Here is a 115,343-nt window from a genome sequence, read left to right as displayed (position 1 = left end):
TTGATGGGCGCGCTGCGACACCAGCGCTGCAGCATCGAGGACATCCGCCGCGACGCCGGGCTGACCGGAACCGCGCGCGGACTGGCCGGACCGATGGTCAACGTGATGCTCTTCCACCAGACGATGAGGCTGGGCCCGCTCGAGGGCGAGTACCACATCGTCACGTCGGGCCCGGTCGAGGACCTGCTGATCAACTTCGTCCAGAGTGGAAGTCCGGCAAGGACATTCGTCGAGTTTCGGGCAAATCCCAACCGCTACTCGCAGGCGGAGCTGGACACGCACCACCGCCGCTTCCTCGAACTGGTCGAGGAATTCGTGCTCGCGACGCCGCAGACACGGGTCTCCGACATCCACGCCGAGAGCTCGATCGTCGGTGCCCAGCTGTTGCGGACCGCCGAGCAGCTCGAGTTCTGGTCCCGGGAACTGGAGGGGCTGCCGGACATCCTGTCGCTGCCGTCGGATCGGCCCCGGCCGGCGCGGCGTGCGCTCGACGGTGGTCGCGTCGAATTCTCCATCTCGCCGGTCGCGCACCGGGTCCTGGTCGAGATGGCTCGCGAACGCGGCTTCACGACGTTCGCGGCCGTGCACGCGGCGCTGGTCGTGCTGCTCGCCCGCCTCGCCGACGTCGACGACATCGCGGTCGGCACCCCCGTCGTCGGGCAGGGCGCGTCCGGGTCGTTCCTCAACACGCTGGCCATGCGGACCCGGCTGCGCGAGGGAATGACCTTCGACGATCTGCTGGCCGACGTGCGCAATGCGGATCTCGACGCGTTCCGGCACGCCGAGACGCCGTTCGCGCAGCTCGTGGAGGCGCTCGATCGCACGCGGCAGAACGCTCACTCGCCGCTGTTCCAGGTGATGCTCGAGTTCGTCGACGGCCGTCACCCACACCTCGAGGACGACGGACTGGTCGTCCGGGGCACCGACGCCGGCCCCGACATCTCCGCGCTCGACCTGCGCCTGTCCATCGAGGAACGGTTCGCCGGCAACGGCGCCGGCGACCACGTGCCCGCGGGGATGGACGCGGCGTTCACGTACGCCACGGACATGTTCGACCGCGAAACCATCGAGGAGCTGTCGGCACGGTACGTGCGCGTCCTCGACGCGGTGCTCGCCGACGCGTCGGCGATCGTCGCCGACATCGACCTGCTCGGCGACGACGAGCGGCGCACGCTGTCCGGGGTGTGGGGCGGCGACGGCGTCGAGCCGCGCACGCTCGCGGACCTGCTGGGGGCGGCGGCGGACCAGGACCCCGACCGGATCGCGCTGTCGTACGAGGGCACGGAGCTGAGCTACGGCGAACTCGACGCGCAGTCGAATCGCCTCGCACGCATGCTCATCGCACGCGGTGTCGGCCCGGAGACGGTGGTGGCGCTGTCGATGTCCCGGTCGATCGAGTCGGTGATGTCGGTGTGGGCGGTCGCGAAGACCGGCGCCGCATTCGTGCCGGTGGACCCGAACTACCCGCCCGACCGGATCGAGCACATGCTCACCGATTCCGGTGCGGTCCTCGCGCTGACCGTCGCCGGACACGCGGACGCGGTGGCCGACATGGTCCCCACGCTGGTGCTCGACGCGCCCGGCTTCGCCGAACAGGTCGGGCAGTGGTCCACCGCCGCGGTCACCGACACCGACCGCACCGCGGCCGTGCGGATCGCACACCCGGCGTACCTCATCTACACGTCCGGCTCGACGGGCACACCCAAGGGCGTCACGGTCACCCACCGCGGCCTGGCGAACTTCGCCGAGGACGAGCGCACCCGCTACCGGGTCGGCCCAGACTCGCGCACGCTGCACTTCTCGTCGCCGAGCTTCGACGCGTCCGTGCTCGAGCTGATGCTCGCGTTCGGGGCCGGGGCGACGATGGTCATCGCACCGCCCACGATCTACGGCGGGGCCGAGCTGACCCGCCTGCTGCGGCTCGAACGCGTCACCCACGCGTTCGTCACCCCGGCCGCGCTGGGTTCGGTCGACCCGGACGAGCTCACCGAGCTCGAGTGCGTCGTCACCGGCGGCGAGGCGTGCCCGCCGTACCTGGTCGAGCAGTGGGCGCCGCGGCACCGGATGTTCAACGCGTACGGACCCACCGAGGCGACCGTCGTGTCGAGCGTGTCGGAGCAGTTGGAGCCGGGACGCGACGTCACGATCGGCAGCCCGCCGCTCGGGATCGGCGCGCTGGTGCTCGACGGCCGGATGCGCCCGGTGCCGGTCGGCGTCGCCGGCGAGCTGTACGTCTACGGCGACGGGCTCGCTCGCGGCTACCACGATCGGGCCGGCACCACGGCCGAACGGTTCGTCGCCGACCCGTTCGGCGCGCCCGGCGAGCGGATGTACCGCACCGGTGACCTGGTGCGGTGGAACCGGACCGGACAGCTCGAGTATCTGGGCCGCACCGACTTCCAGATCAAGATCCGCGGCTACCGCATCGAGCTCGGCGAGGTGGAGGCCGCGCTACGGTCGCATCCCGAGGTCGGGTTCGCGCTGGCGACCGGCTTCGTCGGACCGTCCGGCGACACCCTGCTGGTCGCGTACGTGCAGCCGGACAGCAACCAGGAACTGCACGCGGGCGGTGCCGGCACTCGACTCGCGGCCGACGTCATCGCGCACGTCGCCGAGGTGCTGCCGCCGCACATGGTTCCCGCCGGCGTCGTCGTGCTCGACTCGCTGCCCCTCACCCCGGCGGGCAAGCTGGACCGGCGCGCGCTGCCGGAGCCCCGATTCGACACCGGCACCGGTGAATTCCGGGCCCCGACGACCCTCGACGAGAAGCAGATCGCCGGCGTGTTCGCGGAGCTGCTGGGCGTCGAGCGGATCGGCACCACCGACAGCTTCTTCGACCTCGGCGGCAACTCGCTCACCGCCACCCGCATCGTGGCCCGGATCAACGCCACCCTCGGCACCGAACTCGGTGTGCTCGACCTGTTCGAGGCGCCGACCGTCGGGGAGCTCGCGGCCCGCGTCGAGGCCGCCGGTCCCGGGCACGGGGCGCGTCCGCCACTTGCGCCGCGCGAACACGTCGGGCCGGTGCCGGTGTCGTTGGCCCAGCAGCGGATGTGGTTCGTCAACCAGTTCGACACGACCTCCGCGGCCTACAACATCCCGATCGCGGTGCGCCTGCGCGGCGACCTCGACGTCGCGGCAATGGAGACGGCGATCGGCGACGTCCTCGACCGGCACGAATCGCTGCGCACGGTCTTCCCCAACACGCCCGACGGACCGGTCCAGGTCGTGCGGCCTGCCGCGGAGGTCGCCGTCGACCTCGCACCGGTCGACGTGGCCGAGGACGAGCTGTCGTCCCGCACCAGCGCGGCGGCGACCGCCGGGTTCGACGTGACCGCGGAGCTGCCCGTGCGGGCGAACCTGTGGCGGCTCGGTCCGCAGGACCACGTGCTGACACTGGTCGTGCACCACATCGCGGCGGACGGGCTGTCGATGGGCCCGCTCGCGCGCGACGTCATGGTCGCGTACGAGGCCCGCGCCGCCGGCGCCGCACCGGAATGGTCGCCGCTCGCGGTCCAGTACACCGACTACTCGCTGTGGCAGCGGGACCTGCTCGGCGCGGAGGACGACCCGCACAGCGTCATCGCACGCCAGCTCGACTTCTGGCGCGACGAACTGGCGGGGGCACCGGACCTCCTCGAACTGCCGACCGATCGGCAGCGGCCACCGCAGCAGTCGATGCGGGGCGGCTCGGTGGACTTCACGATCGCACCGCACCTGCACCGCCGGCTCCTCGACGTCGCCGGCGAGCACGAGGCGAGCCTGTTCATGGTGCTGCACGCCTCCCTCGCGGTGCTGCTGGCACGGCTCAGCGGCTCGCCCGACATCGCGATCGGATCGCCGGTGTCGGGGCGCGGCGAGGCCGAACTCGACGACCTGATCGGCATGTTCGTGGGCACGATCGTGCTGCGCACACTCGTCGAACCGGCGTCGACGTTCAGCGACCTGCTGGCGCGCACCCGGGCCACCGACCTGGCCGCGCTCGGCAACACCGACCTGCCGTTCGAACGCCTCGTGGAGGTGCTCGACCCCACCCGCTCGGCCGCGTACTCCCCGCTGTTCCAGGTGATGCTGGTCCTGCAGGGCGACGACCGGCATCGGATCGAACTGTCCGACCTCACCGTCGAGGTGGACGAGATCGATACCGCCACGGCGAAGTTCGACCTGCAACTGATCCTCACCGAGACCGCCGACGAGGAGGGGCGCCCGGGCGCGATCGAGGCCACGTTCTCGTACGCCACCGACCTGTTCGACCCGGACACCGTCGCGGCGTTCGCCGACAGGTTCGTCCGCGTCCTCGAGTCGGTCAGCGTCGACACCGCCGCCCGCGTCGGCGACATCGACGTGCTGGTCGACGGCGAACGCGAATTGGTCCTCGGGGAGTGGAACGCCACCGAGCACGACGTCCCCGACGCGACGCTCGCGGACCTGTTCGACGCGCAGGCGCGGCGGACCCCGCACGCCGTCGCGCTCACGTTCGGCGACGAGGAGCTCACGTACGCCCAGTTCGCGTCCCGTGCGCGCAGACTGGCGCGCGAGCTGATCGCGCGCGGTGTCGGCCCCGGGTCCCGCGTGGCGCTGTCGATGCGCCGGTCGTTCGACCTGCTGGTCGGGATGTACGCGGTGATCGAGGCCGGCGGCGCCTACGTCCCGCTCGACCCCGACCACCCGTACGCCCGCACCGAGTACGTGCTGGGCAGCGCCGAGCCGGTGTGCGTGCTGACCACCCGGCGCGACCACGGCCCGCTGCCCGACGGCGTCGACGTGCTCGAGATCGACCGGCTCGACCTGGGCGATCACGACGACGGGCCGATCCGTCCCGGGGAGCGTCGCGGCGTGCTGCGCGGCGCCGACATCGCCTACGTGATCTACACGTCCGGCTCCACGGGCCGCCCGAAGGGTGTCGCGGTCAGCCACACGGCGATCGTGAACCGTCTCGCGTGGATGCAGGGGGAGTACCACCTGACGGCATCGGACGTCGTGGTGCAGAAGACCCCGACGACGTTCGACGTGTCGGTGTGGGAGTTCTTCTGGCCGTTGCAGGCCGGGGCCGGCCTGGCGATCGCAGTCCCCGACGGCCACCGCGACCCGGCGTACCTGTCACAGCTGATCGCGGACCGCGGGGTCACCGTCGCGCACTTCGTGCCGTCGATGCTCGCGGCGTTCGTGGTGGGCGCGGAACCCGCCCAGTGCCGCTCGCTGCGGACGGTGTTCTGCAGCGGGGAGGCCCTGCCGCCCGCGACCGCGGCCGCGTTCACCGAGTTCGCGGCGGCGTCGGGCGCACGGCTGCACAACCTGTACGGCCCCACCGAGGCGGCCGTCGACGTGACCTACCGCCCGTACACCGAGGCCGACACCGTGTCGGTGCCGATCGGCGCGCCGGTGTGGAACACCCAGGTCTTCGTGCTCGATTCGCGGCTGCACCCGGTCCCGGCCGGCGTGCCCGGCGAGCTGTACCTCGCCGGCGTCCAGCTGGCCCGCGGGTACGTCGGCCGCCCCGACCTGACCGCGGACCGGTTCGTCGCCTCCCCGTTCGGGGAGCCGGGGTCACGGATGTACCGGACCGGCGACGTGGTCCGGTGGAAGAAGACCGGAGGCCTCGACTACTCGCTGGACTACCTGGGCCGCACCGACTTCCAGGTCAAGCTGCGCGGTCTGCGCATCGAGCTCGGCGAGGTGGAGGCCGCGCTGCTCGACTGGCCCGGTGTGGCGCAGGCGGTGGTCGTGGCACGCCGCGACGAGATCGTCGGCGAGGCGCTGATCGGATACGTGATCGCCGATCCCGGGGCCGATCTCGACCCCGCCGGACTGCGGGAGGCGATCGGGGAGTCGCTGCCGGCGTACATGGTGCCGTCGCAGATCCTGCTGCTCGACGAGTTCCCGCTCGGGGCGACCGGCAAACTGGATCGCCGCGCGTTGCCGGAGCCGGAGTTCCGGTCCGCGGAGGCCGAATTCGTGGCGCCGCGCAATCCGGTGGAGGAGATCCTCGCGGCGATCTTCGCGGAACTGGTCGGGACGCAGCGCGTCGGCGTGTACGACAGCTTCTTCGACCTCGGCGGCAACTCGCTGACCGCGACCCGGCTCGTCGCCCGCGTCAACGCGGCCCTCGACGCCCGGATCGGGGTGCGGGAGGTCTTCGACACCCCGACGGTGTCGGGGCTCGCGTTGCGGATCGAGGCGGCGGGCGCCCATGGCGCCGATCAGCCGGCGCTGGTCGCGGCGGAGCGCCCGGCGATCGTGCCGGTGTCGTTGGCGCAGAAGCGGATGTGGTTCATCAACCAGTTCGACACCGCGTCGCCCGCCTACAACGTCGTGCTGCCGGTGCGCCTGGACGGGGACCTCGATCGCGCAGCCCTGCGCGCCGCGATCGCCGACGTCCTCGAGCGGCACGAGTCGCTGCGCACCCGATTCCCGATGGTCGACGGCGAACCCACCCAGGTGATCGTGCCGACCGCCGCCGTCGCGCCCGACCTCGAACCGGTCGCCGCGTCCGAGACGGACGCCCCCGAGCGGATCGCGGAGTTCGCGGGCCACGGCTTCGACGTCACGTTCGCGCCGCCGGTCCGGTCGATGCTGCTGCGGATCGCACCCCGCACGCACGTGCTGGTGATCGTCGTGCACCACATCTGCGCCGACGGATTCTCGCTCGCGCCCCTGGCCCGGGACGTGATGAGCGCGTACGTCGCGCGCGTCGAGGGACAGGCCCCGCAGTGGACCCCGCTGCCGGTGCAGTACGCCGACTACACCCTCTGGCAGCAGCGGGTCCTCGGCGGCACCGACGACCCCGACAGCCTGCTGTCGACGCAACTCGACTACTGGGCGAGCACCCTCGACGGGCTGCCCGAGGTGCTCGAGCTGCCCACCGACCGGCCCCGGCCCGCGCGCCGGTCGCTGCGCGGGGACCGGCACGACTTCCGCGTCGACGCCGACGCCCACCGGCGTCTCGTCGCGATCGCCCACGGGCACAATTCGACGGTGTTCATGGCCGTCCACGCGGCCGTCGCTGCGCTGCTGGCCCGGCTCGGCGACACCGACGACGTGGCGATCGGCACCCCGATCGCCGGCCGCGGCGACGCGGCGCTCGACGACATGGTGGGCATGTTCGTCAACACGCTCGCGCTGCGGAGCCAGTTCGATCCCGCCGCGACGTTCACCGAACTGCTCGACGGCGTGCGGGACACCGACCTCGACGCGTTCCACCACGCCGACCTGCCGTTCGAGCGGCTGGTCGACGCCCTCGCTCCGGAGCGCTCCACCGCGCACTCGCCGCTGTTCCAGGTGATGCTCGAGTTCCGCAACACCGACCAGCCGCGGCTCGAACTGCCCGGCCTCACGGTGACGGTCGTCGACACCGGCACCGCCGTCGCGAACTTCGATCTGCAGCTGACGCTGACCGAGGAGTTCACCGAGTCCGGTGAGCCCGCCGGCATCGCCGCCGGATTCACCTACGCCACCGACCTGTTCGACCCCGCCACCGTCGCGCGGCTGGCCGAACGGTTCACCGCGGTGCTGCGGGCGGTCACCACCGACCCGGGCACCCGGGTCGGTGACATCGACCTGCTCACCGCGACCGAACGCGCCGACCTCGCGCCCGTCAGCGGCGGCGCCGGGGTGCCCGCCCGCACCCTCCCCGAACTGCTCGCGGCCGCCGCCGTCGTCGATCCCGACGCCGCCGCGGTGGTCTTCGACGGCACCACGCTGTCCTACCGGGAGCTCGACACCCGATCGGATCGTCTGGCGCGGTTGCTGATCCGGCGCGGCGTCGGACCGGAATCGGTGGTGGCGCTCGCGGTGGCCCGCTCGCTCGACTCGGTGACCGCGACGTGGGCGGTCGCCAAGACCGGCGCCGCGTTCGTCCCGGTGGACCCGAACTACCCGGCCGACCGGATCGAGCACATGCTCACCGATTCCGGTGCCGTCGTGGGCATCACCACCACCGCGCACCACGACACGCTGCCCGCCTCGACCGAATGGGTCGTGCTCGATACCGACGACACCCGCGCCCGGCTGCGGAACGAGCCCGCCGGATCGGTCACCGACGCGGATCGGCTGCGCCCGCTCCGGCTCGACGACCCCGCCTACTTGATCTACACGTCGGGGTCGACGGGCACACCCAAGGGCGTGGTGGTCTCGCACCGCGGGCTCGCGAACTTCGCAGCCGAGCAACGCACCCGGTTCGGGGTGACCCCGCACTCGCGGACCCTGCACTTCTCGTCGCCGAGCTTCGACGCGTCGATCCTCGAGCTGCTCCTCGCGGTCGGCGCGGGCGCCACCATGGTCGTCGCGGCGTCGTCGGTGCTCGGCGGCGACGAACTGCGCGAGCTGCTGCGCGTGCACGACGTCACGCACGCGTTCGTGACACCGGCCGCCCTGGCGTCGGTGGATCCGTCCGGGCTGCACCGGCTCGAGTGCGTCGTGACCGGCGGCGAGGCGTGCCCGCCGGAACTGGTGGCGCAGTGGGCGCCCGGTCGACGGATGTTCAACGCGTACGGGCCCACCGAGTCCACCGTCGTCGCGAGCGTCAGCGAACCGCTGGCGGTGGGGGTGCCGGTGACGATCGGCCGCCCGCCGATGGGCACCAGCGTCGTGGTGCTCGACTCCCGTCTGCAGCCGGTGCCCGTGGGCGTGCCCGGCGAGCTGTACATCCTCGGCACCGGCCTGGCCCGCGGCTACCACCACCGCCCCGGCGTCACCGGTGAACGCTTCGTGGCGAACCCCTTCGGACCGCCGGCGAGCCGCATGTACCGCACCGGTGACCTGGTGCGGTGGAACGGGTCGGGCCAGCTCGAGTACCTGGGGCGCACCGACTTCCAGGTGAAGATCCGCGGATTCCGCATCGAGCTCGGCGAGATCGAGTCAGCGCTGCGCCGCTACCCGGGTGTCGCGCGCGCCGTGGTCACGGTCGACGGATCCGGTCCGGCCGGCCGGCTCGCCGGCTACGTCGTCGCCGAGGACGGCGCGGTGCTCGAGCCTGCCGCGATCACCGCGTTCGTCGGCACGTTCCTCGCGTCCTACATGGTGCCCTCGGCGGTGATGGTCCTCGACGCGCTGCCGCTCGGGCCGGCCGGCAAGATCGATCGGAAGGCGCTGCCCGCGCCCGATTTCGGGGCGCTGGTGTCGCCCGGGCGGGCGCCGCAGACCGAGCGGGAGCGGCTGCTCGCGAACCTGTTCGCGGAGGTCCTGGGGCTCGACTCGGTCGGCGTCGACGACTCGTTCTTCGCGCTCGGTGGCGACAGCATCATGTCCATCCAGTTGGTGTCGCGGGCGAAGACCGCGGGCCTGCACTTCTCGCCGCGCGACGTCTTCGACCACAAGACCGTGGCGGCGCTGGCGGCCGTCGCGCAGGCCGGTGCGGAGGCCGCGGTGCTCGCGGAACTCGACGGCGGCGGAATCGGCGACGTGCCGCTGCTCCCGGTGGCCCGCTGGCTGCAGGGCCGCGGCGGCCATCACGACCGCTTCTCGCAGGCCGCGCTGCTCACCGCGCCGGCCGGCCTCGACGAGGCCACCCTCGCCGGCGCCCTCCAGGCCGTCATCGACCGCCACGACATGCTCCGGGCCCGGATCCGCCCCGGCGAACACACGATGATCGTGCCAACACCGGGTTCGGTGTACGCCGAGTGGCTCGTCCGGCGGGTGGAGGTCGACGCGCTGCCCGGCACCGACGCGTTCGCCGACGTCGTCCGCGCCGAACTCGACGCCGCCGAGGACCGTCTCGACCCGGCCGCCGGCGAGATGGTCCAGGTGGTGTGGCTCGACTCCCGGGACGACGGCGGCCGGCTGCTGATCGTCGTGCACCACCTCGTCGTCGACGGCGTGTCGTGGCGCATCCTGGTGCCGGACCTCGCGACGGCGTGGGCGCAGCTCACCGCGGGGGAGCACCCGGACCTGGCACCGGTCGGCACGTCGATGCGCCGGTGGGCACACGGGCTCGTGGACGCCACCCCGCAGCGCCGGGACGAGCTCGAACGCTGGCAGGACGTGCTCGCGGGCGACGACCCGATGCTGGGCTCCCGCCCGCTCGACCCCGCCGTCGACGTCGCCGCGACCGTCGACTCCGTCACGGTCGAGGTGTCCCCGGACGTCACCGAGGCACTGTTGACGACCGTGCCGGACGCGTTCCACGGCTCCGTCAACGACGGGCTGTTGACCGCGCTGGCGCTCGCGTTGGTGCGGTGGCGCCGCGGCCGCGGGATCGACGTGGCCGCGGACCGGACCGACGCCCTGGTCACCCTGGAGGCCCACGGCCGCGAGGACGCGGTGCTGCCGGGGGCGGACCTCTCGCGGACCGTCGGCTGGTTCACCACGCTGTTCCCGGTGCGGCTGGACCTGGCCGGCGTCGACATCGACGACGCGTTCACCGGTGGCCGCGGCGCGGGCGCGGCGATCAAGGCGGTCAAGGAACAGCTGCTGGCCGTCCCCGACCACGGCATCGGCTACGGCATGCTGCGCTATCTCGACGCCGATGCCGCCGACGGCGAACGGGCACTGCGCGATCTGCGCAGCCCGCAGGTCAGCTTCAACTACCTCGGTCGGCTCACCTCGGCGGTGCCCGACGACCAGCGCGACGCGGGCTGGATGCCGACGGACGACGCGGACCTGGGCATCCTGCAGGACGCGGACCTGCCGGTGGCGGCGGTGCTCGACATCAACGCCGTCACGACCGACGGCGCGGACGGCTCGCGAATACGCGCCACGTGGGGCTTCCCGTCCGGGGTGCTCGGTGTGGACGCGGTCGAGGAGCTGGCCGAGCTGTGGACCGAGGCGCTGATCGCCCTCGCCCGGCACGTGTCCCGACCCGGCGCGGGCGGCGCGACGCCGTCGGACCTGGACCTGGTCTCGCTCGACCAGCGCGAGATCGAGGACCTCGAACAGCGGTTCCCGAACCTCGTCGACGTGTGGTCGCTCTCGCCGCTGCAGTCGGGCCTGCTGTTCCACGCGCTGCTCGCCGACCGATCCGTCGACTCGTACATGGTGCAGATGACGCTCGACGTCCGCGGCGCCGATCCCGGACGGCTCCGCCGGGCCGGGCAGGCGATGCTGGACCGGCACCCGAACCTGCGGGCCGCGTTCGTCAACAGCTCCGACGGCTCGTCGGTGCAGGTGGTCATGGATCCGGTGACGTTGCCGTGGACCGAGGTCGACCTCGCGGAACTCGACGCACCGGAGCGCACCGAGGCGCTCACGCGGCTGCTCGCCGAGGACCGGGCCCGCCGCTTCGACGTGACCAGCGCGCCGCTGATCCGGTTCACGCTCGTGCGCACCGGCCCCGACGAGCACCGGCTGGTGCTGACCAACCACCACATCCTGCTCGACGGCTGGTCGACCCCGCTGATGATGCAGGAGTTGCTGACGCTGTACGCCACCGACGGCGACGCGACCGTGTTGCCGCGGGTCCAGCCGTACCGCGACTACCTGACGTGGATCGCCGAACAGGACCCGGCCGCGTCGGTGCAGGTGTGGGCCGAGGCGCTCGCCGGTCTGGAAGAGCCGACGCTGCTCGCGCCGCTCGACCGCGGCCGCGAGCACGCGACCGTCCCGGACGAGGTCGAGCTGGCGCTCGATCCGGCGCTCACCGCCCGGCTGACATCGATCGGGCGGCAGTGGGGCGTCACCCTCAACACGATGGTGCAGTCGTCGTGGGCGATCGTCCTCGGGGCGCTGACCGGCCAGGACGACGTGGTCTTCGGTGGCACCGTCTCCGGGCGTCCGCCGCACATCGCGGGCATCGAGTCGATGATCGGCCTGTTCATCAACACGCTGCCGGTGCGGGTGCGGCTCGATCCGCGCGAGAGCGTCGGCGAGCTGCTGCGGCGGGTGCAGACCGAGCAGGCCGGCCTGCTCGATCACCACCACGTGGGCCTGACCGAGATCCAGGACGCGGTCGGCCCCGCCCTCGGGTTCGACACGCTCACCGTGTTCGAGTCGTACCCGGTGGACCGCGCGGCCGTCGAGGACACCGACATCGCGGGCCTGCGGCTGGTGCGCGTCCACGAGGGCGTGGACGCGGCCCACTACCCGCTCACCCTCGTCGCGAACGCGGACGACCGGTTGCGGATGAAGCTGAAGTACCTGCCCGACCTGTTCGAGCGCGGCGAGGCGCAGGCCCTCGCGCGGCGGGTGGCCCGGATCCTCGCCGAGATCGCCGACGACCCGCAGTGCCCCCTGGCGCGGCTGCGGCTGCTCTCCGACGCCGAGTGGGCGGACCTGGTGCCGCTGCGCGGGCGGCCCGGCGGGTCGGTGCGGACCCTGCCCGAGCTGTTCGCCGATGCGGCGGCAGCCACTCCCGACGCCGTCGCCCTCGTCTCCGGCGACGTCGAGGTGACCTACCGCGAACTCGACGAGCGGACCAACCGCCTCGCCCGCCTGCTCATCGAGGCGGGTATCGGACCGGAATCGACTGTAGCGCTGGGTATTCCGCGATCGATCGAGTCCGTGACCGCGGTTCTGGCGGTCACGAAGGCCGGCGCCGCCTTCGTTCCGGTGGATCCGAACTACCCGACGGACCGCATCGTGTTCATGCTCGAGGACTCGGGCGCCCGCGTCGGCCTCACCGTCTCCGACGCGCGCGACCGACTGCCCGACACGGTGCCGTGGACGGTTCTCGACGACTCCTCCCTCGCGGACCGGTTCGCCACCCGGTCGGCCGCGCCGATCACCGACGCCGACCGCCGCGCACCCCTGCACCTCGATCACCCCGCGTACATGATCTACACCTCCGGCACGACCGGCCGCCCGAAGGGCGTCGTCGTCACGCACGCGGGCATCGACAACCTGGCCGAGGAGTGCCGTACCCGCTTCTCGACGCAGCCGAGCTCGCGGACGCTGCACTTCTCGACCCCGAGTTTCGACGCCGCGGTCCTGGACTACCTGATCGCGTTCCGCGTCGGCGCGACGATGGTCATCGCACCGACGACCGTCTACGGCGGCGACGAGCTGGCCCGCCTGATCCGCGACCAGCACGTCACGCACGCGTGGCTCACCGCGGCCGCGGCAGCCACGGTCGACCCGACCGACCTCGACGAGTTCACCGAGGTGGTCGTCGGCGGCGAGGCGGTGCCGCCGGAACTGGTCGCGCGGTGGGCGCACGGACGCCGCTTCTACAACGGCTACGGCCCGACGGAGGCGACCATCCTGGCGAACATCAGCACCCCGCTGGTGACCGGGGAGACGGTGATGATCGGCGCCCCGGTCCGCGGCGAGAGCGAACTGGTCCTGGACTCGAGCCTGCGGCCCGTCCCGGCCGGGGTCACCGGCGAGCTGTACATCACCGGCCCCGGTCTGGCCCGCGGCTACCATCGTCGCCCCGGCCTCACCGCCGAGCGATTCGTCGCCAACCCGCACGGCACGCCGGGCGAGCGCATGTACCGCACCGGCGACATCGTGCGCATCGGCGAAGACCATGCGGTCGAGTACATCGGCCGGTCGGACTTCCAGGTCAAGATCCGCGGCTTCCGCATCGAACTCGGGGACATCGACAACGCGTTCGGCGACCACCCCGACATCCGGTTCGCGGTCACCCTCGGCCGGCCGGGACCGGGCGGCGACACCGCGCTGGTCACGTACGTGCTCCCGACCGCGGATGCCCGTCCGGACCCGGGGGAGCTGCGCGAGTTCGTGGCCGAACGGCTTCCCTCCCACATGGTCCCCGCGAGCATCATGGTTCTCGACGAGATCCCGCTCACGCCCATCGGCAAGCTCGACCGCCGGGCGCTGCCGGAACCGGAGTTCCTGCCCTCGGCCACGGAGTTCCGGCCGCCGACGAACCCGACGGAGCAGACCATCGTCGACGTGTTCGCCGAGGTCCTCGGTCTCGAACGGATCGGTATCGACGACAGCTTCTTCGACCTCGGCGGCAACTCGCTGATCGCCACCCGGGTGATCGCGCGGCTGGCCGCCGCGCTGCACGCCGACCTGGCGGTGCGGGCGCTGTTCGAGGCGCCGACCGCACACGAGCTCGCGCGGTGGGTGTTGCACGAGCAGGTGGACGCCGCGTCGCGCCCGCCGCTGGTTCCGGCCGAGCGGCCGCGTCGTCTACCGCTGTCTTTGGCACAGAAGCGGATGTGGTTCATCAACCAGTTCGACACCGCGTCCGCCGCCTACAACATCCCGCTCGCCGTCCGGTTGACCGGCGCTCTCGACACGAACGCGCTGCGCGCCGCGGTCGGGGACGTGCTCGAGCGGCACGAGTCGCTGCGCACGTACTTCCCCACGGCGACGACGGCGGTGCCGTCCACGGCTTCGGTGCCGTCCGGTGATTCCGCCGACGCGGAACCCGAGCAGGTGATCGTGCCGGCCGCGGAGGCCGCGCCCGACCTGACGGTGGTCGACGTCCCGCCCGACGAGGTGCCGGCGCGGGTCGCGGCGCTGATCTCCCGCGGGTTCGACGTCACGACCGGCGTGCCGGTGCGCGCCCAGTTGCTGCGGCTCGGGCCGGCCGAGCACGTGCTGGCGATCGTCGTGCACCACATCTGCGCCGACGGCTTCTCGATGGCGCCGCTGGCCCGGGACGTGATGACCGCCTACATGGCGCGCACCGGCGGTCACCTGCCGCAGTGGGCGCCGCTGCCGGTGCAGTACGCGGACTTCGCGCTGTGGCAGCGCGACGTCCTGGGATCCGAGGACGATCCCGACTCGCTCGTCAGCCGGCAGCTGGCGTTCTGGACCGACGCGCTGGCCGGGCTGCCGGAGGCGATCTCGCTGCCCGCCGACCGCCCGCGCCCGACGCAGATGAGCTTCGACGGCGCCCGCGTGTACTTCGAGATCCCAGCCGACGTGCACCGCTCGTTGGCCGCGCTGGCCCGCCGGGAGGGCGCGACGATGTTCATGGCCGCGCACGCCGCGCTGGCGGTGCTGCTGGCCAAGCTCAGCGGAACCGACGACATCGCGATCGGCACCCCGATCGCCGGCCGCGGCGAGGCCGAACTCGACGGCCTGGTCGGCATGTTCGTCAACACGCTGGTGTTGCGGTCGCAGGTCGACGCGGCCACCGGCTTCGGCGCCCAGCTCGCCCGCACCCGCGAGTTCGACCTCGCCGCGTTCGGCAACACGGACCTGCCGTTCGAGCGGCTCGTCGACGTGCTGGCGCCCGAGCGGTCGACGGCGCACTCGCCGCTGTTCCAGGTGATGCTCGAGTTCCAGAACAACGAGCTGCCGCGGCTCGAGCTGCCCGGGCTCGTCGCCGAACCTGTCGACGCCGAGCTCGCGGTCGCCAAGTTCGACCTGCAGCTCACCCTCGCCGAGCAGCACGACGACCACGGCGTCCCCGCCGGCATGACCGCCGCGTTCACCTACGCGACCGACCTGTTCGACGCCGACACGGTGCACGACCTGGGGGAGCGGTTCGTCCGGCTGCTCGGGGCGGTCACCGCCGAACCGGGCCGGCCGACCGGCGACGTCGAGATCACCACGGCCGCCGAGCGCACCACGATGCTGCGCGAGTGGAACGCGGCCGGCCGCCGCGCACCGGAGAGCACCCTCGCCGGCCGACTGGCCGACGCCGCCGCGCGCTTCGCGGACTCCGCCGCGGTGACCTACGAGGGGGAGACTGTCACCTACGCCGAGCTCGACGCCCGCACCAACCGGCTCGCCCGGCACCTCGCGGGGCTCGGGGTCGGTCCCGGGTCCCTTGTCGCGGTGGCGCTGCCGCGCTCGCTCGACCTGGTCGTCGCGCTGCTCGCGGTGGTCAAGGCCGGCGCGGGCTACCTGCCGCTCGACGTCACGTACCCGCCCGAGCGCCTGGCGTTCATGCTCGAGGACTCCGCGCCGGTGTGTGTGGTGACGTCCGTGGACGACGCCGACGCCATCCCCGACTCCGGGGTCCCGCTGGTGCGCCTCGACGCCGACGACGTGGCCGCGGCGGTGGCGGCGCGGCCCGACGGTCCGGTCACCGACGCCGACCGCACCGCACCGCTGCGCCCCGACGACGTCGCGTACGTCATCTACACGTCCGGGTCGACGGGCCGCCCCAAGGGCGTGCAGGTCACGCACCGCAACGTGCTGACCCTGTTCGAGAACACCGCCGACACGTTCGGGTTCGACGACACCGACGTGTGGACGATGTTCCACTCCTACGCGTTCGACTTCTCGGTGTGGGAGCTGTGGGGTCCGCTGCTGCACGGCGGCCGCCTCGTGGTGGTCGACTTCTACACGGCGCGCTCGCCGGAGATGTTCCTCGACCTGCTGCACAGCGAGGGCGTGACGGTGCTCAACCAGACACCGACCGCGTTCTACCAGCTCGCCGAGGCGGACCGGATCGCGGCCGAATCGTCCTCGTACGATACCGATCTCGCGCTGCGATACGTGATCTTCGGCGGCGAGGCACTGGACCTGGGACAGCTGGGACGCTGGTACGCGCGGCACGCGGACGACGCGCCGCGGCTGGTGAACATGTACGGCATCACCGAGACCACGGTGCACGTCACCCGGCTCGGGCTCGACCGCGCGTACGCGTCGGAGGCCAGTGCCAGCGTCGTCGGACGCGCGGTCCCGGGGCTGCGGGTCACGGTGCTCGACGGGCGCCTGCACCCGACGCCGCCGGGCGTGACCGGGGAGATGTACGTGGCCGGCGACCAGGTGACCCGCGGATACCTCGGGCGGGCCGCACTCACCTCCGGGCGGTTCGTCGCCGACCCGTTCGGGGCCCCCGGCGCCCGCATGTACCGCACCGGCGACCTGGCCCGCTGGAACCGCGACGGGCAGCTGGAGTACCTGGGCCGCAGCGACTTCCAGGTCAAGATCCGCGGGTTCCGCATCGAGCTCGGCGAGATCGAATCGGCGCTGCTCGAGTTCCCGGGGGTCGCGCAGGCCGTTGTCACCGTGCGCCAGGAGGAACACGGCCCCGCACGGCTGATCGGCTACGTCGTCCGGGAACAGGGCGGCACCGACCTGGATCCGCAGGCGGTGCTCGACCACGTGGGCGGCGAGCTGACGTCGTACATGGTGCCGGCGGCGCTGGTGGTGCTCGACGAGTTGCCGCTGACCGCGAACGGCAAGCTGGACCGCAGGGCCCTGCCCGAGCCGGAGTTCGGGATGCGCACCACCGCGGGCCGCGAACCGCAGACCGACGCCGAACGGATCCTCGCCGACCTGTTCACCGAGGTCCTCGGGCTCGACTCGGTCGGCGTCGACGACTCGTTCTTCTCGCTCGGCGGCGACAGCATCATGTCGATCCAGCTGGTGTCGCGCGCCAAGGCCGCGGGCCTGCAGTTCGCGCCGCGGGACGTGTTCGAGCACCGGACCGTCGCCGGCCTCGCCGCGGTCGCCGAGGCCGCCGGCGAGGAGCCGGCCGTCCACCTCGCGGAGCTGCCCGGCGGCGGCGTCGGCGACTTCCCGGCGACCCCGATCACCCGGTGGCTCCTGGACCGGGCCGGCGGGAACGGCGCCGATGTCCGCCGCTACACCCAGACGGCGCTGCTGGCGCTGCCTTCGGGCATCGACGAGGACCAGCTCACCCGGACACTGCAGGCCGTCGTGGACCGCCACGACATGCTCCGCGCCCGGCTCGACCGCACCGACGACCCGACGGTGCAGGTCCGGGCCGTGGGGGCGGTGTCGGCGGCCGACGTGCTCACCCGCGTCCGGGTGGACGCGCTCGGCGGTCCGACCTTCACCAGCATCGCCCAGGCGGAACTCGACGCCGCCGCCGGACGCCTCGACCCCGAGTCCGGAATCGTGCTGCAGGCGGTGTGGTTCGACGCCGGTGACGCGGGCGGACGGCTGCTGCTGGTGGTCCACCACCTCGCCGTCGACGGCGTCTCGTGGCGCATCCTGGTGCCGGACCTGGCGTCGGCGTGGTCGCAGATCGTCGACGGCGCCGTCCCCGAGCTGGCGCCGACCGGGACCTCGATGCGCCGCTGGGCGCACGGCCTCGCCGACGCCGCCGTCGGCGGAACCCCCGGCCGCGACCGGGAACTCGAGCTGTGGCGCGCCACGCTCGCCACGCCCGATCCGGTCATCGGGTCGCGCCCGCTCGACCCCGAGATCGACGTCAACGGCACCGTCGACAAGGTGTCGGTGGAGCTGCCGGCCGCCGTCACCGAGGCCCTGCTGACCACGGTTCCCGACGCGTTCCACGGCAACGTCAACGACGGGCTCCTGGCGGCGCTCGCGATGGCCCTCACCCGGTGGCGCGGCACCCGCGGCAGCGAGAGCGCGGCGACACTGGTCAACCTCGAGGGCCACGGCCGCGAGGACCAGGTGGTGCCGGGCGCCGACCTGGGCCGCACGGTCGGCTGGTTCACGACGATCTTCCCGATCCGGCTGGACCTGTCCGGGATCGACCTCGACGACGCGTTCGCCGCCGGTCCGGCCGCCGGTGCCGCGGTGAAGGCGGTCAAGGAGCAACTGCTCGCGATCCCCGACCACGGCATCGGCTTCGGGATGCTGCGCTACCTCGATCCGCAGACCGCGCCGGCGCTCGCCGACCTGCCGGTGCCGCAGGTCAGCTTCAACTACCTCGGCCGGCTCGGCGCACCCGCGGCAGCCGCGGACGTCGGCTGGCTCCCGGTGAGCGACACCGAGCTCGACGACGCGCCCAGCGCCACCATGCCGGTCGCGAGTGTCCTGGACGTCAACGCGGTCGTGGGTGACGCCGCCGACGGGCCGCGGTTGCGCGCCACGTGGTCCTACCCGCGCGGTGTGCTGGCCGCGGTCGACGCCGGCGAACTGGCGGACCTGTGGGTGCGGGCGCTGTCGGCCCTGGCCCGGCACGCCGAGCACCCCGGTGCCGGCGGGCTCACGCCGTCGGATCTGGATCTGGTGCACCTCGACCAGCGCTCCATCGAGACGCTCGAGCACCGGTACCCGGACCTCGCGGACGTCTGGTCGCTGTCGCCGCTGCAGTCCGGCCTGCACTTCCACGCGATGTTCTCGGACGAGTCGGTCGACGCGTACCTCGTCCAGCTCACCCTCACCCTGAGCGGCGTCGTCGACACCGACCGGCTGTGGCGGGCCGGGCAGGCGCTGCTGGACCGGCACCCGAACCTGCGGGCCGCGTTCGTGCACCCCGACGGCGCGACACCCGACGCGGGCACGGTCCAGGTGATCCCGCGGCACGTGGACCTGCCGTGGACGGAGATCGATCTGTCCCGGCTCGATCCGGCCGCCCGCGACCGGCGCTTCGCCGAACTGACCCTCGCCGACCGGCTCACCAAGTTCGACCTGGCGATCGCCCCCGCGGTCCGCATGACACTCGTCGACATGGGCGGCGGCGAACACCGCCTGGTGGTCACGAACCACCACATCCTGCTCGACGGCTGGTCGACCCCGCTGGTGATCCGAGACCTGCTGACGCTGTACGCCACCGACGGCGACGCCTCGATGCTGCCGCGGGTGCACCCGTACCGCGACTATCTCGCATGGATGCTCCGGCAGGACGCCGCCGAGTCGACGGCGGCGTGGCGCCGCGCGCTCGCCGGGCTCGAGGAGCCGAGCCTGCTGGCGCCGAACGCCCGCATCGAGGGGGCCTCGACCGGGACCGACGAACTCGAGATCACGCTGTCGGCCGGGCACACGGACACGCTGCGCGCGCTGGTCCGCGAGCGGGGCCTGACGCTCAACACCGTCGTGCAGGCCGTGTGGGGGATCGTGCTGGGCGCGTTGACCGCCCGCACCGACGTCCTGTTCGGCGGCACGGTGTCGGGCCGGCCGCCGCAGATCCCCGGCATCGAAGCGATGGTGGGCCTGTTCATCAACACGCTCCCGGTCCGGGTCACGCTCGACCCGGCCGAGGCGCTCGGCGACCTCCTCGACCGCGTCCAGCGGGAGCAGACCGCCCTGCTCGACCACCACTACCTGGGGCTGGCCGACATCCAGAAGGCGACCGGACCGGCCGTCGCCTTCGACACGCTGACGGTGTTCGAGTCGTACCCGGTCGACCGGAACGCGCTCACCGCGGACACGGACATCGCCGGGATGCGGGTCACCGGGATCGGCGGCCGCGACGCGGCGCACTACCCGCTGTCGCTGGTGGCCTCGGTGGCCGACCGGTTGAACCTCAAGTTCGAGTACTTCCCGGAGCACTTCGACCGCGAGACCGTCGAATCGATCGCGACCCGGGTGGCCGTCGTGCTCGACCACCTGGCGGCCGACCCCGATCAGCCGCTGTCGCGGCTGGACCTGCTCACCGAGGTCGAACGCCGCGAGCTGGCACCCGTGCTCGGCGAACCCGGCGGCTCCCTGCGCACCCTGCCGGAGATCTTCGCCGCCGGCGCCGCCCGCGATCCCGACGCCGTCGCGCTGTCCTTCTCCGGGCGCGAGGTCACCTACAGCGAGCTCGACACCCGCTCCTCGCGGATCGCCCGCGTGCTCATCGATCAGGGTGTGGGCCCGGAATCGTACGTGGCGCTGGGCATCCAGCGATCCGTGGAGTCGGTGCTCGCGGTGTGGGCGGTCACGAAGACCGGCGCCGCGTTCGTCCCCGTCGACCCGAACTACCCGCTCGAGCGGATCGAGCACATGCTCGCCGACTCCGGCGCCGGCCTCGGGCTGACCACGACCGCGCACCGGGATCAGCTCCCGGGTACCGTCACGTGGCTGCCGCTCGACGACCCCGAGTTCGCGGCGGCGTGCGAGGCCCGGTCCGACGCCCCGGTCACCGACGCCGACCGCACCGAACCGCTCGGCCTCAACCACGCCGCCTACGTCGTCTACACGTCGGGCTCGACGGGCCGCCCCAAGGGCGTCGTCGTCACCCACCAGGGTCTCGACAACTTCGCGATCGACCAGGTGGAACGGTTCGGCGCCACCAGCGAGTCCCGGACACTGCACTTCGCGACACCGAGCTTCGACGGTGCGGTGTTCGAGTACCTGCAGGCATTCGGTCCAGGGGCCACGATGGTGATCGCCGAACCCACCGTGTTCGGCGGCGCCGACCTGGCCCGGCTCCTCGCGGACGAGCACGTCACCCACGCGTTCATCACCACCGCGGCGCTGTCCACGGTCGACCCGACCGGGATCGACGAGTTCGCGCACGTCGTGTTCGGCGGCGAGGCGTGCCCACCGGAGCTGGTGGCCCGGTGGGCGCCCGGCCGGCAGCTGCACAACGCGTACGGGCCGACCGAGACGACGATCATGACGAACATCAGCGCCCCCATGACCGTCGGCGCCCCGATCACGATCGGCGGGCCGATCCGCGGGGTCGGCGAACTCGTCCTCGACCGCCGACTGCAGCCGGTGCCGGTGGGTGTCCCGGGCGAGCTGTACGTCACCGGTGTCGGGCTCGCGCGCGGGTACCACCGGCGCCCCGGCCTCTCGGCGGAGCGGTTCGTCGCCAACCCGTTCGGCAAGCCGGGGGACCGGATGTACCGCACCGGCGACATCGTGCGGTGGCGGCCCGACCACACGATCGAGTACGTCGGACGCACGGACTTCCAGGTCAAGGTGCGCGGCTTCCGCATCGAACTCGGCGAGATCGACGCCGCCCTCATGGACCATCCCGCGGTGAGCTTCGCGGTCACCCTCGGGCTGCCCGGCCCGGCCGGCGACACCGTGCTCGCGTCCTACGTGGTGCCGCCCGCCGGGGCGACCGTCGACGCCGCCGCGCTCACCGACCGGCTGTCGTCGCACCTGCCCGCGCACATGGTGCCGGCCGTGATCACGGTGCTCGACGAGATCCCGCTGACCCCGGTCGGCAAGTTGGACCGGGCGGCCCTGCCCGAGCCGGACTTCGCGTTCGCCACCGGCGAGTTCCGCGCCCCCACGAACCCGCTCGAGTACACGCTCTCGGACATCTTCACCGAGGTACTCGGGGTGGACCGGGTCGGCATCGAGGACAGCTTCTTCGACCTCGGCGGCAACTCGCTGATCGCGACGCGGGTCACCGCCCGCCTCGCGAGTGTCCTGGATGCGGACGTCCCGGTGCGGGCGCTGTTCGAGGCCCCCACGATCCACGGCCTCGCGCAGTGGATCGCGCGCGAACGGGAGACGGCCACCGCGCACGGCCGCCCGGCACTGGCCCGGCGCGAGCGGCCGGACCGGATTCCGCTGTCCCTCGCGCAGCAGCGGATGTGGTTCATCAACCAGTTCGACACCGCGTCGGCCGCGTACAACATCCCGATGGCGGTCAGGCTCACCGGTGCGCTCGACGTCGACGCGCTGCACGCCGCGGTCGGCGACCTGCTCGAACGCCACGAATCGCTGCGCACCGCCTATCCCGTCGTCGATCAGGTGCCGACCCAGCGGGTCCACCCGGTCAGCGAGGTGCTCGCCGAGCTGAGCCCGGTGACCGTCCGCGACGGGCAGGAACTCCACGACCGGCTGGCCACGCTCGCCGCGGCCGGATTCGACGTCACCGCCGCGCCGCCCGTGCGCGCGGAACTGATCCGGACCGCGGAGAACGAGCACGTCCTGATGATCGTGATGCACCACATCTGCGCCGACGGCTACTCGATGGCCCCGCTCGGCCGGGACCTCATGGCCGCGTACACCGCGCGCGCCGCGGCAGCGGCCCCGCAGTGGACGCCGCTGCCCGTCCAGTACGCCGATTTCACGCTGTGGCAGCACGAGCTGCTCGGCTCGGACACCGATCCCGACTCGCTGCTGCGCCGCCAGCTCGAGTTCTGGGTCGGGGAGCTCGCCGGCCTGCCCGACGTCATCCAGCTGCCGACCGATCGGCCCCGGCCGGTGCAGCAGTCGTTCCGCGGCGACCGCGTCGAGTTCCAGATCCCCGCCGAGCTGCACGCCGCCGTCACCGCCCTCGCGCGCCGGCATGGGGCGAGCATGTTCATGGCGATACACGCCGCGCTGGCGACGCTGCTGGCCCGGCTCGCCGACACCGACGACATCGCGATCGGCACCCCGATCGCCGGCCGCGGCGAGGCGGACCTCGACGAGCTGGTCGGCATGTTCGTCAACACACTCGTGCTGCGGACACGGGTGGACCACGGCGCGTCGTTCGACGAGATCCTGCGGCAGGCACGCGAAGCCGACCTCGCCGCGTTCGGGCACGCCGAGGTCCCGTTCGAGCGCCTCGTGGAGGAGATCAACCCGCCGCGCTCGACGTCCTACTCGCCGCTGTTCCAGGTCTCGATCGAATTCCAGAACAACGAGCGTCCGCGCCTCGAACTGCCCGGCCTCGTCGTCGAGGGTGTCGGCATCGACGCCCACGTCGCGAAGGAGGACCTCGAACTCGTCCTCGCCGAGGAGTTCGCCGAGGACGGGTCCCCGGCCGGGATCAACGCCTCGCTCGACTTCGCGACCGACCTGTTCGACGCCGGCACCATCCGCAGCTTCACGCAGCGCTTCGTCCGGATCCTCGAGGCGGTGACCGCCCACCCGCAGCGGGCCGTCGGCGACATCGAGATCCTCGACTCCGCGGAACTGGCGGAGCTCGCGCCCGCGGCCGGCAACACCGACGCCTCGCCGCACGTGTGGCCCGAACTGCTGGCCGGCGCCGCCGCGATCGACCCGGAGTCGATCGCGCTGAGCTACCTCGGCGGCACGCTTACGTACCGCGAACTCGACGAGCAGTCGAATCGCCTGGCCCGCGTGCTCGCCGACCGCGGGGTGGGCCCGGAGACGTTCGTCGCGCTCGGTATGCCGCGCTCGATCGAGGAGATCCTGTCGATCTGGGCGGTCGCGAAGGCCGGCGCCGCGTTTGTGCCCGTGGATCCGAACTACCCGCCCGAGCGGATCGCGCACATGCTCACCGACTCGGGCACGAAGGTCGGCCTGACGACGTCCGCGCTGCGGGAACGGCTGCCCGACACCGTGCCGTGGCTCGTGCTCGACGACGGCGACCTCGCCGCCCGCATGACCGAGGTCTCGGCGACACCGGTCAACGACGCCGACCGCACGACCCCGCTGCATCTAGTGCATCCCGCCTACCTGATCTACACATCCGGGTCGACGGGCCTGCCGAAGGGCGTGATCGTCACCCATCTCGGGATCGCGAACCTCACCGAGGAGGAGCGGGTGCGCTTCACCGTCACCCCGCAGTCGCGGGTCTCGCATCTGGCGTCCCCGAGCTTCGACGCCTCGGTGTTCGAGATGATGATGGCGTTCAGCGCCGGTGCCCGCCTGGTGATCGTGCCGCCCACCGTGTACGGCGGATCCGAACTGACCGAACTGCTCTCGCGCGAGGGCGTCACGCACGGGTTCATCACCCCGACGGCGCTGGCCTCCATCGAGGACGAGGGGCTCGAGGCGCTGCGGGTGCTCGCGGTCGCCGGCGAGGCGTGCCCGCCGGAACTGGTCGCCAAGTGGGCGCCCGGACGGCGGATGTTCAACGGCTACGGGCCCACCGAGACGACCATCCAGGCCAGCGTCAGCGCGGCCATGCAGCCGGGCGAGGTCGTCAACATCGGCGGCCCGGCGATCGGGTTCCGCGAGGCCGTGCTCGACGGGCGGTTGCGGCCCGTCCCGATCGGTGTGCCCGGCGAGCTGTACATCTCCGGCCCGGGCCTGGCCCGCGGCTACCACAACCGTCCGGGACTCACCGCGGATCGCTTCGTCGCCGACCCCTTCGGCGCCCCCGGCACCCGGATGTACCGCACCGGCGACGTGGTCCGTTGGCGGCCCGACCACACCATCGAGTACATCGGCCGGTCGGACTTCCAGGTCAAGGTGCGCGGGTTCCGCATCGAACTCGGCGAGATCGACGCCGTCCTCACCCGGCACCCCGCGGTCACGTTCGCCGCGACCCTCGGTCACACCGGGCCGTCGGGCGACACCCTGCTCGCGTCCTACGTGCGGCCGGTGGAGGGCCACGCCGTCGAATCGCGGGACCTGCGCGCGCACGTCGCCGCCCAACTCCCGGCGCACATGGTTCCGTCGGCGATCGTGGTGCTCGACGACATCCCGCTGACCCCGGTCGGCAAGCTCGACCGCCGCGCGCTGCCGGCACCCGACTTCACGTCGGTCACCACCGAGTTCCGGCCGCCGACGACGGCGACGGAGCGTGCGGTCACCGAGGTGTTCGCCGAGGTGCTGGGCATCGAGCACGTCGGTATCGACGACAGCTTCTTCGACCTCGGCGGCAACTCGATCATCGCGACTCGGATCATGTCCGAGCTGCAGTCCCGCCTGGGGCGCCAGATCCCGCTGCAGACGATGTTCCTGGATCCGACGCCGTCGGGTCTGGCCAAGCGCATCGACCTGCCCGTCGGGTACCTCGGGCACGGCGAGTCGCCCGTCGACGACGCCCTCGGCGTGATGATCCCGCTGCGTCCCCTCGGCGAGCGCCCACCGTTGTTCTGCGTGCACCCCGGCATCGGCCTGTCGTGGGGTTACGCCGGCCTGGTGCAGTATCTCGGCAAGGACCGCCCGGCGTACGGCCTGCAGCTGCCACTGCTCAGCGGCGGGCCCGACTTCGACTCGGTCCAGCAGCTCGCGCACCGGTACGTCGAGGAGATCCGCGTGGTCCAGCCGCACGGCCCGTACCACCTGCTCGGATGGTCGCTCGGCGGCGTGATCGCGCACGCCATGGCCGTCGAACTCCACAGCGCCGGTGAGGAAGTCGCGACACTCGCGATCATGGACAGCTACCTCACCGAGGGCGAGGAGGAACCCGGTCCGCTGACGGTGGTCGAACTACTCGAGGGGCTGGGCCTGGACCTGGCTCCGTACGGGGGTGGCGGTGAGCTGACCTACGCACAGGCTGTCGAGCTGCTGAACGAATCACTGGGCCAGGAAACGGGATTGACGCCCGCGCACCTGAAGCGGATCAACGAGGGATTCACCACGTCCGCACGGATCATGAACCGCTACGTCCCGGGAGTGTTCGACGGCGACCTGCTCTTCTTCAGTGCGGGACGCGGCGACGGTTCCGAGGCCACCGGCGCGGAGCATTCACCGCAGGTGTGGCAGTCCGCGGTCACCGGTCGGATCCGCGAGTTCACCATCGACTGCGAACACAACCAGATGATCGAGCCGACCGCGCTCGCGGCGATCGGCCCGCTGCTCGAGGACTACCTCGTGGAGCACTGAAATCTGGTCTGACACAACAAACTTCGCATACACCGCGAACCCCGCCGATTCGTAGCGAAAGAGGTGTCAGGCGACTAGCGTCGAAACCACTGGATTGCCTTCCTTCCCCACAATTTGGAGAGCGCCATGAATTTCCTCAAGGCCTCGGCCGCATCGGGTCTCGTCGTCGTCGCGCTCGCTGCCGGCGCCGGCACCGCCTATGCGGCACCCGCCCAATCGTCCGTCCCCGGCGACATCTCCGTCCCGCTCGTACAGCCCGTCGTCGACAAGCAGACGGCACAGGACAACCTGATGCGCGAGATCACCACCGGATGGGAGCAAGGCGGTGCGGCGGGCATGGCGACAGGCGCCGGCGTCGGACTCGCGATCGGCTGCGTCTCGATCTTCCCGAACTTCATCGCCGGCTGCATCGTCGGCACCGGGATCGGCGCGGCCATCGGCGCCTACAACGGCATCACGCAGTCGAACCCGAACGTGCAGCCCGCCTTCGATGCGTGGATGAACGCCACCCCGTGACAGCACTTCCCCTGCGCCTGGCTTCTGCAGGGGGTCGTCACGACCGTCAGAACGGAGTGGCGTCGGTTTCGACACCTCATTCTCGACCGCTGTGCCGGCCGTCGCCGGATCTCACCTCATCACCGCCGATGCGGGCGCGCCGGTACTCACGCGCACCCCTGACCCCGGACTGGCGGGTTGCGAGCACTGCGCCCCGGCTCCCACGCACGGTTCAGCGTCCGGGCGGGTCCCCGGACCAGCGAGCCACCGGCGCCTACTTGTTCAGATGTGCGGGGGTGTGGGTGACGCCCTCGATGTCGGCAACCGTCGCTTCGATCAGCTGATGCGCCAGGTCTGTCAGGGCCCGCGCCGTCGCAAGCTCGTCGCCGATCCCCGGAACGTTCCGGTCCACGGGGTTGCGTCGGGCCAGTCCGACGCCGACCAGCGTCGTATCCCTGGTGTGCAAGCGCGCCGTCGAGCGAGTGCGACTCTCGTGCTCGTCGATGGCGATGTCCACACTCCACTGCTCCGTCTCCATGTCCGAGCTCCTCTCGCGTCCGTTCCCGGCGCAGCGCATTCGCCGGGCGTATACGAGCAAGTCAACCGCCTCCGGACACGAAGCGGTAGGGCCATGCAGCCCCTGTGCGACTCGACGACTCCCTACGTGGCCGCGACGGCGACGACGCCGGGGCGGATTGCCCCGACCGCACCCGCAGCCGCCTTCGCCGCGGAGTCGACTCGCGCTCGCCGACCACACCACCGGCATGGCCGAGATCCAGTCCGGTAGCAGGATCGGGGTGTTCGCGCAGGCTGCGGCGTCAGACGTGTAGGCGACGTCGGCGAATAGGTTGTAGCCACCGGAATTTCGGTCGTGCACGGTTCGCAGCGGAGAGTCTCAGGGACTGCGCGCTGGTTCAATCGGACGAGTGGCTCGTCGCCTCAGTGCGCCGGTCGGGGAGTGGACGAAGGCCCCTGCGGTCCTCCGAAGGGGTGCTTCCAGCTCCGCCCACCGCCGGCGGTCGTGTCGGCCGCGGCATGGGCGCGCGTGTCGGCGTGCTGACCCGTGCTTGTTTGTGTCCCTGCGTCTGCGAGGGCGTCGCGCTGTTGGGTCAAGGCCGCCTCGTTGCGGCGTGATCGCTCGAGCTCGTTTCGCGCGGCGCGTCCCCGTCGCGATGTCCGTCGAGCCCCCGTGAGTAGGAGGCTGAGTCCGACGACGCCGACCGCGCCGACGACGATTCCGTAGAGGAACAGCGCTCCTGTGGATCCGGTGACATGGTAGCCGAACACTGTGAAATCGCCGGTCAACGCGTGTTCGGCACCCGCGTTGGCGAGTACTCCCGCGACCCCGATGACGATGGCGGCGACCATAATGATGAGGCCGATGAGGATCATGGCAATTCCCGATCATGTCGTGGGACGGATTTCGGGCGTCGGACCGGTCACTCAATCTGCCTCGCGAGGGTGATCCTCACCCGTACGCCAGACTGGTGCGGCCGAGCCTGTCTCACGTGAGCCGGGCGCGCCGCGCGCTGATTCGGGTTCTTCGCTCGGCGTCCGGCTCTTGTCATTCATTGTCAGCGCTCCTCACTACCTGCCGGTGAGGACCGCCCCAATGCGCAATACCCGTTCGAGCCTGGTGTTACACCCTCGATTCGAAGTCTCGCTTGTTCCGGGGCACTACAGGGAACCGTTATGGGTCTTCTGCGATGCCGGCACCCAGGCATACCTCGAAGCTTGCGGTGAAATCATCGTTCCTCTGTTCGCGGTATGCGAGGAAACTCGGGGGATGAGGCGTAGGAGCTATCTTCCGCGGAGTCAGTTCGGTATCGCCGTATCGTGTGCTGTGGCGGCGGATGACGCCGGGGGTGATCAGTGAACCCGGGGGAGCGGGTCTGGGATCTCGGGTACGCGGCCGGTTGGCGGCTGGTGCGCGCTCTGCCCGAGCGGTGGGCAAGGCGACTGTTCGATATCGCGGCCGATCGTGCTGCACGGGGCGGTGGACCAGACCAGCTGCGGCGCAATCTCGCCCGGGTGCTGTCCACGACACCAGCGCAGGTTCCCGACGACCTCGTGCACGCGAGTCTCCGGTCCTACGCCCGCTACTGGTGCGAAGCCTTCCGATTGCCATCGATGGATCCGGAGCGGCTGGCCGCGAACATCGAACACTCCGCTGTCGGGCTCGAACACATCCACGAGGCAGTCGACCGCGGCAGTGGGGCCGTTCTGGCCTTACCGCACAGCGGCAACTGGGACCTGGCCGGAGTGTGGGTGACCCAGCGAGTGGGTACACCTGTCGTCGTCGCCGAGCGACTCAGGCCGGAATCACTGTTCCGGCGCTTCGTGCGGTTCCGTGAGCGCCTGGGTTTCGAGATCATCCCGCTCACCGGCACCGCCGAGCCACCCTTCGAGCAGCTGGCCGCGCGACTGCGGGAGGGACGGATAGTCGGGCTACTCGCTGAACGCGATGTGACCGGGACGGGCTTGCCAGTCACCTTCTTCGGTGAACCCGCCCGCATGCCGGCCGGTCCGGCCCGGCTGGCGATCGACACCGGTGCACCACTGCTACCAGTGAACTGCTGGTTTACGCCCGACGGCTGGGGCTTCCACGTCGGCCCGCCGATCGACACCGTCGGCGGAGTGGAGCACACGACTCAGGCATTGGCTGACCGCTTCGCCACGGGCATCGCCGCGCACCCGGCCGACTGGCACATGCTGCAGCGGGTGTGGACCGCCGACTTCAATTCCGACCAGCTACCCGCCGGGACCCCGCTCACCGACCGACAGACCCGTCCTCGACGAAGTTGAAGGCGGCATGGCAGCAAATATTGTCAGAACCACGCCACTCACAGCCGAAGATCACACCGCGGACGTCGTTGGAAGGGCACATGATTCTTGTCGACGAGCGACTCGAGAAAGATCGCCGTACACGCGACGACCACAACGATCGCGTCGACGACACGCGGATCGCCCCATTTCGGAACCAGGGTTCTCGTTTCCTACCTTCGAATGGACCGACAAAGCGACTTTGTGCCCTGCCATCTCTCGCGGGCGGAGGGCAGGCTCACTGGCAAGTCGAGGCGAGCACCCAGTCACGATGTCACCTCGATCCCGAAGGCACGGTCCGCGAAGGAGTACGTCATGAGCGACAAGACCTGGATGATCGATGTCACGATCGACGAACATGATCGTCGGACCCGGGCGAAGGCCTCCCTGACGATCGGTCCGTCCAGGTTCGTCGGCGTCGGGTTCACGAGGCGAGATCCAGCCGACCCGGAGGTGCCGGTGATCGGTGACGAACTCGCCACTGCGCGGGCTCTCAGGGATCTCGCGAATCAACTGGTTGCGACCACATCCAAGGACATCGAGAACGCTACGCATGAGCCCACCCGGTTGATGCGATGATCGTCGCGGTTCCACGTGACGCGAGGGCTCTCACTTTCTGCGTGAACGGGACCACCCGACGACGAAGAGCGCCGCGACGGCGACCGCGCCGAGGGCGATCAACACTGCGGTCTCCGGCACCCGGTTCGTGCTCGGCTCCTCCGATCCCGTGACCGTCATGGTGCGCACCTCCGACGTCGACGTGGCGGTGCCGGGGGCGCCCGAGTACACCGCCCCGATCTTGTGCTCACCGGCATCGGCAAAGGTGTGTGACACCGATGCCCGTCCGTCGACCACGCTGACGGGGCGGTCCAGATCGACGCCGTTGTTCTGGAACTGCACCGTGCCGCCGCCGGGCGCGGGAGAAACAGTGGCAGACAGGGTGACCGACGTCCCGGTGGGCACCGACTCCGGTGCCGAAACCACCGTCGACGTCTTCACATCGGTTGGACTCGAGATGGCGACAGTCGCCGCGGGGCCGGCCCCGCCGTTCAGCGGCCCGGTGGTCGTGTCTCTCGGCGAACACCGGGTCACGGCCCAGTGGGTCCCGAACAGCGATGCCTTGGCGAGTGAGGTGTTGAAGTTCGCATCGTTGTCGAATTCGCCGGCCGCGCCCGCAGTCCTGAGCTTCGGTGCGATCACGCCGGATTCGCCGGCGATCATCGTGACCTCGACGGCGGGCATCTGGAACCAGGTGTCCCCATTGGGGTTGGTCGAGCCGTCGAGGTTCTTGGAATTCTTCGGAACCCGGATGCCACCCTCACTGTCGGTGCTCGACGATGGACTGTTGCCGATCACCTCGTTGTCCCCAGACAGTCGCAGAACGCCACCCGAGCCGTCGTTGACGACACCGCTGTCGTCAACGCGAAGCACGTTCGGTGGCACGTTGTCGAGGTTGATGCCCGTGCCGGCCACTACCGTGGCGCCGACGAAGACTGCATTGGCCGGGATCTCGAAGTCGTTCTTCAGTCGGGAGACGCTAATGGTGGTCGCCCCCGAGTTCTTGTCCGGGTAGAACTGCGCACCTGTCTGAATTCGATACGTGAACCGCTGTCCCGGTTCGACAGTGGCCGGCGCCTCGACGGTGACCGTGTCCTCCCCGAGATTGTCGACGTCGACGACAGAAGACGCCCGGCATGCGTCGATGAACGACACCTCAGCAGGTGCCGCGGATGCGACGGACGATCCCAGAATCAGGCTCGGAGCGAGCGTGGCCGCAGTGACCAGGGGCATCCAGCGTCGTGGCGTCGAGTACACGAATCGCTCCTCCCTCGGCTTCCCCGTCGTACCGAGCGGGGGAACCGCCAAGGCGCACTGATGGTGACGTGGCTGAGGTCAGTCTAGTTCGTCGGTCTCGGTGTCGCTTCGACCAGTTTCGGGGACCGACCAGGCGGGACCGGCATCAGGGCCGTGCGCTCCGAGCTGATCCCTATCGTAACGGCGAGGTCGGCGATCGGGCGTTCTGTTGCAGCAGATGCTGGTGACTACCGTAGACAGTTTCCGCGTGGCGGTCGCTGGACAAGTGCTTACCGCGCGCTCGAGCCGCTCCGGGTCTGCCCACACCCGCGGAAGACGCGCAGGAACCGTCGAGGCCAGCGCAATCTTCTTTCGCCATGGCGCGAGGCGGAGCGCCACGACAGGCGTGTTCGCCTGCGTCGTCGGTTGCTCAGGTGAAATCAGTTGGCGGGCTTGCCGAACCAGAGGGAGAGGTGGTCGTTCAAGTCCTGCTGGCGCTCGCCGATCCAGGCGACGTGCCCGTCGGGACGCAGCAGGATGGCCGGAACATCCAATCCCGCAGTGGGATCCGCGACGAGATCGACTCGGTCCGACCAGCCCTCGACGGCCAGAGATTCGGTGCCGTCGAGTACCAGGCCGCGGCCCCGATGTAGTTGGTCGTAGAGGTGGCCCTGTTTCAGGTCGATGTCACGCAGGCGGCGGCCGAGCAGGTCGGGGCCCGCGCCGAAGTCGTAGCGGATGTCGATCGCGGTGATCTTCTCGATCAGATAGCGGTTCACCTCGTCGAAGTCCATCAGTTCGGTGAGCAGCCTGCGCACGGCCTGCGGGCCCGGCTCGGTGGACAGCAGTTCCATCTGGGCGCGGGTGTTGTTCATGACGTCCTCGGCGACCGGATGACGTTCGGTCTGGTAGGTGTCCAGCAAGGTCTCCGGCGCCCAGCCGCGGATCTGCGCGGCCAGTTTCCAGCCGAGGTTGAACGCGTCCTGAACACCCAGGTTCAGACCCTGACCGCCGGTGGGCGGGTGGATGTGCGCCGCATCGCCCGCCAGCAGCACCCGACCGACCCGATAACGCTCGGCCAGCCTGGTGGCATCGCCGAAGCGGGACATCCAGCGCGGGGAATGCACGCCGAAATCGGTTCCGGCGGTGGCGCGCAACTCTTGTTTGAAATCGTCGAGGGTGGGCGGCTCCGCGCGATCGCTGACTCCGGCGGCGGGGACCACGACGCGGTAGACCCAGTCGCCGAAGGGCCCGAGGCTGAATCGCTTGTCGGTCTTCTGGATCTCGGCCGCGATGGCGGCGATCTCCTCCTGCGGCACACCGACTTCCATCTCGCCCATCAGCGTGTCGTTCCGCGAGGGCTCGCCGGGGAAGCCGACGCCGAGCAGTTTGCGCACGGTACTGCGCGCGCCGTCACAGCCGACGAGGTAGCGCGACCGCAGCCGCTCCCCGTCGGCCAGCTCGACGGTCACACCCTCGTCGTCCTGCTCGAAACCGGACACCGCACAACCGCTCCGGACCTGCGCACCCAGCTCGATCGCATGGTCTTCGAGTAGGCGATTGACGACCGGCTGCGGGATGCCCAGCAGATAGGTGTGCGCGGAATCCAGGCCCTCGGGCGCGGGTTCCTTCTCCAGAACGAGTACCCGCACATCGTGCAGTCGCGGTTCGGCGGCCAGCATCGCACCGGTCGGCCCGCACCCGGCAATGATCACATCGAACATGAACCGCCCATTCGCCCAATTCTCTCTCGCCCAGTCGCCGTGCGTCCCCGTCGTCAGGCGCGACCGCGTGTGCACACGTCTCGCTGATGCCGGATTTCCGCAGGTCAGGGCAACGTCCGCCTATTGTGCGGCACCCCCGAGTCGTGCCGCAAGCGAATACGTCGCGGTGGAGTCACCACTCGTACGGCACCTCGTCGGCGACGCCGAGGTCGTCGCACAGCCGCCGGATGGCGCTGCAGTCCTGCACCAGCTTGCGCCGACCGGCGTCGTGCGCCGCGTCCGCCACCAAGGCCTCACCGTCCCGGACACCTTCGGACGCCATGACCGCGTTCCACGTGGTGTAGTCGTTCGCCTCGAATGCCCGCAGCCCGGTGGCCAGCCCTGACAACAGGATCCGCCGGTCGTCGGGGCCCAGGCGCTCGTACACGATCTTCAGCAGCTCCCCGGCGATCGACGAGTGGCAGTACTCGTCGCGCCGGTGCAGCACCACGGTGGACCGGTTCACCGGCTGGAGGTTCTCGTCGTCGGTCATCAGTCCGAGGTAGGAGCTGATCGACGTCTCGGCCACGGTCGTGAACGCCAAACTGGCCAGCGCCGATTCGCGCGGGGTGTCGGCCTGCGCGACCGCCGCGTACTGCCCGCGCACGGTCGGCCCGTACGGCAGCCGGCGCTCCGGCAGATCCCACCCGCGCCGGCGCCGCGTCAGCGCGCTCGCGTTCAGGTGCATCAGCGTGTGGTACTGCTCGTCGACCATCGCCTGGAGCGTGGCGACGGTCAGCGTGTCGCCGAGCCCGGTGCCGAACGCGTCCTGCGAGAGCAGCCGGAATCCGGGATTGACGACGTACTGCTCGACGTCCATGACGTTCTTGTTGTAGGCGATCCATGCCCACGCCAGCACCCGGGCCCGGGTGGGCTCGTCGAGCCGGCGGAACCGGTCGTCGTCGTGGAAGGGGATCAACTGCGCGGGGTAGTCGTCCTTCTCGGCGTCGAACAGCGCGTCCAGGTCGGGCTCGGGGCGCTTGACGGTGGCCCGGCGCGGCCAGCTGCCCGCCAGCGCACTGATGATCGCGCTCTCCACCGGGTCGCCCGGATCGAACGGCGGCAGCGACGGCAGCCGCAGCAGGGACTCGTTCTCGGCGGCCTCGTCGCCGAACGGCGTGTGGGTCACGGTGGTCCTCCTTCCGGCGGTCGGTCCCGCAGCTGCTCGAACATCGCGGCGCACATCGCGCGATAGCCGGCCAGGCGGTCGCCGAGCGGGCGGACGGCCTCGGCCATGAGTTCGGCGAAGGCACGCTCGTCGCCGCACTCGACCGTCTCGGACAGCCGGGCCAGTCCTGCCGCCAACGCCTTTCGTGCCGCGGCCGCGTCCGGGTTGCCGGCCTGGATGTCGTGGTAGACGTCCGGGGCGCCCGCCCCGACCCGGGCCAGGAGCGCGAGCATCGTCGTGTGCGGCGGGGGAGCCGTCGCCGCCAGTTCGTCCGCGCCGACACCCGCGTCGGCCAACGCCAGCCCGAACGCGAGGACCGCGGCGTGCGTGAGCGCCTGCGTGGCCGCGGTGACGCGATCGTGTTCGGCGGCATCGAGGCGGACCACCCGTCCACCCCAGCCGGCCACCGCCCCGAGAAACCGGTCGACCGCAGGACCGTCGCTGTGGACCACCGCCGCCACCGGCCGACCGCTCACGCCCAGCCCGGGCGCGAACATCGGATTGATCCCCAGCGCCGGGCGGTCGGCCACACCCTCACGCAGCGTCCGATGGATCCGCGTCTTGACGGACAGGGTCTCGACCAGCAGCGCACCGCGCCGCATGGCGCCGTCGACCACGGGAACCGCGGCGACCGCCACGGCCTCGGGGACCGCGAGCACCACGACGTCCGCGTCCGCGAGGGCGGCGCGCATCGACTCCGAGGGGGCGGTGACGTCGGCGACCAGGGCCGTCCGAGCGCCGTCGGGGCGGACCCGGTCGATGACCGTCACGTCGTCGCCACCCGACCGCGCCAGGTCGGCCAGCATCGCACCGACTGCACCCGCACCACCGACGACCGCGACCCGCACGGCGCCCGTCTCAGCGCGCGTCGTCACCGATCACCGCCATCGGACGAATCATGTTCCGCGGCCTTGTCGTCGGCCTGGTCGTTCGAAGTCGCCGACAGGCAGCGGCGCATCGTGACGGCCTTGACCATCGTCTCCTCGAGCTCCTCGTCCGGATCCGACAACGCGACGATCGCGCCCCCGACACCGAACGTCACCCGGTCGTCCGTCGCGACCATCGTGCGGATGACGATCGAGAAGTCGGCGGTTCCGTTGATCGAGAAGTAGCCGATGGCACCGGAATACACGCCGCGCGGACCCTCCTCGAGTTTGTCGATGATCTCCATGGTCCGCAGCTTCGGTGCACCGGTCATCGAGCCCCCGGGGAACGCGGCGCGGACGCAGTCGACGCTCGAGACGTCGTCGCGCAGCGTGCCGCGCACCGTCGAGACCAACTGGTGCACCGGGGCGTACGTCTCCACGTCGAACAGCTTGGGGACGTGCACCGATCCGGGCGCGCAGACCCGGGACAGGTCGTTGCGCACCAGGTCGACGATCATCAGGTTCTCGGCGCGGTCCTTCTCGCTGTCGAGCAGGTCCTGGCGCAGCGCCGCGTCCTGCTCCGGGTGCGCGTGCCGCGGACGGGTGCCCTTGATCGGCTTGGACTCGACGACCCGGTCGGCACCGATCCGCAGGAACCGCTCCGGTGACGCGCTGAGCACCGACACACCGGAGAACTGCAGCAGCGCACTGTACGGGGTGGGGCTGATCTCCCGCAGCGTCTCGTAGCTCTGCAGCGGATCGATGACCCGGTCGACGGTCGCCGCGTTCGTCAGGCACACCTCGTACGACTCCCCGGACCGGATCTCGTCGAGACACTGACCGATGAGCGCGAGGTACTCCTCGTTGCTGTGACGGAGGCGCGGTTTGGTGTCTTCCTCGAGCTTGACCAGCGGGTGCGGGGGCGGCGCTTCGACGGCCTCGTCGAGCTCGCGGATCTCGGCCTCGATCCGCGTGAACCACTCCGGCACCCGCGGATCCTCCGGGTCCTCGCTCAGGGCCAGCAGGTAGCAGGCACCGCCGAGGTGGTCGATCACCACCGCGCGGTCGGCGAAGACGAAGGCGGCGTCCGCGGTGGGCGACGTGTGGACGAGTTGGCTGCCGGCATCGGCCTTGAGCTCGTACCCGAGATAGCCGACGTAGCCGAGGCCGAACGCGAACGGCAGGTCGGGTGCCGGCGGCACCGCCCGGTCGCGAAGCTGCTCGTCGATGTAGTCGAAGAACCGCTGGTGGACCTGTTCCACGGGTCGACCCGCGCGGTGGACGCAGACGGTCGTCTCCGCCACCCGGTAGGTGAGGTACTCGGCCAGGGGCCCGGAACAGTCACCCATCACCGAGAACCGCGATTCGGGTTCGATCGCGGCGCTGCCGTCGAGCCAGAAACTGCCCGAGCCGTTCGCGAAGAGCCGGCTGTAGACGGCCTGCGGATCCACCGCTCGATCCACCCGCCGGCTGTGAACGACGTATCTGGATGTGGCATCGCGGGAATCGTTCGGCGGCGCCGCCGTGGCGGCGCGCGTACTGCGCCGCGGGGATGCATGCCCACGCACCGGGGACAGGTCCCGGAAGTTCGCGAGCAGGTCGTGGCCGTGCTGGGTGCAGATCGACTCGGGGTGGAACTGCACGCCCCACAACGGATGTCGCCGATGTTTCGCGGCCATGATCAGCCCGTCGTCGGTCCACGCGTGGGCCTCGAGCTCGGGGGGAAGGTCCTCGACGATCAGGGAGTGGTACCGCACCGCCCGGAACGGCGACGGCAGGTCCGCGAAGATCCCGCGTCCCGAATGCCGGATCGACGAGAGCCGCCCGTGCATCGGCACCGGGGCCAGGCCCACGGTGCTGCCGAACAGGTGGCACAGCCCCTGATGCCCGAGGCACACCCCGAGCACCGGCACCTCGCGGTTCGCGATCGCGCGGGCACTGATCCCGAAGTCGCGCTTGCGGTCCGGTCGCCCCGGCCCGGGGGAGATGACGATGTTGTCGAAATCCTCGAGCGGCACGGCCGCCCAGTCGGCGTCGTTCTTCACCACGTGCGGCGGCACCCCGTTGACCTCCGACAACAGGCTGTACAGGTTGTAGGTGAACGAGTCGTAGTTGTCGATCAACAGTGTTCGGGTCGACATAGCGTCCTCAGCCCGTTGCGCGAGTGGGGTCGCCGTTCGACCCGATTACGTCGTCCTCGATCCGGCAGGTCTCCGCGATCATCACGTCGTACAGCCGACCCAGGAATTCCGGGGACAGCCCGTTCTCATGTGCGAACTGCTGGGCGCGGGCCTGCACGAGGCCCACGCGATGCGGCTGCATCATGGGGATTCGCTGACGTCGTTTGACCTCGCCGATCCGGACACACACGTCGATACGTGCGCGAATGTCCTCGAGTAGTCGCCCGTCGATAGCGTCGAGCTCCGCTCGCAGGCGCTCCAGACCCGGCTCGTCGGCCGCGATGGTGCCGGTCGGGTACTCGGTGGTGTCGGCTCTCGTGGAGCCGCTGGTGTCGTCCATGCGCCACCTCGCCTTACATCTGCTGGACCGGCGCGGTAGTTCCTCGAGTTCCTCGAATCCCTGCGAACCTTCGCGTCAGCCATGTCCGCCAAGCTGCATGCGTCCCCTTCATGATGTCACGGGTAGGTAGGCCTGGCGAATCTTCGAGTAATTTCGAAACCTCTCGAACCGGTGCCCGCCGAGTTGGGTGACGGACCGGTCACGACCGGTCCCGATCTGTCCGGATTCGCTTGCGCCACAGCCGATCGTGCGGTAATTGGGTGCGAATCCCCAGGCCCCACAGAGTGGTTCGCGCTTCTCGCCGGGAAACCCGGGAACGTCGCATAGGCTGAGTCGCCGTTCGGTCGAAACCGGCGTGGGCGCAAAGTCTCGCCCAGGTCGAAATGCGGGGTTCGGCAGGAACGCACGATTCATGAGGATTTACACCGAGGGGGATTCTGCATGCCGTCGAAACGGGTGTCGCCGTCACCGGCCCGGACGCGTAGTCGAGTAGGTAGAGCGATCATGGCGGCCGTCGTGGTCGGCGGTGCAGCCGTGCTGGCGCCGCCCACGACGGTATCCGCGGCGCCGCTGTACCCCGTTGCCGACCCGGACGGGTTCTACCGCCAACCCCCCGGTATGGCCTCGCGGGCACCGGGCGACGTGCTCGCGGTGCGCCGGATGCCACCGTTGCCGTTCTTCCCGAACACGGACGTGTGGCAGATCGCCTTCCGGTCCACGAATTCCCAGAACGCGCCGATCGCCGCCGTCACCACCGTCCTGGCACCGCAGAACCGGCAGCCGAACGGCCCGCTGCTGTCCTATCAGCACATCGTCAACGCACTCGGCACCCGCTGCGCACCGTCACGCGCGCTCTACACCAACGATCCCGACCTCGTCATCCGTGAAGCGCCGGCGCTCAACGTCGCGCTGATGCGCGGATGGACGGTCGCGCTGCCCGATCACCTCGGACCCGACAGCGCGTACGGGGCGGCCCGCCTCGGCGGGCAGATCACCCTCGACGGAATCCGGGCGGCGCAGCGGGTGCCCGGTCTGGCACTCGGGGCCAGCCCGGTGGCGATGGCCGGCTACTCCGGCGGCGGCATGGCCACCGCCTTCGCCGCGGCACTCGCGCCGGCGTACGCGCCGGAATTGAACATCGTCGGGGTCGCCGAGGGCGGGGTCCCGATGAACCTCGGCAAGATGGCGCACGCGCTCGGCACCGCGCCGCACCCGGCCTTCGGACTCGCGCTGGCGGCCGCTATCGGGCTCGAGCGGGAGTACCCGGACCAGCTGCCCATCGGCGACCAGCTCAACGGCCCCGGCGTCGCGATGCGCAACGCGGTCGCGAATGCGTGCACCAACCAGATCCTCGCGACCGGCGCCGGACACAGCGCCGGCGAGATCTCGACGAACACCGGCCTGCTCGACAGCCCGGCCGCGGACGCCGTGCTCGCCGACAACAGCGTGGAGGACTACCCAGGGGTACCGACCGCACCGGTCTTCGAGTGGCACAGCCCCACCGACGTGCTGATCCCGGTCGATTCGATCGACGCCACGGTTCGGCGGTACTGCCGTGCCGGTGCGACCGTCGAGTCGGAGCTGTTCCCCAGCCCCGACCACCTCACCACCGCGGTGCTGGGCGCGCCGCGGGCGCTGGACTATCTCGATGCACGGTTCCGCGGCGAGCCGGCACCGAGCAACTGCTGACCGTTTCGCTCCGGAAACGGGCCGGCGCCGCCACGGAGTTCCGTGGCGGCGCCGGCTGAAATCGGTGCGCGGTCGCTACGCGCCGCGACGCTTGGCCTTGAGCAGGTCCAGACGCTCCTTGAGCAGCTCCTCGAGCTCCTCGACCGAACGACGCTCGAGCAGCATGTCCCAGTGGGTGCGCGGCGGCTTGACCTTCTTCGCCTCGGGCGCGCTGCCCTCGAGGAGGGTGCCTTCGAGGCCGTTCTTGCACAGCCACGTGCCGGGGATCTCGGCGTCGTCCGCGAAGGGGACGTCGAACTCCTCGCCGTTGTCGCACCGGTACCGGGCGATGCGGCGGGGCGCCAGGTCGTGGTCGCGATCGGTCTCGTAGCTCACCGCTCCGAGTCGACTGCCTCGAAGTACGCGATCTGCCATGGTGTGTCCTCTCTTCGTTCGTCACCGCGCCAGTTCGCCTTTGGCGGCGCACCGAGCGTTCACAACCATCTACAACGTCCCGAAATCTCGAATCGTTCCCGAGATTCCTGTGGATGCGGCCGCATCATCTTACCGGGGTCGCCGCCGGCGGTCCGCAGTAAGGTGTTCGACCATGGCCGCAGCTCCCCGGAAACCCGTGTCGTGTGTGTGGTGCGGGCGCGAGGTCGCCGCGGTCGGGATCGGCCGCCGCCGCCGGTACTGCCGACAGTCGTGCCGCCAGCGGGCCTACGAGCAGCGCAGCGCGGTGAAGGGAACGTCGATCCCCGCCGACGCGGTGGTGCTCACCGCCGAGGAGGCCTCCGCGCTCTCGGATCGGATGTTCGAGCTGCGCTGCGCCGCGGAGGACGTCGCCACCGCGATCGCCGAGGACGCCGACCGCGCCGAGCTCACCCCGCTCGCGGAGCGGCTGGTCGCGATGGCGCGTGACGCCGAACGCTACCGCTGACCAACTCCGACGCGACGGCCGCGGCGGCCGCCGGGACGGCCCGGCGCACGGCCGGTGACAGCCCCACGCCGGCCCCCACGTCGACCCCCTCGACCGCGTAGAGCACCACCCGCTGCGGCCCGGCGCCGAGGACTCGCGCCAGCGCGAGGGCGGCGCCCACGTCCACGCCGTGGCCGCCCGGCGCCCCGCCGTGGCGCAGCCGCCGAGGTCCAGCCGGTGCATCCGGCCCGGGGCCGGGGGTGTGCGCAGCACCAGATCGACCACGACCGCCAGGCGCGCCCCGTCCCACGCGGTCAGCAGGTCGACGGTGTCGGCGACAGCCGCGACGCCGTCCGTCTCGGCATGGCCGCGGGGGCCGCCATGCTCACCACGCCGGGCACCCGGCCGTGCCGGCGCGAGGAAATCGAGAACCTCTACCACCGCCTCGCCGACGCCACTAGCGTGGACAGCGTCAGGGTGGAGACGACCGAGAGGCAGGGAACATGACCTCATCCGAGCACCATCCGCACGACCCGTCCGATCACCCGCACGTCCACGGCGAGAACTGCGGACACGAGAAGATCCAGCACGGCGACCACGTCGACTACCTCCACGACGGCCACCGGCACGCCGAGCACGAGGGCCATTACGACGAACACGGCGAGGCCGGCTGAACGTCGGTGGACGCGACCGCCGGGCAGCCGTACGCCGCCCTGCACGAGACGCATTCGGGGGTGGTGTTCCTCCTCGGCGACCGCGTGTACAAGGCGAAAAAACCGATCCGCACCGAGTTCCTCGACTTCCGCAGCCGTGACGCCCGGCGGGCGGTGTGCGCCCGCGAGGTGGAGCTGAACCGGCGCCTGGCACCCGACGTCTACCTGGGGGTCGTCGAACTGCCCGACCCCGACGCCGCGGCGGGCGAGCCGCTGGTGGTGATGCGCCGGATGCCCGAGGACGCCCGGCTGTCGACACTGGTGCGCGGCGGGGACGTCGGGGACGTCGGGGACCGGATCGACGCGATCGCCGACACGGTCGCGCACTTCCACGCCCGGGCGCTGCGCGGGCCGGACATCTCGGCGGAGGGCACGGCGGCCGCGGTCCGCCGACGGTGGTGCAACAACATTCGCGAAACCCGCGCGCTCGACCAGCACGTCCTCGACGACGACCGACTCGTCGCGCTCGAGCGGCGGGTGCTGCGGTACCTCGACGGCCGGGAGGCGCTGTTTGCCGAGCGCATATCGGCCGGGCGCATCGTCGACGGGCACGGCGACCTGCTGGCCGACGACATCTTCTGGCTGGGCGACGGCCCGCGCATCCTGGACTGCCTCGAGTTCGACGACCGACTCCGCTACCTCGATGCACTCGACGACATCGCTTGCCTGGCAATGGATCTCGAGTTCCTGGGCCGCCCCGACCTGGCCGGGCGGCTGTTCGACCGGCACGCGGCCACTGCCGGCGACCCGGCCCCGGGATCGCTGCGGCACCACTACGTCGCCTACCGGGCCTTCATGCGCGCGAAGGTCGACTGCGTCCGGCACCTGCAGGGCCGCGCCGAGTCGGCGCAGGACGCGCTGCGCCACACCGCCCTCGCCGAGGAACACCTCGCGCGCGGCGCCGTGCGGTTGGCGATCGTCGGCGGGCTGCCCGCCACCGGGAAGTCGACCGTCGCCCACGCCCTCGCCGCGGAGGTGGGCGCCGAGCTGGTGTCGAGCGACGCGATCCGGCGCGAGTTGTTCGCCGCCGAACGCGACACCGACCCGGACCCGGGGTTCGGCCGCGGCCGGTACTCGGCCGACGCCACCGCCCGGGTGTACGAGACGCTGCTGGACCGGGCTCGCCCGCACCTCGACCGGGGCGTCTCGGTCGTGCTGGACGCGTCCTGGACCGACGCCGACTGGCGCACCAGCGCCGGCGGGGTCGCCGCCGCCGCCCGCGCAGACCTGGTGCCGCTGCGGTGCGTCGCCCCGCCGGACGTCGCCGAACGTCGCCTGCGTGAACGCGCCGCCACCGGCCGCGCCCACGACTCCGAGGCCGCCCCCGACATCGCCCGGGCGATGGCCGCACGCGCGGACCCCTGGCCGGAGGCCACCGACATCGACACCCGCGGGCCGGTCGAGCGGACGATGGTCGCGGCGGCCGCCAGATGGGCATCTGCGCCGCAGAACTGACCCGATGTGTCGCGACGATCCTCCGAGTCGCGACCGGACGACCGTCAGCGCGGGTCGGTGGCGATCTGGAGGCGCGCGGCGAGCACCGCCGCCTGGGTGCGGCGCTCGACGCCCAGCTTGGCCAGCAGCCGCGACACGTAGTTCTTGACCGTCTTCTCCGCCAGGAACATCCGCGCCGCGATCTGCCGGTTGGTGAGCCCCTCGCCCAGCAGCGCGAGCAGGCGGCGTTCCTGCGCGGTGAGGTCCTCGGGCAGCGGAGCGCGGCGCCGGGCCCGACCGGGGGTCGGCGGGGGCGCGGGCAGCAGCGTGCCGCCGGCCCCGACCTCGCGCACCGCCTCCATCAGCTGCATGCCGCGGATGTCCTTGACGACGTAGCCCCTGGCGCCGGCGGCCGCAGCGTCCCGCAGCGCGCGCTCGTCGCGGAACGAGGTCACGATCAGGCAGCGCAGGTCCGGCATCCTGGTCCGCAGCTGCCGGCACACGTCGATGCCGCTGCCGTCGGGCAGGCGGACATCGAGCAACACCACATCCGGTCGAAGTGCGGGAATCCGGGCCAGCGCCTGGGAACGGGTCTCGGCCTGGCCGACCACCTGCATGTCGTCGTCGGAGTCGACGAGTTCGGCGAGGCCGCGGCGGACCACCTCGTGATCGTCCACGAGGAACACTGTCAGCATCTTCGGCACCTCCCGGGTGCGTATGAGCCGATCGTACGACGATCGGACCGCGCACACGCCGGCCTCGCCGGCGGGGTGACTTCCGGCCCTACCCGGCCGTGGCGGTCGCGGCGACGATGGGTGGCACTCGAGTGTGTGGAGGTCCCGCCGTGGACACAGTCGAGACGAGCGCGCCCGTCGTCGTCGGAATCGACGGTTCCGAATCGTCCTTCGCCGCTGTGAACTGGGCCGCCCGCGAGGCACGGCTCCACGGATGCCCGGTCCACCTCGTCGCCGCGCTCGGGGCACCCACCCCGTACGGCGACGGCATCCGGCTGCCACCGAGCTACTTCGCCGACCGCGACCGGGCGGTCCACGGGCACCTGGACCGGGCCGCCGCGATCGCCCGGACCGTCGAGAGCGCCGCGCCCGTCACCGAGATCTCCAGCGAGGTCCTCACCGGTCCGGCCCGCCCCGCCCTCATCGAGGCCTCCAAGTCCGCCCGCATGGTCGTCGTCGGCAGCCGTGGCCTCGGCCAGGTCACCGCCGCCCTCGCGGGCTCGGTGGCGGTGGCGCTCGCGGCACACGCGCACTGCCCGGTGGTCGTGATCCGCGAACCCGCCGCACAGGCCGCGGGCGTCGGGGAGATCGTCGTCGGAATCGACGGCACCGAGAACAGCCGCCCCGCCCTCTCGACCGCGCTCGAGGAGGCGTCGCTGCGCGGCGTCGGGTTGGTGGCGATGCACACGTGGTCGCCGTTCACCCTGTCCACGGTGTTCGACGACCAACTCGACCTGCCGTGGGACGAGGTCGAGGTGGCCGAGCAGGCCGTGCTCTCGGAAAGTCTCGCCGGGTGGGCCGAGCGCTACCCGGAGACGCCGGTGTCACGGATCGTGGTCCGCGGGAACTCGGCGGAGGAACTGTGCGAACGCGCAGCGTCTGCCGCGCTGCTGGTGGTCGGCACCCACGGCCGCGGCGGGTTCGCGGGCATGCTCGTCGGCTCGACCAGCACGGTGCTCCTGCACTCGGCGACGTGCCCGCTCATGATCGTCCGGTCGTGACGGGCCCGGCGGAGAGGACGCGTCGTGGACAGGCCGGAGGAGCAGATCTTCCTCCTCACCGGGGCATCGATCGCGGTGACCGACGCGATCGCCTACGCGTACACACGCCGGCGCCCGTGCGTGGTCCTGGGGGACACGACGGTCGCGGAACCCGAGGATGCCGCGGAACTGTAACCTGCAGACTCGAACTGGAGGTGCAGGGTGGGGAAGGTTCTGATCGGAGCTGTCGCGGCAGGGGCGATCGCCATCGGGGGTGTCGTCGTCGTGAGCGCTGCGACGGGCGCCTCCGAACCGGCAGGCGGTGATCGATCGACGAACGCGCCTGGTCCGAGTGTGATCTTGGAGGACCACGACTGGGAAATGGATCCCATCGTGGAGGGGCCGGAGCCGACGACCGACGAGGCATTCGCGCGCGACGCGCACGATCTGTCCGAGGACGGCCTACCACCGGCGGTCGGTGACCGACCTGCGTTCGCACAGCCCGGCCCCTGAGCCGCACCCCCCGGCGCCGCGCCGACGCGGCGGATCATTCCGTCCACACCTCGTCGACCGGACGCCGCCCGGTCAGCGGCAGCGTGCCTCCGGGACTCGCACCCAGACGCACGACGACCTGCGGGAAGCGGTGTCCCGCACCGCCCGCCGCGGCGGCGTCGCGCACGATGCGCCGGCTCGCCGCGACCTCGGTGAGATGGGTGACCGGGCACGTCGCCATGCCGCGCGCGGTGGCCGTGAGCAGGAGGTGTGAGAGGGCCTGGCCGCTGCGCAGCCAGTCGAGCCGGGTGTCGGCGTCGGTGCCGATCACCGCGAGCGCCGCCCGGTCCGGGCCCGACGTGGGCGACGTGAGGGTGCCGATCGGGAACTCCCGGCCGACCGAGACGGCGCCCTCGAGCGGGAGGGCCGTGTCGGGGATGCCCTCGGCGGCCGGCGCGTGCCCGGCCCACCAGTACAGCTCCGCGTGATACGCCGGGTCGTAGCGTCGGACCGACGCGCTGCAGCGGGCGGCCTCGGCCAGCCGTGACGGGCCGTCGTCCCCGAGCATCGTCAGCGACGCCGCGAACAGTTCCACCACGCCGTCGGCGAGCCCGCTCAGGTCCCGGGGCGGCGGCTCACCGAACGGGCGGCGGTCGGTGCGCCGCCGGTCGATCGCCCGACGCATCGCGACGATCGACTCCTCGGTCGCCGCGACCCGGCTCGCCGACCGCGGCGCGAACGTGATCGACGCCAGGTACATCGGATCGTCCGGGTCGGGCAGTCGCTCGACGACCGCGCCGACCTCGTACCGCGTCACCGCCACCTCGAAATGATGCAACGCGGTGCCGCAACTGATCACCATCTGGCGGCCCAACGGGTCCGCCACCGGCACCGCCCGCGCGGGGTCCGCATGCAACTGCAGCCCCCCGTCGACCATGCGCCAGCGCCACGGCTGGCTGTTGTGCAGCGACGGCGCCCGACACGCGGTCACGACCGCGGCACGGATCTCCTCGACTCCGGGACCGGCCACCATCCACCAAGTCTCGTCGCCGCCCGATACCGCGACAAGGGCCGCAGTGCCCTCGCCCGCGGTCCGCCGACCGATGACCTTGGGCCCTGTGGCACGAACCGCGCCGGGTGTTTGCTGAGAACAGGCATCCGCATCCACACCGAGGAGCGAAGATGACAGCCCAGTCGTCCCCGACGGGACAGCGGTGGACCGCATCGATCGACCGTCTCGGCCCCGCGGACGCCCCATCGGTGGGCGGCAAGGCCGCCAATCTCGGCGAACTCACCCGCGGGAACTTCCCGGTGCCGCCGGCGTTCGCCATCCCCGAGCAGGCCTACCTGGCCGCGATGGACGCCGCCGGTCTCCGCCGCGAGCTGACCACGCGCGGCGCCGCCTTCCGCTCGGCCGACGACGCCGCCCTCACCCGGGAGTCACGGGAACTGCAGGCCCTCGTCCGCTCCGTGACCCTCCCGGACGACATGCGCACCGAGATCTGTCGCGCCTACGACGATCTCGGCGACAACGTCCCGGTGGCGGTGCGCTCCTCGGCGCCGGCCGAGGACGCCGCCGACACCTCGTTCGCGGGCATCCACGAGAGCTACACCGACGTCGTCGGCGACGACGCGCTGATCGACGCGGTCCGAAACTGCTGGGCGTCCCTGTGGACCCCGCGCGCGCTGACCTACCGCGCCTTGCGCGGCTACGACGACGAACCGTCGATCGCGGTCGTCGTCCAGTTGATGGTGCGCTCGGAACGCTCTGGGGTCGCGTTCACCGCCGATCCGCGCACCGGCGCGCGGGACCGGATCGTCGTCGAGGCCGCCCTCGGGCTCGGCGAGGTGATCGTGGGCGGCCAGGTCGAACCCGACACCTACGTGCTGTCGAAGGACGATTTCACGTTGGTGGACAAGCACATCGGCGCCCAGGCTTTCGCGATCCGGCCGGGGCCCACCGGCGACCGGCGGGTGGACCTGTCGCCCACGGAGGGCGCACGGCAGGTGCTCGACACCGAGCAGGTTCAGGAGGTCGCGAAACTGGCTGCGTCGGTGGAGAAACACTACGGCGCACCGCAGGACCTCGAGTTCGCGGTCGAGGACGGCCACCTGTGGCTGGTCCAGACCCGACCGATCACCACCTTGGGAGAGACCGCCGACACGCCGTCCACGGCCGAACCCGCCCGGGACGGCCGGACACCGCTCGTCCGGGGCCTCGGCGCCGGCCCCGGCACCGCGATCGGCACCGCGCGTGTCCTGACCGCACTCGACGACTCCGGCAGGCTCGTCGACGGCGACATCCTCGTCGCCCCGATGACCCGCCCCGACTGGCTGCCCGTGCTGCGCCGCGCCGCGGCGATCGTCACCGACGGCGGGGGAGTCACCTGCCACGCGGCGATCGTCGGTCGCGAACTCGGCCGCCCCGTCGTCGTCGGCACCCACGACGCCACCCGCGTCATCGAGGACGGCGCGGTGATCACCGTCGACGGCGGCAGCGGCACCGTGTACGCCGGGGCCGTGGCACCCGCGCAGCCCACCCGGACCGAACCGGCCGCGCCGGCGCCGACCGCCGGGACCGCCGAGACCACGGCCACCACGCTGTACGTCAACCTCTCCACGCCCGACGCCGCCGAGTCCGTCGCCGCCACCGACGTCGACGGCGTCGGACTGCTCCGCGCCGAATTCATGATCACCGGCGCGCTCGGTGGCAAGCACCCCGCCGCAATGATCGCCGCCGGACGCCGCCAGGAGTACGTCGACGACATGGCCGCCGGCGTCGAGCACATCGCCGCCGCGTTCGCGCCCCGCCCCGTCGTCTATCGGGCCGTCGACCTGCGCTCGAACGAGTTCGCCGAACTCGAGGGCGGCGACGTCGAGCCGGACGAGGACAACCCGATGATCGGCTACCGCGGCTGCTTCCGGTACGTGCGCGAACCCGAACTGTTCTCCCTCGACCTGGACGTGCTGCACCGGGTCCGGCAGCGGCTGCCGAACGTGCACCTGATGATCCCGTTCGTCCGCACCCGCTGGGAACTCGCCGCATGCCTGGCGCAACTCGACGCCCATCCGCTCGGCGCCGACCGCGGCATGCACCGGTGGATCATGGCGGAGGTCCCGTCGGTGGCGTACTGGATCCCCACCTACGCGAGCCTCGGCATCGACGGCGTCTCCATCGGCAGCAACGACCTGACCCAACTGATGCTCGGCGTCGACCGCGACTCCGAAGTGTGCAAGGACCTGTTCGACACCATGGACCCGGCCGTGCTCGACGCCATCGACCGCATCATCGACCGCGCCCACGCCGCCGGGATGACGACGTCGCTGTGCGGGCAGGCCGTCTCCACCGACACCCGCCTCGCCGAGCACCTCGTCCGCCGCGGCATCACCTCGGTGTCCGTGACGCCGGACTCCGCGGCCCGCACCCGACGCGTCATCGCCGCCGCCGAACGGCGCATCCTCCTCGATCACGCCCGCGCCACGGCCCGGGCCGGGGAGTGAGCGATGCGCGCCGGCGACATCATGACCCGACAGGTCGTCACCGTCCCGGAGCACGCCACGCTCGCGCACGCCGCACGGCTGCTCGGCACCGCCCCCGAGGCGACCCTCCAGGTCGTCGACGCCGCCGGTCATCTCGTCGGCATCCTCACCGCCACGCACCTGCTCGAACGCATCCGAACGGTCCTGTCCGACACCGACCTCGGGGCGGCCGCGGCCGGCGCGGTCGCCGACGCGATGACCACCCCCGTCCTCGCGATGCGCGCCGAGACCGACATCGCCCACGTCGCGGCCGCGCTCGCCGACACCGACACCTACGCGGTGCCCGTCGTCGACGGCTTCACCCCGATCGGCACGATCACCCGCCTCGAACTGGTCCGCGCGCTGACCGGCACCGGACCCGCCCCCGCACCACCGCCGAGGAGCCACCCATGATCACCGCCCCGATCGTCGTCGGCGTCGACGGCTCGCCGGCCGGTGAACCCGCGACCGCCGCGGCGTTCGAGGAGGCGTCGCTGCACCACGCGGAACTCGTGGCCCTGCACGCGTGGTCCGATCGCGACCTGTCCGTGGTCGGCACGGTCGCCCCGCACCTCGGGCACCGGATCGAATGGCCGTCCACCAAGGCGGCGGAACGCGCGGTCCTCGCCGAGGCCCTCGCCGGCTGGCGGGAGAAATACCCCGACGTCGCGGTTCGCGCGCTCGTCGTGCAGGACCGGCCCGTGCGCAACCTCCTCATGCACGGCACCGGGGCGCGGCTCATCGTCGTCGGCGGTCGCGGGCGCGGCGGATTCCAGGGCATGACCCTCGGATCGACCAGCACCGCCCTGCTGCACACCGTGACGTGCCCGCTGCTGGTGGTGCGCTCGCGATAGCCCTCAGTCGCCGGGCTTGACCTCGATGTGCTTGGCGCCGTGCTCCTTCGCGACCAGGCCCACCGTCACCTCGAGAATGCCCTTCGAGTAACTCGCCTCGACCTGGTCCTCGTCCGCACCGGCCGGCAGCGACACCGTCCGGCTGAACGAGCCGTACGCGAACTCCGATCGACCGCCCTCCGACCTCTCCTCCGACCGCTCGGCCTCGATCGTCAGCTGACCGTCCTGCACACTGACGTTGATGTCCGTCGCCGGATCGAGCCCGGGCAGCTCGGCCCGCAGCACGTACTTGTCCTCCTCGACCCGATCTTCGACCCGAATCAGATTGCCGCCGAACGGCGGACGGAACCCGGTCACGGGAAAGGCGTCGAACAGCTCGGTCAGATCGGGAAATACGGACCGGCGACGCGCGGGAACATTCGACATGACCACTCCTCGCTGTCGTGCAACCACGGAACCGGTTGCACACCCCATTCGACTCCGATCCCGAGGAAGAGGGCAGGGCCGTTCGTCACTCGGCGATCTCGTGGGTCGCCCGGCACACGATGACCGGGCACTCCGCGTGGTGCAGCAGGTTCTGGCTGGTCGACCCCAGCAACACGCCCCGGAGCCGACTGTGGCCACGGCTGCCGACCACGACCAGCTGCGCCCGTCGCGAGTACTCCATCAGCACCCGCCCGGGGCTGCTCCGCTCGAGGCGCTCGTCCACCTCGACGTCCGGGTACTCGTCGACCCACCCGGCGACCGCCTCGCCGAGCACCGCCCGCGCCTCCGACTCCACCCTCGCCCAGTCCACCAGCCGCAACGCGCCGTGCCGGTCCACCGGCCGATCCGGACCCCACGTGTGGACGGCCAGCAGGGGGACCCCGAACAGCGCCGCGTACTCGAACGCCACCCCCACCGCCCGCACACTCGACTCGCTGCCGTCCACACCCACCACCACCGGCCGCGGATCGTGTTCCGGCACCCGGCCTCCCCGGCAGATCGCGACCGGGCACCGCGCGTGATTGGCGACCCGCTGACCTGTCGATCCCACCAGTGCCGCACCGATCGTCCCGGCACCCGTCGCACCGAGCACCAGCAGCTCGGCGTCCGCGCCGACGTCGAGCAACGCCGACGCCGGTGGTCCCGGATAGATCGCGGTCGTGAACTCGACCTCGGGATGATCGGCGCCGAGCTGCTCCCGCGCCCGTGCCGTCACCTCTTCCGCCGACTCCCGCAGCTGCTCGTCGAACTGCGCCTGCGCCAGCACGGCCGCCCCGCTCAGGTACACGCCGGGCGTCGGCAGCGCGTGCGCCACGTGCAGCGGAGCATGCCGCATCCCCGCGACCCGGGCCGCCCAGTCCAACGCGTCGAACGCCGCGCCGGACTCGTCGACCCCGACCACGACGCCTGTCCTGTCCACGTCCCCGTTCACGCGCACCGCCTTTCACGGTTCGTCCGCCGCAACCGTCACCCACTCACCGGCCGCTAACTCGTACTCCCGCCCGTGGATGTCGACGCGGATCGGCGCGGCCGCACTCGCCTTGGTCGACACGGTCAGCTCCTTGTGATCGCACCGCAGATGGATCCAGTGATCGCGGTACCGGATGTCGAACTCGAGAACCCGCAGCTCGTCGGGCAGCAGCGGGTGCAGCCACAGCACGTCGCCGCGGATGTCGAAACCGCTGTAGCAGCGCTGGAGGATGTCGATGCTCCCCGCCATCGCGCCCAGATGAATCCCTTCCCGCGTGGTCCCGCCCTGGGTGTCCGACAGATCCGCCTCGAGCGACTCGCCGAGCATCTGCCACGACCCGCGCCGGTTTCCACGCGCGAGCACCCACGCATGGGCGACGCGACTGAGCGTCGACCCGTGCGTGGTCCGCGCCAGGTAGTACTCGACAGTGTCCGGAATCGTCTCCGGATCGAACGGGTAGCCCAGCTCCTCGATGAGCGACGTCAATTCCTCGGCCGTGAACAGGTACAGCAGCATCAACACGTCCGCCTGCTTGGACGCCCGATACCGGATACAGCTGTCTCCCTCGGACTCCAGGATCAGATCCAGCCGGCCGATGTTCCCGTACTTGGCCCGGTACGCCGCCCAGTCCAGCTCGGCCAGCGACTCGTACCCCTCGAACTGGGCGAGCAGCCCGTTGTCCAGGAAGCACAGCCGCAGCCGCCGGCGCAGGCGATCCCAGAACTCGAGCTCGGCGTCGTCCACGTCGAGCCGTTCCCACAGCCCCACGGCCTCGTTCTCGCCCAGAATCCGGTAGGCGTCCAACGCCCGCGCCAACGACCACGCGATCATCACGTTCACGTACGCGCTGTTGTCGATCCCCGTCCCCGGCCGGTCCGGGTACCCGTCGTGGAACTCGTCCGGGCCCATCACCCCGCGGATGTCGAACCGGTCCGTCGCCGGGTCGTACACCGCCAGGCTCGCCCAGAACCGCGCGTTCTCCACCAGCATCTCCGCCCCGAACGCCGCGAGGAAACCCAGATCGGCAGTCGCCTCCCAGTAGTGCCACACGTTGTACGCGACCGCCACATTCACGTGGTACTGGCGCCGCGAATGGTCCGGCATCCACCGACCCGACCGCGGATTGAACAGCACCCGCGGCGTCTCCTCCCGGCCATCGCTGCCGCTCTGCCACGGAATCAACGCGCCCCGCAGCCCCTGCGCGGCCGCGAGCCGCCGCGCGTGCGGCAGCCGTCGGTACCGGTACAGCAGCAGCGCGCGGGTCAGCTCCGGCAGTCGCATGTTCAGTAGCGGGAACACGAACACGTCGTCCCAGAAGACATGGCCCCGGTACGCCTCGCCGTGCAGGCCGCGCGCCGGCACACCCACGTCCATGTCGGCGGTGTGCGGCGACAACGTCTGCAGTACGTGGAAGATCTGGACGTTCGCCGCCTGACGCGACCGCACGCCCGTGTCCAGCGACACCGCGAACCGCCGCCACAGCGCATCCCACGCCTCGACGTGCGCTGCCAGCAGGTCCTCGTACCCCCGCGCCGTGTGCGCCGACTCCTGCGCCGCCGACAGCGCCTCCGAGATCGCACGATCGCGCGAGGTGTACACCGCGACGATCTTCTCCATCTCCACCCGCTGACCGCGCCGCACCTCCACCGCGACGTGGTCACTCACGGCCTCGGGCTCGAACCGGCGCGAATGCGTCGCCGCGACCCCCATCCCGTCCACGCGCACGCGGGTCCGGGCCGCCTGCGACACCTGCACCCGCGACTGACTCGTCTGTGCCCGCAACCAGATCATGTCGTCCCCCAGGCCCCCGGCACTCACCTCGGTCAGATGCCGGTCGGCGAACTGAAGCAGATCCGGGACGTTCGAGTTCCGCACGTCCGCGTCCAGAGTCGACCGCAGCGCCAGCGTGCCCGACCAGTTCTCCGGTCGCACGACCGTGTCCACCGCTGCCAGGTGCGGGTCCGCCATCGACACGATCCGGCGCTGACGCAACCGGGTACGCCGTCCCTGCCCATCGACGACGACCGATTCCCGCAGCAAAACCCCGCCGCGCAGATCGAGCCCCACATGATGATGCTCGTACTCGAATCCACTCGCGGGGGAGAACCACTCGCCGCCGCCGGAGCGAAACGTCACCCCGGTCCAGTCCGGAAGGTTGACCAGGCTCTCGTCCTCGTGCCGCGTCTCGTCCACGATCGAGGTCAGCCGGTTGTAGCAGCCCGCCACGTACACGCCGGGGTAGTGGACGCCGTCCGCACGGCACTCCGGCAACGCACCGCGCGTGCCCAGGTACCCGTTCGCGAGGGTCAGCAGCGCCTCCCGCCGGCCCTCTGTCGCAGGGTCGAAACCGGTGAACATCAGCAGCCATTCGCCGGCCTCGCCGGCCGCCGCCGACAGCGTGCACAACTCGCAATCGGAATCGAACGACGCACCGACCGCCACCATGCCCTGTCCCTCCGCTCAATCCGCCACGGGTGCCGACCACACGATCTGCGTCCCGCCGGCACCGCTCGAACCGAACTCGAACGTCCCCCCGACCTCCTCAGCACGCGCCGACAGATTGGCCAGACCGCTGCGCTCGACGGGCTCCCCGATACCGCATCCGTCGTCGACGACCTCGACCGTCACCCGGTCACCGACGTCGACCACGATGCGCACGGACTCGGCGCCCGAGTGTCGAACCGCGTTGGCCACCGCCTCCCGCACCACCGCCTCGACATGGTCAGCGACGACAGGGGACAGGTCCGCGAGCGAACCCCGTAATCGAACATCCGTTCCCATCGAACAGTTCGCGGTCAGGTCCGCGACGGCGCGCCGCACCCGCTGCCCGAGGGGCCCCGGTTCACCGGAGCCGTCGTGCAGATCGAAGATCGCCGTGCGGATGTCACCGATGACGGTCTGCAACTCGTCGATCGTCGAATCGATCCGGTCGCGCAGAGCCGGCGACTCGAGACGCGCCAGCGTGCCGTGCAACGACAAGCCGGCCGCGAATAGCCGCTGGATCACGTGGTCGTGCAGGTCGCGGGCGATCCGGTCCCGGTCCGCCAGCAGGTCCAGCTCGATCTTCTCCCGCTGCGCGGCGGCCAACCGCAACGCCAACGCCGCCTGGTCCGCGAACGAGGTCATCAACGCCAGCTGGTCCGCGTCGAACGCCGGACGCCCGCGTCGACGCATCGTCACGAGAACGCCGGTGACACCGCCCGCAGCCCGGAGCGGAACGATCAGAGCCGGGCCGAACGCGTCGAGCGCGCGGTCGAACGGCGCGTACTCGAGGCGGTCGGAACTGCTCGGCGTGCGCATCCGGAACGCCCGACCGGTGCTCGAACGCATGACGGGGAGGTGGCGGCCGATCGCCCGCGCCGACTCCGGACCCGACGCCACCGCGATCACCAGTTCGTCCACATCGTCGTCCGGTTCGTCCGGATCGGCCGGCATCGCCAGGAACGACTGATCGGCGTCGGTGAGCTCGAGCGCGCGGTCGGCCACCAGCTGCAGCGCCCGGTCCGGATCGCCACCCGCCAGCAGCTCGGTACTGACGTCCTGCAACGCCTCGAGCCGACGCCGACGCACCCGCGATTGGTCGTAGAGGCGGGCATTGTCGATCGCGACGCCCGCGGCGGACGCCAGCGCGCGCACGAGGGTCTCGTCGTCGACACCGAACGACGCGCCGTGCCGCTTGTCGGTCAGGTACAGATTCCCGAACATCCGTCCGCGCACCAGGATCGGCACCTCGAGGAAGGCGCGCAGCGGCGGGTGCCCCGCCGGCACCCTGTCCGGCGCCGGCGGTCGACCCGGATCCTCGGCCCCCTCGTACACGCACTGCGACAGCCCGGTGCCGCTTTCGTCCCGAACCGCGACCGCGCCGTACCGCGCCCCGGTCAGCCGCATCCCCGCGGCGGCGACGCGGCGCAGCGTATCGGGCAACTCGAGACCCGACGTGACATCCAGCAACGCCTCGACGAGACCCTCGAGCCGATCACTCGTACGAGTCACAGCGTCATTGTTCCACCATCGAGCGACGCAGACGGCGTCATCCGGAACGTGGAGATCTCCGACCGGAGACGAGGGCCGGGGCGGCGAAAGGTCCTCCTGCGGGCTCGCACGCCGCTTACGGGCGGCACTGAACCGAAGTAAACCCCTTGCGCAGCAATGCTTTACCGCCGAAATCCAGCGAAGACTCTCAGAACCAGTGGCGACGGCCGCCGAGACCGACGTCGAGTGCGCCGAGCAGGATGAGCGTCAGCCCGATGGTCAGGCAGGCGATGCCGAGATACGTCAGCACATGGATCCGATTCGAGAACCCGATCACCGTCAACCCTGCACCCATCGTCGTCATCAGCCTGCTCCACGTCTGACCTGGTTTTACGCACCACACACTCAACGGTCACCATTGTCAAGAACGACAACCATAATCGATAAACGACCGTACGGCCGTATCGGAGGCGGGGGAGCGCACCGGATCGACCTCGGGTCGACGGACGGTTGCGTGCCCTCAGTGGGTCGATCGACAATCGATTCATGGCCAGGACCGTCATTCAGTACGTCTTGGGGCGACTCGAGGAGATCGGCGTCGGCGACGTCTTCGGCGTGGCAGGGGATTACGCGTTTCCCGTCAACGACGCGATCGTCGGGCACGCCGCGATCAATTGGGTCGGTTGCAGCAACGAGCTCAACGCCGCCTACGCCGCTGACGGGTATGCCCGGATGCGCGGGGTCGGCGCGGTGTGCACCACCTTCGGAGTGGGCGAACTGGCCGCGATGAGCGGTATTGCGGGCTCGTGCGCCGAACATCTTGCGGTGTTCCATGTGGTCGGCACGCCCAACCTGGCGACACAGGAAGGGCGAGCGCTGGTGCATCACACGTTGGGCAACGGCGAATTCGACCTGTTCCACACGATGGCGGAGCCGATCGTGTGCGCCAGTGCGATCATGACGCCGCAGAACGCGGCATCCGAGACCGAGCGGCTGATCGCCGCAGCGCTGTACCACCGTCGTCCGGTCTACATGGCGATTCCCGGCGACGTCGCGGACACGCCCGTGCTGGCGACCGCACCGGCGCCCAGCGTGCCGACCAGCGATCCCGAGGCGCTGGCGGCGGCCACCGACGCGGTGAACGCTGCACTCGGCAACGCCGGTCAGGCATGCGTGCTGCCGGGGGTGCTGGTCAGGCGGCTCGGCCTGCAGGATGCGGCCGCGGCGTTCGTCGACGCCGCAGGCCTGCCCTTCGCGACGATGTTCGGCGACAAGTCGGTGCTCGGCGAGAATCACCCGAACTACATCGGCATGTACGTCGGCCGGCTGATGGGCGAACCCGTCCGCGCATTCGTCGAATCGTGCGACGCCGTGGTGATGATCGGCGCGATGTTGACCGATGGAAACACCGCTGGACACACCGTTCGCCTGGACCCGGCAAAGGCGATCACCATCGACCATCACCGCACCACCGTGGGTTCGGTGGTCTACCGGAACGTGGAGATGGCCGACATCCTCGCGCGCCTGTCCGCGCGTGAGAGCAAGAGCTTTCGACGACCGGACATCGCACCCGGGACGCCCGGACCGGTCACCGGTGATGGTGACGACGCCATCACCGCCGACGCGCTCTATCCGCGCCTGGCCGGCTTCTTTCGCCCGGACGACGTGATCATGTCCGACACCGGGACCTCTTCGCTGGGTTTGACTTTCGCGCAGATGCCCGCGGGCGCGGAGTTTCACAACCAGACCCTGTGGGCGTCGATAGGTTGGGCGACTCCGGCGGCGTTCGGCGCCGCGGTCGGCGCTCCGGGGCGGCGGCTCGTCCTGGTCACCGGCGAAGGTTCTCACCAGATGACCGTCCAGGAGATCGGCGAGTTCGGTCGGCGCGGCTTGCGCCCGATCGTCTTCGTGCTCAACAACTCCGGCTACCTCAGCGAGCGCATGCTGTGCAAGGACGAGACGATCGCCTACAACGACATCGCAGCCTGGAACTACACCGAGCTTCCTCATGCGATGGGCTGCCAGGGCTGGTTCACCGCCCGCGCCGACACCTGCGGCGAACTCGACGAGGCGCTCAGGACGGCCGAGCAGGCCGACGCCGCCGCCTACATCGAAGTCGTTACCGACGCCTACGAGGCCCCGCCGATGTACCGGAAGCTGCACGAGAACGTCGAATCGTTCTACAACGTCCCGTAACTCGTACCGACTCATTCGTCACGTGACGAAATGACATGGATGGACGTTGAGGGGCGGAACCGGCGGGCGAGTGCCGCTCGGGGCGCAGATCCGCGAGAAACGGACACCGGAGCGAGCCGTTGGCGTCGCGGCGACGACGGATGCAGGCCCACGCGCGAAGGACGCGGTTCGAAGGATGTATCGACGGTCCGGTGACCCGCGCAGTTCGTCGCCGGTCGACCGACCGCACAGATGAAGCTGCGGGCGCCGGCGACACGACCGACTGCCGACCGGACTGACACGTCGATATCAACGTGCGGGCGAGTCGGCCGCGGCGATGACGATCCGCCGGACAACGACGACCGGGTCGTCGACATTTCCGCAGTTCACCGTTTCGCCGATAATCCACATTATGTCAAGTAATGGATTTCGGGCCGTCCCCGAGAGCCTGGTGGACCCACCCCAGGGTCCGGGCGCCCACCTCGTCTTGGTGTAGCCATTCGACGGCAGTTTCGCGCGCATCCTGACGCCTCGCGCGCGGAATCGCGCGTGCGGGACGCTGACTCGCGCGCAGCGTCCCCACCCTTTGCCCGGACGTTCCGTAGGCCGGCTGCGACCGCCGGCTGCGCCGCCGAACGATGGCCGAGATTCCACGCACAGGATCCACCGACGCCGCGCCGACTCGCACAGCTTGTGACGATCAGCGCGACCATCCGCACATTCGCGACAGTTCGCGCGCATTGCACATGCGTGGTCGCAGCGTCCCGGTGTACGGTGACCGCGAGACCGACCACGCTGCCCCGCCGGCTCCGGTGGACGTCCACACCACCGTCATGGATAATGCCGAATATCCATGTGCGCGTTATCATTTCGCTCACCTCCCCTGCGCTGTGCACGAGCCCCCCAGGGATCCGGACGCCGGGCTCCAGGAATTGGTGCCCCCGAGTGAGTGCCCAGACACCGATCCTATTCGTCGATCCGTCCATCTCCCGCAGCCTCAGCGCTCGGCTCGGCCGGCGCACAGCACGGCGTAGCCGTCGGCTCAGCGCCACGACTCCCCTACCCGATGACCATCCCCGAACCGGTCATGCCGGCCAAGATCGCCGCCAGTGTCATCGGCCCCCGTTCACCGACTCCCCTGCCACGGCGGCGCAGAGCCTCGGGGCTGATTGTTGCCATCGCGGCCAAAGCATGGACGCCCGCGTCCCACTGCTGTGACACTTGTCGTATGCACTGGGGTGGCCGTGCGCTCGACCTGGTCTTCACCCCGGAGCCACCGCCACCGCGGGTCTCCGGTGTGGCTCTGGCGGGTCTGCGCATTCTGGCCGGATTGCTGTGGCTGTACAACGTCGTGTGGAAGACACCGCCGGACTTCGGTGAACACGCCGACACCGGGCTGTACCAGCTCACCCACGAGGCGGTCGAGTATCCGGTGCTGCCGCCGTTCAGCTGGCTGATCGAGCACGTGGTGCTGCCGAACTTCACCGCATTCGGGTGGCTGACCCTCCTAGTGGAATCGGTACTCGCGGTGCTGCTGCTGACCGGGACTGCGGTGCGACTGGCCGCGCTGATCGGCGTCGGTCAATCCATCGCGATCGGCCTCTCGACCGCGGAGGCGCCGGGCGAATGGCCGTGGGCGTACGCGATGCAGATCGGTATTCACCTCGTGCTGCTGCTCACGCCCTGTGCGCAGTACGCCGCCGTCGACGCCGTCCGAGCAGCGAGTGCGCGCGGAGTCGGCGCGCCGGTAGCTCGGCGACTGTTGTGCGGTTGGGGAACGGTCCTCGCCGTGACCGGGCTCGTCGCGCTCGTCGTCTCCCTCGGAAATGCCTGGCGTGCACCGCTCGGCGGGCTCGTCGGATACGAGAAGCTCGAGTTCTCGCTCGGTAATTACAACCTGGTCGGCGCGCTGGTCCTGCTCGCCGTGTCGGCATTGATGCTCGCGGCCGCGCTGGCGCGAGTGCCGGTACTCGCATCGGCTGCCGCAGTACTGGCAGCCGCGGCCGCGGTGTCGATCTATGTCCAGCTCGGCAGAACCGATGTCTGGCTCGGCGCAACCGCCACGACCGCAGCGGTGTTCGTGAGCGCCGCGGTGGTGGCCGCTGCGACCCGACGCCTGCTCGTGCAGTCCGCTCCCGCAACGGACGTGGACGCCGCTCGTTCACCCGAGACCCAAGGAGACTGATGTATTCGACGGACGCATTGCAGCAGGTCGTCGAGGTAGCCGCCGAACACGCTGCGCGGGTCGACACCGACGGCGTGTTTCCCGCCGAGGCGGTGGGCGCGCTGCGCAGTAGCGGGCTGTTGGGCCTGACCCTGCCGGAGCAGGTGGGCGGACTCGGCGCGGGACCGGTCGAGTTCACCGAGGTAGTGGGCGAATTGGCCGCCGTCTGCGGTTCCACCGCGATGATCTACCTGATGCACGCCGCGGCCGCGGTCACCGTCGCCGCCGCGCCGCCGCCGGGCATGCCGAATCTGCTGTCCGCGATGGCCACCGGAGAAGCCCTTGGGACCTTGGCGTTCAGCGAGAAGGGCTCCCGCTCGCACTTCTGGGCTCCGGTGTCGACGTCGACGATGACCGAACGTGGCGACGCGGTCGGGCTTCGGGCGGACAAGAGTTGGGTCACCTCTGCGGGGCATGCGGATGTGTACGTCGTGTCCACCGGCTCCCCCTCGGGTGTCGCCGGCGAGGTCGACATGTACGCCGTGCCGGGCGCAACCCCGGGCTTGTCGGTGGTCGGGTCGTTCAGTGGACTCGGGCTGCGCGGCAACGCGTCGGCCCCGATGTCGATCGATACGACGGTTCCCGTGGGCGCGCGGCTCGGTGGGCAGTCGGCCGGGTTCGGGCTGATGATGGAGACGGTGTTGCCGTGGTTCAACCTGGGCAATGCCGCCGTGTCGCTCGGCCTGGCGGGCTCGGCGCACGCTGCCGCCGTCTCGCACGTCGGCGGCGCTCGGCTCGAGCACGTCGGTCAGACGCTCGCGGCGCTGCCGACCATTCGAGCGCAGATTGCGCGGATGGGTATCACTCTCGCCGCCCAACGGGCCTATCTGGCCATGGCGGCGACCAGTGTCGGCGCACCCGACGACGCCACCCTGACCCACGTCCTGGGGATCAAGGCCTCCGCCAACGATGCCGCCCTCACCATCACCGAGTCCGCGATGCGGGTCTGCGGCGGGGCGGCTTTCTCCAACCACCTGCCGATCGAGCGAGCGTTTCGCGATGCCAGGGCGGGCTCGGTGATGGCACCGACCGCCGACGCTCTCTACGACTTCTACGGCAGGGCGGTCACCGGCCTGCCGCTGTTCTAGGAAGGGGTCCTGATGAGTAATCCGTTGATCGTCGGCGCGGTGGCCTACACCCCCAACGTGGTGCCGATCTGGGAGGGGATCCGTACCTACTTCACCGAGTCCGACGTCCCCGGCACCGAGATGGACTTCGTGCTCTACTCGAACTACGGCCGGCTGGTGGAGTCCCTGCTTGCCGGACACGTCGACGTCGCCTGGAACACGAACCTGGCCTACGTGCGCACGGTCATGCAGACCGACGGTCACTGCACCGCGCTGGCTCAGCGCGATACCGACGTCGGCTTCACCACGGTCTTCGTCGCCCGTTCCGGCAGCGGTCTGAAGGGCGCGGAAGCCATCGCCGGGAAGAGGCTCGCGCTGGGGTCCGCCGACTCCGCGCACGCTGCGATCCTGCCGCTCCACTACCTCGCCGAGGCGGGTGTGCCCGCGTCGGACGTGCAGATCATCCGGTTCGACACGGACATCGGCAAGCACGGCGACACCGGCCGCAGCGAGCTGGATGCCGTCGAGGCCGTTCTCGCCGGCGACGCGGATGTTGCCGCGATCGGGATCACCACCTGGAACGCGATGGGGCGCGAGGAACTGATGCCCGACGCGTTGGAGGTGGTGTGGCAGACCGAGGGGTACTGCCACTGCATGTTCACCGCGCTCGGGACTCTGTCACCGGAGCGGTACACCCCGTGGCTGGACGAGCTGCTGGCGATGGACTGGGGTAATCCCGCACACCGCAGGATTCTCGAGCTCGAGGGACTCCGACAGTGGGTGCGGCCGCACCTGGACGGGTACGAACCGCTCTTCGCCGCCGTGGCGGAACAGGGCATCGATCCGCGATGGTGATCTTCGATCTGATGCGTCTCGCGGTGACGCTGGCCGACGGCGCGACTGGTCAGGTGCCGATCACCTCGGCCGCAGACCGCGACGTCGCCGAACAGTGGTGTGCGCGAACCGGAAACACCGTTGTGGGCGCGGACGTGGACGACTCCGGGGTCGGCAGCATCACCGTTCGGCGAGGCCGCCCGCCCGATCCACTCGAAGTGCTCGGGCCGGACCGGATGCCCGGTGCCAGGCTGTGGATGTACACCAACTTCCACTGCAACCTCTCGTGCGATTACTGCTGTGTCGCGTCGTCGCCGCGGACACCGCGCCGCGAACTCGGCGCGGATCGGATCGCGCGGTTGGCTCGCGAAGCGACCGACTGGGGTGTGCGCGAAATCTTCCTCACCGGCGGTGAGCCGTTCCTACTCGCTGACATCGGCACCATCGTGACCAGTTGTGCGGAGCTGGCGCCCACCACGGTGCTCACCAACGGAATGGTGTTCAAGGGCCGTGGGCTGCGCGCGCTCGAGTCCCTCCCGCGCGGCGGGGTGGCGCTGCAGATCAGTCTCGATTCGGCAACGCCGGAGCTGCACGATTCGCATCGCGGGTCCGGCAGCTGGGCAAGGGCAGTCGCGGGGATACGTACAGCCCTCGCGCTGGGTTTCCGGGTCCGGGTGGCTGCCACCGTCGCGGCGCCCCCACCGGGCGCGTTGGCCGCCTTCCACGAGTTCCTCGACGACCTCGGGATCGCGCCCGAGGATCAGGTCGTGCGGCCGATAGCGAAGGAAGGCGCCGCGGTGAAGGGCCAGGTGCTCACCCGGGGATCCCTCGTTCCCGAGATCACGGTCACCGCCGACGGCATCTACTGGCATCCGGTAGCCGCGATCGACGAAGACTCGCTGGTCACCCGGCAGATCGAGCCGCTCACCCCGGCACTGGACGAGATCGCGCGATCGTTCGCCGAGCAATGGGCGCGGGCAGCCAGCGCCGCTGAACTCTTCCCCTGCGCCTGACTCGGCACGAACGAGACCTGGCAATCACGAATCCACCCCGCAGCGGTTCGAGAGGCGAGAAGGATGACGGAGATGGCAGCACAGGGTGCGCCACGGCGCGTGGACGGCCCGGACATGGCCGTGATCGGTGGAAGCGGTTTCTACACGTTCTTCGACACCGGCGCCGAGGTCGTGGACGTCGAGACGCCGTACGGCCGGCCGAGCGCGCCGATCACCGTCGGGGAGGTCGCCGGCCGGCGGACGGCGTTCCTACCGCGGCACGGCGCCCGGCACGAGCACGCTCCTCACACCGTCCCGTATCGCGCGAACATGTGGGCGTTGCGCAGCCTCGGCGTTCACAAGGTGTTCGCTCCGTGCGCCGCCGGGAGCCTCTCCCCTGGTCTGGGTCGAGGAGCGATCGTCGTCCCCGATCAGTTGGTGGATCGGACGTCGGGGCGATCGCAGACGTACTTCGACGGCGGCGCCGTGCACGTGCAGTTCGCGGATCCGTACTGTCCGGACCTGCGCGCCGCCGCGTTGCGGCCCGGGACGGTGGACGGTGGCGCCATGGTGGTGGTGGAAGGGCCGCGGTTCTCGACCAGGGCGGAGAGCCGGTGGTTCGCCGCTCAGGGTTGGAGTCTGGTCAACATGACCGGACATCCCGAGGCCGTGCTCGCTCGGGAACTCGAAATGTGTTACGCAACATTGGCTTTGATCACCGATTTGGATGCGGGTGTCGACGTCGGCCAGGGGGTCCGCGCGGTGGACGCATTCGCCGAGTTCGAGCGGAACGTCGGCCCGTTCAAGGATCTGGTCCGTGCGGCGATCACGGCGGCGCCGAGCACCGCGGTGTGTTCGCACTGCCGTGTGCACGAGGGAGTCACGCTGCCGATCGAGCTGCCATGAGAGTCCTGCTGACCGGAGCGGCCGGATTCGTCGGCGGGCACGTGGGGGCCGCCCTGGTCGACCGCGGGCACGAGGTGGTGGCAATCGACGCGATGCTCGGGTCGGCGCACGGGCGTGCGGCGCGGGTGCCTCGGGGTGTCGTCCGTGTCGACGTCCGCGACGGCGACGCCCTCCGACGCGTGCTGCGAGGGGTCGAGGTGGTGTGCCATCAGAGTGCGGTGGTCGGCGCCGGTGTCGATGCCGCCGACGCACCGGCCTACGCGAGTCACAACGACTACGGCACCGCGGTTCTGCTCGCCGGGATGCACCGCAGGGGGTGTCGGAGGCTGGTCCTCGCCTCGTCGATGGTGGTCTACGGAGACGGCCGCTATCGGTGCCCGGACCACGGGCGGGTCGACCCTGCCCCGCGTGATCGGGGCGATCTCGACGACGGCGTCTTCGACCACCGCTGCCCGGTCGGCGGCGAGCCACTGAGCTGGGAAATGGTGCCGGAAGATGCGCCGCTGCGCCCCAGGAGCCTCTACGCGGCCAGCAAGCTCGCGCAGGAGAACTACGCACTGGCGTGGTCGCTTGCGACGGGAGGGTCGGTGACCGCGCTGCGGTACCACAACGTGTACGGCGACCGGATGCCGCGCGACACACCGTATTCCGGGGTGGCGGCGATGTTCCGCTCCGCGCTCGACGCCGGCCGGGCCCCGACGGTGTTCGAGGACGGCGGGCAGACGCGGGACTTCGTGCACGTGCGGGACGTCGCCGAGGCGAACGTCCTTGCGGTGGAGGCGGCCTTGGGCGGATTCGAGCCTGTCAACGTGTGCTCGGGCAAACCGATAACGATCGGCGACGTGGCGCTCGCGTTGACGCGGGCCCGGGACGGGCCGGCGCCGGTCGTGACCGGGCAGTACCGCCCCGGGGATGTTCGGCACATCGTGGCGGACCCGCGTAGGGCCGCCGCTGTGCTCGGGTTCCGGGCCTCGATCACGCCCGGAGCGGGCCTGGCCGAGTTCGCCGCCGCGCCCATGCGGGACACGATTCCCAGCGAGGCGCCGCATGTCTGACCTGCCGGACCGCCGGCAGTCCGGCGAGGAAATGGTCACCGTGGTCATCCCGTGCCGCAACGAGTCCGGGGCCCTCCCGGGAGTCCTGGCGGAGCTACCCGACGGGTACCTGGCCCTGGTCGTGGACAACGGATCCGAGGACGGGACGGCCCACGTCGCGCGCGAGTGCGGCGCGGAGGTGGTCTACGAGCCCCGGCCCGGATACGGGTCGGCCGTGCATACCGGGATCGTGGCCGCCCGGACATCGATCGTGTGCGTGCTCGACGGCGACGGGTCGCTCGACCCGGGTGATCTGCCGGTGCTGGTCGGTGCGGTGCGCGGCGGGGCCGACCTCGCGGTGGGTCGACGCCGGCCGGTGCCCCATGTCCACTGGCCGGTTCATGCGCGCCTGGCCAACGCGCTGGTGGCTCGCCGGCTGCGCCGACGATACGGCCTGGACGTGCACGACATCGGTGCGGCGCGTGCCGCACGGCGGGAGGTTCTGCTGACGCTGGGCATCACCGACCGGCGGTCGGGTTACCCGCTCGAGCTGCTCGTCCGGGCGGCACGGGCCGGTCTGCGCGTCGAGGAGCGCGATGTCGCCTACCGGCCCCGGACGGCCGGGGTGTCGAAGGTGTCGGGGTCGGTCGTCGGCAGTGTCCGCGCCGCTCGGGACTTCTGGAAGGTGCTGGTGCTCGGGAAGGCGAGGGGATGACGAACAGTCGATGCACCTTGCTGATCGTCTCCAAGGCCCCGGTACCGGGACAGGTGAAGACGCGACTGGCCCCGACGATCTCGCTCGACGATGCGGCCGAACTCGCATCGGCATCGCTACTGGACACCCTCGATGCGGCCCGGCGGACGGCGGTGACCGCGCGGGTCGTGGCGCTTACCGGCGAGCTGTCCGCCGCCCGTCACGGTGCCGAGATAGCGGCCGTGCTGGACGACTTCGTCGTCGTGGCGCAGCGCGGGGACGACTTCGCGCGGCGGCTCGTGAACGCGCACGCCGACGCGGCCGGGGTCGCGCACCGCCCGGTGTTGCAGATCGGGATGGACACCCCGCAGGTGACGCCCGCCTTGCTGGGAGATGCCGCGGCCACCCTGACGAGGCCGGACGTCGACGCGGTGTTCGGCCCCGCCACCGACGGGGGCTGGTGGGCGCTCGGGGTCTCGACACCGGACATGGCCGAGATACTGGCGGACATCACGCCGTCGCGGTGCGACACCGGCGACCGCACCCTGCGCGGACTGGTGCAGCGCGGCTGGCGGGTGGCCCGCCTTCCGGTGCTCTCCGACGTCGACACCCCCGGCGATGTACGCAGGGTGGCGGGCGAGGTTGCCCCGGACAGCAGGTTCCGCGCGGTCGCCCGGCGCCTGCGGCAATGCGGTCACCATGGCCTCGGCTGACCAGCGCAGGTCCACAGTTCGCGAAACGCGCCGAGCGCGCTTTGCCCGTGCGGACCTGGCCGCGGCGGCGGCCGCTGCCGCACTGGTCGTGGTCGCGTTCGTGGTGCCGCACCTGGGTTTCGGGACCGTGACGCCCCTGATCCGGAGCAACGCGCAGAAGATCCATGACTTCGCCCAGGCGGCGCCGATCTTCGGCTGGTGGGAGCCGCACATCGGCTGGGGCACGCCGACCGCCCTGCTCATCGGAGTCGGCGCGGTGGCCTGGGGTCGCTCGCTCGCACTCCGGCTGCCGTGGCACTGGCTCCCGCTCGCGACCTGGGCTTCGGCGACCGCGTGGGCATTCTCGCTGGCGATGGTCGACGGCTGGCAACGCGGCTTCACCGGCCGTCTGGTGTCCCGAGACGAGTATCTGAGCGAGGTCCCCGGCGTCACCGACGTCCCGGCGATGCTGCGGGGATTCTCGGGGCGAATCCTGGACTACCAGCCCGACTCCTGGAACACGCACGTCTCCGGGCATCCACCGGGCGCGCTGCTCACCTTCGTCTTCCTCGACCGGGTCGGGCTCGGCGGAGGCGCGTGGGCCGCGATGGCGTGCCTGCTCGTCGGGTCGTCCGGGGCCGCGGCAGTCGTGGTCACGATTCGCGCACTCGGCGACGAATCGCGGGCCCGCGCGGCGGCACCGTTCGTCGCGATCGCGCCCGCCGCGATCTGGATCGCCGTCTCGGGCGACGGACTCTTCGCCGGCGTGACCGCGTGGGGGATCGCGCTGCTCGCCGTCGCGGCCACCGGGACGGTGCGGTGGCCGATCGCGGCAGCCGTCACGGCCGGGATGCTGTTGGGGTTCGGGGTCTACCTCAGCTACGGCCTCGCGCTGATGGCCATCCCCGCCGCGGGCGTCCTCGTCGTCGCCGACCGCTACCGCCCGCTCGTCGGAGCGCTCGCCGGCGCGCTCGCCGTGGCGGCCGCGTTCACGTTCGTGGGCTTCTGGTGGTTCGAGGGGTACACCCTGGTCCAGGAGCGGTACTGGCAGGGCATAGCCGCGGATCGGCCGTTCGCGTACTGGGGCTGGGCCAACGTGGCGGCGCTGCTGTGCGCCACCGGCATCGCGGTCGCCGCCGCGCTGCCGCGGGTGTTCGCCTGGCGGGAGCTGCGGACCCGGCAGCCGGTGAACGTTCTGGTCGCTGCGGCGGTGCTCGCCGTGCTGATCGCGGACCTGAGCGCACTGAGCAAGGCGGAGACCGAACGCATCTGGCTGCCGTTCGCGTTGTGGTTGCTCGCCGCGCCGGCTCTGCTTCCGCCCCCGAGCCACCGGTACTGGCTCGCCGCCCAGGTGGCCGGGGCCCTGGCCGTCAACCACCTGCTGTTCACGAACTGGTAGGTCGCACGGCAGCCCGGACGATCGGTCGGCGCATTCCGCCGCGGACAGGTGATCTCCAGTTGAACGGGGTGATCACCGACAGTGTCACCTGTCCCGGATGCCGAACCGTCCTACGATGGACGCATCCGATGTCCGGCCGAACGGAGGACACGTGAGGGACGACGACGCACCGGAGCCCGATGCGCGGCCGACGAACCGTGCGGGACCACCGTTCCACTCCCCCCGACGATCCCGCAGGTCGATTGCGTGAATCGTCCGGTCGAGCACGCCGACGAATACCGTGACGTGGGTCCGGTCTTCGAGTCCATGGCGTCGCTCGACCCCAGCGACCCGCGTTACGTCGTGCTCCGCGACTCCGTGATCACACGGTGCCTGCCCCTCGCCGATCACATCGCGCGCAGGTTCGACGGCCGTGGAGAATTCCACGACGACCTCGTTCAGGTGGCCCGTGTCGGGCTGGTCAACGCGGTCAACCGGTACGACGTGCACGTGGGCTCCGACTTCGTGGCCTTCGCGGTGCCGACGATGATGGGCGAAGTGCGCCGGCACTTCCGCGACACCGGGTGGGCCGTGCGGGTGCCCCGGCGCGTCAAGGAGTTGCATCTCGAGATCACCCGTTCGGTCGCGCTCCTCTCGCAGCGGCTGGGACGTCCTCCCACGTCTCTCGAGATCGCCGCCGAGCTGCGGATCGGGGTGGACGACGTCTGCGAGGGACTCCTGGCGGCGAACGCCTATCAGACGGTGTCGGTGGATGCGGGTTCCGGGAGCCGCGTCCACGATCACCCCCTCGCGGAGGTCCTCGGCGACGAAGATGCGCGCCTGGACGCGGTCGAGGACCACGAGACACTGCGTCCCGCGCTCGCCGCACTCCCCGACCGTGAGCGTCGGATCGTGCTCATGCGATTCTTCGGGAATCTGACGCAGAGCCGGATCGCCGAGGAGGTCGGGATCTCCCAGATGCACGTTTCCCGGCTCCTGGCTCGCTCCCTCGCGACGCTGCGCGACCAGATCGAGCGGTGACATCCGGTCACACGCGATCGACCAGCTGCTCGTGACCCGCCCGCCGCGCGCAGTTGGCGCAGCAGAAGATGCGGCTCTCGTCCTCGACGCCGTGGCCGAGGATGCGGCATCCACAGTGACCGCACACCGGAGCCATCGCTTGTGCGGCGCATTCGAAGCTGTCGAAAACCCCTCGGCGGTCGCCCATGATGACCGTGAAAGCCTTGTCGTAGTCGTTGCCGCACGTCTCGCAGGTCGACATCGTCCGCCTCCTCGTCCGAGCCGGCGGGAACCCCAGCCGGCATGTCAGGTGGATACCCCGGACGCGATGGCACTACACACGGATCCGCATACGACAGCGTCCCGTTGCCGCACTCGGACGAGCTACCGAGAAGTGTGGGCAACGGGACGCTGGAAAGTTGAAGCCAGGCACACGTCGGGGGGTGTGCCTGGCGATATGAAGTTAGCGAGATCGGGTCGTTCAGCGAAAGCTGGAATGGGGTGAAATTGAGGGTGAAGCAACGTCTTCGCCGACGCCACCCGATTCGCGCGCCACGTGAAGTGCCATGGACCTGCGGTTATTCTGAACAAGTGGACCCACCGGTCACTCGGTACGTCCAGCGTGCCGGGCGTGCACTCGCCTTCCAGGTCGTCGGGGCCGACGGCCATGATGTGGTCTGGTTCATGGAGATCAATCTCCATCTCGATCTGATGTGGACCGATCCCCACATCCACTACGTCCTCTCGCGTGGCTCCACGTATTCCCGGACCGCGTACTTCCAGTGCCGCGGGCTCGGCATGTCCGACCCGGTCGATCACATCCCGACGATCGAGGAGCAGGCCGACGACATCGTCGCCGTCATGGACGAGTTGGGGATGGCGTCGGCGACCATGGGCGGCGTCGCGAGCACGTGCGCCGCGTTGTCCTTGGTCGCTGCACGTACTCCGGAACGGGTCGCCGGGCTGGTCCTGGTCCAGCCGTTCGCCGAGGCGCTGGTCGCGGCCGGAGTCCCGCACGGGTGGACTGCGCAATCGCAGAAGCGGTTCGTCGACGGATGGCGCACCGCATTCGACGCGTGGGGCTCGGGCATGAGCCTGGCCATGTGGGATCCCGCGCTCGACTCCCCGCGGAATCGTCGGATCATGGCGATGATGGAGCGCTGCTCGGCCACCCCGGCCACGGCCCGCGCCTACCTCGAACGGTCGCTCCGATCGGACTATTCGTCGATGCTGCCGGCGATTCAGGCGCCGGCGCGCGTGCTGCTGGTGCCGTCCGGCCCGGTCCCGGAGAACGTCGCACGCTACGTAGCCGACCAGATACCGCGCGGGACGTTCGAGTGGCTGCCGGAGACGTTGCGCGGTTCGTCGCTCGGCGAATCCTTGATTCCCGCCTTCGATGAACTCGAGCTCGTGGCGACCGGCGCGGACCGCCCCGTCGAGGCCGACGAATTCCTCGCGACCGTCCTGTTCACCGATCTCGTGGGTTCGACGGAACTGCTCGCCCGGATCGGGGATTTCGCGTACCGGGATCTCCGCGCGGCGCACGAACGTCAGGTGCGCGAACTGGTCGAGGCGGCAGGTGGCCGCGTCGTCAACGTGGTCGGCGACGGCACGTTCAGTGTCTTCGACGGCCCGATCACTGCCGTGCGATGCGCGGACCGCATCCGGTCGGCCGTGTCTGCCCTCGGCCTGAGGGTCCGGTGCGGAGTGCATTCGGGTGTCGTCGAGCACGACGGCTCGGATCTGACCGGGATGACCGTCCATATCGGAGCCCGCATGTGCGGGATCGCACGGCCGGGCGAGGTGCTCGTTTCCCGGTCGGTGCGTGATCTCGGGCACGACTCGGGGCTGGGGTTCGTCGGGCGTGGCGTCCACACGCTCCGTGGCGTACCCGGGAGGTGGCAGCTGTTCGGGGTGGGAAACGCTGACCCCGACGAGTCCGACAAGCCGTGGCCGTGCGACGGTCCGCCGGCACCGAACCTGCTCGACCGGATGTTCCTGAGGGTGGTGCGGGCGACCCCGCGTCTCGCGCGCACCGTGGTCCGGTTGTCCGACCGCGGGGGCCGGTGGCACCGGCCCGAGTCCGGGTGATCGGCCTATACACTGCTCGGGTACTGATCGAACACATGTGCTGGTCCGTCCGAGTCGAGGGGCAGCGGAAGGACATTGGAGCGAACCGGCGTGAGCGACGATCGACGGCTACTCGACGCCTGGTTCGGCGAGTTCCTGCTGCACCGCAGCACGGCGAAGCCGTCACCGCACACGCTCAAGGCGTACCGGCAGGACTACGCGGGGATCTGCGAGTTCCTGGCGCAGCAGTCCGGTGTTCCCGCGGGCGAGTTGCCGCTGGACGTGATCACCAAGCCGTCGATGCAGCAGGCGTTCGCGTCGTTCGCCGCAACCCACGAGGTCGCGTCGATCCGCCGCTGCTGGTCCACTTGGAACACGCTGTGCGACTTCCTGTTCTCGCTCGACGCGATCGTCGCCAATCCGATGTCGGCGGTGCTGCGCCCCAAGGCACCCAAGCGGATTCCCAAGGCGCTGCCGTCGGACGCGGTCGCCCGGCTCATCGCGACGCTGCAGGAGGACGACACCGACGGCGTCCGGCCGTGGGGGGAACGCGACTTCGCGATCATCCTGATGGCGTTGTTGACCGGGATGCGGTCGTCGGAGTTGATCGCGGTCGACATCGGGGACGTGCGCGGTGCGGTCGATGCCGCGGCCGGCTCGGCGAAGGTCATCCTGGTCCGCGGCAAGGGCAGCAAGGAGCGGGTCGCGACGGCGGAGCCCGCGCTGGTGGCCGCGTTGACCGGCTACCTGGAGTCGCGGATCGAGCGGTTCCCCGGTTCGACCAAGCGTCGGGTGGCGTCGGACGCGACCGCGTGGCAGCACTTCCGCAGCACCGATCCCCTGTTCGTCGGGGCCGACGGCGCCCGGATCACACGCGGGACGCTGCAGTACCGGGTGCTGCGCGCCTATCGGCGTGCCGGCATCAACGGGGAACGCGCCAAAGGTGCGCTGACGCATCAGTTCCGGCACACCTTCGCCACCAACATGGCGGACGAGAACGTCAGCATCTTCACGCTGATGCGGATGCTGGGTCACGAGTCGATGAACACGACCCAGGTGTACACGGAGGGCGCGGGAACCGGGGTGCGCGAGGCGGCCGCACGGAATCCGCTGTATCGGCTGCTCGACGGGAACTGACCGCTCGGAGGGTCGCCGCGATCGTCCTGCGCCGGAGAACGGTCGGCGGCATTGCGGCACACGGTATTTCGACGATTCCGCACCGGAACGGCGGACGGGCTGGAACACTGGTCGATGGTTTGTTCGACCCGCCCGCGTCCGGCGCCGATGCACGGGCGGGCCGCGGCGCGGATTCGTGTCCCGGCCAGTGAGAGTCGCGTCGCCACCGCAGGCTGCCGATGCGGCGCCTCCACCAGGCCTTTTCCTCATCTCCCCAGTTCACCGCTGTAGCGCGCGTCACGGCACAGTCCCACTGGGTGCGCAGCCACGCGGTGCGCCGATAGTGACTGGCCACACTGTGACCCACGGAACAGCAGCGTCGCCCACCCATGGCCGCTCACGGCCCGTCAGGCGCGACGACCTCGCGATTCTTCGAATTCATGCACCACCGCCCGCATTCCGGGCCGGTCAAGAGTCTGGACATCTACTTCAGTGACAGCAACCGCAGACAACCCCACCACGATCGCGGCGCCCCCCACCGCCGCAGCGCGTGGTCGGTACAACCGTCAGCGCCCCGCGTGGGTGATCATCGCCGTCCTCGTGTTGGTCGAGATCATCAGCGCGTTCGAGACGTCGATGGTGTACGGCGCCATCCCGACGTTCATCCGGGAGTTCCACAGCGACGCCGCGACGGTCGGCTGGGCCGTGACGGCCTTCCTCCTGGTCGCCGCCGCCTCCGCCGCGGTGTGCGGTCGCCTCGGCGACATGTACGGGCGCGAGCGGGTGCTCGTCGTCCTGCTCGCCGCCGCGGCACTGGGCTCGTTCGTCAGCGCCATCGGCGACAGCATCGGCAGCATCATCGTCGGCCGCGCCATCCAGGGCGTCGCGGGCGCGATCCTGCCGCTGTGCATCGGCCTGGCGCGCGAGCACCTGCCCGCCGCCAAGGTTCCCGTCGCGATCGCGATCATCTCGGGTTCCGCGGTCGCCGCCGGCTCGGCGTCGCTGCTCGTGGCCGGATTCATGCTCGACCACGCGAGCTGGCACATGATCTTCGTGGTCGCGGCCGCTTACGCGGTGATGGCTCTGCTGCTGGTGCTGTTCGTGCTGCCGTGGCGTCCCGCCGTCGGCAGCACCCAGAAGGTGGACTACGTCGGCACGATCGCGTTCGCCCCGGCGATCGCGGCGGTGCTGCTCGGCATCAACAAGTCCGGCGCGTGGGGCTGGACCGACGCCAAGACCCTCGGGCTGATCGTCGGCGGCCTCGTCGTGCTCGCCCTGTGGGTGCTGTGGGAACTGCGGGTCACCGACCCGATCGTCAACGTGCGCCTGTTCACCGACCGCAAGGTCGCGCTGACGATGTGCGCGACGCTGGCCATCGCCGTCGGCCCGATGGGTATCAGCACGATGATCATCCCGATGATCCTGCAGTCCCCGACCACGTCCGCGTTCGGCCTCGGCATCTCCCCCACCAACGCCGGCTGGCTGTCGTTCATCGGTTCGTTGTTCGGGTTCGTGTGCACGCCGCTCAGCGGCCGGATCACACGGGCCGCCGGATCGCGTGCCTCGATGCTCCTCGGCACCGCGCTCTTCGTCGCCAGCAGCGCGATGATGCTGGTGCTGCACGAATCGGTCGCCGGCATGGTCGCGATGATCATCACCGTGTCGATCGGCACCGCGTTCGCGTACACCGCGCTGCCGAACCTCATCGTCGAGGCCGTGCCCGAGGGGAACACCAGCGAGGCGACCGGCACCAACTCAGTGCTGCGCACCGGCGGCCAGGGCATCGGCACCTCGATCGCGACGATGCTGCTCGCCTCGTCGGCCACCGCGGCCGGCCCCACGGTGACCGGGCTCAACACGGTCGGTGCGCTGATGATCGTCGCGGGCCTGCTGACGATCGGGTTCACCCTGCTGATCCGTCGCGGCAGCGTGTACGCCGAGGCGTGACGGTCGCGTTCTGACAACCGGCTGCGGGCGGTGGGGAAACGTCCCACCGCCCGCAGCCGTTTCCGTGGCCGAGTTGCCGAGCCGACCGTCCACCCGACGGTTACGGTGACAGTGTCAGGACGATTCGTCGACCTTCGAGGAGCGCGCAATGAGCAACCCCTCGTCACAACCCCGTCGCCAGCGCGTCGTGGTCATCGGCTCCGGGTTCGGGGGGCTCTTCGCCACGCAGGCGCTCAAACGCGCGCCCGTGGACATCACGCTGGTCGCGCGGACGACGCATCACCTCTTCCAGCCGCTGCTGTACCAGGTGGCGACCGGGATCCTGTCGGTGGGCGACATCGCCCCGGCCACCCGGATGGTGCTCCGCAAGCAGAAGAACGTCGAGGTGCTCCTCGGTGACGTCGAGACGATCGACCTCGCCGCCGGCAAGGTCACCTCGCGGCTGCTCGACCGCGAGACCGTCACCGAGTTCGATTCGCTGATCGTCGCCGCGGGGGCCGGGCAGTCCTACTTCGGCAACGACCACTTCGCCGAGTTCGCGCCCGGGATGAAGACGATCGACGACGCCCTGGAGCTGCGCGGCCGCATCCTCGGCGCGTTCGAACAGGCCGAGCTGTCCGACGACCCCGAGGAACGCGAGCGGCTGCTCACCTTCGTCGTCGTCGGTGCCGGGCCCACCGGCGTCGAGATGGCCGGGCAGATCGCCGAACTCGCGCACCGCACCCTGGCGGGGGCCTTCCGGCGGATCGATCCGCGTCGGTCCCGGGTGATCCTGCTCGACGGGGCGCCGGCGGTGTTGCCGGTGTACGGCGGCAAGCTGAGCCGCAAGGCCGCCGAGCGGCTCGAGAAGCTCGGCGTGGAGATCAAACTGAACGCGATGGTCACGAACGTCGACGTGAACGGTCTGGTCATCAAGAACCAGGACGGCACCGAGACCCGGATCGAGGCGCAGTGCAAGGTGTGGTCGGCCGGCGTGCAGGCCAGCCCGCTGGGGCGCCAGCTGGGTGAGCAGTCGGGCGCCGAGGTCGACCGGGCGGGCCGCGTCCACGTGAATCCGGACCTGACGTTGCCGGGCTATCCGAACGTGTTCGTCATCGGCGACATGATGTCGCTGGACAAGTTGCCCGGCCTGGCGCAGGTGGCGATGCAGGGCGGCAAGTACGCGGCCAAGGAGATCCGCGCGGCGCTCGACGATGCGCGACCCGAGGACCGGCAGCCGTTCAAGTACTTCGACAAGGGTTCGATGGCGACGATCTCCCGGCACAGCGCCGTCGCGAAGGTCGGCAAGCTCGAGATCAGCGGGTTCATCGGCTGGATCATGTGGCTCGTGATCCACCTGATGTACCTGATCGGGTTCCGGAGCCGGCTGTCGACGGTGATCTCGTGGACGGTCTCGTTCCTCGGCCGGGGACGCGCGCAGATGGCGTCCACCGAGCAGCAGGTGTTCGCGCGCAACGCGATCGACGTCCTGCAGGAGCAGAGTCGAGCGCGCCGCGCGGCCGAATCACGCGAGGCCGGCTGAACCGGCCACGCTCACTTGTTGGTGCCGAGCGCGGCCGTCTCGGTGATGTTCTGCAGGCGGACCTGTCCGCGTGCGACGACCCGATCCTGCTCGTCGGTGACCGTCACGAGCCACAACTGCTGGCTGCGTCCCCGGTGCACGGGGGACGCCTCGGCGAACAGGACGCCGTCGCGGGTGGCGCGGAGGAAGTCGGTGTTGTTGTTGACGCCGACGACGTGGCCACGATCGCCGAGCCACAGGCTCGCGGCGATGCTGGCGACCGACTCGATCACCGCGCAGTGCACGCCGCCGTGCATGATTCCCCACGGCTGGTAGAGCGCGGGCGTGACCTTCCACTGCGCACGGACGCGATCCGGGGTCAGTTCGGTGAACTCGAGGCCGAGCGCCTCCCCGAACCCCTTGTTGAGGAACGCGTTCACCTCGGCCGGGTCCGCTCCGTCCCCCAGCACGAATGCGTGCTCTGCCTCGCTCGCCATGTATTGCTCCATCAGTCGTCCGGGCGGTCGCGCCGATGTCGGTGAAGTGCCCCGTCGACGTGACCGCCTGCCGAATATGTACCTCGTCATAGTGATCCACACCTCCGCAGGCCGGGCAACCGCCCCCGCCGCACAGCCGGTCCGGCGGACCCGGATTCCCGAAAACCCCACATAGACGCCCTGTCGCCACTTAGCGTCGCTAAACATGCCTGCACCTCACGCACGCTGTCGCCGTGCCGCCGCCTCCGTCGGGCTCGCCGCCGTGGGCGTGGTCTCGTCGTTCGCGCTCGTCGGCTGCGCGTCGGACACCTCGACCGCGGAACCCGCGGCGAGTGCCGCGGAATCGACATCCGCCGCGGCCGCGCCGGGATCAGGGGAATGTGCGCAGGCGTCGAGGTACGGCGATGAAGGACGGCTGCGCGGACGGGAGTGGCTCCTTGCCTACAAACAGGCCCCGTCTGCGTCGGGTGTGACCCTGATCCGCTGCCACTACGTGCACGAACCGAGCGGCGACGGCGACGCACCGATCGATGTCATGGCCGGCGACCTGGTTCCACCGCCGTCGGTGGTCACCGATGGCGGCGAGGTGCAGAGAATCCTCGTCTCGCTCCCCGATTCGACCGACCCTTCGCTGTGGCGCTGCCCCATGACGATCGTGGCGGACTTCGACGAGTACGCCGTGCTCGATCCAACCGGAACGACGGTCGCGAGGTTCCAGACGAGCGAGGGCGGAAATGGTTGCGGCATGTTCCGGGTGATTCCCTCCGAGTGATGCCCCGGGGCCCGCGACGGACGTTACGGTCGCAATGCGTGGACCCGGAAGAACACCGACATGCCCCGCGGGAGGAGCCATGGGTGAAGCATCCAAGGGGGCCGATCCAGCCCGGGCGCTGCTCGACGATCTCGCCGCCGAGTTCCTTCGCGAGCCCCACGTCGAGTTCGGCACCATGTTCCGCAGTCCGGGGCTGCGGGTGGCCGGCAAGATCTTCACGTTCCTCGGCCACGACCGCCGCCTGATCGTCAAGCTGCCGCGACACCGGGCCGAGGAGGTCGTGCAGGCGGGAAGCGCGCGGGAAGTCACGATGGGCAAGCGGACGATGACGGAGTGGGTGGCCTTCCCTGTCGATAACGACGACCTCGACGCAACGCTCACCACCTGGCGCCACGCCGCGCGTGAGGCTCACGATTTCGTCGCTGGCCTCTGAACGAATGGCCGCGGAACGGACGAGACGGCGGGTTCCGTGCGCAGTGCACGGAACCCGCCGTGGAAGGGACCGGGAGTCGCTGCAGCCCTCAGGACTCCGACACGGTCCAGCAGTACCGACCAGCCAAGCATAGGCAAGGCTGCCCTACATGCAACCCCGTCGTCAGCACGCCGTCGCGAGCAGCGCGCGGGCGCGGACGGGCACCCCCGCCGCCTCGAACGCGTCGAGGAGACCCTGACCCCGGCGCGACGCCACCACGCGCGACGATCCCGCCCGGATCGGGACGTGCGTCGCGGCACCGAGGACGGCATCGGCGACGAGTGCCGCGAACCGTGGGGTGTCGACCGGTGCCGTCGACTCCAGCGCGTGACGGATCGCGGCGAGCGAGGTGAGGCACCGGTGCACGGTCCACACCAGCAGCGCCCGCTCGCAGGGCAGGGTGACGACACCGCGGGAACCGGCGAGCGGATCGTCGGGCAACACGCGCAGCGTGTCGTCGACGACGCCGGCCCAGTCGATCCCGCAGTCGCTGTCCATGTGTACCCACAGGTTGTCCACCCCGGGATCCCAGGCGCGCCCGTCGAGGACCACCAGTGCGGCCACGCGACCGACGACCGCATGCACGAGCGCGGCCGCCACCTGGACCGCGGCGGCGCGCGGCGAGGACAGCTCCGCCAGCAGGTGGGCGTACATCTGGCCGACGCGATCCTTCGGCAGATCGGCCGGTGATCCCTCGGTGCGCGCGCATGCCGCGATCGGCCACCATCTCCGCTTGCCCTGCCGGGCCATCGCCGCGACGGCGTAGACGCGCGGGTAGTCCGGCGAGATTTCCTGCAGGCGGGTACAGGATTCCGCGAGTGCCGCGCTCTCGGACGTACTGAGCTGAGCCTGCGCATTCACGGACACCATGCCTCCATCGAGAGTCGATTGCCGACAGCAACTTTAGGCTAGCCTAACCATATCGCCCGTCCGCACGTCCACTCTTGGCGCAACGGATCCCGCCGTCGAATGTTCGGTTAGGCTTCCGTAACCTGACGCCAGACCGCATTGCTTTCCAAGGAGCGCCCCCACCGTGACGACGACCCGCCTCCCGGACTCGGATCCGGACGCGTCGAGGCACCACGACGTGCCGAACGACTTCGGCAAGGAGGTCGTCCCGGAGGGGCCCGCCCCGCGGCATCTGCGGGCGTTCGCGAACGTCGTCGATCTCGCCGTCGTCTCGATCCCCCTCGTGATCGGCTGGTACCTGGTCGATTCCCTCGCCGACGCGAACGGCGGCGGCGAGACCGACCGCGCGGTGTTCGGCGGCGCGGCGCTGGCCGTCGCGATCGGACTGTTCGTCTGGAATCGCGGATTCCGCGAGGGCAACGCCGGCACCACCGTCGGCAAGGGCTGGTTCGGTCTCGTCACCCGCGACACCGAGACCGGTGCGCCGATCGGCGTGCGTCGCGCGCTGCGCCGATGGCGCGACGGCGGCACCGAGGTAATCCGTGAGTCCACCGCCCGCGCGGACGGATTCGAACCAGTTGCGCCCGACGCGTCGCTCGCCGCGGTGCGCCGCCGTCGACTCCTGGGACTGGCCGCGCTCGCGGCGCTGCTGGCGCTCGTGCTGTTCGCGAGCATCGCAGTCGGCGCCCGCCCGCTGTCCTTCGACGAGATCTTCCACGCGCTGTTCCAGGCCACGGGCAGCGAAACCGACATCATCGTGCGCTCGCTGCGCATCCCCCGCACCCTGCTCGGCCTGGTCGTCGGCATCGCGCTCGGCGTCGCGGGCGCCCTCATCCAGGGCCACACCCGCAACCCGCTCGCCGACGCCGGCCTGCTCGGCCTCAACGCGGGCGCGGCGTTCCTGGTCGTGCTCGCGATCTACGCCCTCGGTCTCACCGCGCCCAGCGAGTACCTGTGGTTCGCGTTCGCCGGATCGGCGCTCGCGTCGATCACCGTGTTCGGGCTGTCGTCGATCGGCAACGGCAAGGCCAGTCCCCTCAGCCTCGCGCTGGCCGGCGCGGCCGTGGCGTTCTTCCTGCAGGCCATGACGAACGCCGTCGTGCTGCTCGACCAGACCAGCCTCGACGGCTACCGGTTCTGGGTGGTCGGCTCGGTGGCCGGCCGCGGCTACGACATCTTCTGGCAGGTGCTGCCGTTCCTGATCGTCGGCCTGCTCATCGCGATCGCCAGCACCCCGAGCCTCAACGTGATCAGCCTCGGCGAGGACGTCGCCCGGTCGCTCGGCACCAACGTCGCGGTGTCGAGGACCGTCGGCATCGTCGCCATCACGCTGCTCACCGGCGCCGCCACCGCGGCGTGCGGTCCGATCGCGTTCATCGGGCTGGTCGTCCCGCACGTCGCCCGGGCGATCACCGGCCCCGACTACCGCTGGCTGGTCCCCTACGCGGGCCTGCTCGGCGGCCTGATGCTGGTGATGGCCGACGTGATCGGCCGCGTGGTGGTGCGGCCCGGCGAACTTCAGGTCGGCATCGTGCTGGCCGTCTTCGGTGCCCCGTTCTTCATCGCGCTGGTCCGGCGCAGGAAGCTGGCGAGCCTGTGAGCGTCCTCGAACCCACCACCGATCCCGGCGCCGCCGTCGAGCACGGCGGACCCACCCGGGTGCCGTCGCGCCCGGCGCTGCGCCTGGGCCCGGTCTCGCTGGTGCTGCGGCCACACATGATCGTCGTCAACGTGGTGCTGGCGGTGTGCCTGTTCGTGCTGGTGTGCGTCGGCATCGGCCGCGGCGACTTCCCGCTCTCCGTCCCCGAGGTCACCAACGTGCTGTTCGGCGGCGGCTCGAAGGTGCAGCGGTTCATCGTCATGGACCTGCGCCTGCCCCGCGCGCTGACCGCCGTGCTGATCGGCGTCGCGCTCGGCATCTCCGGCGCCATCACGCAGTCGATCGCCCGCAACTCGCTCGCCAGCCCCGACATCCTCGGCATCACCTCCGGCGCCAGCGCCGCCGCGGTGGCGCTGATCGTGCTCGGCGGCGGTGGGTCGTTCGTCGGCCTGCTCGCGACGCTCGGCATCCCGCTGGCGGCGCTGTGCGGCGGCCTGCTCACCGCGGCGGCGATCTACCTGCTGGCGTGGCGCAAGGGCGTCGAGGGCTACCGGCTGATCCTCATCGGCATCGGCGTCAACGCGATGCTCATCGCGATCACCGGGTGGCTGCTCATCTCCGCGGACATCAACGACGTCTCCCGCGCGAAGGTGTGGCTCAACGGTTCGCTCAACGGCGCCGGCTGGACCCAGGTGTGGCCGGTGGCGATCGCGCTGGTGATCATCGGCGGGTGGGCGGTGGCCGCGACGTTCACCCTCGGCGCGCTGCGCCTGGGCGACGACAACGCCCGCTCGCTCGGCGTGCGGCAGCAGTCCGAGCAGGCCAAGCTGCTGCTCGCGTCGGTGATCCTGGCCGCGATCGCCACCGCCGCCGCGGGCCCGGTCGGGTTCGTCGCCCTGGCTGCCCCGCAGGTCGCGATGCGCCTGGCCCGCTCGGCGGGCCCGCCGATCATCGCCTCCGCGCTCACCGGCGCGGTGCTGGTCGTCGGCAGCGACATCATCGCCCGCACGATCCTGCCCGTCGAACTGCCCGTCGGCATCGTGACCTCCGCGCTCGGCGGCCCGTTCCTCCTGTACTTGCTCGTCCGCAACAACCGGAAGGTCTCGGCATGACCACCACGGCCCAGCCCACCCCCGCGCCGCGGCTCGTCGCCGAGAACCTGACCCTCGGCTACGGCGACCGGGTGATCGTCGAGGGACTCGACGTCGAGATCCCCACCGGCGTCATCACCACGGTCATCGGCCCCAATGGCTGTGGCAAGTCGACGATGCTCCGCGCGCTGGGGCGGCTGCTCAAGCCGCGTGCCGGGACCGTCCTGCTCGACGGCAAGGCGATCTCCTCGATGCGCACCAAGGACGTCGCGCGGACGCTGGGCATGCTGCCGCAGTCCCCGGTCGCCCCCGAGGGGCTCACCGTCGCCGACCTGGTGGCCCGCGGACGGCACCCGCACCAGTCGTGGATCCGGCAGTGGTCGTCGGACGACGAGGGCGAGGTGGCGCGCGCGCTCGCCCTGACTGGCGTCGCCGACCTCGCGGACCGTCCCGTCGATCAACTCTCCGGCGGGCAGCGCCAGCGCGCCTGGATCTCGATGGCGCTCGCGCAGGGCACCGACATCCTGCTGCTCGACGAGCCGACGACCTACCTGGACCTGTCGCACTCGGTGGAGGTGCTCGACCTCGTCGACCGCATGCACGAGGAGATGGGCCGCACCGTGATCATGGTGCTGCACGACCTCAACCTCGCGGTCCGGTACAGCGACCACCTGATCGTGATGTCGCAGGGGCGGATCGTCGCGTCCGGCGCGCCGCAGGACGTCGTCTCCGCCGAACTGCTCGAGGAGGTGTTCGGGCTCGAGGCCGCCGTCATCGACGACCCCGTCTCGGACCGTCCGCTGATCGTGCCGATCGGCACCCGGCACGTGTACGGCGCGGTGGGCGGGCCGACGCGCACGCAGTAGCGTCGCCGAACCCACCCCACCGCGTCAGGACGTCACGGCGTGACGATCGCGAAGTCCGGGTCCGGCGAATCCACGTAGCCGATCAACTCGGTCAGCTTGCCGACGTCGCCCTCCGCGGTGATCTTCCCGGCACCGATCATGCCCGCCACGTCCCCGCCGCCGACCACGGCCGCGATGAGGTCCCGGCGGGAGAGCGTCAGCCGAGCGTGGGGCGTCGGTGCCTCACTGTCGAGGTCGAAGTGCACCAGCAGCCCGTTCCGCAGGCTGGTCCGATGGTCGATGCCCTCGTCGGTGATGCGCCAGTCGATCGTGATGTCCGCGCCCCACGCGCGCGGTCCGTCGATCCGCAGCGCGATCGCGTCGAACACCTGCTCCACCGACAGCGCCCCGGCGATGTCCGCCGACGCGGCCACCGTCGGAGTCCCCACCGGACCGCTGCGGAGTTCGTAGGCGCCCATGAGGAAGAAGTTGCGCCACGTTCCGTTCTCCGACCCGAACCCGAGCTGCTCGAGCGTGTCCGCCTGCAGTGCCTTCGCCTCGGCGTTGCCGGGCTCGGCGAAGATCACGTAGTTGAGCACCTGCGCGACCCAGCGGAAGTCGCCGGCCTCGTACGACTTTCGCGCCTTGGCCACCACCTCGGCGCTGCCGCCCATGAAATCGACGTGCCGCTTGGCGGCGTCGACCGGCGGATGCTCCCACAGCGTGGCCGGGTTGCCGTCGAACCATCCCATGTAGCGCTGGTAGATCGCCTTGACGTTGTGGCTGACCGAGCCGTAGTAGCCGTGGGTGTGCCAGGCCCGCGCCACCGCCGGCGGCAGTTCCAGGTTCTCGGCGATCTCGATGCCGGTGGCGCCCTGGTTGATCGCCCGCAGCGTCTGGTCGTGCAGGTACCCGTACAGGTCGCGCTGCAGCGACAGGAATTCGGTGAGCCGCTCGGTGCCCCACGTCGGCCAGTGGTGCGAGGCGAACAGCACGTCCGAGCGCGACGCGTACCGGTTGATCGACTCCGTCAGGTACTTGGACCACACGTGCGGATCCCGCACCAGGGCGCCGCGCAGGGTCAGCAGGTTGTGCAGCGTGTGGGTGGCGTTCTCCGCCATGCACAACGCCCGGCGGTCCGGGAAGTAGAAGTTCATCTCCGACGGCGCCTCGGTGCCCGGGGTCATCTGGAACTCGATGCGGACGCCGTCGATCGTCTCCGTCTGGCCGGTGTGGTCGACGTCGACGGTGGGGGTGATGAGAGTCGGCATGCCGGTCGAGGTGGTGGGGCCCAGTCCGGCACCGACGGCGCCGAGCGGCCCACGCGGCAGCGCGGCCCCGTACATGTACGCCGCGCGCCGGCCCATCGCCGTGCCCGCGTACACGTTCTCGGCCACCGCGTGCTCGACGAACCCGACCGGCGCCAGGATCGGGCAGCGGCCCGCCGCGACGTCGTCGACGGTGGTGACGCCCTTGACGCCGCCGAAGTGGTCGATGTGCGAGTGCGAGAAGATGACGCCGACCACGGGCCGGTCACCGCGCTGCTCCCGGTACAGCGCCAGACCGGCCGCCGCAGTCTCAGCGGAGATCAGCGGATCGATCACGATCACGCCGGTGTCGCCCTCGACCAGCGTCATGTTCGACAGATCGAGGCCGCGGACCTGGTAAATCCCCTCCGTCACCTCGTACAGGCCCTGCATCGCGCACAGCCGCGACTGGCGCCACAGGCTCGGGTGGACCGTCTCCGGGCAGTCCTCGTCGAGGAACGCGAACGATCCGCTGTCCCACACGACCGCGCCGGCGCTGTTCGTCACGACGCCCGGCTCCAACGCGGCGACGAATCCCCGTTCCGCGTCCGCGAAGTCCTGGCTCTGGTCGAACGGGAGCGTATTCAGCGCCTCCGTGTGCTGTGCCTGCACCGTGACTGTGACATCCGACTGACTGGTCATGCTTCCCCTATCGCCGTTTCCCGGTTTCGGCTCCGGCGAACCACGGTTCGCCGGAGCCGCCTGTCGACGCGCATCCGTCCGAACGCGTCCGGACCGACACGATCGCTGGACGCTTCCGCAGCGTGACACCTCGGGCGCGGCGGATGCCTCACCCAGCGTGGGTGAACGGCGAGTTCAGGCGTGTGCGGCCTCCCACGCGAACCCGTCCGGATCGGTGAACGACCCGGCGTCGCTGCCGACGACGATCCGGTGCGATCCGGTGCCGTCCTCGGGCACGCCGGCGTCCTTGGCGAGGGCGCGGCGACCGTAGAGGGCAAGTTTCACCTTCGTCGACGGGTTGGCGAACTCGACGTACTTGCGGCCGAAGCTCTTCGCCACCTCGAGCCCGTGCTCGACGTAGAACTGCTTGCTGGCCTTGACATCCGAGACACCGAGCAGCAGCACGAGGTCGTCGAACTCCCGGACGGCGGGGCCCGTGTTCTTCTTCGACGAGGTCGCGACCTTCCACAACGCGCCGTCCGGGGCCTGCACCACCCCGCCGTATCCCCACAGGCTCTTCTTCGGGGGCTTGACGGTGGCGGCGCCGCCGTCGAGCGCGGCGTCGACGAACGCGTCGACGATGTTCGGCTGGGACACCACGAGTGAGAGGGTGTAGCCGCGGAATCCGGTGGTCGGTTCCTGCCCGGCGCGGACGTCGATGTACTTGCCGACCCCGAGCGCGGCGTAGAACGCCTCCGCGGATGCTGGATCGGGCGCTTCGAGGGTGAGGGCCTGGACGGTGGTCATCACGGCACCTCGTTGATGCGGATCAGGTTGCCGGCGGGGTCGCGGACGGCGCAGTCCCGGATGCCGTACGGCTGCTGGGTCGGCTCCTGGACGATGTCGGCGTCGCCGGCCGCCAGCTTGGCGAAGGTGTCGTCGAGGTCCGGGGTGGCCAGGGTGAGGATCGCGTACGTCCCCTTGGCCATCATCTCGGTGATCATGCGGCGCTCGTCGTCGGTGATCCCGGGGTCGGCGGCCGGCGGATGCAGGACCAGGGAGGTGTCCGGCTGGTCCGGGTGGCCGACGGTGATCCAGTACATGTCGTTGTAGCCGACCTCCTTGCGGACCTCGAAGCCGAGCAGGTCGCGGTAGAAGGCCAGGGTGGCGTCGCGGTCGGTGTGCGGCAGGAAGGCGGAGTGAATGGTGATGTTCATGTCCGCAACGCTATGTGCGCTGCGCGGGCGTCGCTTCTCGATTCCTGATCGGTTCCCGGCGCTCGGCGCAGTACGCTCGAAGCTCAGCAGGTCGGGGCGCGATCCCACTCGGGAGGTCACGACATGAGCGGTGCACCGATTCGTCCACTTGTCGCCGGAATCCTTGCGTCCGTAGCGGTTCTCGCGCTTGCGCTCGGCATGTCGACCACAGCCGCCGCGAGCCCGACCGCAGCGACGACGGCGTTTCAGATCCCCGTGACGTTCCTGTCCGGGTGCGGCGTCGGATTCCGGTGCTATATCCCGCCTGTGGCGGCCCTGACGCCGTCGGCGACGACGGATGCCCCCGGCGTCGTGACCTTCACTGCAGCGGCGCCGACCACCGCAGCGGCCACCCCGTACGACTGCCTCGTCGTGTCGGTCACCTGGCGAAACCTCACCACCGGCGCTACCGGCAGCACCGAGATCGGGAAAGTGCCGCTCGACTACAGCCGCCCCTTCTCGGGCGAGGATTGGTGTCGATACCTCCCTGCGATGGTGTCCACCGGCAGCGGCGTCGTCGTTGCGACCGCCGACGTCGACGCAGCCGCCCGGGCCACCGGGGATCACCACCCCGTCGGCGTCGGCGTCGGGGTCCTCCAGGTTCCCTAGTCCCGGACCGGTCAGCCCGGCGGCTCGACGATGCGGACGGTCCGTGGAAGCGCCCCGACGGTGAACCCGCAGCGCCGCGCGGCCACCCCGAACGGCTCGGGCGCGTCGTCGACCGGCCAGTCGTCCCGGGCCCCGGCGGCGCCGAACAGCGCGGCGGCGTTCGCGCCGGGCCCGGTGGTGAAGCGGGTCTGGTAGCGGAGCCCGTCGAACAGGCCGGCGAGGGCGGTCGCCCACCGGCGCGGCAGCTCGTACGGGGTGAGCGTGCACAGCTCGCGGGTGAGCCCGAAGTCGGCGGCCGTCTCGGCGCACGTGTCGGCCAGGCGCCGGCGGGCCGGGACCCGCAGCGTCGACAGCGACCGCTCGGCGGCGAACTCCGCGGTGACGACGCCGCCGGAGGTGAGCACCTCGCCGACCGTCTCCCGGACGGCGGTGCGCTCGTCGAACGCGACGTAACAGGTGCCGCGCGGCTCGTCGAGGTCGAAGCGGCCGCCGCCGGTCGACGCGAACCACCACGGCCCGTTCCGGGTCTTGTGCCCGCGCAGCAGGCGGCGGCGCGGGGTCAGCAGCCAGCCCGGGAATCCGTCGAGCGGCTGGGATCCCGGTTCGGCCAGGGCGATCCGCTCCCGGGTTGTGGTCTCGCTGGTCTCGGTGGTCTCCCCGCTCACGCAGCCCACCGCTGCGCGTCCGCGCGGGCGGCGACCCGGACCGGTTCGACGGGGCCGTCGTCGAGCAGCCAGTCGGCGGCCGACTTCCCGCCCAGGCCGTCCTGCGGGGTCCGCAACCACAGCGCGCACGTCCACGCGTCGGCCGCGCCGCGCAGGATCCGCCACACCTCCACCAGCCCGGGGTGCACGGCGCCGCTGCTCGTGAACTGCCACGTGGGGTACACCCACTGGCCGTCCTCGAGCCGACACGCGATCACCGCGTTGGTGGCGATCTTCTTGCTCACCGACTGGCGGCTCACCCGCCACCACCGCGTGAGTCCGGCGGTGTCGTAGAACGGGCCGACGAGCCGGTCGTAGACGTGGCTGGCGGGCAGCGCCGCGGACATCGCGTCGGCGATCGCCTCGACGTCGGCAAACGTCTCGGCGGGCACACCGGCCGCGGCGGCCGCCTCGAACGTGCGGTGGACGCGACGCGACAGCAGTTCCATCAGCTCCCGCTCCTGGTCGAGCAGCGACGACATCGGCCCATCCCTTCGTCCGGTCAACCACGTCAACCCCACCGTGCCAGCGTCAGTCAACCACGTCAACCCGTCGTGGTGGGTGTCCGGCACCGGATCAGCGCTGGATCAGGCTCCGCACCAGCCGCACACCCTGCCCGAACGACACGTCCGGCAGGTAGGCGCGGCCGATCGCGTTGCCGATGCTCGGCAGCGCCACCGGGTCCGCGAAGCACATGTACATCGGGTCGTAGCGCGGCTGGAACTTCGACTTGAACGCCAGCAGCGACCGGAACCCGTACACCGGTTCGAGGGTCTGGCCGAGCATCTCGAGCACCGAGTCCAGCGCCTCGGACAGGCCGGGGCGCACGTCCACGGGAACGGTCTCCGCCTCCTGCCGGACGGTGGCCAGCGGCGCGCCGGACAGGCTCACGAACTCGGCGCCCTCCTGCTCGAGCAGCAGCGCGGCCGAGGCGATGAGGAACTCCATCGACGGGCGGAAGCCCTCGGCGCGGCGCCGCATGAAGTCGAGCGTCCAGCCGACCACCCGGCCGTCCCGGTGGACCGGTAGCCACGACGTCACCCCGTGCACGGTGCGCTCCTCGTCGACGGCGACCAGGCACCGCACCTCCGGGTCGTCCATCTCCTGCAGCCCGCCGAGGGTGAATCCCATCTCGGGCATGCCCTTGTCCGCGACCCATTCCTCGGAGATCGCCGTGATCTGGTCGGTGATCGCGAGCGGGGCGGTGTGGAGGTCGATCCACTCGGCGGTGATCCCCGATTTCGCGGCCTTGTTGAGGGCGGTGCGCACGTCCTGGAACTTCTTGCCGGTGAACGCGATCGACCCCAGATCCAGCACCGTCTCCTCGGCCACCTGCACGGTCACCCAGCCGTGCGCGTCCGCGGCATCACGGACGTCGCCGGTGACCGAGTAGAAGCACGGGATCCAGCCGTTGGCGGACGCGAACTCGGCGAAGCCCGCGACGTCGTCGCGCACCCGGTTCGGCGGCCCCACCGGACCGCCGGTGGTGAGCGCGACGCCCCCGATCACGCGGTAGGCGACGTAGCTGTCGCCGCCGGGCCCGAACCAGTACGAGTTGCCGCGCCAGGTCGTCATCCACGACAGCGCGCTGCCCGACCCGGACGTGAGGATCTCGCGCGCCCGCTCGGCGGCACCGCTGTCGGCGCCGTACGCCGGCCGCAGGAACGTCGCCGCCACCAGCACGCACGCGACCACCCAGAACACCACGCCCGTCCACTCGTACAGCAGCGTCGACGCCCAGTCCACGGGCAGCAGGCGCGGATCGAGCAGCTGCAGGTACACCGGCGGCACCAGCCGTTCCGGGAAGTCCGCGATCAGGGTGCCCACGGTCGGCCGCCGGTCGAATCCGTTCCGCGCCCACAGCCCGCCGAGGACGTAGAGCACGCCGAGCGCGACGACCAGGACCGCGAGCTTGCCGAACAGGCGCCGGTAGGTCTTCGGGGGTGCCGAGACGTCGAACAGTTTGCGGGTCGCGACCAGCAGGATCAGCAGCGCCAGCGGCGTCAGGAACGGCGCGAGGGTGCGGTACACGCTGGGCGACTCGAGCCCGTAGAACAGCGTCTGCCCGTGGACGAAGTCGACGTACCGGACCACGAAGTTCAGCACCGACAGCGCCAGCAGCACCACCTGCGCGACGGTGGAGGCGATCCACGCGAACCGCCGCCCCCGGCGCAGCCCGTCGCACAGCACCAGCAGGAACACCGACGGCATCAGGCTCAGCAGCGTCGGGCCGACACCGGACAGGCGCAGGTCGAGTTCGCCGCGCCGGCAGTCCGGACCGGACGGCGCCTCCTCGCAGATCTCGCGCACCTCCGCCGCCGTCCACGGCGCACCGCGGAACAGGTCACGCAGCACCGCGAGCGGCCCGACGGCGTGCGGCGAGAGCGCCGCGAGCATCGTGCCGATCGAGGTGGCCGCCACCACGATGGCGACCAGCACCCGGCCCTCGCGGCGGGTGCCGGTGATCCGCGGCCCGCGGGCCGAACGGCCCACGATCCACGGCCCCAGGCACAGTCCCACCACGACGGCGCCGAGCCGGATCACGTCCTGCAGTTGGCCGGCGAACAGCACCAGCGTGATCGTCAGCGCGAGCAGACCGACGCGGATCCGCCGGCGCCACAGCGTGTCCATCGACGCGCTGGCCACCATCGCGGTACCGAGGATCCAGGTCGTGGGACCGACCGCGGTCCCGATGTGCAGCCGGAAACCCCAGCCGGAGTCGAGCAGCTTGACCACCGCGGCCACGGCCAACCCGAGCGCCGTGCCCGCGACCTGCGTCACGAGCGCGGAGATCGCGAACCGGCCCGATCCGATGCGGCGTTCGAGCGGCGCCGCGACCAGGAAGACCAGCGCGGTGGCCCCGAGGTAGCCGACGAGCCCGTTCGTCCACAGCCCGGCGGTGAGCGGCGTCCACAGCCGCCAGTGCTCGATCGGGCCGATCCCGACCGCCAGGTGCCGGTCCACGAACTGTGCGCGCCCGTGCGCGACGGAGTCGGACGCGAAGCCGAGCACCCAGATCAGCGCCAGCAGGCTGATGCTGACCGGGGCCCCGGCGGCTCCGTACCGGAGCAGGTCGACGACCCGGCGGGCATAGCGCCGCAACGCGTTCACGCGATCAGCCCCAACCGCTTCGCCAGCCAGTCGAGTTCGTCACGCAGCCCGGCGGACCACACCGAGAAGCTGTGCGCCCCCGGCACCTCCACGTACTGCACGTCCATGCCTGCGCCCTTCGCGGCCTCGAACACCTTCTGCGCCCCGCCCCGGTAGGCGTCGTCGCGGGAGCCCACGACGATGATCCCCGCCGTGTCCGGATAGCGGCGCGTCTTCATCAGATCCATCGGATTCACGGCGACGAACGCGGCCTCGTCACCACCGAACGCCTCGTCGACGGTGCGTTTGCGATCGCCGAGCGTCGGCTCCTCCTGCCCCGACAGGTCGAGGAACGTCGGATACACCTGCGGGTAGTTCGTCGCCAACTGCAGCGCGCACGTCCCGCCGTAGGACAGGCCGCCGACGGCCCACGCCCGCGGATCCGGGTTCACCTGCAGATGCGACTTCGTCCAGGCCGGCACGTCGACGGCCAGGTACGTGGCGACGTTCCCGAGCTTCGAATCGAGGCACAGCGGGTTGGCGAGCTGCGATCCGGTGCCGTCGGCGACGACGACCACGGGTGTGAGGCCGTGGTGCGCCCGCGCGAACTCGTCCATCGTCGCGGTGAGCTTGCCGCCGTTGAGCCAGTCCTCGGGCGAGCCTGGCTGCCCGGCTAGCAGCACCAGCACCGGCAGCAGCGGCCGTGGGGAGCTGAAGTAGGCGGGCGGGAGGTAGACGACGGCGTCGCGCGCGGTGTAGCCGGACTTCTCGCCGGGGATCGGCACTGTCGCGTACTTCCCACTGGACGGCATGTCACTCGGCGCCTGTGGCGCCCACGCCTCCTCGAGGGGCCGCCCGGTGACGACCGGGCCGGTCGGGGGCGGGACCTGCGCGAAGTCGATCCGGTCGGGATCCGGCAGCCCCAACGCCGTCCCGACCGTCGGGTAGGCGTAGAAGATCTGGTTGATCTGCAGTCCGACGGCGAGCACGACGGCCCCGACTGCGACGACGGACACCGGGATCGTCCACCGGCGGCCGGCGAGCGCCCGGGGAACCAGCAGCAGTGCCGCCCACAGCCCGACGCCGATCCACGCGTAGACCGACTTCTCGATCGGGTCCGGAAACGGCCGCCACACGCGCTCGACGACGACGTAGAGGACGAGCGTGGCCGCCGCCGCCGTGATCAGCGACAGCGGCAGCGCCCACCGCAGGAACCATCGGCGCCGACTCGCGACGAGCCAGCCGGCCCCGGCGACGCCGCAGATCGCGACGAGGACAGGCAGTGGCCCGGAGACCAACGAGAGACGATCGAGCCACTGCGACACCGAACCTCCAGCGTGACGGGTTTTCCCCACCGGTATACCGGCCGGATCCGTGGTGCGGCCATTACCACACGACGCGCCGAAAACTTACTACCACCAGTAGTAAGCATTCGGAGCGGGCGGTCCGTAGAATTGCAGCATGGCTGGACTCGGCGAGCTCGAACGTGCAGTGATGGATCACCTGTGGTCCATGTCGGAACCTCAGACGGTGCGGCAGGTACACGAGGCCCTCGCTTCGCGACGGGAGCTGGCGTACACCACGGTGATGACCGTCCTGCAGCGGCTGGCGAAGAAGCATCTCGTCATCCAGCAGCGCGACGACCGAGCCCACCGCTACGTCCCGGTACACGGCCGCGACGAGCTGGTCGCGAGCCTCATGGTCGACGCGCTGCAGCAGGCCGACGCCTCCGGTGAGCGCGCCGCCGCACTCGTCCACTTCGTCGGACAGGTCGGCGCCGACGAGGCCGCTGCCCTGCGTGAGGCGCTCGCCGCGCTCGAGGAGTCCGAGGCCGAGAAGGCGCAGAAGGCTTCCCAGCCGACCCCGATGCACGCGCCGGGAACCGCCGGTCTGCACCCGGGCACCGGCCGGGCGAGCTGAGGCCCCTCGACGCCATGACATGTCACCGATGAACGCCCCCACGGCGCTTGCATTCGGGGTGCTCGCGCTCCTCCTGACGGGTCCCGTGCCGGCGCTGCTGAGCCGTGCGCAGTGGCCGTTCCGCTCGCCCCGCGCCGCCCTGGTCCTCTGGCAGGCGATCGCGTTGGCCGCGGTGCTGTCGGCATTCAGTTCCGGACTGGCGATCGCCAGCCGCCTCCTCGTTCCCGGCCGGGACGGCCGTCCCACGACGGAGCCGATGGCCGAGATCGACGCGCTCGGGCTGCCGCTGTGGATTCTGTACGTCGTCGTCTTCGGCCTCACGCTGCTGATCGGCGGGAAGCTGATCTTCTCGATCGTGCGGGTGGCCGTGCACACCCGTCGCCGTCGCGCACGGCACCGCATGCTCGTCGACCTGCTCGACCGCGGTGACGTCGACCTCTCGGCGACGCTCAAGCGACTCCCCGACGTCCGTGTCCTCGACGCCGCCGAACCGATCGCATACTGCCTGCCGGGGCTGCGGCAGCGCGTCGTCCTCAGCGAGGGGACGCTGAACTCGCTCAACGACGCCGAGGTCACCGCGATCCTCACCCACGAGCGCTCGCACCTGCGCGCCCGCCACGACCTGGTGCTCGAGGCGTTCACCGCCGTGCACCAGGCGTTCCCGCGGGTGGTCCGGTCCAAGTCGGCTCTCGGGTCGGTGCAGTTGCTCGTCGAACTGCTGGCCGACGACTCCGCCGTCAAGGTCACCGGCCCGGGTCCGCTCGCCCGCGCCCTGGTCACGTGCGCCGGATCCACCGCCCCCCGCGGCGCGATGGCGGTCGGCGGGCCGAGCACCCTGGTTCGGGTCCAGCGTCTCAGCGGCGCCGGCGCGGACGTGCGGGTCGCGGCGGCCGCCTACTTCGCCGCGGCCGCGATCCTGGTGGTCCCGACGATCGCCGTCGCGGTGCCGTGGCTGGTGGAGCTGAGCCGCCTGTTCTCGCCGGCGCAGCCCTGATCGCCGTCAGTTAGGCGGGTCACACCGCCTCGTCCGGGCCGTCGGCACGAGGCGGGATCGCGTACACTCGACGACGGCCCGCTGACGGGCCCGATCATTCATGTGAGGCACACAGCCCCATCTCCCCCGCGTAGAGCGCACGGATGGCCAGGTGAATTGTGCCCTGGCTCGTCTCTTCGTGCGGCTGCGTGACAGCCCGCTCCGCGACGTGCCCGACGTCCGGAGAGGTATATCCGCGTGACTTCTGCTGCCCCTGACCCCCTGAACGACGGCGACAACGCCGAGCTCGAGGCGCCGTCCACCGACGCGCCCGAGGCCACGTTCGCCGAAATCGGCCTGCCCGAGCCCGTCGTGGCCGCGCTGGCCCGCAACTCGATCACCGTGCCGTCGCCGATCCAGGCGATGGCGATCCCGGACGCGATCGCCGGCAAGAACATCCTCGGCCGCGCCCAGACCGGCTCGGGCAAGACCCTGGCCTTCGGCCTGCCGATGCTGGCGCGCCTGGCCCGCCACGACGACCGTCCGGCGCCGAAGCGCCCGCGCGCGCTGGTGCTGGTTCCCACCCGTGAGCTGGCGTTCCAGGTGGTCGACTCGCTCACCCCGTACGCCGGCAGCCTCGGGCTGAACGTGCGCGCCGCGGTGGGCGGCACCCCCTTCACGAAGCAGGTCGACCAGCTGCGGCGCGGCGTCGACATCCTCGTCGCCACCCCCGGACGCCTCGGCGACCACCTGCGGCAGAACACGTGCGTGCTCGACGAGATCGAGATGACCGCGCTCGACGAGGCCGACCAGATGGCCGACATGGGCTTCCTGCCCGAGGTCCGGTCACTGCTCGGCGATACCCCCGACGACAGCCAGCGACTGCTGTTCTCGGCGACGCTCGACAACGACGTGCAGGCCCTGGTCCGCGAATTCCTGCCCCAGCACGAGCTGCATTCGACGCAGGACGGCCGCGCGTCGGTCACCACGATGGACCACTACGTGCTTCTCGTCGAACGCGGCCAGAAGGACGCCGTGCTCGCCGAGATCGCGTCCCGCAAGGGCGGCCGGACCATCATGTTCGCGCGCACCAAGCTGGGCACCGAGGGTGTCGTCGAACGCCTGCGGGAGCAGGGTGTCGCGGCCGAGGCCCTGCACGGTGGCAAGGCACAGAACCAGCGCACCCGCGTGCTCGAGCGGTTCAAGAACGGTCGCACCCCGGTGCTGGTGGCGACCGACGTCGCGGCCCGCGGCATCCACGTCGACGGCATCGACCTCGTCGTCCACGTCGATCCGCCGCAGGACCACAAGGACTACCTGCACCGCGCGGGTCGCACCGCCCGCGCCGGCGAGGCCGGCGTGGTCGCCGCGATCGTGCTGCCGAACCAGCGTCGCCAGTTCCGTCGCCTCACCGGCATGGCGGGCGTCGACGCCACCGCAGTCCCGGTCTTCCCCGGCTCCGAGGAGCTGGCCGCGATCACCGGCGCTCAGGCGCCGAGCGGAGAGCCGGTGCGCGAGAGCTACTTCCGCCCCGACCGCGACGGCCGCGGCGACCGTCGTTCGTTCGGCGACCGCGGACCTCGCCGCGAGGGTGGCTTCCGAGGACACTCGAGCAACCGCGACGATCGCGGACCCCGCCGGGACTTCGGCGACCGTGGCCCGCGCCGTGACGGCGACGGCGGCGGTTTCCGGGGCAACCGGGACGACCGTCCGCGCCGCGACTTCGGTGACCGCAACCAGGGTGACCGCAGCTTCGGGGATCGCGGCCCGCGCCGCGACTTCGACGGCCCGCGCCGGGACTTCGGCGATCGGGACAACCGGGCGCCGCGCCGCGACGGTGACGGCGGCGGCTTCCGCGGCAACCGCGACGATCGCGGTCCCCGCCGCGACTTCGCGGACCGCGGCAACCGCTCGTTCGGAGATCGCAACGACCGCGGCGATCGCAGCTTCGGTGATCGCGATCGTGGCCCGCGCCGCGACTTCGGCGACCGCGACAACCGCGGTTCGGGCTACAGCCGCGACGACCGTCCGCGCCGGGACTTCGGTGACCGTCGCAACGACGGCGGCGGCTTCCGCGAGAACCGTGGCGAGCGCAGCTTCGGCGATCGCGATCGTGGACCGCGTCGCGACAACGACCATCGCGCGCCGCGCCGCGACTTCGAGAACCGCGGACCGCGTCGGGACTTCGACAACCGTGGCCCGCGCCGCGACGGCGACGGCCGGGACTTCCGGGGCAACCGGGACGACCGTCCGCGCCGCGACTTCGACAACCGCGACAACCGCGACAGCCGCGGTCCCCGCCGCGACTTCGACAGTCGTCCGCCCCGCCGGGACGGCGACACCCGCGGCGAGCGCAGCTTCGGCGACCGCCGTCAGGGTGGCGCGCAGCCCGAGCAGCGTTCCAACGGGTTCCGCAGCCGCACCGAGCGTCGCAGTTACGACGGCTTCACCGGCCCGAGCCGGGATCGTAACCAGTAGCGAACAACCTGGTCGCTGACAGACATTCGGCCCCGGTCGCCCCATCCAGGGCGGCCGGGGCCGAATGCGTCGCGGATGTCACTTCCCGAACAGCGGGGCCGGTTCGCATTACCGGGGGTCCACGGGGGAAGCTGTAACCATGACCATCGACAGCACCGAGGCTGCCCGCGCCCAGATCGGCGTCACCGGGCTCGCCGTTATGGGATCCAACATCGCCCGCAACTTCGCCCGCCACGGACACACGGTGGCTCTGCACAACCGCAGCATCGCGAAGACCGACGCGCTCCTGGCCGAGCATGGCGACGAGGGCGACTTCGTCCGCACCGAGACCATCGAGGAGTTCGTCGGCGCGCTGCAGAAGCCGCGACGCGTGCTGATCATGGTCAAGGCCGGCGACGCTACTGACGCGGTCATCGAGGAGCTCGCCGACGCGATGGAGCCCGGCGACATCATCATCGACGGCGGCAACGCGCTGTACACCGACACGATCCGCCGCGAGGCGGCGCTGCGCGAGCGCGGACTGCACTTCGTCGGCGCGGGGATCTCCGGCGGCGAGGAGGGCGCGCTCAACGGCCCGTCGATCATGCCGGGCGGCCCCAAGGAGTCGTACAAGGCGCTGGGCCCGCTGCTCGAGTCGATCTCGGCGCACGTCGACGGCACCCCGTGCTGCACGCACATCGGCCCGGACGGCTCCGGCCACTTCGTGAAGATGGTGCACAACGGCATCGAGTACGCCGACATGCAGCTCATCGGCGAGGCGTACAACCTGTTCCGCGACGCGCTCGGCTTCGACGCCGAGAAGATCGCCGACGTGTTCACCGAGTGGAACGGCGGCGACCTCGAGAGCTACCTGGTGGAGATCACCGCGGAGGTGCTGCGGCAGAAGGACGCCAAGACCGGCAAGGCACTGGTGGACGTGATCGTCGACGCCGCCGAGCAGAAGGGCACCGGCCGCTGGACGGTCAAGTCCGCGCTCGACCTGGGTGTGCCGGTCACCGGCATCGCAGAGGCCGTCTTCGCCCGCGCCCTGTCCGGCTCGCGTGAGCAGCGCAAGGCCGCCCGTGACCTGGCGTCGGGTGAGCTGGGTGCCAAGCCGACCGATGTCGAGCAGTTCACCGAGGACATCCGCCGCGCGCTGTACGCGTCGAAGATCGTCGCGTACGCGCAGGGCTTCGACCAGATCCGCGCCGGGAGCGAGGAGTACGGCTGGAATCTCACCCCCGGCGATCTCGCGACCATCTGGCGCGGCGGCTGCATCATCCGTGCCCGCTTCCTGAACCGGATCAAGGAGGCATACGACACCAACCCGGATCTGACGTCGCTGATCGTCGAGCCGTACTTCCGTGAGGCGATCGAGAACGCGATCGACAGCTGGCGTCGGGTCGTCGTCACCGCGACCACGCTCGGCATCCCGGTGCCCGCGTTCGCGTCCTCGCTGTCGTACTACGACGGCCTGCGCGCCGAGCGCCTGCCGGCCGCGCTGACCCAGGGTCAGCGCGACTTCTTCGGCGCCCACACCTACGAGCGCGTCGACATGCCGGGCAAGTTCCACACCCTCTGGAGCGGTGACCGCTCCGAGGTCGAGGCCTGATCCGGTAACCGGACCGGCGACGGGGGCGGACGCAGCGGCGTCCGCCCCCGTCGTGTGTCACGCCCCGTGGAGCCGGCGGTGCAGCAGGTGCACGTCCTCGACCAGTTCCGGGATCGGGCCCACGACGGTCACGCCCGGCGCGACGTCCTGGATCGGCAGCGGACGGACCGGCGCCGGCGGCACCCCCATCTCGTCCAGCCACGCCACCAGCTGCGCGGTGGAGGCGACGTACACGATCCGGCCCAGTCCCACCCACGCGTGCGCGGCCGCGCACATCGGGCAGTGCTCCCCCGACGTGTACACCGTCGCGCCGGCACGTTCCCCGGCGCTCAGGTTCTCGGCGGCCCAGCGAGCCAGTTCGAACTCGGGATGCCGGGTGCTGTCACCGTCGGCGATGCGGTTGCGGTCCTCCGCGACGGCGGTGCCGTCCGCGGTGGCCAGGACCGACCCGAACGGCTCGTCGCCAGCCGCCAGTGCCTCGGCGGCCAGTTCGACGCAGCGCCGCAGGTGCCGGAACTCGGTCTCGGTCACCGATCGATCGGTGCTCCCGGATTCGGACACGAATACCTCCTCTTTCACTCGTCAGCCATGATTGTCACCCGCGGTAGCCTGTGACTTCACAACCGGAAGGCTCGCCGACCTCATGCCCGACCGTCCCGCTCCCACCTTCGCGCAGCTCGGATTGCCCACCACACTGGTGCATTCCCTCGGCCGTGAGGGCATCTCGGCGCCGTTCCCGATCCAGGCCGCGACGATTCCCGACATTCTCGCCGGACGCGACGTCCTCGGCCGGGGCCCCACCGGGTCCGGCAAGACCCTCGCGTTCGGCCTGCCGCTGCTCGTGCGCCTCAAGGGCGGCGCGAGCCGGCCCTCCCGCCCGCGCGCGGTGGTCCTGGCACCCACCCGCGAACTGGCCGCCCAGATCGAGAAGGCACTCGACGAATCGGCGCTCGCGCTCGGGCTGCGCACGGCGACGATCGTCGGCGGTGTCCCGTTCAAGGGGCAGGCCACCAAGCTCGCGCGCACCGTGGACGTCGTGATCGCGACGCCGGGGCGGCTGGCCGATCACCTGGCGCAGGGCACCGTCACGCTCGACGACGTCCGCGTCACCACCGTCGACGAGGCCGACCACATGGCCGAGCTGGGGTTCCTGCCGCAGGTCACCGAGATCCTGGACCGCACCCCCGCGTCGGCGCAGCGGCTGCTGTTCTCCGCGACCCTCGACGGCGAGGTCGACACGCTCGTCGCGCGCTACCTGCACGACCCCGTCACGCATGCGACCGCTGAGGCCGTCGCCGCCGTCGACTCGATGGAACATCACGTGCTGCACGTGCCGCGAGAGATCAAGTACGACACTGTCGCCCGGATCGCCGCCCGGGCGGGCCGGACGCTGCTGTTCGTCCGCACCAAGGCGGGCGTGGACCGGCTCACCGACGAGTTGCGGGCGGTCGGGATCGCGGCGGGCGGCCTGCACGGCGACAAGCCTCAGGGTCACCGCACCCGGGTGCTCGCCGAGTTCTCCGACGGCACCCTGCCGGTGTTGGTGGCGACCGATGTCGCGGCCCGCGGCATCCACGTCGACGACATCTCGCTCGTCGTGCACGTCGATCCGCCGACCGAGCCGAAGGCGTACCTGCACCGTGCCGGACGCACCGCCCGCGCCGGGGAATCCGGTGTCGTGGTGACGGTGGTGACCGAGGACGAGCGCGGCCCCGCCGCGAAGGTGATGCGCGCCGCCGGGGTGGACGTCGACCCGCTCACCGTCGGCGGCCGCGACCGGCGCTGGGAGACTGTGACCGGCGCACGCGAGCCCAGCGGCATGCCGGTACCGGAGCCGGTGCGCGAGACGGCACCACCGCCGCGCACCGAACAGCCGCGCAGTCCGCGCGGCCGCGGTCCGGGATACCGGGCGCAGGACGCCGGGCGGCGCACACGTTCGGCGGGACCGGGTTCGGGGCACGGAAGGCGCCGGCGCGGAGGACACTGAGCCCATGCCCGGGCTGCCCGTCGCCTCGATCGTGTGCGCGCTGATCGCCGCGTTCCTGTTCGCGTGCGCGTCCGTCGCGCAGCAGCGCGCCGCGTCGGCGGTCCCGGAAGACCAGGCGCTGATCGCGTCGCTGATCCGCAGCCCGCGCTGGTGGGCCGGCCTGCTCGGCGACGGCGGCGGCTACCTCATGCAGGTGGCGGCCCTCGCGCTGGGTTCGGTGCTGGTGGTGCAGCCGCTGCTGGTGACCGCGCTGCTGTTCGCGCTGCCACTGTCGGCGCGCTTCTCCGGCTACCGGTTCACCCGCAGCGCGTGGCTGCTGGCCGGGGCGCTGACCGTGTCGCTCGCGGTGTTCCTCGTCGTCGGCAACCCCACCGCGGGCAATGTCGACGCGCCGTGGAGCGCGTGGGCGATCCCGCTCACCGCGGTGGTCGCCGTCACCGTCGCCGCGACGCTGATCGGGTGGTCGCAGCGGGTCGACGCCGGTTGGCGGGCGCTGCTGCTCGGCGGGGCGAGCGGCGCACTGTACGGCGTCGCGGTGGCGTTCACCAAGTACGTCACCGATCTGTTCGAGCGGGGCCTGCCGGAGGTGCTGGGCGCGTGGCAGACATACGCGCTGCTCGCCGCCGGGATTGTCGGCGTCTACCTGCAGCAGCGCGCCTTCCAGGTGGGGCCGCTGTCGGCGTCGCTGCCGGCGATGACGATCGGCGAACCGGTGATCGCGATCTTCCTCGGGATGACCGTGCTCGACGAGCGACTGCAGGTGTCGGGACCGGCCGTGGCACTCGTCGGCGTCGCGCTCGCGGTGATGGTCTACACCACCATCGCGCTCTCCCGCGACCAGGCCGGGCGGCGCCCGGCGCCGGAACCGGCCGCGGACTGACGGGAATGCCCGGCGACCCCACCGGCGTTCCCCTGGTCGAGAATGAAGTCAATTTTTCAACGACACGCCATGGAGGAATCATGAGCTCGTCCACCCGTACGGGGCAGGTCTTCCGGCTCGGCGGCCCGTGGCCGGGCCTGGATCCGTTCCTGTTCGCCGTCCATCACGTCGACCACTACCCGGCGGGCACCCCGGAGCTGACGCCCGCGGTCGACGTGTCCGACCGTCCGCTGGGTCAGGACTTCGGAAACCCGTCCGGCTGGAACATGTACCACGGCACCACCGTGCCCGGTTTTCCCGCGCACCCGCACCGCGGCTTCGAGACGATCACCGTGGTGCGGCGCGGCTTCGTCGACCACGCGGACTCCACCGGCGCCGGCGCCCGCTACGGCGGCGGCGACGTGCAGTGGGTGACCGCCGGCGGCGGTGTCAGCCACTCGGAGATGTTCCCGCTGTTGAACCAGGACGGAGACAACGACTTCGAGCTGTACCAGATCTGGCTCAACCTGCCGGCCCGCAACAAGTCCGCACCGGCCGAGTTCACGATGCTCTGGAACGAGGACATCCCCGGCGTCGTGGTCGACGGCGGGTTCGGCGCCGCGCGCGTCCGGGTGATCGCCGGCCGCTTCGGGGACCGGGACCCGCTGGCGCCGCCCGCCAACTCGTGGGCGGGCGAGGCGGATTCGGACGTCGCCATCTGGCTGGTGGATCTCGAGCCGGGTGCCGCGATCGAACTCCCCGCGGCGGTCGCCGCGGACGCCCGGCGTGTGCTCTACGTCCACGGCGACGAGGCCCGCGTCGACATCGACGGCACCGCCGTCGACTCCGGCTGGGGCTACGCACCCGACGACAGCGGTGCGCTGGCCCTGCGCGCCGAGACCGTGTCGACGGTGTTGCTGCTGCAGGGCGTGCCGATCGGTGAACCGGTCGCCGCGCAGGGCCCGTTCGTCATGAACACCGAACGCGAGATCGCCATGGCCTACGACGACTACCGGCGCACCCGGTTCGGCGGCTGGCCGTGGCCGACGGAGGCCCCCGTCTACACCCGGCAGACCGGCCGCTTCGCCCGCTACGGCGACGGACGGCTCGACCGCCCGGACTCGGCGGCCGACGACACCGATCCCGCGCTCGCCTGATATCGGGCGTAGCGCCGGTGCGGGCAGTACCCTCGGCGTCGTGGAGTTCCTCGAAGGGCACCGCCCGCCGTACGACCTCACCTACGACGACGTCTTCCTGGTCCCGAACCGGACCGAGGTGGCGTCCCGCTTCGACGTGAACCTGGCGACGTCGGACGGCTCGGGCACCACGATCCCGATCGTGGTCGCGAACATGACCGCCGTCGCCGGTCGCCGGATGGCCGAGACCGTCGCCCGCCGCGGCGGCCTGGTCGTCATCCCGCAGGACGTCCCGGTGGACGCGGTCGCGGAGACCGTCGCATTCGTCAAGAGCCGACACCTGGTCGCCGACACCCCGATCACCCTGGACCCGGAGGACGCGGTCTCCGACGCGATGACGCTGCTGCACAAGCGCGCCCACCGCGCGGCGGTCGTCGTCGAGCACGGACGCCCGGTCGGCGTGCTCACCGAGGCGTCGTGCTCGGACGTCGACCGCTTCACCCGGGTCGGCGCGGTCGCCGTGCGCGACTTCGCGACCGCACCCGCGACCGCCACGCCCCGCGAGGTGTTCGCGCTGCTCGAGTCGCGGCACGATCCGCTGGCGGTCATCGTCGACGACGACGGCCGGCTCGCCGGTGTACTCACCCGCACCGGCGCGATCCGGGCCGGCATCTACACGCCCGCGGTGGACGCACACGGCCGGCTGCGGATCGCGGCCGCGGTCGGCGTCAGCGGCGACATCGCCGCGAAGGCCAAGGCCCTCGCCGACGCCGGCGCCGACGTGCTGGTGCTCGACACCGCGCACGGCCACCAGCAGCGGATGATCGACGCGGTCCGGTCCGTTGCCGCGCTCGGCCTCGGCGTCCCGCTGGTCGCGGGCAACGTCGTGTCCGCGCGGGGCACCCGCGACCTCGTCGACGCCGGGGCCAACATCGTCAAGGTCGGGGTCGGGCCGGGCGCGATGTGCACCACCCGCATGATGACCGGCGTGGGCCGCCCCCAGTTCTCCGCCGTCGCCGAGTGCGCGGCCGCCGCGCGGGAACTCGGCGCGCACGTGTGGGCCGACGGCGGCGTCCGGCATCCGCGTGACGTCGCGCTCGCGCTCGCGGCCGGGGCGTCGAACGTGATGGTCGGGTCCTGGTTCGCGGGCACGTACGAGTCGCCCGGCGAGCTGCGGATCGATCAGGACGGCAACCGGTACAAGGAAAGCTTCGGCATGGCGTCCAAGCGCGCCGTCGCGGCCCGCACCGCCGACGACACCGCGTTCGACCGGGCCCGTAAGGCGCTGTTCGAGGAGGGAATCTCGAGTTCCCGGATGCGCCTCGACCCGGCCCGTCCCGGCGTCGAGGACCTGCTCGACCACATCTGCTCCGGTGTCCGCAGCACGTGCACTTACGCGGGCGCCCGCACGCTCGACGAGCTGCACGACCGGGCCGTCATCGGGGTGCAGTCCGCCGCGGGGTTCGCGGAGGGCCGCCCACTGCCGTCGGGCTGGTGACGGCCACCCGCCGGATGTCCGTTTCATCCCGTTTTGGTGGCGGCCGGTACAGTGGAGGCTCGCCTTCCGGAAATACGCTCGGCGCAATTCCGGTTGGACGAACAGACATGCGCCGCCAGACAGAGAGGACTCCGGTGCCCGAGGCACCCATACACACACCCCCCGACGCACCCCCTGCAGCGACCTCCCCGGGATCGGATTCCGAATCCGCCGGTGCCGAGACCTCGGAGGGTTCCTCTACCGAGCCGGGCGACAAACCCGGCGGCCCCGTAGTCCAGGGTGGGTGGTGCTGACATGAACGTCGCACTGACCGCCCTGAGCCTGGTCGGCTTCGTAGCCCTGACCGCAGGCACCGCCCTCTTCGTGGCGGCAGAATTCTCCCTCACCGCGCTCGAACGCAGCACCGTCGACGCCCACGCGCGCGACGGCGATCGGCGCGCGCGGCAGGTCCAGCGCGCGCACCGCACGCTGTCCTTCCAGCTCTCCGGCGCCCAGCTGGGCATCACGATCACGACGCTGATCACCGGTTACCTCGCGGAACCGGTGCTGGCCCGATTCATCACCCCGATCCTGACCGGCATCGGGCTCTCCGACTCGACGGCCGCCGGCATCTCGCTGGCGTTGGCACTGATCATCGCGACGTCGTTCTCGATGATCTTCGGTGAGCTGGTCCCCAAGAACCTGGCGATCTCCAAGCCGCTGCCCACCGCCCGCGCCACCGCCGGGCTGCAGGCCGGCTTCTCACTGATCTTCAGGTGGGCCATCAACGGCCTCAACGGCACCGCGAACTGGGTGGTCCGCCGCCTCGGCATCGAACCGGCCGAGGAACTGCGCTCGGCCCGGTCCCCGCAGGAACTCGGGTCCCTGGTCTCCACGTCCGCCGCGCGCGGCTCGCTCGACGCGGGCACCGCACTGCTGGTCAACCGGTCGCTGCGGTTCGGCGACCTGAGCGCCGAGGAACTGATGACCCCCCGGGTGAAGATCGAATCGCTCGACACCGACGCGACCGTCACCGACCTGATGGAGGCGGCGTCGCGCACGGGCTTCTCCCGATTCCCGATCGTCGACGGCGATCTCGACAACACGCTCGGCGTCGTGCACATCAAGCACGCGTTCACGGTCCCGGCCGCACGCCGGGCCACCACCCGGCTCGACTCGCTCGCGCAGGTGGTGCCCGTGGTGCCGTCGACCCTCGACGGTGACGCGGTGATGGAACAGGTGCGTGCCGACGGCATGCAGGTCGCGCTCGTCGTCGACGAGTACGGCGGCACCGCCGGCATCGTGACGATGGAGGACCTGATCGAGGAGATCCTCGGCGACGTCCGCGACGAGCACGACGAACCCGAGATCGACGTCCAGCGGGTGGGCCACAGCTGGTCCTGCTCGGGCCTGCTGCGCACCGACGAGATCACCCGGGCCACCGGCTACACCGCCCCCGAGGGCGAGTACGACACGCTCGGCGGCCTGGTCCTCACCTGCCTGGGTCGGATCCCGGTCGAGGGCGACGAGGTGCCCCTGCCCGACGCGAACGGCAACCCGATGGGCCCCGACGGCCGCGGCTGGATCGCCCGGGTGCTGACGATGGACGGCCGCCGCATCGACCGGGTGTTGCTGACCCCGGTCCCGGCGATCGGCGCGACCCGAGAGGAGTCCGGCCGTGGGTGACCTGTTCGGTGTGCTGCTCACCGTCGTGCTGCTGGCGGGTAACGCATTCTTCGTCGGCGCCGAATTCGCGCTCATCACCGCGCGGCGTGACCGGCTCGAGGCGCTGCACGCGCAGGGCAAGAAGCGTGCCGCCACCGTCATCAAGGCGGGCGAGCACCTGTCGCTGATGCTGGCCGGCGCGCAGTTGGGCATCACGATCTGCTCGATCCTGCTCGGCAAGGTCGGCGAGCCGGCGATCGCGCACCTCATCGAGAAGCCGATGGACCTGCTCGGCGTCCCCGACAGCGCACTGCATCCGATCGCGTTCACGATCGCGTTGTCGCTGGTCGTGGTGCTGCACATCCTGCTCGGTGAGATGGTCCCGAAGAACATCGCGATCGCCGGGCCGGAGAAGTCCGCGATGCTGCTGGTTCCGGCCCATCTGGCGTTCATCAAGCTGGCCCGCCCGCTCATCTCGTTCTACAACTTCAGCGCCAACGGCATTCTCAGGCTGCTGCGCGTCGAACCCAAGGACGAGCTGGACGCGACGGTGTCCGCGCTGGAGCTGTCCGAGATGATCGGCGAATCCCACACGGAGGGCCTGATCGACGAGGAGGAGCACCGGCGCCTCACCCAGGCGCTCGAGACCGAGGGCCGCACCGTCGCCGACGTCATGATCCCGTCGGACAAGGTGCGCACCGTGCCGCTCACCGGCGCCGGCACCACACTCGGAGCGGTCGAGCAGGCGGTCATCAAGACCGGCTACTCGCGGTACCCGGTGCGGGACGCCGACGGCTCCCTGGTCGGCTACCTGCACCTGAAGGACGTGCTGGACCGGGTGGCCGACGAGTCCGCGGGGCCCGAGACGGTGATCCCGCGCTCGGACATCCGGCGCCTGCCGCGGATCTCGGTCGCGTTGCCGCTCGACGACGCCCTGGCGGGTCTGCGCCGCGCCAGCTCCCATCTGGGGGCGGTGGTCGACGCGTCCGGCGCGGTGATCGGTATCGTCGCGCTCGAGGATCTGGTCGAGGAGTTCGTCGGCACCGTGCGCGACGGCACCCACCGGATCGACGACGTCGTCCCCGGTCAGAAGGCGAGCTGAGAGTAGTGAATTCGGCAGTCCTGCCGGAAGAGGTGTGGACTGCCCGACGAGACCGCCACCGCGATGCGGTGGCGGCTCTCGTCGGGCCCCACCTGGAGCGCCGCGCGGCCGGGGTCAGCCATCCGGTGCACGACTTCCTGTTCACGTACTACAGCGTCCGGCCGAACCTCCTGCGCCGCTGGCATCCCGGCTTCGGGAACACGCTGGCCGGCACCGCCGCGAAGGACTACCTGAAGTACGCCGGCTACCACGCCACCGCCGACGGCGTCAGCGTCTCCCCCGACGTGCTCGAACGCCGACGCTCGACGGTCGAGTTCGTCGCGGCGCTGCTGTCCGCGACCGCGTCCCGGCGCCCGCACCTGAGCTGCTTCGGCCTGCACGAGTGGGCGATGGTGTACCGCGGCGGCGAGGAGGCGGTGCGGCACTCGCAGGTAGCGCTGCGGCTCGGGCACGCGGGCACCGACGAGGTGGTCGAGTCGATGCAGTTGCGCTGCACGCACTTCGACGCCTTCCGGTTCTTCACCCCGGACGCGGTCCCCCGCAACGAGACACCGCTCTCGCGCGACGAGCAGGTCGCGCGCGAGCAGCCGGGCTGCCTGCACACGGGCATGGACCTGTACAAGTGGGCCACCAAACTCGGCCCGCTCGTCGAATCCGAGTTGGTCATCGACTGTTTCCGCCTGGCAACGCGGGCCCGGGAGCTGGACATGAAGGCCAGCCCCTACGACCTCGCCGACTACGGATACGAACCCGTCCGGATCGAGACCCCACAGGGCCGCGCCGACTACGTACGCGAGCAGGTGGCGCTGTCGGAGCGGGCGGCGGAGCTGCGGGCACTGCTGCTCGAGCGGTGCCGAACCTTGCTGTCCGCCTGATACGCACGGCACCAGGCGATTTCACGATTCGCGCGTCGGCGCGTTAACGTACTCCCCGGTCTGGGGGGACATTTCACGCAAATCTCGCGCGTCACCGCAGCCTGCGGCGCCCGCACGGGACGCCGATGCACACCATCGCCGCGTCCCACGCGGCACCGAATTCAGGGGGAATTCCCATGGCTCGCCATGCTGCGAAGCAGAGCAACTGGGCGCGACGCGCCGTCATCGCCGGCGCACTGCCCATCGCGATCGCCGCCGCATCCACCGGCACCGCCCACGCGCAGGACACCGGATCCGCGAACATCCCGGGGCTGCCCGACATCCCGCAGGTCCAGGTCCCGCCGCTGTGGAACCCGTACGACCTGAGCGTCCAGCCGTACAAGCCGCTCGCGCCGGGCTACGCGCCCGCTCCCGAGCAGCGGATCGCCGACTACAGCAACATGGGCCGGCACTTCGGCGGTCTCACCGGCATCGCCGTGGGCGGATCATTGGCTGCCCTACCGGCCACCGCCATTACAGCCGGGGCTCTCGTCCTCAACCCGGTGATGTTCGGCGCCGCGATCGGTGGGGAGGCCGCCGCCACGATCGTCGGTATGGCCGCCGGCGGCTCCGTGGGCGCCGAACTCGGCCGCCAAGCAGGCGCCGACCTCGCCCATCAGCACAACGCCGAAGGCCGCGTCGGGTCGCTGTCGTAGTCGAACCACTCCCGCGCCCGAAATGACCTCCCGCACACGCGATTGCGCGTGCGGGAGGTCATTTTGCGGGCGGCACTGCCGTCACGGCACGCGGTAGGTCCACTCCGGGTTGGCGAACTTGGTGTCGACCAGCTTGCGCGCGGCGACCAGTTCGTCGTCGGTGTAGGCACTGGTGACGGTGTCGTAGCGGGCGCGGAAGTGCGCGAGGAAGGCGGCGATGATGTCGGCGCGGGCCATGCCGGTCTGTGAGCGCATCGGGTCGACCCGCTTGCCGGAGCTGGTGATGCCCTTGTCGGAGATCTTCTCCCGCCCGATGCGCAGCACGTCGGTCATCTTGTCGGCGTCGATGTCGTAGGCCATCGTCACGTGGTGCACCACCGCGCCGGCAGCGAACCGCTTCTGCGCGGCGCCGGCGATCTTGCCCTGCTCGGAGGCGATGTCGTTGAGCGGCACGTAGCGGGCCTTGATGCCGACGTCGGCGAGGGCGCCCATCACCCACTGGTCCAGGAACTCGTACGAACGCTCGAAGCTCAGCCCGTCGACCAGCGAGGTGGGCACCGACAGCGAGTAGGTGATGCAGTTGCCGGGCTCCATGAACATCGCGCCGCCGCCGGAGATGCGCCGGACGACGCCGATCCCGTGCCGGGCCGCCGCCTCCTCGTCCACCTCGTTGCGCACCGACTGAAACGACCCGAGCACCACGAGCGGCGAATCCCAGTCCCAGAACCGCAGCGTCGGGCGGCGCTCCCCGGTGGCCACCTCGCGGGTGATCACCTCGTCCAGCGCGACGTGCATCGCCGGGTCGAGCACCACTGGTTCGATGACGTCGAAGGTGTGGTCGTGCCAGCTGGTCGCGTGACCGAGCGCGCGGCGAATCGCGATACCGACCGATTCGGGGGTGAAGCCGATCATCGAGACCTCGTCGCCGATCTTCTCCGAGATCGCCCGGCCGAGCTGAGCGGCCTCGGCCGTGGCCGGCATGCCGGTCACCGCGGCCGTGATGTCGTCGAGTGCGTCGTCCGGTTCGAGGAAGAAGTCACCGGACAGCGACACCCGCGACAGGCGCGCGTCCTCCACCTCGACGTCGACGATCACGAGCTTGCCACCGGGAACCTTGTACTCACCACGCACGACGGCAAGCGTATCGGTGGCCGGGACACGGCCGCCGTGCGGGAACCCCCGGCCCCTAGGGTGAGTCCGACGGCGGATCCGCCGAAACCGCAGTACGAGAGGGCAATCGATGACCGGCACGACGAATCATGACGCGGTCGCAGACCTGCAGGCGACGATGTTCGACCTGCTCGGCCACATCGCGGGACTGGAGCGGGACGTGTTCCGGACTATCGGCGCCGGCGATGCCGAGTTCGAGGCCGCGCACCGTGCTGTCGTCGACTTCGCCGAGTTCACGCTGCGTCCGTGGCACAAGGCCGCCGAGGAGTCGTTGTACCCGGCGGCCGCGCCGGTCGTCCGGGCGCAGTTGCTGGTCGAGGGTCTGCTCGGCGAGTGGCAGATGGTCGAGCAGGCGTACTCACGGCTGTTGTGTGTGAGCACCGACCGCGCCCGCGTCGCAGCCGACATCAGTGCCCTGCGCGTGCTGCTGGTGGTGCTGCTGGGCAAGTGCATGGATCTGCTGGTGCCCGCCCTCGCCGAGGACGGCGTCGACCTCGGCGCTGCGGCCGAGCAGCTCACCGCGGCCGCAGCCCAGCAGCAGGGATAGCGCGGTGGCGGCCCGCCGCGTCGCACGCCGCGGGCCGTCACCGTCACTCGATCACTTGCGGGCGAGCGGGCTGTAGAAGACCAGGCCGTTGCCGTTGTTGTCGTAGACCACCGCGCGGCGCTCGTGGGCGTCGTCGTACGGGCCCTTCACGATGGCACCGCCACCCTCCTCGATCGCCTTCGCCGCGGCGTCGACGTCGGCGGTCTTGATGCCGACGACCACCTTGCCAGGGATCGGGTGGTCGACGGCCGTCGCGAGCGCGATCGTCACCGATCCCCCGTCGAGGGCGGCGAAGTGCGCGCCGTCCCGGAACTTCAGCGTCATTCCGAGGGTCCCGGTGTAGAACTCGAGGGCCTCGTCCAGGTTCTCGACCGACAGCATGATCATCTTGGCGTCGTAGTCGCTCACGTGTACCTCCTATACTTGATCAACTTCGCCTCACACGAAACGTCACGGACGACGCCGCGTCAACAGCGACGGCATTCGCGTCGCCCCGACACCACGGGTGAACCGTGCAGCGCGCGGGGTGACGACTCCGCCAGGCGGGGTGTCAGCAGACCGTCCCGGGCCGGGCCGCCGTTGCTCGCAGCAGATCGCGTAGCAGACCGAAGTCGATGGCCTGAGGCCTGCGGAACCGCAGGCACCCCTTGCCCATGTTGTGTCCCGCCAGCTGTTCGGTGAACGCCTCACGCACATCACTGCGCATCAGATAGAACGAGATGTACTGCTTCTGGCTGGCGAAGGCGATCTCCGCGACACCGTCCCGCTCATACGTAGGCATTCCGTATGCCATGACCTCTGTGAAGCCCGTCAGCTCTTGGACACACAGGTGCCGCAGCTCAGCCAGGGCGGCTCTACGTTCATCGGGCACCTCGGCCAGGTAGTCGTCTACATCGTTCGCAGCACTGTGCACCATTCCGAAAAGCTATGTCGCATTCGCGACCTCGAGCAAGATTTCAACCGCTGGTTGCGCTGAAGGCGAACCAGGCAGCGCGAGAGGACGCAGAGCAGACAATTGCCGAACCGCATCGAACGGCTAGATCAGGTCAGCCTGTTCGAGTACGCCGCCCGAGACCCGCTTGGATAACCGCACCGCTCACCGCGTACCCGACGCCGCTCGTCGCGGCGTCGTCGGCAAGCGCACATGCCGTCGCACGGCGACAGTGACCGGCCAGTATCATCTGTGCACGATCGGCCAACTCGCCTTTCATGATCGAGTCTGCATTCGGACGCGCACCGTTCGTCCCACCGCAGTCGGCGCCCACCTCACGCGCCTCAGCTCCTGAAGCTGTATTCGTCGATGCCCTGGCAGCCGCACCGGACTGATCTACTCCGGAAGCTACCGCCGGGTAACATTGTTGTCGTCCCGTTCGGCGTCCCCGCATGTGCCCTGACAGTGGCCGTGGCCCGAGGCGCCGCTGGTACCGGAAAAGTGAGGCAGTTCAATGACTGAACGCGTGCAGGTCGGTGGTCTTCAGGTCGCCAAGGTTCTCTACGACTTCGTGAACGATGAGGCTCTTCCGGGCACCGGCGTCAGCGCCGAGGCTTTCTGGGAGGGTGCGGGCAAGGTCTTCGCCGACCTGGCCCCGAAGAACAAGGCACTCCTCGCCAAGCGTGACGACCTGCAGGCGCAGATCGACACCTGGCATCGCGAGCGTGCGGGCAAGCCGATCGACGCCGCCGAGTACAAGCAGTTCCTGCAGGACATCGGTTACCTGCTCCCCGAGCCGGCTCCGTTCCAGGTCGCGACCGAGAACGTCGACGCCGAGATCGCCACCACCGCCGGGCCCCAGCTGGTGGTCCCGGTCCTCAACGCACGCTTCGCGCTCAACGCGTCCAACGCCCGCTGGGGCTCGCTGTACGACGCGCTGTACGGCACCGACGCGATCTCCGAAGAAGGCGGAGCCGAGAAGGGTACGGGCTACAACAAGGTTCGCGGCGACAAGGTCATCGCGTGGGCCCGCAACTTCCTCGACACCGCTGCACCGCTGGCCAAGGGCTCGCACGCGGAAGCCACCCGCTACTTCGTGTTCGACGACAAGCTGGCCGTCGAACTCGGCGGTGAGGTCGTCACCGGGCTCGCGCAACCGGAGAAGTTCGTCGGCTACCTCGGCGACAAGGACTCCCCGACGTCGGTGCTGCTGCGCAACCACGGCCTGCACATCGAGATCGAGATCGACCCCAGCTCGCCGATCGGCCGCACCGACGGCGCCGGCGTCAAGGACGTCGTGCTCGAGTCCGCGATCACCACGATCATGGACTTCGAGGACTCCGTCGCCGCGGTCGACGCGGACGACAAGGTCGGCGGGTACCGCAACTGGCTGGGCCTCAACCGCGGTGACCTGTCCGAGTCGTTCGCCAAGGGCGGCAAGACCGTCACCCGCACGCTCAACGGCGACCGCACCTACACCACCCCGGACGGTGACGAGCTGTCGCTGCACGGCCGCTCGCTGCTGTTCGTCCGCAACGTCGGTCACCTGATGACCAACCCGGCGATCCTCGACGCCGACGGCAACGAGCTGCCCGAGGGCATCCTCGACGCCCTGATCACCAGCGCGTGCGCGATCCACGGCCTGAGCATCGACGCCGAGCACGGCCCGCTGAACAACTCGCGCACCGGCTCGATCTACATCGTCAAGCCCAAGCAGCACGGCCCCGAGGAGGTCGCGTTCACGACCGAGCTGTTCGGCCGCGTCGAGGAGGTTCTCGGCCTGCCCGCGAACACCCTCAAGGTCGGCATCATGGACGAGGAGCGGCGCACCACCGTCAACCTCGCGGCCTGCATCAAGGAAGCGGACCAGCGGGTGGTGTTCATCAACACCGGCTTCCTCGACCGCACCGGCGACGAGATCCACACCTCGATGGAGGCCGGCGCGATGGTCCGCAAGGCCGACATGAAGAAGCAGACGTGGATCTCGGCGTACGAAGACTGGAACGTCGACACCGGCCTCGCGACGGGACTGCAGGGCAAGGCGCAGATCGGCAAGGGCATGTGGGCCATGACCGACCTGATGGCCGACATGCTCGAACAGAAGATCGGGCACCCCAAGTCGGGCGCCAACACCGCGTGGGTGCCGTCGCCGACGGGCGCGACCCTGCACGCCACCCACTACCACCAGGTGGACGTGTTCGCGGTCCAGGACCAGCTGAAGGGCAAGCCGCGCGCGACGATCGACGAGATCCTCACGATCCCGCTCGCCCCCAGCACCGACTGGTCCGACGCGGAGAAGCAGCAGGAACTCGACAACAACTGCCAGTCGATCCTCGGCTACGTGGTGCGTTGGATCGACGCGGGCGTCGGCTGCTCCAAGGTGCCCGACATCCACGACGTCGCGCTCATGGAGGACCGGGCGACGCTGCGCATCTCGAGCCAGCTGCTGGCCAACTGGATGCGCCACGGCATCGTGTCCGAGGCCGACATCGTCGCGAGCCTCGAGCGGATGGCGCCGGTCGTCGACCGCCAGAACGAGGGTGACGCCACGTATCGCCCGATGGCCCCGAACTTCGACTCCAACATCGCCTTCCAGGCGGCCAAGGAGCTGATCCTCGAGGGCACCAAGCAGCCGAGCGGCTACACCGAGCCGATCCTGCACCGCCGTCGTCGCGAGTACAAGGCCGCCAACGCCTGATCCTCGCGCTGCGCTCCCGGCCCCGGCACCGTCACAGGCGCCGGGGCCGCGTGCGTCGAGATGTCCGTATTCGTCACTAGACTGCGTGGGTCAGGGCCGGTCCGGCGCCGGTCCGACGGGGTAGAAGGCAAGGCGGTTTCCACGTGGGTCAGCATCGCAGTGATCGGCGCGCCCGCGGCGTCAGCAAGGGACCGATCATCGCGTTGGTGTCCGTGATCGTTCTCGCGCTCGGCGTCGTCGGCTGGTTCCAGTTGCGGGACCACGCGAGCAGCGAGGGCACCGCAGCCGCCGGGGCGTGCGTCGAGGGCGACGCCGTCCTGCACGTGACCGCCGACCCCGACATCGCGCCGCAGGTCCGGGAATTCGCGGCCCGCTTCAACGAGACGCACCCGGTCGTGCGGGATCACTGCGTGACGGCGACCGTCACCGACGGCGCGTCCGGGTCGATCGCCGAGGCGCTCGCCGCCGCCCCCCGCGGACCGTGGAACGAGACCCTCGGTCCGGCGCCCGCGCTGTGGATCCCGTCGAGCAGCGCCTCCACCGAACGCCTCTCGACCGTGCCCGGGGTGATCGACGGCCGGCCCAAGCCGATCGCGACCAGCCCGGTGGTGCTCGCGGTCCCGGCCGAACTCGGCCTCGCTCTCGACGCGTCCAGTACCGGATGGCAGAGCCTGCCGACGCTGCAGTCCTCGCCGGATTCGCTGAAGGGACTCGGGCTCACCGGCTGGGGCAGCCTGAAGCTCGCGCTGCCGGCCGACTCCCCCACCGGTCAGGCGCTCGACGCCGTCGCCGCGGCGACCGCAGATGCCGGAACCGGACCGCTCGACGAGGCACAGGCGGCATCACCGGCGGTCACCACAGCGATCTCCGCGCTCGCGACCGGCAACAAGGCCATCGACGGCGCACCCGCATCCGCGGCCGACGCCATCAGCGCGCTCGCGGGTCAGACGAGCCCGTCGGCCGGTTCCTTCCACGCCGTCCCGGCCACCGAGCAGCAGATCTATGCGGCCGGGAACGCGGCGTCCGGTCTCACCGCCTTCGCCCCCGCCGGCGTCACGCCCGTCGCCGACCACCCGGCGGCCATCCTCGCGACGCCGTGGGTGGACGAGACCCTCAGCCGCGCGGCGGCCCAGTTCGTGGACTTCGTGCGCCAACCGGATCAGGCGCAACACCTCGTCGACGCGGGGTTCCGGGTGGACTCCAAGACCCCGCCCGCGACCGACCGCACCCCGATTCCGCCACTCGGGCGGACGCTCGCCCCCGCGACGGGGCCGGCGGCCGCCCGTCTGGCGCAGACGTTCGCCAATCCCGCCGTCCCGCAGGCCACGACGATCCTGCTCGACATCTCCGGTTCCATGGGCAACACCGACGGCACCGCCACCCGGCTGAGCAACACCGTCGACGCCCTGTCCGCGCGGCTCGCGGCGCTGCCGGAATCCTCCGACGTCGGGCTGTGGGTGTACAGCCGCGGCCTCGACGGCACCAAGCCCTACGTGGTGAAGGTCCCGACCGGACCGCTGTCCGACGGTGATCGCCGCCAGCGGATCGCCACCGCGCTGCAGTCGCTGCGCCCGGCCACCGCGACGTCGACCTACGCGTCGGTGATCGCCGCGCACAAGAGCGCGGTCGACGGTTTCATCGACGGGCGACCCAACTCGGTCCTACTCGTCACCGACGGACCCAACGACGACACCTCCACCACGAAACGGCAACTGACGAGCGCCCTGAGCAACTCTCCCCACCCGGTGCGCGTGGATGTGATCTCGATCGGCGAGAACAGTGACCAGTCGACCCTGCAGTCGATGGCCGACCAGAGCGGCGGGACGTTCGTCGCGGTGCCGTCGACACAGGGTCCGGCACTCGGTGATGCGTTCGGACGGGTGCTCGGGTAGCACCGGGCGAGCCCGCCGCGTCGGCGCGATGGGTGACATGGAGGGTGAAGTTTTACCGACAAGTTGCCCAACACTGTCCGTCCCGGCTTGGATCGAATATGCAATTGATTCTTTGACTATCCGAGCATGCGATCGTGACCGACCGTCGCCGCGCGCTCACCGCGTACCTGAGGAGCGATGATCGAGCCCCGAAGCGGCCTCGAGTCCTGCCACACCCAGATGGCGGCACGACCCCCCTTACGACTGTCCGCGCGACTAGGTCGTGACAACCCGTTCACCGTCATCCGGTCGCCACACGGCTTCGGCAAGTCGGCGCTCGCAGCCGAGTGGGTGCGCTCCGCCGACGCGGCCGGGTACACCGGCGTCCTGGTCCCTCCGCCGCCCGCCGGAATCGGGTCCGAGCGGTTCTGGCGGCTGGTCGCCGAACGTCTCGCGGCTGCCGGCGCACTGTCGACCACACCGATCGACGCCACGACGTATCCCGCGATCCGGGACGACCTGATCCGGACCGGCTCCCCCGTCAGGCTGGCGCTCGAGCGGATCGATCACGTCACAGACCCGGGGATCGAGGAACAGATCCTCGACCTCGTCGAGTGCTGCGATCAGGTCCGCGTCGTCGTGACGGTCGTCGGTCGGACGCTCTTCGGTGACCCGTTCGCACTGGATCCGACGCACGACCTGCTGGGCGGCGACGATCTGCTCCTGCGGCGTACCGAACTTCGCGGCCTCTTCGCGGCCGGCGGGATCACCGTGCACTCGGACGAACTCGATCTCGTCCACCGCCTGACCGGCGGGATGTGGTCGCTCGTCGAGATCGCGCGCGCCGTCACCGACGGCCTGCCGTCGCCGGTGGACCGACTACCACTCCTGGAAGGCCGGCTCGCCGAGTCGATCTCCGACCACGTGCGCACCACCGTCCTCGCCGCACCCGACGTCGTCGCGCACCGCGACTTCCTCGTCAGCACCGCGACCGCGCACACCATCAGTGTCGAGACAGCGCAATTCCTGGGATCCGGGACCGGTGCAGCCCGCCATCTGGCGGCCCTCGAGGCTTCCGGCGTCGCGGACTACCGCGAGACCACGAGCGGTCCGCAGTGGCAGATCCCGGGCGCCGCTCGGCGTGAGCTTCGCTCGATCCAGCGCGCGGAGAGGATGGATCCCGCCGCCCGGTCGACACGGCTCGCGCTGCACCACCGCGGCCGGAGGGAATACGCCGCCGCGGTTCGGTGCGCGATGGAGGCCGAGAACTGGCCCCTGACCGTCGAACTCGTCGAGGAACACTGGATCGGACTCGTCGGCGCGCATCTCGACCTGCTCCGCGACGTGCTCCTCATGCTCCCCGAACACGTCTTCGACACCAACCCGGGATTCCGGGAAGCACAGGAACTCGTCGCCAGCCTGGACGGTGACGTCCGGGCGGGCACCCAGGCGCACGATCTCGAAGAACTGCGACAGCTCGCCTCCGCCGACGACGTCGGTAAGACGGTCGGCATCGTCACGCACCAGACGCTGATGCTGCGTCTCGCCGGACGGTACGACGCTTCGGCCGATCTGACCCGGCAGATCCGCCGCGTCGTCAGCGAGGTCCTGGTGACGCGCGCCGACGATCTCTCCGAGATCCTCCCGTTCCTCCGAATGCAATGGGGGCTGACGTTCCAGTTGGCCGGCGATTTCACCGAATCGACTGAGGTGCTGCGCCTGGCCTACCTGCAGGGCAGTGCCCGACGACTCGCCTACATCGCCCGCAACGCGGCCGGGAACTCGGCCCTCAATTGGGCACTGGCGGGCGAGCCGGAACGCGTCAGCGAATGGCTCGACCTCGAGCGGGCGCATCCCCCGGCCGACGACGCCGTGGAACCGCTGATCCGGATCGGTGGGCTCACCGCCAGGGCGCTGACCGCACTCGACCGACTCGACTTCGCAACGGCACAAGCCGCTCTCGACCAGCTCGACCCGCTCCCGGTGGTCGCCGAGCTGTGGCCCTTCGTCGTGTACGCACGCTGCCGCCACGCCGTCGCGGCCGGCCATCCCTCCCGCGCGCTCACGACTCTCGCCGCGGTCGCCGACAAGCGGCAACGCGCCGAGAGTGGATTCGTCCGATCCCTGCTCACCGCCGTCGAGATCGAGGCGCACCTCGCGGCGGGGTCCGGCAGTCGCGCCTGTCTGCTCGCGGCACGCACACCCAGCGACACCCCGTGGTCGGTCGTGGCGGTGGCACGGACCCACCTGATCACCGGTAACCACCATTCCGCGATCACCACCTGCCGCCGGTACGACTGGCTCGGCACCCCCTTCACCCGTTCACATCTCGAGGCGCTCCTCATCGAGACCGCGGCCCAGCACGCACTCGGCAGAGTCGATCGCGCGACCCAACTGTGGCGGCGCGCGTGCGAACTGGCCGACCGTACCGGCATCCGAGCAGCTTTTGCCGGTGTCCCGCACGATCTCGTCATCGCGCTCGAGGAGTCGGCGGCCGTACCGTCGGAAACGGCGGCCGACTATCTCGCCTCGGAGTTCACCGACCAGTATCCGTCGGCCCTGCACCGCCCCGAGCTGACAGAACGCGAGAAGGCCGTCCTCGACAGGCTCGCCGATGGCCTCAGCGCCCCGGCCATCGCCCAGGAACTCTTCGTCTCGCTCTCCACCGTCAAAACGCAGCGGACCTCCCTCTACCGCAAGCTCGGCGCGCACTCGAGGCGGGAGGCGCTCGCCGTCGCCCGCGAGTTCGGGCTCCTCCCCATGAGAGATCATGCGGACTCGATACCTCGAGAACGAGAGTCTGGTTGGTAACGCACCGCCCCGGGTTTCCGGTTTCCCATATGTTCCGTCCCGTACCGAGTTCTGACCGGTGCGCACGGTGACGAGGCGGAACCGCCTACGCGGACGGACAGAGAGCGCGCCCTGCTTCGTTCCAGAACGGGAACAACTCGGGGCTGGACGCATCCGGATGATCGATTCGCGCGGTCTCGACGAACTCCAGAAACGTCCTCCCCGGCATGCTCGCGGTGTCGCAGGCCTCGAGCCCCAGCTTCACCGCCGCGGGCCGGCTCAGCCCCCTACCCCACGGGCCCAGGTCCCTCGAGGCGAAGACGTCGAGCTGTCCACCCCACCGATCGAAGGCGAGCTGCAGATCCGGGCCGCACCCCTCCGCGAAGAGCGACGCGCACGTCACCGTCCGGCCGTCGAACACGACCGACCGGTCCTCCAGGGACCGAGGTACATTCTTGCTCGGCAGGTCCGATATCCCCCGGGCGATCGCGAATCCGACACCGAACACGGCCGCGACAACCAAGACTGCAACGAGAATGCGCGACACCGTCTCCCCCCTTCCCGGCGTTCTCGCCGCCGCGTCGTGACTACGGCCGCTGCGCGAGCGTCAACCTGATTCGGTGACGGGACGCGATCCGACCGTCGTCGATGCGCCACGCGTCCAACCGTTCGAAGGCCGCGTCCCGGACGCGCTCCAGCTCGCCGTCGGGTATCGCATCCCACAGCAACCGCTGTCCGTGCGACCGTGTCCAGGCGTACCACTGGTCGGCATCGTCGAAGAGCAGATCGAGATCGAAGTTGGTCGAGCGCGGGTCCACCAGGCCGGCGGAGCGCATCAGCCGTTCGACCGCGGCATCGGACCCGAAGGACCCGTTCGGATCCCGCGGATCGACGCTGAAGAACTGACCTTCCCGATACGGCTCGAAGAGATCCTCCATCTGAGCCCAACGCGGGTCCCACGCACTGAACGTCGACACCCCCACGGTTCCGTGGGGCACGAGCAGCGAACGCCAACGGGTCAACGCCGCGGCGGCGTCCGGCAGGAAGAAGATCATGAACGAT

The 115,343-nt window shown here is 70.6% G+C and carries 84 protein-coding genes (2 of these 84 cut by a window edge); 52 read left to right on the top strand and 32 right to left on the bottom strand.

What is annotated here, in order from left to right:
- Together ABI214_RS01860 and ABI214_RS01855 are read left to right on the top strand one after the other, a co-directional pair.
- Window positions 1-25,923: the 3' portion of a non-ribosomal peptide synthase/polyketide synthase gene (locus ABI214_RS01860; RefSeq protein ID WP_348605579.1), read on the top strand. Its footprint begins 993 nt before the window's first position; the window shows 25,923 of its 26,916 coding nt (coding positions 994-26,916); its start codon lies off the left edge, out of view; its stop codon occupies window positions 25,921-25,923.
- Window positions 25,924-26,049: 126 nt separating this feature from the next.
- Window positions 26,050-26,439 carry a hypothetical protein gene (locus tag ABI214_RS01855; protein ID WP_348605576.1) on the top strand — a complete coding sequence of 130 codons (390 nt, stop codon included), beginning with the start codon at window positions 26,050-26,052 and terminating at the stop codon, window positions 26,437-26,439.
- A 253-nt stretch (window positions 26,440-26,692) separates the two neighbouring features.
- On the opposite strand, the gene ABI214_RS01850 is transcribed toward ABI214_RS01855, so the two are convergent.
- Window positions 26,693-26,956 carry a DUF1876 domain-containing protein gene (locus ABI214_RS01850; protein WP_348605574.1) on the bottom strand — a complete coding sequence of 88 codons (264 nt, stop codon included), beginning with the start codon at window positions 26,954-26,956 and terminating at the stop codon, window positions 26,693-26,695.
- Window positions 26,957-27,357: 401 nt separating this feature from the next.
- On the bottom strand, window positions 27,358-27,810 hold the full coding sequence (locus ABI214_RS01845) for a hypothetical protein (RefSeq protein ID WP_348605572.1): 453 nt from the start codon (window positions 27,808-27,810) through the stop codon (window positions 27,358-27,360).
- A gap of 480 nt (window positions 27,811-28,290) precedes the next feature.
- On the opposite strand from ABI214_RS01845, the gene ABI214_RS01840 reads away from it, so the two are divergent.
- Window positions 28,291-29,223: a phosphatidylinositol mannoside acyltransferase gene (locus tag ABI214_RS01840; protein ID WP_348605570.1), complete on the top strand. Its 933-nt coding sequence runs from the start codon at window positions 28,291-28,293 to the stop codon at window positions 29,221-29,223.
- 333 nt (window positions 29,224-29,556) lie between these two features.
- The gene (locus ABI214_RS01835; RefSeq protein WP_348605568.1) at window positions 29,557-29,820 is read left to right on the top strand and encodes a DUF1876 domain-containing protein; all 264 of its coding nucleotides are present in this window, start codon (window positions 29,557-29,559) and stop codon (window positions 29,818-29,820) included.
- Window positions 29,821-29,850: 30 nt separating this feature from the next.
- On the opposite strand, the gene ABI214_RS01830 is transcribed toward ABI214_RS01835, so the two are convergent.
- The 6 genes from ABI214_RS01830 to ABI214_RS01805 form a co-directional block, all read right to left on the bottom strand.
- Window positions 29,851-31,056: an Ig-like domain-containing protein gene (locus ABI214_RS01830; RefSeq protein ID WP_348605566.1), complete on the bottom strand. Its 1,206-nt coding sequence runs from the start codon at window positions 31,054-31,056 to the stop codon at window positions 29,851-29,853.
- 419 nt (window positions 31,057-31,475) lie between these two features.
- Complete coding sequence (locus tag ABI214_RS01825) at window positions 31,476-32,759, bottom strand: FAD-dependent monooxygenase (RefSeq protein ID WP_348605563.1); 1,284 nt, start codon at window positions 32,757-32,759, stop codon at window positions 31,476-31,478.
- 172 nt (window positions 32,760-32,931) lie between these two features.
- Complete coding sequence (locus ABI214_RS01820; protein ID WP_348605560.1) at window positions 32,932-33,927, bottom strand: AurF N-oxygenase family protein; 996 nt, start codon at window positions 33,925-33,927, stop codon at window positions 32,932-32,934.
- Window positions 33,924-34,841, bottom strand: coding sequence for a prephenate dehydrogenase dimerization domain-containing protein (locus ABI214_RS01815; RefSeq protein ID WP_348605556.1), 918 nt, complete (start codon window positions 34,839-34,841; stop codon window positions 33,924-33,926). The genes ABI214_RS01820 and ABI214_RS01815 overlap by 4 nt, the downstream gene beginning before the upstream one ends.
- Window positions 34,838-36,973 carry an aminodeoxychorismate synthase component I gene (gene pabB / locus ABI214_RS01810; RefSeq protein ID WP_348605553.1) on the bottom strand — a complete coding sequence of 712 codons (2,136 nt, stop codon included), beginning with the start codon at window positions 36,971-36,973 and terminating at the stop codon, window positions 34,838-34,840. Before pabB ends, ABI214_RS01815 begins: the two co-directional genes overlap by 4 nt.
- Window positions 36,974-36,980: 7 nt before the next feature.
- On the bottom strand, window positions 36,981-37,352 hold the full coding sequence (locus tag ABI214_RS01805) for a chorismate mutase family protein (protein ID WP_348605550.1): 372 nt from the start codon (window positions 37,350-37,352) through the stop codon (window positions 36,981-36,983).
- Between the two features lie 441 nt (window positions 37,353-37,793).
- On the opposite strand from ABI214_RS01805, the gene ABI214_RS01800 reads away from it, so the two are divergent.
- Complete coding sequence (locus ABI214_RS01800; RefSeq protein ID WP_431357154.1) at window positions 37,794-39,041, top strand: lipase family protein; 1,248 nt, start codon at window positions 37,794-37,796, stop codon at window positions 39,039-39,041.
- Between the two features lie 75 nt (window positions 39,042-39,116).
- Here ABI214_RS01800 and ABI214_RS01795 read toward each other — a convergent pair whose 3' ends face one another.
- Window positions 39,117-39,455, bottom strand: a complete 339-nt coding sequence (locus tag ABI214_RS01795) for an RNA polymerase-binding protein RbpA (RefSeq protein WP_127916791.1) — start codon at window positions 39,453-39,455, stop codon at window positions 39,117-39,119.
- A gap of 172 nt (window positions 39,456-39,627) precedes the next feature.
- Here ABI214_RS01795 and ABI214_RS01790 point away from each other — a divergent pair, with 172 nt between their 5' ends.
- From ABI214_RS01790 to ABI214_RS01775, 4 genes are all read left to right on the top strand, one after another.
- On the top strand, window positions 39,628-39,960 hold the full coding sequence (locus ABI214_RS01790; protein WP_348605538.1) for a hypothetical protein: 333 nt from the start codon (window positions 39,628-39,630) through the stop codon (window positions 39,958-39,960).
- Window positions 39,961-40,176: 216 nt separating this feature from the next.
- A complete protein-coding gene (locus ABI214_RS01785; protein WP_348605535.1) occupies window positions 40,177-40,446 on the top strand; it encodes a hypothetical protein in 270 nt (89 codons plus the stop codon).
- Complete coding sequence (locus ABI214_RS01780) at window positions 40,443-40,613, top strand: zinc transporter permease (RefSeq protein ID WP_127916783.1); 171 nt, start codon at window positions 40,443-40,445, stop codon at window positions 40,611-40,613. The genes ABI214_RS01785 and ABI214_RS01780 overlap by 4 nt, the downstream gene beginning before the upstream one ends.
- A gap of 6 nt (window positions 40,614-40,619) precedes the next feature.
- Window positions 40,620-42,107 (top strand): AAA family ATPase, encoded by a 1,488-nt coding sequence (locus ABI214_RS01775; RefSeq protein WP_348605530.1) that lies wholly within the window; start codon window positions 40,620-40,622, stop codon window positions 42,105-42,107.
- 44 nt (window positions 42,108-42,151) lie between these two features.
- Here ABI214_RS01775 and ABI214_RS01770 read toward each other — a convergent pair whose 3' ends face one another.
- Window positions 42,152-42,781 (bottom strand): response regulator transcription factor, encoded by a 630-nt coding sequence (locus ABI214_RS01770; protein ID WP_348605527.1) that lies wholly within the window; start codon window positions 42,779-42,781, stop codon window positions 42,152-42,154.
- A gap of 149 nt (window positions 42,782-42,930) precedes the next feature.
- Here ABI214_RS01770 and ABI214_RS01765 point away from each other — a divergent pair, with 149 nt between their 5' ends.
- From ABI214_RS01765 to ABI214_RS01755, 3 genes are read left to right on the top strand one after another with little or no spacing between them, the layout of a single operon-like run.
- Window positions 42,931-43,821: a universal stress protein gene (locus tag ABI214_RS01765; protein WP_348605525.1), complete on the top strand. Its 891-nt coding sequence runs from the start codon at window positions 42,931-42,933 to the stop codon at window positions 43,819-43,821.
- A 24-nt stretch (window positions 43,822-43,845) separates the two neighbouring features.
- Window positions 43,846-43,995: a hypothetical protein gene (locus ABI214_RS01760; protein WP_348605523.1), complete on the top strand. Its 150-nt coding sequence runs from the start codon at window positions 43,846-43,848 to the stop codon at window positions 43,993-43,995.
- Window positions 43,996-44,022: 27 nt separating this feature from the next.
- The gene (locus ABI214_RS01755) at window positions 44,023-44,313 is read left to right on the top strand and encodes a hypothetical protein (RefSeq protein ID WP_348605520.1); all 291 of its coding nucleotides are present in this window, start codon (window positions 44,023-44,025) and stop codon (window positions 44,311-44,313) included.
- Between the two features lie 34 nt (window positions 44,314-44,347).
- Here ABI214_RS01755 and ABI214_RS01750 read toward each other — a convergent pair whose 3' ends face one another.
- Window positions 44,348-45,325, bottom strand: coding sequence for an Acg family FMN-binding oxidoreductase (locus ABI214_RS01750; RefSeq protein ID WP_348605516.1), 978 nt, complete (start codon window positions 45,323-45,325; stop codon window positions 44,348-44,350).
- Window positions 45,326-45,474: 149 nt separating this feature from the next.
- Here ABI214_RS01750 and ppsA point away from each other — a divergent pair, with 149 nt between their 5' ends.
- The 3 genes from ppsA to ABI214_RS01735 are packed head-to-tail and all read left to right on the top strand — an operon-like array spanning window position 45,475 to window position 48,665.
- Window positions 45,475-47,793 (top strand): phosphoenolpyruvate synthase, encoded by a 2,319-nt coding sequence (ppsA, locus tag ABI214_RS01745; protein ID WP_348605514.1) that lies wholly within the window; start codon window positions 45,475-45,477, stop codon window positions 47,791-47,793.
- Between the two features lie 3 nt (window positions 47,794-47,796).
- Window positions 47,797-48,225 carry a CBS domain-containing protein gene (locus ABI214_RS01740; RefSeq protein WP_348605512.1) on the top strand — a complete coding sequence of 143 codons (429 nt, stop codon included), beginning with the start codon at window positions 47,797-47,799 and terminating at the stop codon, window positions 48,223-48,225.
- The gene (locus tag ABI214_RS01735) at window positions 48,222-48,665 is read left to right on the top strand and encodes a universal stress protein (RefSeq protein ID WP_348605509.1); all 444 of its coding nucleotides are present in this window, start codon (window positions 48,222-48,224) and stop codon (window positions 48,663-48,665) included. The genes ABI214_RS01740 and ABI214_RS01735 overlap by 4 nt, the downstream gene beginning before the upstream one ends.
- 3 nt (window positions 48,666-48,668) lie before the next feature.
- Here the strand turns inward: ABI214_RS01735 and ABI214_RS01730 are convergent, their stop codons facing one another.
- The 5 genes from ABI214_RS01730 to ABI214_RS01710 form a co-directional block, all read right to left on the bottom strand.
- Window positions 48,669-49,091, bottom strand: a complete 423-nt coding sequence (locus ABI214_RS01730; protein WP_348605504.1) for an Hsp20/alpha crystallin family protein — start codon at window positions 49,089-49,091, stop codon at window positions 48,669-48,671.
- An 85-nt stretch (window positions 49,092-49,176) separates the two neighbouring features.
- Window positions 49,177-50,082, bottom strand: a complete 906-nt coding sequence (locus ABI214_RS01725) for a universal stress protein (RefSeq protein ID WP_348605502.1) — start codon at window positions 50,080-50,082, stop codon at window positions 49,177-49,179.
- A gap of 12 nt (window positions 50,083-50,094) precedes the next feature.
- Complete coding sequence (locus ABI214_RS01720; protein WP_348605501.1) at window positions 50,095-52,566, bottom strand: glycoside hydrolase family 65 protein; 2,472 nt, start codon at window positions 52,564-52,566, stop codon at window positions 50,095-50,097.
- 15 nt (window positions 52,567-52,581) lie between these two features.
- On the bottom strand, window positions 52,582-54,114 hold the full coding sequence (locus tag ABI214_RS01715; protein WP_348605499.1) for a sensor histidine kinase: 1,533 nt from the start codon (window positions 54,112-54,114) through the stop codon (window positions 52,582-52,584).
- 187 nt (window positions 54,115-54,301) lie between these two features.
- On the bottom strand, window positions 54,302-54,457 hold the full coding sequence (locus ABI214_RS01710; RefSeq protein WP_348605497.1) for a hypothetical protein: 156 nt from the start codon (window positions 54,455-54,457) through the stop codon (window positions 54,302-54,304).
- A gap of 182 nt (window positions 54,458-54,639) precedes the next feature.
- Here ABI214_RS01710 and ABI214_RS01705 point away from each other — a divergent pair, with 182 nt between their 5' ends.
- The 11 genes from ABI214_RS01705 to ABI214_RS01655 all read left to right on the top strand — a co-directional run bounded on the left by ABI214_RS01705 (window position 54,640) and on the right by ABI214_RS01655 (window position 67,130).
- Window positions 54,640-56,289, top strand: coding sequence for an alpha-keto acid decarboxylase family protein (locus ABI214_RS01705; RefSeq protein WP_348605494.1), 1,650 nt, complete (start codon window positions 54,640-54,642; stop codon window positions 56,287-56,289).
- A 1,207-nt stretch (window positions 56,290-57,496) separates the two neighbouring features.
- On the top strand, window positions 57,497-58,453 hold the full coding sequence (locus tag ABI214_RS01700) for an Rv1678 family membrane protein (RefSeq protein ID WP_348605492.1): 957 nt from the start codon (window positions 57,497-57,499) through the stop codon (window positions 58,451-58,453).
- A complete protein-coding gene (gene fadE16, locus ABI214_RS01695; RefSeq protein ID WP_348605490.1) occupies window positions 58,453-59,580 on the top strand; it encodes an Rv1679 family acyl-CoA dehydrogenase in 1,128 nt (375 codons plus the stop codon). The genes ABI214_RS01700 and fadE16 overlap by 1 nt, the downstream gene beginning before the upstream one ends.
- Window positions 59,581-59,592: 12 nt before the next feature.
- Window positions 59,593-60,414, top strand: coding sequence for an Rv1680 family SBP-like protein (locus ABI214_RS01690; RefSeq protein ID WP_408586753.1), 822 nt, complete (start codon window positions 59,593-59,595; stop codon window positions 60,412-60,414).
- A complete protein-coding gene (locus tag ABI214_RS01685) occupies window positions 60,408-61,406 on the top strand; it encodes an Rv1681 family radical SAM protein (protein WP_348605488.1) in 999 nt (332 codons plus the stop codon). Before ABI214_RS01690 ends, ABI214_RS01685 begins: the two co-directional genes overlap by 7 nt.
- Before the next feature lie 63 nt (window positions 61,407-61,469).
- Complete coding sequence (locus ABI214_RS01680) at window positions 61,470-62,291, top strand: S-methyl-5'-thioadenosine phosphorylase (protein ID WP_348605487.1); 822 nt, start codon at window positions 61,470-61,472, stop codon at window positions 62,289-62,291.
- On the top strand, window positions 62,288-63,346 hold the full coding sequence (locus ABI214_RS01675) for an NAD-dependent epimerase/dehydratase family protein (protein ID WP_348605486.1): 1,059 nt from the start codon (window positions 62,288-62,290) through the stop codon (window positions 63,344-63,346). The genes ABI214_RS01680 and ABI214_RS01675 overlap by 4 nt, the downstream gene beginning before the upstream one ends.
- Window positions 63,339-64,040: a glycosyltransferase family 2 protein gene (locus ABI214_RS01670; RefSeq protein WP_348605485.1), complete on the top strand. Its 702-nt coding sequence runs from the start codon at window positions 63,339-63,341 to the stop codon at window positions 64,038-64,040. The genes ABI214_RS01675 and ABI214_RS01670 overlap by 8 nt, the downstream gene beginning before the upstream one ends.
- Window positions 64,037-64,732 carry a TIGR04282 family arsenosugar biosynthesis glycosyltransferase gene (locus ABI214_RS01665; RefSeq protein ID WP_348605484.1) on the top strand — a complete coding sequence of 232 codons (696 nt, stop codon included), beginning with the start codon at window positions 64,037-64,039 and terminating at the stop codon, window positions 64,730-64,732. The genes ABI214_RS01670 and ABI214_RS01665 overlap by 4 nt, the downstream gene beginning before the upstream one ends.
- Complete coding sequence (locus tag ABI214_RS01660) at window positions 64,719-66,110, top strand: hypothetical protein (protein ID WP_348605483.1); 1,392 nt, start codon at window positions 64,719-64,721, stop codon at window positions 66,108-66,110. Before ABI214_RS01665 ends, ABI214_RS01660 begins: the two co-directional genes overlap by 14 nt.
- Window positions 66,111-66,416: 306 nt before the next feature.
- Entirely contained in the window at window positions 66,417-67,130 is a 714-nt protein-coding gene (locus ABI214_RS01655) for a SigB/SigF/SigG family RNA polymerase sigma factor (protein WP_408586809.1), read from the top strand.
- A gap of 7 nt (window positions 67,131-67,137) precedes the next feature.
- On the opposite strand, the gene ABI214_RS01650 is transcribed toward ABI214_RS01655, so the two are convergent.
- Entirely contained in the window at window positions 67,138-67,371 is a 234-nt protein-coding gene (locus ABI214_RS01650) for a hypothetical protein (protein ID WP_280760422.1), read from the bottom strand.
- A 329-nt stretch (window positions 67,372-67,700) separates the two neighbouring features.
- Between ABI214_RS01650 and ABI214_RS01645 the strand changes: the two genes are divergently transcribed.
- The 4 genes from ABI214_RS01645 (at window position 67,701) to ABI214_RS01630 (ending at window position 73,764) form a co-directional block, all read left to right on the top strand.
- Window positions 67,701-69,200: an adenylate/guanylate cyclase domain-containing protein gene (locus tag ABI214_RS01645; protein ID WP_348605481.1), complete on the top strand. Its 1,500-nt coding sequence runs from the start codon at window positions 67,701-67,703 to the stop codon at window positions 69,198-69,200.
- 90 nt (window positions 69,201-69,290) lie between these two features.
- Entirely contained in the window at window positions 69,291-70,316 is a 1,026-nt protein-coding gene (locus tag ABI214_RS01640) for a tyrosine-type recombinase/integrase (RefSeq protein WP_348605480.1), read from the top strand.
- A 561-nt stretch (window positions 70,317-70,877) separates the two neighbouring features.
- The gene (locus ABI214_RS01635; RefSeq protein WP_348611127.1) at window positions 70,878-72,242 is read left to right on the top strand and encodes an MFS transporter; all 1,365 of its coding nucleotides are present in this window, start codon (window positions 70,878-70,880) and stop codon (window positions 72,240-72,242) included.
- A 148-nt stretch (window positions 72,243-72,390) separates the two neighbouring features.
- Window positions 72,391-73,764 (top strand): NAD(P)/FAD-dependent oxidoreductase, encoded by a 1,374-nt coding sequence (locus tag ABI214_RS01630; protein ID WP_348605479.1) that lies wholly within the window; start codon window positions 72,391-72,393, stop codon window positions 73,762-73,764.
- Window positions 73,765-73,775: 11 nt separating this feature from the next.
- On the opposite strand, the gene ABI214_RS01625 is transcribed toward ABI214_RS01630, so the two are convergent.
- Window positions 73,776-74,240: a PaaI family thioesterase gene (locus tag ABI214_RS01625; protein WP_348605477.1), complete on the bottom strand. Its 465-nt coding sequence runs from the start codon at window positions 74,238-74,240 to the stop codon at window positions 73,776-73,778.
- Window positions 74,241-74,445: 205 nt separating this feature from the next.
- Here ABI214_RS01625 and ABI214_RS01620 point away from each other — a divergent pair, with 205 nt between their 5' ends.
- Together ABI214_RS01620 and ABI214_RS01615 are read left to right on the top strand one after the other, a co-directional pair.
- Complete coding sequence (locus ABI214_RS01620) at window positions 74,446-75,012, top strand: hypothetical protein (protein WP_348605475.1); 567 nt, start codon at window positions 74,446-74,448, stop codon at window positions 75,010-75,012.
- A gap of 79 nt (window positions 75,013-75,091) precedes the next feature.
- Window positions 75,092-75,445: a hypothetical protein gene (locus ABI214_RS01615; RefSeq protein WP_348605474.1), complete on the top strand. Its 354-nt coding sequence runs from the start codon at window positions 75,092-75,094 to the stop codon at window positions 75,443-75,445.
- A gap of 162 nt (window positions 75,446-75,607) precedes the next feature.
- Here the strand turns inward: ABI214_RS01615 and ABI214_RS01610 are convergent, their stop codons facing one another.
- A complete protein-coding gene (locus ABI214_RS01610) occupies window positions 75,608-76,354 on the bottom strand; it encodes a hypothetical protein (protein ID WP_348605473.1) in 747 nt (248 codons plus the stop codon).
- 163 nt (window positions 76,355-76,517) lie between these two features.
- Between ABI214_RS01610 and ABI214_RS01605 the strand changes: the two genes are divergently transcribed.
- From ABI214_RS01605 to ABI214_RS01595, 3 genes are read left to right on the top strand one after another with little or no spacing between them, the layout of a single operon-like run.
- A complete protein-coding gene (locus ABI214_RS01605) occupies window positions 76,518-77,993 on the top strand; it encodes an iron chelate uptake ABC transporter family permease subunit (RefSeq protein ID WP_408586759.1) in 1,476 nt (491 codons plus the stop codon).
- Between the two features lie 59 nt (window positions 77,994-78,052).
- Complete coding sequence (locus ABI214_RS01600; RefSeq protein WP_408586812.1) at window positions 78,053-79,105, top strand: FecCD family ABC transporter permease; 1,053 nt, start codon at window positions 78,053-78,055, stop codon at window positions 79,103-79,105.
- Window positions 79,102-79,950, top strand: coding sequence for an ABC transporter ATP-binding protein (locus ABI214_RS01595; protein ID WP_348605472.1), 849 nt, complete (start codon window positions 79,102-79,104; stop codon window positions 79,948-79,950). The genes ABI214_RS01600 and ABI214_RS01595 overlap by 4 nt, the downstream gene beginning before the upstream one ends.
- A gap of 32 nt (window positions 79,951-79,982) precedes the next feature.
- Here ABI214_RS01595 and ABI214_RS01590 read toward each other — a convergent pair whose 3' ends face one another.
- The 3 genes from ABI214_RS01590 to ABI214_RS01580 form a co-directional block, all read right to left on the bottom strand.
- Window positions 79,983-81,878 carry an alkyl/aryl-sulfatase gene (locus ABI214_RS01590; RefSeq protein ID WP_348605470.1) on the bottom strand — a complete coding sequence of 632 codons (1,896 nt, stop codon included), beginning with the start codon at window positions 81,876-81,878 and terminating at the stop codon, window positions 79,983-79,985.
- A 174-nt stretch (window positions 81,879-82,052) separates the two neighbouring features.
- Window positions 82,053-82,664 carry a glyoxalase gene (locus ABI214_RS01585; RefSeq protein WP_348605469.1) on the bottom strand — a complete coding sequence of 204 codons (612 nt, stop codon included), beginning with the start codon at window positions 82,662-82,664 and terminating at the stop codon, window positions 82,053-82,055.
- The gene (locus ABI214_RS01580; RefSeq protein WP_348605468.1) at window positions 82,664-83,074 is read right to left on the bottom strand and encodes a VOC family protein; all 411 of its coding nucleotides are present in this window, start codon (window positions 83,072-83,074) and stop codon (window positions 82,664-82,666) included. The genes ABI214_RS01585 and ABI214_RS01580 overlap by 1 nt, the downstream gene beginning before the upstream one ends.
- Window positions 83,075-83,197: 123 nt before the next feature.
- Between ABI214_RS01580 and ABI214_RS01575 the strand changes: the two genes are divergently transcribed.
- Window positions 83,198-83,722, top strand: a complete 525-nt coding sequence (locus ABI214_RS01575) for a hypothetical protein (protein WP_348605467.1) — start codon at window positions 83,198-83,200, stop codon at window positions 83,720-83,722.
- 11 nt (window positions 83,723-83,733) lie between these two features.
- On the opposite strand, the gene ABI214_RS01570 is transcribed toward ABI214_RS01575, so the two are convergent.
- The 4 genes from ABI214_RS01570 to ABI214_RS01555 form a co-directional block, all read right to left on the bottom strand.
- Entirely contained in the window at window positions 83,734-84,387 is a 654-nt protein-coding gene (locus ABI214_RS01570; RefSeq protein WP_348605466.1) for an RES family NAD+ phosphorylase, read from the bottom strand.
- Entirely contained in the window at window positions 84,384-84,908 is a 525-nt protein-coding gene (locus ABI214_RS01565) for a hypothetical protein (RefSeq protein ID WP_348605465.1), read from the bottom strand. The genes ABI214_RS01570 and ABI214_RS01565 overlap by 4 nt, the downstream gene beginning before the upstream one ends.
- Before the next feature lie 94 nt (window positions 84,909-85,002).
- Entirely contained in the window at window positions 85,003-87,537 is a 2,535-nt protein-coding gene (locus ABI214_RS01560) for a bifunctional lysylphosphatidylglycerol flippase/synthetase MprF (RefSeq protein ID WP_348605464.1), read from the bottom strand.
- A complete protein-coding gene (locus ABI214_RS01555) occupies window positions 87,534-88,841 on the bottom strand; it encodes an alpha/beta hydrolase (RefSeq protein WP_348605463.1) in 1,308 nt (435 codons plus the stop codon). Before ABI214_RS01555 ends, ABI214_RS01560 begins: the two co-directional genes overlap by 4 nt.
- Window positions 88,842-88,977: 136 nt before the next feature.
- Between ABI214_RS01555 and ABI214_RS01550 the strand changes: the two genes are divergently transcribed.
- The 4 genes from ABI214_RS01550 to gndA all read left to right on the top strand — a co-directional run bounded on the left by ABI214_RS01550 (window position 88,978) and on the right by gndA (window position 94,478).
- Window positions 88,978-89,436 carry a BlaI/MecI/CopY family transcriptional regulator gene (locus ABI214_RS01550; protein WP_348605462.1) on the top strand — a complete coding sequence of 153 codons (459 nt, stop codon included), beginning with the start codon at window positions 88,978-88,980 and terminating at the stop codon, window positions 89,434-89,436.
- 28 nt (window positions 89,437-89,464) lie between these two features.
- Window positions 89,465-90,430 (top strand): M56 family metallopeptidase, encoded by a 966-nt coding sequence (locus ABI214_RS01545; RefSeq protein ID WP_348605461.1) that lies wholly within the window; start codon window positions 89,465-89,467, stop codon window positions 90,428-90,430.
- 261 nt (window positions 90,431-90,691) lie between these two features.
- On the top strand, window positions 90,692-92,887 hold the full coding sequence (locus tag ABI214_RS01540; protein WP_348611116.1) for a DEAD/DEAH box helicase: 2,196 nt from the start codon (window positions 90,692-90,694) through the stop codon (window positions 92,885-92,887).
- A 139-nt stretch (window positions 92,888-93,026) separates the two neighbouring features.
- Window positions 93,027-94,478 (top strand): NADP-dependent phosphogluconate dehydrogenase, encoded by a 1,452-nt coding sequence (gene gndA / locus ABI214_RS01535; protein ID WP_348605459.1) that lies wholly within the window; start codon window positions 93,027-93,029, stop codon window positions 94,476-94,478.
- Window positions 94,479-94,535: 57 nt separating this feature from the next.
- Here gndA and ABI214_RS01530 read toward each other — a convergent pair whose 3' ends face one another.
- A complete protein-coding gene (locus tag ABI214_RS01530; protein WP_348605458.1) occupies window positions 94,536-95,039 on the bottom strand; it encodes a nucleoside deaminase in 504 nt (167 codons plus the stop codon).
- Window positions 95,040-95,121: 82 nt separating this feature from the next.
- Here ABI214_RS01530 and ABI214_RS01525 point away from each other — a divergent pair, with 82 nt between their 5' ends.
- The 8 genes from ABI214_RS01525 to ABI214_RS01490 all read left to right on the top strand — a co-directional run bounded on the left by ABI214_RS01525 (window position 95,122) and on the right by ABI214_RS01490 (window position 104,274).
- Window positions 95,122-96,465, top strand: a complete 1,344-nt coding sequence (locus ABI214_RS01525) for a DEAD/DEAH box helicase (protein WP_348605457.1) — start codon at window positions 95,122-95,124, stop codon at window positions 96,463-96,465.
- 4 nt (window positions 96,466-96,469) lie between these two features.
- Window positions 96,470-97,345 (top strand): DMT family transporter, encoded by an 876-nt coding sequence (locus tag ABI214_RS01520; protein ID WP_348605456.1) that lies wholly within the window; start codon window positions 96,470-96,472, stop codon window positions 97,343-97,345.
- 80 nt (window positions 97,346-97,425) lie between these two features.
- A complete protein-coding gene (locus tag ABI214_RS01515) occupies window positions 97,426-98,481 on the top strand; it encodes a pirin family protein (protein ID WP_348605455.1) in 1,056 nt (351 codons plus the stop codon).
- A 40-nt stretch (window positions 98,482-98,521) separates the two neighbouring features.
- A complete protein-coding gene (locus ABI214_RS01510; protein ID WP_348605454.1) occupies window positions 98,522-99,958 on the top strand; it encodes a GuaB1 family IMP dehydrogenase-related protein in 1,437 nt (478 codons plus the stop codon).
- Between the two features lie 294 nt (window positions 99,959-100,252).
- Window positions 100,253-101,623: a hemolysin family protein gene (locus tag ABI214_RS01505; protein WP_348605453.1), complete on the top strand. Its 1,371-nt coding sequence runs from the start codon at window positions 100,253-100,255 to the stop codon at window positions 101,621-101,623.
- Window positions 101,616-102,704 (top strand): hemolysin family protein, encoded by a 1,089-nt coding sequence (locus tag ABI214_RS01500; RefSeq protein WP_348605452.1) that lies wholly within the window; start codon window positions 101,616-101,618, stop codon window positions 102,702-102,704. The genes ABI214_RS01505 and ABI214_RS01500 overlap by 8 nt, the downstream gene beginning before the upstream one ends.
- Window positions 102,705-102,709: 5 nt before the next feature.
- A complete protein-coding gene (locus ABI214_RS01495; RefSeq protein WP_348605451.1) occupies window positions 102,710-103,579 on the top strand; it encodes a 3-methyladenine DNA glycosylase in 870 nt (289 codons plus the stop codon).
- A gap of 176 nt (window positions 103,580-103,755) precedes the next feature.
- Window positions 103,756-104,274: a hypothetical protein gene (locus ABI214_RS01490; protein ID WP_348605450.1), complete on the top strand. Its 519-nt coding sequence runs from the start codon at window positions 103,756-103,758 to the stop codon at window positions 104,272-104,274.
- Window positions 104,275-104,355: 81 nt separating this feature from the next.
- Here ABI214_RS01490 and ABI214_RS01485 read toward each other — a convergent pair whose 3' ends face one another.
- Window positions 104,356-105,405, bottom strand: a complete 1,050-nt coding sequence (locus ABI214_RS01485) for a lipoate--protein ligase family protein (protein WP_348605449.1) — start codon at window positions 105,403-105,405, stop codon at window positions 104,356-104,358.
- 109 nt (window positions 105,406-105,514) lie between these two features.
- On the opposite strand from ABI214_RS01485, the gene ABI214_RS01480 reads away from it, so the two are divergent.
- Window positions 105,515-105,991 (top strand): hypothetical protein, encoded by a 477-nt coding sequence (locus ABI214_RS01480; protein WP_348605448.1) that lies wholly within the window; start codon window positions 105,515-105,517, stop codon window positions 105,989-105,991.
- Between the two features lie 51 nt (window positions 105,992-106,042).
- On the opposite strand, the gene ABI214_RS01475 is transcribed toward ABI214_RS01480, so the two are convergent.
- On the bottom strand, window positions 106,043-106,399 hold the full coding sequence (locus ABI214_RS01475) for a VOC family protein (RefSeq protein ID WP_348605447.1): 357 nt from the start codon (window positions 106,397-106,399) through the stop codon (window positions 106,043-106,045).
- Window positions 106,400-106,541: 142 nt separating this feature from the next.
- Window positions 106,542-106,907: an iron chaperone gene (locus ABI214_RS01470; protein ID WP_348605446.1), complete on the bottom strand. Its 366-nt coding sequence runs from the start codon at window positions 106,905-106,907 to the stop codon at window positions 106,542-106,544.
- 529 nt (window positions 106,908-107,436) lie between these two features.
- Here ABI214_RS01470 and ABI214_RS01465 point away from each other — a divergent pair.
- The 3 genes from ABI214_RS01465 to ABI214_RS01455 all read left to right on the top strand — a co-directional run bounded on the left by ABI214_RS01465 (window position 107,437) and on the right by ABI214_RS01455 (window position 114,302).
- Complete coding sequence (locus tag ABI214_RS01465) at window positions 107,437-109,620, top strand: malate synthase G (RefSeq protein WP_348605445.1); 2,184 nt, start codon at window positions 107,437-107,439, stop codon at window positions 109,618-109,620.
- Window positions 109,621-109,763: 143 nt separating this feature from the next.
- Window positions 109,764-111,512 (top strand): substrate-binding domain-containing protein, encoded by a 1,749-nt coding sequence (locus tag ABI214_RS01460; protein WP_348605444.1) that lies wholly within the window; start codon window positions 109,764-109,766, stop codon window positions 111,510-111,512.
- Window positions 111,513-111,689: 177 nt separating this feature from the next.
- Window positions 111,690-114,302, top strand: coding sequence for a helix-turn-helix transcriptional regulator (locus ABI214_RS01455; RefSeq protein WP_348605443.1), 2,613 nt, complete (start codon window positions 111,690-111,692; stop codon window positions 114,300-114,302).
- 85 nt (window positions 114,303-114,387) lie between these two features.
- Here the strand turns inward: ABI214_RS01455 and ABI214_RS01450 are convergent, their stop codons facing one another.
- A complete protein-coding gene (locus ABI214_RS01450; protein ID WP_348605442.1) occupies window positions 114,388-114,828 on the bottom strand; it encodes a hypothetical protein in 441 nt (146 codons plus the stop codon).
- A gap of 40 nt (window positions 114,829-114,868) precedes the next feature.
- A protein-coding gene (locus tag ABI214_RS01445) for a class I SAM-dependent methyltransferase (RefSeq protein ID WP_348605441.1) crosses the window boundary here: on the bottom strand, window positions 114,869-115,343 show its 3' portion. 365 nt of this gene lie beyond the right edge of the window; the window shows 475 of its 840 coding nt (coding positions 366-840); its start codon lies off the right edge, out of view; its stop codon occupies window positions 114,869-114,871.

This window comes from Prescottella soli, assembly GCF_040024445.1.
Taxonomy (GTDB): Bacteria; Actinomycetota; Actinomycetes; order Mycobacteriales; family Mycobacteriaceae; genus Prescottella; species Prescottella soli.
The sequence above is the reverse complement of the archived record's forward strand: the minus strand, read 5'-3'. Positions and strand labels throughout refer to the sequence as shown.

Bases quoted from the DNA above. Each gene is read 5' to 3' on its own strand.
- ABI214_RS01855 (WP_348605576.1), top strand. From the start codon at position 26,050: ATGAATTTCCTCAAGGCCTCGGCCGCATCGGGTCTCGTCGTCGTCGCG.
- ABI214_RS01850 (WP_348605574.1), bottom strand. From the start codon at position 26,956: ATGGAGACGGAGCAGTGGAGTGTGGACATCGCCATCGACGAGCACGAG.
- ABI214_RS01845 (WP_348605572.1), bottom strand. From the start codon at position 27,810: ATGATCCTCATCGGCCTCATCATTATGGTCGCCGCCATCGTCATCGGG.
- ABI214_RS01835 (WP_348605568.1), top strand. From the start codon at position 29,557: ATGAGCGACAAGACCTGGATGATCGATGTCACGATCGACGAACATGAT.
- ABI214_RS01825 (WP_348605563.1), bottom strand. From the start codon at position 32,759: ATGTTCGATGTGATCATTGCCGGGTGCGGGCCGACCGGTGCGATGCTG.
- pabB (WP_348605553.1), bottom strand. From the start codon at position 36,973: ATGTCGACCCGAACACTGTTGATCGACAACTACGACTCGTTCACCTAC.
- ABI214_RS01805 (WP_348605550.1), bottom strand. From the start codon at position 37,352: ATGGACGACACCAGCGGCTCCACGAGAGCCGACACCACCGAGTACCCG.
- ABI214_RS01800 (WP_431357154.1), top strand. From the start codon at position 37,794: ATGCCGTCGAAACGGGTGTCGCCGTCACCGGCCCGGACGCGTAGTCGA.
- ABI214_RS01795 (WP_127916791.1), bottom strand. From the start codon at position 39,455: ATGGCAGATCGCGTACTTCGAGGCAGTCGACTCGGAGCGGTGAGCTAC.
- ABI214_RS01790 (WP_348605538.1), top strand. From the start codon at position 39,628: ATGGCCGCAGCTCCCCGGAAACCCGTGTCGTGTGTGTGGTGCGGGCGC.
- ABI214_RS01780 (WP_127916783.1), top strand. From the start codon at position 40,443: ATGACCTCATCCGAGCACCATCCGCACGACCCGTCCGATCACCCGCAC.
- ABI214_RS01770 (WP_348605527.1), bottom strand. From the start codon at position 42,781: ATGCTGACAGTGTTCCTCGTGGACGATCACGAGGTGGTCCGCCGCGGC.
- ABI214_RS01750 (WP_348605516.1), bottom strand. From the start codon at position 45,325: ATGGTGGCCGGTCCCGGAGTCGAGGAGATCCGTGCCGCGGTCGTGACC.
- ppsA (WP_348605514.1), top strand. From the start codon at position 45,475: ATGACAGCCCAGTCGTCCCCGACGGGACAGCGGTGGACCGCATCGATC.
- ABI214_RS01740 (WP_348605512.1), top strand. From the start codon at position 47,797: ATGCGCGCCGGCGACATCATGACCCGACAGGTCGTCACCGTCCCGGAG.
- ABI214_RS01735 (WP_348605509.1), top strand. From the start codon at position 48,222: ATGATCACCGCCCCGATCGTCGTCGGCGTCGACGGCTCGCCGGCCGGT.
- ABI214_RS01730 (WP_348605504.1), bottom strand. From the start codon at position 49,091: ATGTCGAATGTTCCCGCGCGTCGCCGGTCCGTATTTCCCGATCTGACC.
- ABI214_RS01720 (WP_348605501.1), bottom strand. From the start codon at position 52,566: ATGGTGGCGGTCGGTGCGTCGTTCGATTCCGATTGCGAGTTGTGCACG.
- ABI214_RS01710 (WP_348605497.1), bottom strand. From the start codon at position 54,457: ATGACGACGATGGGTGCAGGGTTGACGGTGATCGGGTTCTCGAATCGG.
- ABI214_RS01705 (WP_348605494.1), top strand. From the start codon at position 54,640: ATGGCCAGGACCGTCATTCAGTACGTCTTGGGGCGACTCGAGGAGATC.
- ABI214_RS01700 (WP_348605492.1), top strand. From the start codon at position 57,497: ATGCACTGGGGTGGCCGTGCGCTCGACCTGGTCTTCACCCCGGAGCCA.
- fadE16 (WP_348605490.1), top strand. From the start codon at position 58,453: ATGTATTCGACGGACGCATTGCAGCAGGTCGTCGAGGTAGCCGCCGAA.
- ABI214_RS01690 (WP_408586753.1), top strand. From the start codon at position 59,593: ATGAGTAATCCGTTGATCGTCGGCGCGGTGGCCTACACCCCCAACGTG.
- ABI214_RS01685 (WP_348605488.1), top strand. From the start codon at position 60,408: ATGGTGATCTTCGATCTGATGCGTCTCGCGGTGACGCTGGCCGACGGC.
- ABI214_RS01680 (WP_348605487.1), top strand. From the start codon at position 61,470: ATGACGGAGATGGCAGCACAGGGTGCGCCACGGCGCGTGGACGGCCCG.
- ABI214_RS01675 (WP_348605486.1), top strand. From the start codon at position 62,288: ATGAGAGTCCTGCTGACCGGAGCGGCCGGATTCGTCGGCGGGCACGTG.
- ABI214_RS01670 (WP_348605485.1), top strand. From the start codon at position 63,339: ATGTCTGACCTGCCGGACCGCCGGCAGTCCGGCGAGGAAATGGTCACC.
- ABI214_RS01665 (WP_348605484.1), top strand. From the start codon at position 64,037: ATGACGAACAGTCGATGCACCTTGCTGATCGTCTCCAAGGCCCCGGTA.
- ABI214_RS01660 (WP_348605483.1), top strand. From the start codon at position 64,719: ATGGCCTCGGCTGACCAGCGCAGGTCCACAGTTCGCGAAACGCGCCGA.
- ABI214_RS01655 (WP_408586809.1), top strand. From the start codon at position 66,417: ATGGCGTCGCTCGACCCCAGCGACCCGCGTTACGTCGTGCTCCGCGAC.
- ABI214_RS01650 (WP_280760422.1), bottom strand. From the start codon at position 67,371: ATGTCGACCTGCGAGACGTGCGGCAACGACTACGACAAGGCTTTCACG.
- ABI214_RS01630 (WP_348605479.1), top strand. From the start codon at position 72,391: ATGAGCAACCCCTCGTCACAACCCCGTCGCCAGCGCGTCGTGGTCATC.
- ABI214_RS01625 (WP_348605477.1), bottom strand. From the start codon at position 74,240: ATGGCGAGCGAGGCAGAGCACGCATTCGTGCTGGGGGACGGAGCGGAC.
- ABI214_RS01620 (WP_348605475.1), top strand. From the start codon at position 74,446: ATGCCTGCACCTCACGCACGCTGTCGCCGTGCCGCCGCCTCCGTCGGG.
- ABI214_RS01615 (WP_348605474.1), top strand. From the start codon at position 75,092: ATGGGTGAAGCATCCAAGGGGGCCGATCCAGCCCGGGCGCTGCTCGAC.
- ABI214_RS01610 (WP_348605473.1), bottom strand. From the start codon at position 76,354: ATGGTGTCCGTGAATGCGCAGGCTCAGCTCAGTACGTCCGAGAGCGCG.
- ABI214_RS01595 (WP_348605472.1), top strand. From the start codon at position 79,102: ATGACCACCACGGCCCAGCCCACCCCCGCGCCGCGGCTCGTCGCCGAG.
- ABI214_RS01590 (WP_348605470.1), bottom strand. From the start codon at position 81,878: ATGACCAGTCAGTCGGATGTCACAGTCACGGTGCAGGCACAGCACACG.
- ABI214_RS01585 (WP_348605469.1), bottom strand. From the start codon at position 82,664: ATGACCACCGTCCAGGCCCTCACCCTCGAAGCGCCCGATCCAGCATCC.
- ABI214_RS01580 (WP_348605468.1), bottom strand. From the start codon at position 83,074: ATGAACATCACCATTCACTCCGCCTTCCTGCCGCACACCGACCGCGAC.
- ABI214_RS01575 (WP_348605467.1), top strand. From the start codon at position 83,198: ATGAGCGGTGCACCGATTCGTCCACTTGTCGCCGGAATCCTTGCGTCC.
- ABI214_RS01565 (WP_348605465.1), bottom strand. From the start codon at position 84,908: ATGTCGTCGCTGCTCGACCAGGAGCGGGAGCTGATGGAACTGCTGTCG.
- ABI214_RS01550 (WP_348605462.1), top strand. From the start codon at position 88,978: ATGGCTGGACTCGGCGAGCTCGAACGTGCAGTGATGGATCACCTGTGG.
- ABI214_RS01545 (WP_348605461.1), top strand. From the start codon at position 89,465: ATGAACGCCCCCACGGCGCTTGCATTCGGGGTGCTCGCGCTCCTCCTG.
- gndA (WP_348605459.1), top strand. From the start codon at position 93,027: ATGACCATCGACAGCACCGAGGCTGCCCGCGCCCAGATCGGCGTCACC.
- ABI214_RS01525 (WP_348605457.1), top strand. From the start codon at position 95,122: ATGCCCGACCGTCCCGCTCCCACCTTCGCGCAGCTCGGATTGCCCACC.
- ABI214_RS01520 (WP_348605456.1), top strand. From the start codon at position 96,470: ATGCCCGGGCTGCCCGTCGCCTCGATCGTGTGCGCGCTGATCGCCGCG.
- ABI214_RS01515 (WP_348605455.1), top strand. From the start codon at position 97,426: ATGAGCTCGTCCACCCGTACGGGGCAGGTCTTCCGGCTCGGCGGCCCG.
- ABI214_RS01505 (WP_348605453.1), top strand. From the start codon at position 100,253: ATGAACGTCGCACTGACCGCCCTGAGCCTGGTCGGCTTCGTAGCCCTG.
- ABI214_RS01490 (WP_348605450.1), top strand. From the start codon at position 103,756: ATGGCTCGCCATGCTGCGAAGCAGAGCAACTGGGCGCGACGCGCCGTC.
- ABI214_RS01480 (WP_348605448.1), top strand. From the start codon at position 105,515: ATGACCGGCACGACGAATCATGACGCGGTCGCAGACCTGCAGGCGACG.
- ABI214_RS01470 (WP_348605446.1), bottom strand. From the start codon at position 106,907: ATGGTGCACAGTGCTGCGAACGATGTAGACGACTACCTGGCCGAGGTG.
- ABI214_RS01465 (WP_348605445.1), top strand. From the start codon at position 107,437: ATGACTGAACGCGTGCAGGTCGGTGGTCTTCAGGTCGCCAAGGTTCTC.
- ABI214_RS01455 (WP_348605443.1), top strand. From the start codon at position 111,690: ATGATCGAGCCCCGAAGCGGCCTCGAGTCCTGCCACACCCAGATGGCG.